122 protein-coding genes, 1 tRNA gene, 1 pseudogene, 1 riboswitch and 1 other annotated feature (2 of these 126 cut by a window edge) are annotated in these 115,343 nt (G+C 31.3%); of the genes and pseudogenes, 19 read left to right on the top strand and 105 right to left on the bottom strand.

Going from position 1 to position 115,343, the window contains the following annotated elements:
• The 12 genes from ACJDUG_RS08320 to pta form a co-directional block, all read right to left on the bottom strand.
• Positions 1–129, bottom strand: the 5' portion of a protein-coding gene (locus ACJDUG_RS08320) for a putative DNA-binding protein (protein ID WP_406769433.1). Its footprint begins 219 nt before the window's first position; only the first 129 of its 348 coding nucleotides appear in the window; its start codon is at positions 127–129; its stop codon lies off the left edge, out of view.
• A 137-nt stretch (positions 130–266) separates the two neighbouring features.
• The gene (ftsY, locus tag ACJDUG_RS08325) at positions 267–1,178 is read right to left on the bottom strand and encodes a signal recognition particle-docking protein FtsY (RefSeq protein ID WP_406769434.1); all 912 of its coding nucleotides are present in this window, start codon (positions 1,176–1,178) and stop codon (positions 267–269) included.
• A 63-nt stretch (positions 1,179–1,241) separates the two neighbouring features.
• Positions 1,242–4,808 carry a chromosome segregation protein SMC gene (smc, locus tag ACJDUG_RS08330; protein ID WP_406769435.1) on the bottom strand — a complete coding sequence of 1,189 codons (3,567 nt, stop codon included), beginning with the start codon at positions 4,806–4,808 and terminating at the stop codon, positions 1,242–1,244.
• Positions 4,809–5,084: 276 nt separating this feature from the next.
• A complete protein-coding gene (locus ACJDUG_RS08335; RefSeq protein WP_406769436.1) occupies positions 5,085–5,345 on the bottom strand; it encodes a stage V sporulation protein S in 261 nt (86 codons plus the stop codon).
• 52 nt (positions 5,346–5,397) lie between these two features.
• Positions 5,398–6,486 (bottom strand): elongator complex protein 3, encoded by a 1,089-nt coding sequence (locus ACJDUG_RS08340; RefSeq protein ID WP_406769437.1) that lies wholly within the window; start codon positions 6,484–6,486, stop codon positions 5,398–5,400.
• A complete protein-coding gene (rnc, locus tag ACJDUG_RS08345) occupies positions 6,479–7,183 on the bottom strand; it encodes a ribonuclease III (protein WP_406769438.1) in 705 nt (234 codons plus the stop codon). The genes ACJDUG_RS08340 and rnc overlap by 8 nt, the downstream gene beginning before the upstream one ends.
• A 114-nt stretch (positions 7,184–7,297) precedes the next feature.
• Complete coding sequence (gene acpP / locus ACJDUG_RS08350; protein WP_406769439.1) at positions 7,298–7,531, bottom strand: acyl carrier protein; 234 nt, start codon at positions 7,529–7,531, stop codon at positions 7,298–7,300.
• Positions 7,532–7,600: 69 nt separating this feature from the next.
• Entirely contained in the window at positions 7,601–8,620 is a 1,020-nt protein-coding gene (gene plsX / locus ACJDUG_RS08355) for a phosphate acyltransferase PlsX (RefSeq protein ID WP_406769440.1), read from the bottom strand.
• Between the two features lie 125 nt (positions 8,621–8,745).
• Entirely contained in the window at positions 8,746–8,928 is a 183-nt protein-coding gene (gene rpmF / locus ACJDUG_RS08360) for a 50S ribosomal protein L32 (protein WP_406764818.1), read from the bottom strand.
• A 12-nt stretch (positions 8,929–8,940) separates the two neighbouring features.
• Positions 8,941–9,441 carry a YceD family protein gene (locus ACJDUG_RS08365; RefSeq protein WP_406769441.1) on the bottom strand — a complete coding sequence of 167 codons (501 nt, stop codon included), beginning with the start codon at positions 9,439–9,441 and terminating at the stop codon, positions 8,941–8,943.
• A 92-nt stretch (positions 9,442–9,533) separates the two neighbouring features.
• Complete coding sequence (locus ACJDUG_RS08370; RefSeq protein ID WP_406769442.1) at positions 9,534–10,736, bottom strand: acetate/propionate family kinase; 1,203 nt, start codon at positions 10,734–10,736, stop codon at positions 9,534–9,536.
• A gap of 41 nt (positions 10,737–10,777) precedes the next feature.
• A complete protein-coding gene (gene pta, locus ACJDUG_RS08375) occupies positions 10,778–11,776 on the bottom strand; it encodes a phosphate acetyltransferase (RefSeq protein ID WP_406769443.1) in 999 nt (332 codons plus the stop codon).
• 191 nt (positions 11,777–11,967) lie between these two features.
• Between pta and ACJDUG_RS08380 the strand changes: the two genes are divergently transcribed.
• A complete protein-coding gene (locus tag ACJDUG_RS08380; RefSeq protein ID WP_406769444.1) occupies positions 11,968–13,185 on the top strand; it encodes a nucleotidyltransferase in 1,218 nt (405 codons plus the stop codon).
• On the opposite strand, the gene ACJDUG_RS08385 is transcribed toward ACJDUG_RS08380, so the two are convergent.
• On the bottom strand, positions 13,169–13,981 hold the full coding sequence (locus ACJDUG_RS08385) for an MBL fold metallo-hydrolase (protein WP_406769607.1): 813 nt from the start codon (positions 13,979–13,981) through the stop codon (positions 13,169–13,171). The two genes, ACJDUG_RS08380 and ACJDUG_RS08385, sit on opposite strands and share 17 nt — an antisense overlap.
• Positions 13,982–14,249: 268 nt before the next feature.
• On the opposite strand from ACJDUG_RS08385, the gene ylbJ reads away from it, so the two are divergent.
• The gene (gene ylbJ / locus ACJDUG_RS08390; protein WP_406769445.1) at positions 14,250–15,419 is read left to right on the top strand and encodes a sporulation integral membrane protein YlbJ; all 1,170 of its coding nucleotides are present in this window, start codon (positions 14,250–14,252) and stop codon (positions 15,417–15,419) included.
• On the opposite strand, the gene ACJDUG_RS08395 is transcribed toward ylbJ, so the two are convergent.
• The 6 genes from ACJDUG_RS08395 to ACJDUG_RS08420 form a co-directional block, all read right to left on the bottom strand.
• Positions 15,402–15,926 carry an ATPase gene (locus ACJDUG_RS08395; RefSeq protein WP_406769446.1) on the bottom strand — a complete coding sequence of 175 codons (525 nt, stop codon included), beginning with the start codon at positions 15,924–15,926 and terminating at the stop codon, positions 15,402–15,404. The two genes, ylbJ and ACJDUG_RS08395, sit on opposite strands and share 18 nt — an antisense overlap.
• Before the next feature lie 11 nt (positions 15,927–15,937).
• Complete coding sequence (coaD, locus tag ACJDUG_RS08400) at positions 15,938–16,417, bottom strand: pantetheine-phosphate adenylyltransferase (RefSeq protein ID WP_406769447.1); 480 nt, start codon at positions 16,415–16,417, stop codon at positions 15,938–15,940.
• A 1-nt stretch (position 16,418) separates the two neighbouring features.
• Positions 16,419–16,976 carry a 16S rRNA (guanine(966)-N(2))-methyltransferase RsmD gene (rsmD, locus tag ACJDUG_RS08405; RefSeq protein ID WP_406769448.1) on the bottom strand — a complete coding sequence of 186 codons (558 nt, stop codon included), beginning with the start codon at positions 16,974–16,976 and terminating at the stop codon, positions 16,419–16,421.
• 139 nt (positions 16,977–17,115) lie between these two features.
• Positions 17,116–19,176, bottom strand: coding sequence for an ATP-dependent DNA helicase RecG (gene recG / locus ACJDUG_RS08410; protein ID WP_406769449.1), 2,061 nt, complete (start codon positions 19,174–19,176; stop codon positions 17,116–17,118).
• A gap of 99 nt (positions 19,177–19,275) precedes the next feature.
• Positions 19,276–20,928 (bottom strand): DAK2 domain-containing protein, encoded by a 1,653-nt coding sequence (locus tag ACJDUG_RS08415; protein ID WP_406769450.1) that lies wholly within the window; start codon positions 20,926–20,928, stop codon positions 19,276–19,278.
• A gap of 13 nt (positions 20,929–20,941) precedes the next feature.
• Positions 20,942–21,292, bottom strand: coding sequence for an Asp23/Gls24 family envelope stress response protein (locus tag ACJDUG_RS08420; protein ID WP_406764806.1), 351 nt, complete (start codon positions 21,290–21,292; stop codon positions 20,942–20,944).
• Positions 21,293–21,492: 200 nt separating this feature from the next.
• On the opposite strand from ACJDUG_RS08420, the gene rpmB reads away from it, so the two are divergent.
• Entirely contained in the window at positions 21,493–21,684 is a 192-nt protein-coding gene (gene rpmB, locus ACJDUG_RS08425) for a 50S ribosomal protein L28 (RefSeq protein WP_406764805.1), read from the top strand.
• A gap of 150 nt (positions 21,685–21,834) precedes the next feature.
• On the opposite strand, the gene ACJDUG_RS08430 is transcribed toward rpmB, so the two are convergent.
• The 17 genes from ACJDUG_RS08430 to ACJDUG_RS08510 all read right to left on the bottom strand — a co-directional run bounded on the left by ACJDUG_RS08430 (position 21,835) and on the right by ACJDUG_RS08510 (position 37,550).
• Positions 21,835–21,996, bottom strand: a complete 162-nt coding sequence (locus tag ACJDUG_RS08430; RefSeq protein ID WP_406769451.1) for a hypothetical protein — start codon at positions 21,994–21,996, stop codon at positions 21,835–21,837.
• Between the two features lie 170 nt (positions 21,997–22,166).
• Positions 22,167–22,802: a thiamine diphosphokinase gene (locus ACJDUG_RS08435; RefSeq protein ID WP_406769452.1), complete on the bottom strand. Its 636-nt coding sequence runs from the start codon at positions 22,800–22,802 to the stop codon at positions 22,167–22,169.
• Between the two features lies 1 nt (position 22,803).
• Entirely contained in the window at positions 22,804–23,454 is a 651-nt protein-coding gene (rpe, locus tag ACJDUG_RS08440; protein WP_406769453.1) for a ribulose-phosphate 3-epimerase, read from the bottom strand.
• Complete coding sequence (gene rsgA / locus ACJDUG_RS08445) at positions 23,451–24,317, bottom strand: ribosome small subunit-dependent GTPase A (RefSeq protein WP_406769454.1); 867 nt, start codon at positions 24,315–24,317, stop codon at positions 23,451–23,453. The genes rpe and rsgA overlap by 4 nt, the downstream gene beginning before the upstream one ends.
• 11 nt (positions 24,318–24,328) lie before the next feature.
• Positions 24,329–26,005: a Stk1 family PASTA domain-containing Ser/Thr kinase gene (pknB, locus tag ACJDUG_RS08450; protein ID WP_406769455.1), complete on the bottom strand. Its 1,677-nt coding sequence runs from the start codon at positions 26,003–26,005 to the stop codon at positions 24,329–24,331.
• Positions 25,980–26,720: a Stp1/IreP family PP2C-type Ser/Thr phosphatase gene (locus ACJDUG_RS08455; protein WP_406769456.1), complete on the bottom strand. Its 741-nt coding sequence runs from the start codon at positions 26,718–26,720 to the stop codon at positions 25,980–25,982. Before ACJDUG_RS08455 ends, pknB begins: the two co-directional genes overlap by 26 nt.
• A 5-nt stretch (positions 26,721–26,725) precedes the next feature.
• Positions 26,726–27,766: a dual-specificity RNA methyltransferase RlmN gene (rlmN, locus tag ACJDUG_RS08460; RefSeq protein WP_406769457.1), complete on the bottom strand. Its 1,041-nt coding sequence runs from the start codon at positions 27,764–27,766 to the stop codon at positions 26,726–26,728.
• A 7-nt stretch (positions 27,767–27,773) separates the two neighbouring features.
• Positions 27,774–29,102 (bottom strand): 16S rRNA (cytosine(967)-C(5))-methyltransferase RsmB, encoded by a 1,329-nt coding sequence (rsmB, locus tag ACJDUG_RS08465; protein ID WP_406769458.1) that lies wholly within the window; start codon positions 29,100–29,102, stop codon positions 27,774–27,776.
• 71 nt (positions 29,103–29,173) lie between these two features.
• Positions 29,174–30,103: a methionyl-tRNA formyltransferase gene (gene fmt, locus ACJDUG_RS08470; protein WP_406769459.1), complete on the bottom strand. Its 930-nt coding sequence runs from the start codon at positions 30,101–30,103 to the stop codon at positions 29,174–29,176.
• Positions 30,104–30,105: 2 nt separating this feature from the next.
• On the bottom strand, positions 30,106–30,558 hold the full coding sequence (gene def, locus ACJDUG_RS08475; protein ID WP_406769460.1) for a peptide deformylase: 453 nt from the start codon (positions 30,556–30,558) through the stop codon (positions 30,106–30,108).
• A gap of 39 nt (positions 30,559–30,597) precedes the next feature.
• Entirely contained in the window at positions 30,598–32,802 is a 2,205-nt protein-coding gene (gene priA / locus ACJDUG_RS08480; protein ID WP_406769461.1) for a primosomal protein N', read from the bottom strand.
• Positions 32,803–32,949: 147 nt separating this feature from the next.
• On the bottom strand, positions 32,950–34,140 hold the full coding sequence (coaBC, locus tag ACJDUG_RS08485) for a bifunctional phosphopantothenoylcysteine decarboxylase/phosphopantothenate--cysteine ligase CoaBC (RefSeq protein ID WP_406769462.1): 1,191 nt from the start codon (positions 34,138–34,140) through the stop codon (positions 32,950–32,952).
• A gap of 1 nt (position 34,141) precedes the next feature.
• Positions 34,142–34,360 carry a DNA-directed RNA polymerase subunit omega gene (gene rpoZ / locus ACJDUG_RS08490; RefSeq protein WP_406769463.1) on the bottom strand — a complete coding sequence of 73 codons (219 nt, stop codon included), beginning with the start codon at positions 34,358–34,360 and terminating at the stop codon, positions 34,142–34,144.
• A complete protein-coding gene (gene gmk, locus ACJDUG_RS08495) occupies positions 34,341–34,967 on the bottom strand; it encodes a guanylate kinase (RefSeq protein WP_406769464.1) in 627 nt (208 codons plus the stop codon). Before gmk ends, rpoZ begins: the two co-directional genes overlap by 20 nt.
• A complete protein-coding gene (gene remA, locus ACJDUG_RS08500; protein ID WP_406769465.1) occupies positions 34,967–35,242 on the bottom strand; it encodes an extracellular matrix/biofilm regulator RemA in 276 nt (91 codons plus the stop codon). Before remA ends, gmk begins: the two co-directional genes overlap by 1 nt.
• 15 nt (positions 35,243–35,257) lie before the next feature.
• Positions 35,258–36,136, bottom strand: coding sequence for a YicC/YloC family endoribonuclease (locus ACJDUG_RS08505; RefSeq protein WP_406769466.1), 879 nt, complete (start codon positions 36,134–36,136; stop codon positions 35,258–35,260).
• 259 nt (positions 36,137–36,395) lie between these two features.
• Positions 36,396–37,550, bottom strand: a complete 1,155-nt coding sequence (locus tag ACJDUG_RS08510; protein WP_406769467.1) for an aminotransferase class I/II-fold pyridoxal phosphate-dependent enzyme — start codon at positions 37,548–37,550, stop codon at positions 36,396–36,398.
• A gap of 201 nt (positions 37,551–37,751) precedes the next feature.
• On the opposite strand from ACJDUG_RS08510, the gene ACJDUG_RS08515 reads away from it, so the two are divergent.
• Positions 37,752–38,747, top strand: a complete 996-nt coding sequence (locus ACJDUG_RS08515; protein WP_406769468.1) for a dipeptidase — start codon at positions 37,752–37,754, stop codon at positions 38,745–38,747.
• A gap of 153 nt (positions 38,748–38,900) precedes the next feature.
• Here ACJDUG_RS08515 and ACJDUG_RS08520 read toward each other — a convergent pair whose 3' ends face one another.
• The 4 genes from ACJDUG_RS08520 to ACJDUG_RS08535 all read right to left on the bottom strand — a co-directional run bounded on the left by ACJDUG_RS08520 (position 38,901) and on the right by ACJDUG_RS08535 (position 42,743).
• On the bottom strand, positions 38,901–39,452 hold the full coding sequence (locus ACJDUG_RS08520; RefSeq protein ID WP_406769608.1) for an NUDIX hydrolase: 552 nt from the start codon (positions 39,450–39,452) through the stop codon (positions 38,901–38,903).
• 55 nt (positions 39,453–39,507) lie between these two features.
• Positions 39,508–40,794 (bottom strand): HD-GYP domain-containing protein, encoded by a 1,287-nt coding sequence (locus tag ACJDUG_RS08525; protein WP_406769469.1) that lies wholly within the window; start codon positions 40,792–40,794, stop codon positions 39,508–39,510.
• A gap of 193 nt (positions 40,795–40,987) precedes the next feature.
• Positions 40,988–41,998, bottom strand: a complete 1,011-nt coding sequence (locus ACJDUG_RS08530) for an asparaginase (RefSeq protein WP_406769470.1) — start codon at positions 41,996–41,998, stop codon at positions 40,988–40,990.
• 184 nt (positions 41,999–42,182) lie between these two features.
• The gene (locus ACJDUG_RS08535) at positions 42,183–42,743 is read right to left on the bottom strand and encodes a cob(I)yrinic acid a,c-diamide adenosyltransferase (RefSeq protein WP_406769471.1); all 561 of its coding nucleotides are present in this window, start codon (positions 42,741–42,743) and stop codon (positions 42,183–42,185) included.
• A 206-nt stretch (positions 42,744–42,949) separates the two neighbouring features.
• On the opposite strand from ACJDUG_RS08535, the gene ACJDUG_RS08540 reads away from it, so the two are divergent.
• The 3 genes from ACJDUG_RS08540 to ACJDUG_RS08550 all read left to right on the top strand — a co-directional run bounded on the left by ACJDUG_RS08540 (position 42,950) and on the right by ACJDUG_RS08550 (position 44,623).
• Positions 42,950–43,114 carry a hypothetical protein gene (locus ACJDUG_RS08540; RefSeq protein ID WP_406769472.1) on the top strand — a complete coding sequence of 55 codons (165 nt, stop codon included), beginning with the start codon at positions 42,950–42,952 and terminating at the stop codon, positions 43,112–43,114.
• Positions 43,115–43,437: 323 nt separating this feature from the next.
• Complete coding sequence (locus ACJDUG_RS08545) at positions 43,438–44,130, top strand: superoxide dismutase (protein WP_406769473.1); 693 nt, start codon at positions 43,438–43,440, stop codon at positions 44,128–44,130.
• Between the two features lie 184 nt (positions 44,131–44,314).
• Complete coding sequence (locus tag ACJDUG_RS08550; protein WP_406764781.1) at positions 44,315–44,623, top strand: winged helix-turn-helix transcriptional regulator; 309 nt, start codon at positions 44,315–44,317, stop codon at positions 44,621–44,623.
• Between the two features lie 134 nt (positions 44,624–44,757).
• Here the strand turns inward: ACJDUG_RS08550 and ACJDUG_RS08555 are convergent, their stop codons facing one another.
• From ACJDUG_RS08555 to ACJDUG_RS08570, 4 genes and pseudogenes are all read right to left on the bottom strand, one after another.
• Positions 44,758–45,357: a nitroreductase family protein gene (locus tag ACJDUG_RS08555; RefSeq protein WP_406769474.1), complete on the bottom strand. Its 600-nt coding sequence runs from the start codon at positions 45,355–45,357 to the stop codon at positions 44,758–44,760.
• Positions 45,358–45,404: 47 nt separating this feature from the next.
• On the bottom strand, positions 45,405–46,172 hold the full coding sequence (locus ACJDUG_RS08560; RefSeq protein ID WP_406769475.1) for a pirin family protein: 768 nt from the start codon (positions 46,170–46,172) through the stop codon (positions 45,405–45,407).
• 361 nt (positions 46,173–46,533) lie between these two features.
• Positions 46,534–47,871, bottom strand: a complete 1,338-nt coding sequence (locus ACJDUG_RS08565; RefSeq protein ID WP_406769476.1) for a metallophosphoesterase — start codon at positions 47,869–47,871, stop codon at positions 46,534–46,536.
• A 191-nt stretch (positions 47,872–48,062) separates the two neighbouring features.
• Positions 48,063–48,353, bottom strand: a pseudogene (locus tag ACJDUG_RS08570) (hypothetical protein).
• Positions 48,354–48,681: 328 nt separating this feature from the next.
• Here ACJDUG_RS08570 and ACJDUG_RS08575 point away from each other — a divergent pair.
• Positions 48,682–49,731: an ROK family protein gene (locus ACJDUG_RS08575; protein ID WP_406769477.1), complete on the top strand. Its 1,050-nt coding sequence runs from the start codon at positions 48,682–48,684 to the stop codon at positions 49,729–49,731.
• An 18-nt stretch (positions 49,732–49,749) separates the two neighbouring features.
• A complete protein-coding gene (locus ACJDUG_RS08580) occupies positions 49,750–50,508 on the top strand; it encodes a histidinol phosphate phosphatase (protein WP_406769478.1) in 759 nt (252 codons plus the stop codon).
• 69 nt (positions 50,509–50,577) lie between these two features.
• Here the strand turns inward: ACJDUG_RS08580 and ACJDUG_RS08585 are convergent, their stop codons facing one another.
• The 4 genes from ACJDUG_RS08585 to ACJDUG_RS08600 all read right to left on the bottom strand — a co-directional run bounded on the left by ACJDUG_RS08585 (position 50,578) and on the right by ACJDUG_RS08600 (position 53,229).
• Positions 50,578–51,150: a xanthine phosphoribosyltransferase gene (locus ACJDUG_RS08585; protein WP_406769479.1), complete on the bottom strand. Its 573-nt coding sequence runs from the start codon at positions 51,148–51,150 to the stop codon at positions 50,578–50,580.
• Positions 51,151–51,389: 239 nt separating this feature from the next.
• Positions 51,390–51,491, bottom strand: a riboswitch (purine riboswitch).
• Positions 51,492–51,597: 106 nt separating this feature from the next.
• Complete coding sequence (locus tag ACJDUG_RS08590; RefSeq protein ID WP_406769480.1) at positions 51,598–52,077, bottom strand: GyrI-like domain-containing protein; 480 nt, start codon at positions 52,075–52,077, stop codon at positions 51,598–51,600.
• 53 nt (positions 52,078–52,130) lie between these two features.
• Positions 52,131–52,364: a DUF2164 domain-containing protein gene (locus ACJDUG_RS08595; RefSeq protein ID WP_406769481.1), complete on the bottom strand. Its 234-nt coding sequence runs from the start codon at positions 52,362–52,364 to the stop codon at positions 52,131–52,133.
• 175 nt (positions 52,365–52,539) lie between these two features.
• A complete protein-coding gene (locus ACJDUG_RS08600) occupies positions 52,540–53,229 on the bottom strand; it encodes a Crp/Fnr family transcriptional regulator (RefSeq protein WP_406769482.1) in 690 nt (229 codons plus the stop codon).
• A 192-nt stretch (positions 53,230–53,421) separates the two neighbouring features.
• Between ACJDUG_RS08600 and ACJDUG_RS08605 the strand changes: the two genes are divergently transcribed.
• Complete coding sequence (locus ACJDUG_RS08605) at positions 53,422–54,111, top strand: YjjG family noncanonical pyrimidine nucleotidase (protein WP_406769483.1); 690 nt, start codon at positions 53,422–53,424, stop codon at positions 54,109–54,111.
• A gap of 52 nt (positions 54,112–54,163) precedes the next feature.
• Here ACJDUG_RS08605 and ACJDUG_RS08610 read toward each other — a convergent pair whose 3' ends face one another.
• The 4 genes from ACJDUG_RS08610 to ACJDUG_RS08625 form a co-directional block, all read right to left on the bottom strand.
• On the bottom strand, positions 54,164–54,907 hold the full coding sequence (locus ACJDUG_RS08610) for a hypothetical protein (RefSeq protein ID WP_406769484.1): 744 nt from the start codon (positions 54,905–54,907) through the stop codon (positions 54,164–54,166).
• Position 54,908: 1 nt separating this feature from the next.
• On the bottom strand, positions 54,909–55,478 hold the full coding sequence (locus tag ACJDUG_RS08615) for an RNA polymerase sigma factor (protein ID WP_406769485.1): 570 nt from the start codon (positions 55,476–55,478) through the stop codon (positions 54,909–54,911).
• Positions 55,479–55,652: 174 nt separating this feature from the next.
• Positions 55,653–55,922, bottom strand: coding sequence for a hypothetical protein (locus ACJDUG_RS08620; RefSeq protein WP_406769486.1), 270 nt, complete (start codon positions 55,920–55,922; stop codon positions 55,653–55,655).
• A gap of 173 nt (positions 55,923–56,095) precedes the next feature.
• Positions 56,096–56,470, bottom strand: coding sequence for a hypothetical protein (locus ACJDUG_RS08625; RefSeq protein WP_406769487.1), 375 nt, complete (start codon positions 56,468–56,470; stop codon positions 56,096–56,098).
• A gap of 408 nt (positions 56,471–56,878) precedes the next feature.
• On the opposite strand from ACJDUG_RS08625, the gene ACJDUG_RS08630 reads away from it, so the two are divergent.
• Entirely contained in the window at positions 56,879–57,049 is a 171-nt protein-coding gene (locus ACJDUG_RS08630) for a YvrJ family protein (RefSeq protein ID WP_406769488.1), read from the top strand.
• Positions 57,050–57,104: 55 nt separating this feature from the next.
• On the opposite strand, the gene ACJDUG_RS08635 is transcribed toward ACJDUG_RS08630, so the two are convergent.
• Entirely contained in the window at positions 57,105–57,284 is a 180-nt protein-coding gene (locus ACJDUG_RS08635; RefSeq protein WP_406764763.1) for a hypothetical protein, read from the bottom strand.
• Between the two features lie 135 nt (positions 57,285–57,419).
• Here ACJDUG_RS08635 and ACJDUG_RS08640 point away from each other — a divergent pair, with 135 nt between their 5' ends.
• Entirely contained in the window at positions 57,420–57,851 is a 432-nt protein-coding gene (locus ACJDUG_RS08640; RefSeq protein ID WP_406764762.1) for a helix-turn-helix domain-containing protein, read from the top strand.
• 86 nt (positions 57,852–57,937) lie between these two features.
• Here the strand turns inward: ACJDUG_RS08640 and ACJDUG_RS08645 are convergent, their stop codons facing one another.
• From ACJDUG_RS08645 to ku, 5 genes are all read right to left on the bottom strand, one after another.
• The gene (locus ACJDUG_RS08645) at positions 57,938–58,201 is read right to left on the bottom strand and encodes a hypothetical protein (protein ID WP_406764761.1); all 264 of its coding nucleotides are present in this window, start codon (positions 58,199–58,201) and stop codon (positions 57,938–57,940) included.
• Between the two features lie 13 nt (positions 58,202–58,214).
• Positions 58,215–59,477: a DNA polymerase Y family protein gene (locus ACJDUG_RS08650; RefSeq protein ID WP_406769489.1), complete on the bottom strand. Its 1,263-nt coding sequence runs from the start codon at positions 59,475–59,477 to the stop codon at positions 58,215–58,217.
• Between the two features lie 249 nt (positions 59,478–59,726).
• Positions 59,727–59,918, bottom strand: a complete 192-nt coding sequence (locus ACJDUG_RS08655) for a small, acid-soluble spore protein, H family (protein ID WP_406764759.1) — start codon at positions 59,916–59,918, stop codon at positions 59,727–59,729.
• A 105-nt stretch (positions 59,919–60,023) separates the two neighbouring features.
• A complete protein-coding gene (locus ACJDUG_RS08660) occupies positions 60,024–60,959 on the bottom strand; it encodes an ATP-dependent DNA ligase (RefSeq protein WP_406769490.1) in 936 nt (311 codons plus the stop codon).
• Positions 60,959–61,765, bottom strand: coding sequence for a non-homologous end joining protein Ku (ku, locus tag ACJDUG_RS08665; protein WP_406769491.1), 807 nt, complete (start codon positions 61,763–61,765; stop codon positions 60,959–60,961). The genes ACJDUG_RS08660 and ku overlap by 1 nt, the downstream gene beginning before the upstream one ends.
• Before the next feature lie 144 nt (positions 61,766–61,909).
• Between ku and gpmA the strand changes: the two genes are divergently transcribed.
• A complete protein-coding gene (gene gpmA, locus ACJDUG_RS08670) occupies positions 61,910–62,641 on the top strand; it encodes a 2,3-diphosphoglycerate-dependent phosphoglycerate mutase (protein WP_406769492.1) in 732 nt (243 codons plus the stop codon).
• 191 nt (positions 62,642–62,832) lie between these two features.
• Here gpmA and ACJDUG_RS08675 read toward each other — a convergent pair whose 3' ends face one another.
• The 9 genes from ACJDUG_RS08675 to ACJDUG_RS08715 all read right to left on the bottom strand — a co-directional run bounded on the left by ACJDUG_RS08675 (position 62,833) and on the right by ACJDUG_RS08715 (position 69,624).
• Positions 62,833–63,051, bottom strand: a complete 219-nt coding sequence (locus tag ACJDUG_RS08675) for a DUF1648 domain-containing protein (protein WP_406769493.1) — start codon at positions 63,049–63,051, stop codon at positions 62,833–62,835.
• Between the two features lie 145 nt (positions 63,052–63,196).
• On the bottom strand, positions 63,197–63,424 hold the full coding sequence (locus ACJDUG_RS08680; protein WP_406769494.1) for a GNAT family N-acetyltransferase: 228 nt from the start codon (positions 63,422–63,424) through the stop codon (positions 63,197–63,199).
• Between the two features lie 18 nt (positions 63,425–63,442).
• The gene (locus tag ACJDUG_RS08685) at positions 63,443–63,766 is read right to left on the bottom strand and encodes a hypothetical protein (RefSeq protein ID WP_406769495.1); all 324 of its coding nucleotides are present in this window, start codon (positions 63,764–63,766) and stop codon (positions 63,443–63,445) included.
• A gap of 140 nt (positions 63,767–63,906) precedes the next feature.
• Positions 63,907–65,376 (bottom strand): MFS transporter, encoded by a 1,470-nt coding sequence (locus ACJDUG_RS08690; RefSeq protein WP_406769496.1) that lies wholly within the window; start codon positions 65,374–65,376, stop codon positions 63,907–63,909.
• A 201-nt stretch (positions 65,377–65,577) separates the two neighbouring features.
• On the bottom strand, positions 65,578–65,733 hold the full coding sequence (locus ACJDUG_RS08695) for a hypothetical protein (protein WP_406769497.1): 156 nt from the start codon (positions 65,731–65,733) through the stop codon (positions 65,578–65,580).
• A 111-nt stretch (positions 65,734–65,844) separates the two neighbouring features.
• Positions 65,845–66,051, bottom strand: coding sequence for a DUF5808 domain-containing protein (locus ACJDUG_RS08700; RefSeq protein ID WP_406769498.1), 207 nt, complete (start codon positions 66,049–66,051; stop codon positions 65,845–65,847).
• Between the two features lie 43 nt (positions 66,052–66,094).
• Entirely contained in the window at positions 66,095–66,739 is a 645-nt protein-coding gene (locus ACJDUG_RS08705; RefSeq protein ID WP_406769499.1) for a class I SAM-dependent methyltransferase, read from the bottom strand.
• A gap of 116 nt (positions 66,740–66,855) precedes the next feature.
• A complete protein-coding gene (gene tyrS, locus ACJDUG_RS08710; protein ID WP_406769500.1) occupies positions 66,856–68,052 on the bottom strand; it encodes a tyrosine--tRNA ligase in 1,197 nt (398 codons plus the stop codon).
• A gap of 181 nt (positions 68,053–68,233) precedes the next feature.
• Positions 68,234–68,508 (bottom strand) — a binding site (T-box leader).
• A gap of 99 nt (positions 68,509–68,607) precedes the next feature.
• Positions 68,608–69,624 (bottom strand): threonine aldolase family protein, encoded by a 1,017-nt coding sequence (locus ACJDUG_RS08715; RefSeq protein WP_406769501.1) that lies wholly within the window; start codon positions 69,622–69,624, stop codon positions 68,608–68,610.
• A 284-nt stretch (positions 69,625–69,908) separates the two neighbouring features.
• Here ACJDUG_RS08715 and ACJDUG_RS08720 point away from each other — a divergent pair, with 284 nt between their 5' ends.
• Positions 69,909–70,976 (top strand): DUF1646 family protein, encoded by a 1,068-nt coding sequence (locus ACJDUG_RS08720; protein ID WP_406769502.1) that lies wholly within the window; start codon positions 69,909–69,911, stop codon positions 70,974–70,976.
• A gap of 135 nt (positions 70,977–71,111) precedes the next feature.
• A complete protein-coding gene (locus ACJDUG_RS08725; RefSeq protein ID WP_406769503.1) occupies positions 71,112–72,500 on the top strand; it encodes an alanine/glycine:cation symporter family protein in 1,389 nt (462 codons plus the stop codon).
• Positions 72,501–72,585: 85 nt separating this feature from the next.
• Here the strand turns inward: ACJDUG_RS08725 and ACJDUG_RS08730 are convergent, their stop codons facing one another.
• The 7 genes from ACJDUG_RS08730 to serS all read right to left on the bottom strand — a co-directional run bounded on the left by ACJDUG_RS08730 (position 72,586) and on the right by serS (position 79,151).
• On the bottom strand, positions 72,586–73,140 hold the full coding sequence (locus tag ACJDUG_RS08730) for a phosphatase PAP2 family protein (RefSeq protein WP_406769504.1): 555 nt from the start codon (positions 73,138–73,140) through the stop codon (positions 72,586–72,588).
• A gap of 321 nt (positions 73,141–73,461) precedes the next feature.
• Positions 73,462–74,142, bottom strand: a complete 681-nt coding sequence (locus ACJDUG_RS08735; RefSeq protein WP_406769505.1) for a hypothetical protein — start codon at positions 74,140–74,142, stop codon at positions 73,462–73,464.
• A 97-nt stretch (positions 74,143–74,239) separates the two neighbouring features.
• Entirely contained in the window at positions 74,240–75,421 is a 1,182-nt protein-coding gene (locus ACJDUG_RS08740; protein WP_406769506.1) for a glycosyltransferase, read from the bottom strand.
• A gap of 189 nt (positions 75,422–75,610) precedes the next feature.
• The gene (locus ACJDUG_RS08745) at positions 75,611–75,787 is read right to left on the bottom strand and encodes a cysteine-rich CWC family protein (protein ID WP_406769507.1); all 177 of its coding nucleotides are present in this window, start codon (positions 75,785–75,787) and stop codon (positions 75,611–75,613) included.
• A gap of 79 nt (positions 75,788–75,866) precedes the next feature.
• Positions 75,867–77,063, bottom strand: a complete 1,197-nt coding sequence (locus tag ACJDUG_RS08750; RefSeq protein ID WP_406769508.1) for an AI-2E family transporter — start codon at positions 77,061–77,063, stop codon at positions 75,867–75,869.
• Positions 77,064–77,288: 225 nt separating this feature from the next.
• A complete protein-coding gene (locus ACJDUG_RS08755; protein WP_406769509.1) occupies positions 77,289–77,852 on the bottom strand; it encodes a DUF4256 domain-containing protein in 564 nt (187 codons plus the stop codon).
• An 18-nt stretch (positions 77,853–77,870) separates the two neighbouring features.
• Positions 77,871–79,151, bottom strand: coding sequence for a serine--tRNA ligase (gene serS, locus ACJDUG_RS08760; RefSeq protein ID WP_406769510.1), 1,281 nt, complete (start codon positions 79,149–79,151; stop codon positions 77,871–77,873).
• 497 nt (positions 79,152–79,648) lie between these two features.
• Between serS and ACJDUG_RS08765 the strand changes: the two genes are divergently transcribed.
• From ACJDUG_RS08765 to ACJDUG_RS08775, 3 genes are read left to right on the top strand one after another with little or no spacing between them, the layout of a single operon-like run.
• Entirely contained in the window at positions 79,649–80,323 is a 675-nt protein-coding gene (locus ACJDUG_RS08765) for a hypothetical protein (protein WP_406769511.1), read from the top strand.
• Between the two features lie 42 nt (positions 80,324–80,365).
• Positions 80,366–81,055: a response regulator transcription factor gene (locus ACJDUG_RS08770; protein ID WP_406769512.1), complete on the top strand. Its 690-nt coding sequence runs from the start codon at positions 80,366–80,368 to the stop codon at positions 81,053–81,055.
• A complete protein-coding gene (locus ACJDUG_RS08775) occupies positions 81,033–83,030 on the top strand; it encodes a sensor histidine kinase (RefSeq protein ID WP_406769513.1) in 1,998 nt (665 codons plus the stop codon). Before ACJDUG_RS08770 ends, ACJDUG_RS08775 begins: the two co-directional genes overlap by 23 nt.
• Positions 83,031–83,129: 99 nt before the next feature.
• On the opposite strand, the gene ACJDUG_RS08780 is transcribed toward ACJDUG_RS08775, so the two are convergent.
• The 16 genes from ACJDUG_RS08780 to ACJDUG_RS08855 all read right to left on the bottom strand — a co-directional run bounded on the left by ACJDUG_RS08780 (position 83,130) and on the right by ACJDUG_RS08855 (position 99,785).
• A tRNA-Pro gene (locus tag ACJDUG_RS08780) sits at positions 83,130–83,205 on the bottom strand.
• Between the two features lie 332 nt (positions 83,206–83,537).
• Positions 83,538–85,016, bottom strand: a complete 1,479-nt coding sequence (spoIVA, locus tag ACJDUG_RS08785; protein WP_406769514.1) for a stage IV sporulation protein A — start codon at positions 85,014–85,016, stop codon at positions 83,538–83,540.
• Between the two features lie 85 nt (positions 85,017–85,101).
• Positions 85,102–86,106 (bottom strand): NAD(P)H-dependent glycerol-3-phosphate dehydrogenase, encoded by a 1,005-nt coding sequence (locus ACJDUG_RS08790; RefSeq protein WP_406769515.1) that lies wholly within the window; start codon positions 86,104–86,106, stop codon positions 85,102–85,104.
• A 1-nt stretch (position 86,107) separates the two neighbouring features.
• Entirely contained in the window at positions 86,108–87,424 is a 1,317-nt protein-coding gene (der, locus tag ACJDUG_RS08795) for a ribosome biogenesis GTPase Der (protein WP_406769516.1), read from the bottom strand.
• Positions 87,425–87,435: 11 nt separating this feature from the next.
• The gene (locus ACJDUG_RS08800) at positions 87,436–88,746 is read right to left on the bottom strand and encodes a DUF512 domain-containing protein (protein ID WP_406769517.1); all 1,311 of its coding nucleotides are present in this window, start codon (positions 88,744–88,746) and stop codon (positions 87,436–87,438) included.
• Positions 88,747–88,858: 112 nt separating this feature from the next.
• Entirely contained in the window at positions 88,859–90,565 is a 1,707-nt protein-coding gene (gene pnpS / locus ACJDUG_RS08805) for a two-component system histidine kinase PnpS (protein WP_406769518.1), read from the bottom strand.
• 1 nt (position 90,566) lies between these two features.
• Positions 90,567–91,262, bottom strand: coding sequence for a response regulator transcription factor (locus ACJDUG_RS08810; RefSeq protein ID WP_406769519.1), 696 nt, complete (start codon positions 91,260–91,262; stop codon positions 90,567–90,569).
• Between the two features lie 172 nt (positions 91,263–91,434).
• Complete coding sequence (pgeF, locus tag ACJDUG_RS08815) at positions 91,435–92,145, bottom strand: peptidoglycan editing factor PgeF (RefSeq protein WP_406769520.1); 711 nt, start codon at positions 92,143–92,145, stop codon at positions 91,435–91,437.
• 134 nt (positions 92,146–92,279) lie between these two features.
• Positions 92,280–92,738, bottom strand: coding sequence for a transcriptional regulator NrdR (nrdR, locus tag ACJDUG_RS08820; RefSeq protein WP_406769609.1), 459 nt, complete (start codon positions 92,736–92,738; stop codon positions 92,280–92,282).
• 62 nt (positions 92,739–92,800) lie between these two features.
• Positions 92,801–93,064: a YlmC/YmxH family sporulation protein gene (locus ACJDUG_RS08825; protein ID WP_406769521.1), complete on the bottom strand. Its 264-nt coding sequence runs from the start codon at positions 93,062–93,064 to the stop codon at positions 92,801–92,803.
• Between the two features lie 188 nt (positions 93,065–93,252).
• Complete coding sequence (gene sigG / locus ACJDUG_RS08830) at positions 93,253–94,026, bottom strand: RNA polymerase sporulation sigma factor SigG (RefSeq protein ID WP_406764718.1); 774 nt, start codon at positions 94,024–94,026, stop codon at positions 93,253–93,255.
• A gap of 74 nt (positions 94,027–94,100) precedes the next feature.
• Positions 94,101–94,808 carry an RNA polymerase sporulation sigma factor SigE gene (gene sigE, locus ACJDUG_RS08835; protein WP_406769522.1) on the bottom strand — a complete coding sequence of 236 codons (708 nt, stop codon included), beginning with the start codon at positions 94,806–94,808 and terminating at the stop codon, positions 94,101–94,103.
• 19 nt (positions 94,809–94,827) lie between these two features.
• Complete coding sequence (spoIIGA, locus tag ACJDUG_RS08840) at positions 94,828–95,625, bottom strand: sigma-E processing peptidase SpoIIGA (RefSeq protein ID WP_406769523.1); 798 nt, start codon at positions 95,623–95,625, stop codon at positions 94,828–94,830.
• Between the two features lie 341 nt (positions 95,626–95,966).
• Positions 95,967–97,055: a cell division protein FtsZ gene (gene ftsZ, locus ACJDUG_RS08845; protein ID WP_406769610.1), complete on the bottom strand. Its 1,089-nt coding sequence runs from the start codon at positions 97,053–97,055 to the stop codon at positions 95,967–95,969.
• A 16-nt stretch (positions 97,056–97,071) separates the two neighbouring features.
• Positions 97,072–98,343 carry a cell division protein FtsA gene (gene ftsA, locus ACJDUG_RS08850; RefSeq protein ID WP_406769524.1) on the bottom strand — a complete coding sequence of 424 codons (1,272 nt, stop codon included), beginning with the start codon at positions 98,341–98,343 and terminating at the stop codon, positions 97,072–97,074.
• Positions 98,344–98,477: 134 nt separating this feature from the next.
• Positions 98,478–99,785: a glycosyltransferase family 2 protein gene (locus tag ACJDUG_RS08855; RefSeq protein ID WP_406769611.1), complete on the bottom strand. Its 1,308-nt coding sequence runs from the start codon at positions 99,783–99,785 to the stop codon at positions 98,478–98,480.
• A 403-nt stretch (positions 99,786–100,188) separates the two neighbouring features.
• Between ACJDUG_RS08855 and ACJDUG_RS08860 the strand changes: the two genes are divergently transcribed.
• Positions 100,189–100,353 (top strand): hypothetical protein, encoded by a 165-nt coding sequence (locus ACJDUG_RS08860; RefSeq protein ID WP_406769525.1) that lies wholly within the window; start codon positions 100,189–100,191, stop codon positions 100,351–100,353.
• A 93-nt stretch (positions 100,354–100,446) separates the two neighbouring features.
• On the opposite strand, the gene ACJDUG_RS08865 is transcribed toward ACJDUG_RS08860, so the two are convergent.
• The 15 genes from ACJDUG_RS08865 to alaS all read right to left on the bottom strand — a co-directional run.
• The gene (locus tag ACJDUG_RS08865) at positions 100,447–101,502 is read right to left on the bottom strand and encodes a type IV pilus twitching motility protein PilT (protein WP_406769526.1); all 1,056 of its coding nucleotides are present in this window, start codon (positions 101,500–101,502) and stop codon (positions 100,447–100,449) included.
• Entirely contained in the window at positions 101,489–102,277 is a 789-nt protein-coding gene (gene aroE / locus ACJDUG_RS08870) for a shikimate dehydrogenase (protein ID WP_406769527.1), read from the bottom strand. Before aroE ends, ACJDUG_RS08865 begins: the two co-directional genes overlap by 14 nt.
• 172 nt (positions 102,278–102,449) lie before the next feature.
• Positions 102,450–103,157: an RNA polymerase sporulation sigma factor SigK gene (gene sigK / locus ACJDUG_RS08875; protein WP_406769528.1), complete on the bottom strand. Its 708-nt coding sequence runs from the start codon at positions 103,155–103,157 to the stop codon at positions 102,450–102,452.
• A gap of 80 nt (positions 103,158–103,237) precedes the next feature.
• Entirely contained in the window at positions 103,238–104,884 is a 1,647-nt protein-coding gene (locus ACJDUG_RS08880) for a penicillin-binding transpeptidase domain-containing protein (RefSeq protein WP_406769529.1), read from the bottom strand.
• A 50-nt stretch (positions 104,885–104,934) separates the two neighbouring features.
• On the bottom strand, positions 104,935–105,567 hold the full coding sequence (gene udk, locus ACJDUG_RS08885) for a uridine kinase (protein WP_406769530.1): 633 nt from the start codon (positions 105,565–105,567) through the stop codon (positions 104,935–104,937).
• Between the two features lie 68 nt (positions 105,568–105,635).
• Complete coding sequence (locus ACJDUG_RS08890) at positions 105,636–106,877, bottom strand: peptidase U32 family protein (RefSeq protein WP_406769531.1); 1,242 nt, start codon at positions 106,875–106,877, stop codon at positions 105,636–105,638.
• 4 nt (positions 106,878–106,881) lie between these two features.
• Entirely contained in the window at positions 106,882–107,526 is a 645-nt protein-coding gene (locus ACJDUG_RS08895) for an O-methyltransferase (protein WP_406769532.1), read from the bottom strand.
• A gap of 27 nt (positions 107,527–107,553) precedes the next feature.
• On the bottom strand, positions 107,554–108,585 hold the full coding sequence (mltG, locus tag ACJDUG_RS08900; protein ID WP_406769533.1) for an endolytic transglycosylase MltG: 1,032 nt from the start codon (positions 108,583–108,585) through the stop codon (positions 107,554–107,556).
• Between the two features lie 16 nt (positions 108,586–108,601).
• Entirely contained in the window at positions 108,602–110,425 is a 1,824-nt protein-coding gene (gene typA / locus ACJDUG_RS08905; protein ID WP_406769534.1) for a translational GTPase TypA, read from the bottom strand.
• Between the two features lie 165 nt (positions 110,426–110,590).
• Positions 110,591–112,249, bottom strand: coding sequence for a ribonuclease J (locus ACJDUG_RS08910; RefSeq protein ID WP_406769535.1), 1,659 nt, complete (start codon positions 112,247–112,249; stop codon positions 110,591–110,593).
• Between the two features lie 67 nt (positions 112,250–112,316).
• Positions 112,317–112,772: a Fur family transcriptional regulator gene (locus tag ACJDUG_RS08915; protein WP_406769536.1), complete on the bottom strand. Its 456-nt coding sequence runs from the start codon at positions 112,770–112,772 to the stop codon at positions 112,317–112,319.
• A gap of 19 nt (positions 112,773–112,791) precedes the next feature.
• A complete protein-coding gene (locus tag ACJDUG_RS08920; RefSeq protein ID WP_406769537.1) occupies positions 112,792–113,055 on the bottom strand; it encodes a DUF1292 domain-containing protein in 264 nt (87 codons plus the stop codon).
• A 59-nt stretch (positions 113,056–113,114) separates the two neighbouring features.
• The gene (gene ruvX, locus ACJDUG_RS08925) at positions 113,115–113,528 is read right to left on the bottom strand and encodes a Holliday junction resolvase RuvX (protein ID WP_406769538.1); all 414 of its coding nucleotides are present in this window, start codon (positions 113,526–113,528) and stop codon (positions 113,115–113,117) included.
• A 130-nt stretch (positions 113,529–113,658) separates the two neighbouring features.
• Complete coding sequence (locus ACJDUG_RS08930; RefSeq protein ID WP_406764700.1) at positions 113,659–113,916, bottom strand: IreB family regulatory phosphoprotein; 258 nt, start codon at positions 113,914–113,916, stop codon at positions 113,659–113,661.
• A gap of 85 nt (positions 113,917–114,001) precedes the next feature.
• A protein-coding gene (alaS, locus tag ACJDUG_RS08935; protein WP_406769539.1) for an alanine--tRNA ligase crosses the window boundary here: on the bottom strand, positions 114,002–115,343 show its 3' portion. Its footprint extends 1,298 nt past the window's final position; the window shows 1,342 of its 2,640 coding nt (coding positions 1,299–2,640); its start codon lies beyond the right edge, outside the window; it ends in the stop codon at positions 114,002–114,004.

Consider the following 115,343-nt stretch of genomic DNA (forward strand, 5'->3'; position numbering starts at 1 on the left):
ACTGAGTTCAGCAATTTCTCCTAGAGAAAAATCCTCATTATAATACATTTTCATTATTTCCTGCTGTTTATCAGTTAGGAGTACTGAATAATAATCCAGCAAAAAGGATATCAAAACTCTTTCTTCCATGCAATCACCTTACTTACAAAGTAGATAATATCAGATTTAAAATAGGCTGTCAAGTATTTTTACTTAACAGCCTGTAATAAGTCTATAATTTTAAATAAATAACTTGTTTTCATAAAAAATTTATGAATATTAACCAATTAAAACAATGCTTCAACAAAATCATTGGCATTAAATTCTTGGAGGTCATCTATTCCTTCACCAACACCTATTAATTTTACAGGAATATTTAATTGGCTTTTTATGGATATAACAATTCCACCTTTTGCAGTTCCATCAAGTTTTGTAAGGATTATGCCATCAAGAGGACAAACTTCAGAAAATTGCTTTGCCTGTATAACAGCATTTTGACCAGTTGTAGCATCCAATACTAGTAAAGTTTGTTTACATGCTTCTGGGTATTCTCTATCTATGACTTTGTTAATTTTAGCCAATTCATCCATTAGATTTTTCTTGTTATGTAATCTGCCTGCAGTATCACATATGAGAACATCAGCTTTTCTTGCTTTAGAAGCCTTAATAGAATCAAAAACTACAGCAGCTGGATCAGATCCCTCTTGGTGCCTGATAAGTTCAACATTAGCCCTCTTACTCCAAACTTCTAATTGATCAATGGCTGCAGCACGGAAGGTATCAGCGGCTGCTAATATTACCTTATGGCCAGAAGCCTTTAATTTAGCTGAAATCTTACCTATGGAAGTAGTTTTCCCCACCCCATTTACACCTACTATTAATAAAATTGCAGGTACCTCTTTAATAAGGCTAGACTCATCGTTAGCGCCAAGGATTTCCGAAAGTACTTGCTTTAAGCAGGGTTTAACTAATTTAGGATCTTTAATTTTGTCATCCTTAACTTTTTTCCTTAACCTATCTATAATATCTAAGGTTGTTTCAACACCAATATCACTTGTTATTAAAATCTCTTCTAACTCTTCATATAATTCTTCATCAATATTAACATATAAATTAAGCATATCGCTTATTCTATCTGTAAATCCATCCTTTGTTTTAGAGAGACCGCTTTTAAGCTTTTCAAAAAATCCACCAAACATATGCTATTCCTCCGGTTAAAATTATATTTCAGTTAGTTAATTATTTTTGTGCCATAATAATTACTAATTAGGATGTTTATTTAAATCAACTGATACAACTTTAGAAACGCCCTTTTCCTCCATAGTAACTCCATAAAGAATATCGCTTACTTCCATAGTTCCTTTTCTGTGGGTAATAACGATAAATTGAATATTATCTGAAAACTTCTTTAAGAATTCAGCATATCTTAATACATTAGCATCATCTAAGGCAGCTTCAATTTCATCTAATATGCAAAACGGGGTAGGTTTCATCTTTAAAATAGCAAATAAAAGAGCTATAGCTGATAGTACCTTCTCTCCTCCGGACATTAAATTAATATTTTGAAGTTTTTTTCCAGGAGGCTCAACATTAATTTCGATATTTGAGGTTAATTCATCCCCGTTTGCTATAATTAAGTCTGCACTGCCACCTTTAAATAATTCCCTAAAGGTTTCATTAAATAAGCCTCTTAAAATGTTTAGGTTCTCACTGAAAACACTTTTCATTTTTTCAGTCATTTCATGAATCATAGAAACAAGCTCAGATTTAGCTTCTATTAAATCTTCCCTTTGAGAAGACATAAATAGGTATTTCTCTTGAACTTCTTTATATTCCTCTATTGCTCCTACATTTACAAGTCCAAGTGATGCTATGTCAGCTTTAGTTTTTAATATAGCTTTTTTATATTCTTCTATATTTTCAATATTAGATCTATATTTAATAGCTTCTGCATAGGTTAATGACATCTCATCATTTAGTTTTCCATAAAGTCCATCTAACTCAGCTTGAAGTTTTGTAATTGATAATTCCTGTTTGTGATACTCATCTTCATTTTTATTTAAGTCCATAACTATATTATCAAGTTCATTTGAGGCGGTGCTTATTTTATCCTTAATGGAAATCTTTGCTGCTTCACTAGCTTTAAAATACTCTTCATAGCTTAAAATATCCTGCTCGATTGATTTTGCTTTGTTAATGTTTTCCTCAATTGAAATCAGGCTAGTATTTAATGAGTTCTGAGAAAGCTCATTTTCTTCTTGTAAATGCTTATTCTTAATTAAGGTCTCATCTGTATCATTTGCAAGTCTAGAAAGCTCTCTGATTTTATTGTTTATAATTTCTTCCTTTTGAGCCTTTTTTATTTTTAAGCTGGTATTCTTTTCTTTAACTTCGATAATCTCAACATTTTTATTTTTTAATAAATCAGTAAGCTCATTTATTTTAATTGACATTAAAGCTTCTTCATCTATTAATTTTTTTAAGGAAGCTTCTTTCTCAGATAAAGTTACATCGAAATTATTAACTTCATTTTCTAAAGCATCAATTTCTTTTTTACACCTTTCCAAGCTTTCATTTAACTTATTATTTTCATTTGTAATTGAAGAAATTTCACCTTGTAATCTTGTAGTTTCAATTTTATCTTTATAAATTTCGTCTCTTAAATTTAAATTTGTCTCATCTAATTTCTTAATGAATGCCCTAAGCTCTTCTACATTTTTAATGGCTTCTTCTAAACTTAAATTAATATTTTTAAGCTTATCTTGAAGTTCCTGTATTTCTCTTTTTCTGCTAATAACGTTTGTAGATTTATGATATGTACTTCCACCAGTTAAGGAACCGCCAGAATTTATAACCTCTCCAGATAGTGTTACGATTTTATAGCTGTAGCCTGTAGCTTTTGCTATTTTTAAGGCATATGTCATATCCTTAGCAATGATGGTTCTTCCTAATATAAACTCAATTGCATTAGTGAATTTGGCATCATATTTAATTAATTCACTGGCAATTCCAAGATAACCTTCAAGCTTGCTGCAGCTTTCAATGTTTTGAATTTTCTTGCCTTTAACAATATTTAAGGGCAAAAATGTAGCCCTGCCAAGATTATTAGTTTTTAAATGATTAATTAGATAAGTAGCTATATTTTCATCCTCGGTTATAATATCCGAAATAGCTCCTCCTAAGGCGATTTCCATAGAAACCTCGTACTGTTTGCCTACTTCGATTATTTCTCCTAAAATAAAGCACCTATTTTCTGCCTTAGATATTTTACCTGCAGTAATTTCCTGCATCAATGATTTTACAGCTTTATTATAACCTTCATATTGCTTCTCTAAACTTGAAAGCATATGATAATTTGCTTCTGTTTTATTTAAATTTACATTTAGCTCCTTTTGAAGTCTCTCATCCTTTGTTAACTGTGTATTCAATTTGGATATTTCAAGTTTATTTTTCTTTATATCATTTTCAGAATTTAAGGATTTAGTTTTAATATTATTTATACTTTCATCAATTATAATAATGGTGCTTGAATTTATTTTAATCGAATTAATGAAATTTTCCGTAGAAACCTTTAAATCCCTAATTTTATTTTCTATCCCTAACCTTTCATTTTCCATTAACAATATAGAATTTTTTGCTGTTGAAATGCTTTTAATGACTTCGGTATCATTATTTTTTAGTTCTGAAACATAAGCTTCATCATTCTTTAGCCCATCATTTAGCTTTAAAATTTCTTCTTCCAAGCTTATTATTGTCTCATCTAATTGTTTCATTTCCTTCTGCATGGAAAGTAGATTATTTTCCTGTTCCTCTTTGACTTTGACTAAACTCTTCAGCTTTTCATCAGTTTTATTTATCTCTAAAATATTTTTATCTATTATTTCTTTAAGATTCTTAACTCTCTCCTCAAGCAGGGTATTCTCAGAGGTAACAGTTTGATAAAGAGATTTAGCTTTATAATACTCCTTTTGATCATCTTGAAGCTTTGCATTATGTTCTTCAAATTCATGATTTAACTCTTCAAGTTTTTTAGAGGAAATTTCCTTGCTAATTAAAATATTAGATATTTGTACTTTTAAATCATTAATTTTTTCTGTTACAGAGTTAATTTTATTCTGGGAAATATCAATAGAATGAATTATTAAATTTGCCTCTTTTTCCGTTAAGTTAGATGAAAGCTTCAAAAACTCCTTTGCTTTTTCTGATTGTATCCTTAAAGGTTCAAGTCTTTCTTCAAAAGTATTAATAATATCAATTATTCTTATCAAATTCTGTTCTGTACTTTGAAGCTTTTTTTCGGCATCGTCTTTACGGCTTTTATATTTTACAATTCCAGCTGCTTCTTCAAGTAAGCTTCTTCTTTCCTCAGGCTTTCCGCTTAATATGGCATCAATTTTACCTTGTCCTATTATTGAGTAACCTTCTTTTCCTATTCCCGTATCCATAAATAATTCTTGAATATCCTTTAATCTACATTGAGTATTATTAATATAATACTCACTTTCACCAGAACGATAAAGTCTTCTTGATATTATCACATCAGAATAATCTATAGGTAATTTCTCATCCGAATTATCTAAGGCAAGTGAAACTTGTGCAAGTCCTACAGGTTTTCTATATTGAGTACCAGCGAAAATAACATCTTCCATTTTGCCGCCGCGAAGACTTTTAACGCTTTGTTCACCTAAAACCCAACGAACTGCATCTGATATATTACTTTTACCACTGCCATTAGGGCCTACAACAGAAGTAACACCTTTTTTAAAGGATAAATTCGTCTTTTCAGCAAAGGATTTAAATCCTCTAATTTCAATAGATTTTAGAAACATATGTGCACCCCTTATTATCTAAACAGTGAAGGAAGTAAAGTTAAAATAAAAATTATAATAATAAAATATGCTAACAGCTTAGTGTATTTTTCCCTTTGTTTCTTATTCATTAATAAACACCTCTTACTTCTATTATAACACTACATAAATTAATATTATACCAAAGTGATATAAAGGTGACAAGTATAAAAGTGCCACCTTAGTAATAAACAGCTTGTGAAAAACACATATCCTTCATTACTAAGGTGGCACTTTAAAACTAAAAGCACAAATAAATTATCTTGGCTCAACAATAAACTTTATTGCAGTCCTTTCTTCACCTTCAATTACAATTTCTGAAAAGGCAGGGACTACCACTAGGTCTATTCCATTTGGTGCAACGAAACCTCTTGTAATAGCTATTGCTTTAACAGCCTGATTAACAGCACCTGCTCCAACGGCTTGAACTTCTGCGCCATGATTTTCTCTTAAAACTGCTGCTAATGCACCTGCAACTGACTTTGGCTGTGATTGAGCTGAGACCTTTAATACTTCCATTATAAATTCCTCCCTACAAAATTCATGTTACAAACTTTACAGAGATAATATTCTATAAAAGGTTTAAATATCCTTCTTTATATTTTTTAGTTAAAAACTCACTAATCGACACTTTGTGACATTGATCAAAGTAAGCAAGTTCTAATTCGCCACGGTTAATATTCTTGCTCTGCGTTAATTTAATATTTAATGTCTTTAATTGTTCTTTAGTGTCATTAAAAAAAGTTTTTTTATTGCAAAATAATTTAGAAATATCCTTGTCGTTAACAGTTATTTCATAGTCACCTGTATAATTTTTCGGGGCAGCTTCCAAAATTAAGTCGTTAAATATGCTTCCTTCAACTAGTTCTCTAAAGGAAGGATGAAAAGGTCCTGCTATAATATCTTTACCTACATTTATTTCTTCTGTAGGCTGTAATCCTATTCTTATTACATTTATATTGTTAGAAAGTAACATTACATATATTACCTTTGATATTTTTATGGCTTCCTCTAATGTATATGGTTTATAAATATTTGAATAATACATCTTCTCCATTGGGGTGTCTTTAATAACAAGAGCTGGGTAAATTCTGCATAAATCAGGTGATAGTTTAATAATTTCGGCTGTCGTATCTATATCCTTTTTAAAGCTATCACCGGGAAGTCCAAGCATTATTTGATGCCCTAAGGTAAAACCATAAGCTTTTATTAAAAGAGAAGCCTTTATTACATCTTCACTACTGTGGCCTCTTGCGGATTTAATAAGAACTTCTTTATCCATTGATTGTACACCAAGCTCTATTATATCAACAGAATAGTCCTTTAAATTAGCAAGAATATGTGAATCTATATAATCTGGCCTTGTTGAGAGGCGAATATAGTCAATAACTCCTCGATCTTTATAAAATTTTGCAACTTCTAAAAGTTCCTTTTGCTTTTCTATATTAATTGCCGTAAAGGTGCCACCAAAAAAAGAAATTTCAAGTATACGGTTTTCCTCTGGAAGAGTTTTTAAATACTCTTCTACTGTAGTCTTAACAAATTTCGCATTTACTTTTGTTGTAGTTCCCGTAATACTGTTCTGATTGCAAAATACACAATCATGGGGGCAGCCTTCATGTGGAACAAATATAGGAATAATATATCTAGCCTTATTCATTTATATCCTCCAGAGTTATAAGCACTTCTTTTGCTGCAGCTTGTTCAGACTCTTTCTTAGAGTATCCTGAGCCGCTTGAAATAGGTTTATTGTTTACAACAACTTGAGTGAAAAATTTTCTGTGATGAGGTGGTCCTTCATATTTTATTAAGTTATAAACAATTGATACTTCACCATCCTTTTGAAGTATTTCTTGCAATCTTGTTTTATAATCTAAGATTATTTCATTAGCTAAAGCCTTTTTGATAATTTCTTCAAATTTATTTAATATAAATTCCTTGGCACTATCAAAGCCCTTATCTAAATATATAGCTGCAATAATTGCTTCAACACAGTCAGCAAGGATAGAAACTCTTTCTCTTCCACCAGTAAGTTCTTCACCCTTACTCATATTAAGATATTTTCCTAAATCTAAAGTTTTTGCTATTTGATGAAGTGAATTTTCACATACAATTAAGGAACGTGTTTTTGTAAGTTCTCCTTCTGACTTTTCATTACAGTTTTTATACAGGTATTCTGATATTGTAAGTTGGAGAACTGAATCACCTAAAAATTCTAATCTTTCATAATGTATTGAATTTTTATCTTCATTAATATAGGAACTGTGTGTCAAAGCTTCATTTAACAAAAGAATATTAGTAAAATTTACATTCAAAAGCTTTTCAAGTTCAACTAAGTTTTTTTTATTCTTTCTCATAAAGGCAATTCTCCTTACAGTAGTTTATTCTTCAACTTGCTGATAATTATACAAGCTCAAGAATAAACTAATTTTTTTAAAATTTTAAGTCCCGCTGTGGGCGGGACTTAAAAATTACTCTTCAGTATGAGCTTTTATGTAGTCTACTACATTTGCAACAGTACTAATTTTTTCAGCGTCTTCATCTGGGATTTCTAAGTCAAAATCGCTCTCTAATGCCATTATTAACTCAACTATATCAAGTGAATCAGCACCTAAGTCATCCATAAATGATGATTCCATAGATATTTCATCAGCATCTATTCCTAATTGATCGGCAATTATATCTCTAACTTTTTCAAATATCATAATTTCACCTCCAACTCTATAGTTATATAAAGATAATATTACATTCCTCTTATGCCGTCAATATTAAATTTAATCTGCAGTATCATTTAAACTGCATGCATCTAGCTTTTCGAGTTCCTCAGTAATTCTTTCAACAATATTCTGATCATATGTAGCTTTTGCCTGCTTTATAGCATTTTTAAAGGCTTTACTATTTGAGCTACCATGTGCTTTAATTACTATTCCCTTTGCTCCTAAGAAAGCTGAGCCACCATATTCAGTATAGTCAAACTTTCTTTTAAAATTATCAAATACTGATTTCAATAACAATCCTCCAAGTTTTGTTTTGAAGGAGGACATTATTTCTGTCTTAAGTAATGAGAATATACTACCTGCAACACCTTCGTAGGTTTTTAAAAATGTATTTCCAACAAAACCATCACAAACTAAAACATTAGTTTCACCAGAAGGCACATCCCTTGGTTCAATATTTCCCACAAAATTTAAATTAGAAGCTTTTAAAAGCTTATGGGTTTCTTTAGTAAGCTCATTACCCTTTTCTTCTTCTGCACCAATATTAATAAGCCCTATGGTTGGATTTTCAACCTTTAGTATATTTTCAAAGTATATCTTTCCCATTAAGGCAAATTGAAGAAGATAAATAGGTTTGCAGTCTACATTTGCACCAGCATCAGTTACCATAAAGGGATTAGTCTTTCCAGGCATTATTGGAGCTAGGGCAACCCTTTTAATTCCTTTTATTCTACCTATAATAAGGGTAGCACCAGCCATTAGAGCCCCTGTGCTTCCGGCAGATAGTACAGCATCTGCTTCTCCATTTTTAACAAAGTTTAACGCCTTCACTAAACTAGAATCTTTTTTCTGTTTTAAAGCCTTAACAGGTTCTTCATTTGGGCTTATAACTTCTGTGGAATCCACTACCACAATACTTTCACTTGGAAAAGTAAATTTTGATAAAGTCTTTTTTATAAGTTCTTCTGGACCAGTAAGTATGATTTTTACCCCTAATTCATTTACAGCTTGAACGCAGCCTTCAATTACTGCTTCAGGGGCATTATCTCCACCCATCCCGTCTACTGCAATTATCATAAGATTACCTGGAATACCAGGAATTCACTTCCTTCCTACTTCATAATAAAAACATTATTCCTAAAAAAAGTATATTATACATAAAATAAAAAAACAAGAGAAAGTCAATTGACTTTCTCTTATAATTATTTTTCAGTAGCTACAACTTCCTTACTCTTATAATATCCACAGTTTTTGCATACTCTATGAGCAAGTTTCATCTCATGGCACTGAGGACATTCAACTATACCTGGTAGGCTTAATTTAAATGTTTGTGCTCTTCTAGAGTCTCTTCTAGCTTTAGAAAATCTTCTCGCAGGATTTCCCATTGTAACACCTCCTTAATTTGCAGAAAACAAATCTTTAAGCTTTGCAAGTCTTGGATCAACTAAATCTCTTGTGCAATTGCAGGATGATACATTTAAGTTTATACCGCAAACTTGACATAAGCCTTTACAGTCATCTTTACACAACTTTTTAATAGGTAAAGATAAAATTATATTGTTTTTGATATTTTCTGTGATATCAATTATATCACTATCAATAAAAATGATTTCATCATCTTTATTATCTGGATTATTGGAAAAGTTTTCGTGAATTTGAATATCTATATTATAATTAAAACTTGTTAAGCATCTAGAACAAGATAAGCCTAACTCAGTTGTAACTTTTCCTTCTAACCTAATAACATTTTCAGAAATTGATACATCTCCATCTAATGTTACAGGCTTAAGAAACTGAATATATTCTCCATCATCATAAAAATTCTCCATACTGGAAACTAAATGCACCTTTTTTTTAGATGCTTTTTTAGCAATTAAATCTATAACATCTATTTTCATAGTGTCACCTCAATGCATTAGCCACAATTTATTATATAAACAACTAAAATAAAAGTCAAGCTGTATTTAGTATTTGCGTTAATTATTGTAAATTATTTATTTTCCACAATTTCCTTAACGTCTCTAGCTATCATGAGCTCCTCATTTGTTGGAATTACAAATACCTTTACTTTGCTGTCTTCTGGACTTAAGTCAACAGCTTTACCCCTAACCTTATTTTTAGAAGGATCAAGCTTAATACCTAGGTAATCTAAGTTAGCACAAACAGCTTCTCTAGTTTCAGGTGAGTTTTCACCAAGGCCAGCAGTAAATACTAGGCAGTCAACACCATTCATTACTGCAGTATAGGAACCAATAAACTTTTTAACTTTATAATAGAATACATCTAAAGCCAATTGCGCTTGCTTATTGTTATTTTTCCAAGCTTCATCTTCAATATCTCTAAAGTCGCTGCTTACACCGGAAATACCTAAAACACCTGACTTTTTATTAATAATATTATTAACTTCATCAATGCTGTAATTTAATTCTGTCATTAAGAAAGTTATTATAGCTGGGTCTATGCTTCCGGATCTGGTACCCATTGCTATTCCTTCAAGAGGAGTAAAGCCCATACTAGTTTCTACAGACTTCCCGCCTTCAATTGCTGCAATACTAGCTCCATTTCCTAAATGGCAAGTTATAATTTTTAAATCCTTAATATCTTTTCCCATCATTTCAGCAGCAACTTGTGAAACGTATCTATGAGATGTTCCATGGAAGCCATATTTTCTTATTCCCTGCTCTTTATAAAGTTCATATGGAAGAGGATAGATATAAGCATATTCAGGTATTGACTGGTGGAAAGCTGTATCGAATACTGCAATCATAGGAGTATTTGGCATAAGCTCTCTGCAGGCATTAATACCTGTAATATTAGGAGGGTTATGTAGTGGTGCAAGCTTTGCACAATCCTCTAATGCTTTCATAACTACTTCATCAATTAATACAGAATTTGAATATTTTTCTCCGCCGTGAACAACTCTATGACCTACGGCTGAAATTTCTGTCATATCAGAAATAACGCCATTATTCTTATCAACAAGTGCGCCTAAAACTAATTTAATAGCATCCTTATGGCTAGGCATTGCCTCTTTTATAATATATTTTTCCTTACCTTCTACCTTTTGAGTTAGTATGGAACCATCCATTCCTATTCTTTCAACAAGACCCTTTGCTAATGCAGTTTCATTAACCATATCAATTAACTGATATTTTAAAGATGAACTACCGCAATTGACAACTAGTATTTTCAATTAAATTTCCTCCTCATTACCTTATTCCTTGGTAAGCATTATTAATTATTTTGAGCCTGAATAGCTGTTACAACAACAACGTTAACTATGTCCTCAGCACTGCAGCCTCTTGATAAATCATTAACTGGTTTTGCAAATCCTTGACAAACTGGTCCTATAGCTTCTGCATTTGCAAATCTTTGAACTAATTTGTAGCCTATATTTCCGGCTTGCAAATCAGGAAAAACTAATACATTAGCTTGACCTGCAACTTTGCTTCCTGGTGCTTTTTGATCAGCAACCTTTTTAACTATAGCAGCATCTAATTGTAATTCACCATCTATTTCAAGATCTGGTCTGAGTTCTTTAGCTATTTTTGTAGCTTCTCTAACTTTATCAACTAATTCACTTTGTGCACTGCCCATAGTTGAGAAAGAAAGCATAGCAACCTTTGGTTCCATATTGCATAATTTTTTAGCAGTTTCAGCAGTTGAAATTGCAATAGCAGCCAGCTGTTCTGCATTAGGATTTGGATTTACTGCGCAATCAGCAAATAAAAGCATTCCATTATCGCCATATGGGCTGTTTGGTACAAGCATTATAAAAAAGCTTGAAACAGTTGAAATTCCAGGAGCAGTTTTTATAACTTGCAGTCCTGGTCTAAGTAAATCTCCAGTAGTATGTATAGCGCCTGATACTAGACCATCAGCATCGCCTAATTTAACCATCATTGTTCCAAAATACATAGGATCTAATACTGTACTTTGAGCCTTTTCCATAGTAACACCTTTTGATTTTCTAAGCTCATAAAAACCTTCAGCGTAAGCAGATGTCTTTGGAGAAATTTTAGGGTCTACTATTTCTATTCCTTCTATATCAGCACCTAAGCTTTTAGCCTTGCTTTTGATTTTTAGAGCATCACCAAGCAAAACCAATTCTGCTAAACCTTCTTTTTTAATCATAGCACTAGCTACTATGTTTCTTTCTTCTTCACCTTCTGGAAGTACTATCCTCTTTACATCAGATTTAGCCTTCTTCCAAAACTCTTTCATTATATCCATAATCTTATCTCCCTTCTGTATTTTTCAATACATATACACCATATATTATAATAACTCATTATTAATATACTTTTCAACAAAAATGTCTAAAATATACCTTAAGATTTTGCTATAATGTACATAATAAGTATAGTTCTAGTATAAATAGTGAATATAATTATTATTTTATTAAGGTAAAAGGTTGTGAAAGAATGAATATAACATCCATAATTTCGGAATATAATCCCTTACATAACGGACATATATATCATATGGAAAAAACAAAGGAGCTAACTGGTGCTGATGCAATTATATGTGTTATGAGCGGCAATTTTGTGCAAAGAGGTCTGCCGGCTATGGTAGATAAGTGGAAAAGAACAAAGACAGCTCTAGAAAGTGGTGCTGACCTTGTTTTAGAACTTCCAGTACTGTATAGCTTATCTTCTGCTGAGTTTTTTGCCTTTGGTGCAGTAAGTCTTTTAAACAGTTTAGGTGCAGTAAATAGTATTTCTTTTGGAAGTGAGGATGGAGACATAGAATTTCTTAAAAGTATATCTAAAATACTTTTAAAGGAACCGCTTGAATTCAAGAAAAACCTAAAACAATATTTAGATTTGGGATATGGTTATGCAAAAGCAAGAAGCTTAGCTTTAAGAGAGTATATTAAAGATAAAAATATTATAGATAAAAATCTTGAACAAAGCTTAAGTACTTCTAATAATATTTTAGGTATTGAATATCTAAAAAGCTTAATAAGGTTAAACAGCAATATTAAGCCATATACAATTAGACGTGAAGGTGCCCCCTATAACAGTGAAGTTATGGATAATATGTTTTCAAGTGCAACTGCAATTAGAAAATATGTTAAAGAAAACGATGATCTATCTGAACTTTATAAGCATTTGCCTAAATCAAGTTATAATTTGCTTTTAGACCTTAAAAATAGCAATTATGATTTTGTGAGTGGAAGTAATATGCTTAAATATATTAAATATAAATATTTTTGTGGTAATCCTAAAATAGAAAAACTACCGGATGTTATTGAAGGCCTTCACAATAAAATATATAAAAGCTTGGATAGGATAAATGATTATGATGACTTAATTCAAAATATAAAAAGTAAAAGATTCACTTACACTAGAATAAGTAGAATACTTTGCCAATATTTCATAGGCTTTGAAAGCTATAATACTGAAATTTTAAGAAAAGAATCTTGCCCTTATGTACGAATATTAGGCTTTAATGAAATAGGAGCTAAAATACTTAAGGACCTTAAGAAAAGCTCAAATATACCAATATATACTAAGCTTCCTAAAGTCCATAATGAAGTCCTTGACTTAGAAATTCAAGCTACAAAGGCATATAGCCTTTTAAATTCCAAAATAGATCCCTTAAGTGACTTTCTAATTAACCCTATAAAGTTATTTTAGAATACTTTAGAAAGCCATCTTCCATTTTTAATTGTATAGCTCCTGTTTCATTTAGATATTCAACGTAGGATCTAAGCATTCTTTCAATCAGGGAATATTTATTTTTACTGTTAACATGAATGTGAAAGCTTTTTATTACAGCTCTTAGAATATCTTCCATGGTCATTGAACCTTCAATTACATCGAAGACCCTTAGTGCTCTATTTTTATAAAAATTAATGTTATCTGTAATAAGTTTAGTAATGTCATCAAATACACCTTTATGAGCTACAACATATTTGCTGCAGCATAAGTTATAAAGCTTATCCTTACTTTTTAAATCCTCTTTAAGTATAAAAGCGTAGGGCATTTTAGCTCCTTCAATTACCTCATAACTAATAAGGGCATCCCCTAAGTACGCCACATTATCAGGTGTAATAATGCAAATGTGTGCTGGACTATGCCCTGGTGTATGAAGAATTTTAAATTTTATTCCGCATACATATATTTTATTTTCCTCATCTAAAATTTTAATATCAGTATCACAAATCATATGGCCATAATGTTCTGTTATTTCTGTTAAAGTTTGATTACTGTAGTAAACCTTCAGATTGACGGCAGAACTGCAAACATGTGCTTCATAAGCTGGCATTGCAATAATAGAATTGTATTTCTTTTTAAAGTATGCATTGTTTCCAATATGATCTATATGAGCATGACTGTTTAAAATGCCAGCTACATTAAAGTTATTTTTATCAAGGAGTTCTTCTATTCCTTCTCTTTCTCCCTTTGCCCAGCCAGTATCAAGTAAAATTATTTCTTAATCGTTTATTTTATAAAAAGGTATAGTTGACATACCTGTATCAATACTAAAGGTACTTCCTTTTATCTGCTTAATTTCCATATAATATTCTTAGTGAAGTATGCTCTTTTAAGGCACAAACACTAAATTTCACTTCCTTTCTTATAATCTTTTTAAAATGATTTAATTTCCTTAAACTATGTAAAACAGTTTAGAATAAATGTAATAAATTTGTACTAGGCTAAAATATAATTATACAAATACTGAAAATGAGGAGATTTTGTTGAATTTATTATTTTTCATAATAGTTCTTTTTATAGCATTATTAATATATTTATTATTTAAGTCCCTTAATAAAAGCTTGTTAGTAACTATAATTTGCTCCCTTCTAATTGTGCAAATCTTGTTAACTCCAAAGCTTTGTATAAACTCTGCACTGCTTGGAGTTAATTTATTTGTAAATAAAGTATTTCCTTCATTATTTCCTTTTTTAGTAATTACAAGTATTATGATGTCCTATGATGGAATAAAAATATATTCAAATATACTAGGTAATATTATTTGTAAGCCATTAAGGCTGCCCCTTCAGTGTACCTTTGCATTAATGGTAAGCTTCTTTTGCGGCTACCCCTTAGGTGCTAAATATGCCTGTGAATTGTATGATAATGGCCACATAGATTTTTTAACCTGTGAAAGGCTTATTAATATTGCGAGTAATGCGAGTCCTTTATTTGTAATTGGAGCAGTAGGTACATCTATGCTTAAAAATAATTATATTGGCTATCTTCTTCTTGTTTCAAATTACATATCTTGTTTTGTTATGGGAATTATACTTCCAGCTAAAGTACCTTATAAAGCCTTTAAAAGAAGTAATGAGATTTTAACACCTAAAATTAACATAGGTATTATTTTAAAGGATAGTATAGAAAATTCTATTAAGACATCTATAAGTATTGGAGGATTTGTTATCTTATTTAGTGTAATAATAGGAATAATAAAAAGCAATATCATCTTTGATATTGCCATAAATGGTATCAGCACACTGCTTAATCTAAATAAAAATATAACACAAGGAATGGCTTTAGGGTTAATTGAAATGACCAATGGAAGCTTTTTAATATCTTCCACTGACATTAGTCTCTATGCTAAAACTATTTTGATAAGCTTCTTCTTAGGTTTTAGTGGCTTTTCAGTAATTTCTCAGGTATTTTCCTTTACCTATAAATATAATTTATCTATGAAAAAATACATGATAAGAAAGGCCCTCCAAGGCCTAATTTGTTCAATTGTATCTGCAATTTTATATAAATTATTATTTATAAGTAAAACTGTAGATGTTTTTGCAGCAAACAGCAAAAATATTAATGATTTACCCATCCTACTAATAATAATGTTGTTATTGATAGTACCCTTTATATTAAATAGAATTATCAGGCTACTTCATTCCTCTTAATTCTTTAATGTTTTCTCGTATAGTAGTTAGATCTGAATTAACTTCTGTACTTAATCCTTCTACAAAGCCTTCAACTTGAATTTTAATGTTTGCAACCATGGAGTTACCTCTATCTGTAATTTGTTTTTCAAGCTGAGTTAGGATTTCATCAGCATAATTTCTAGCTCCAAGTCTCATGGATTTTGCATCCCTTTGGGCTGAAGCAATAATTTCTTCAGCTCTAAGCATTGCCTCCTTAGTGATATCGTGGTTTTCAATCTGTCTTTTAATTAAATCCATGCTTTCTTTTTTCATGGTAGAGGTCTCCTCATGAGCTTCTCCAAGTATTCTTTCCTTTTCTTCCACGATCCACTGAGCTTTTTTAAATTCATCTGGAAGATAATTTATAATTTGATCTACAACATTCATAACTTCTTTCTTATCTACAAGTATTTTTCCTGTAACAGGAACCTTAGAAGCTGTGTCTAGAATTTCTTGAAGGTATTCTAATAGTTTTATTACTTCCATAATATATCCCCCTACTTTTTAAATTTATCCAAAATATCATTAACTATAATTTCTGGAACAAAGTCTGTTATGCTGCCCCCAAACATAGCAATCTGTTTAATAGATGAAGAACTTATATATGAATTCTTTTCACTAGTCATTAAAAATACGGTTTCTATATTGGAATCTAATTTGTTATTTAACATGGCCATTTGAAACTCGTATTCAAAATCAGAAATAGCCCTTAAGCCTTTAACAATTATTTTAGTATCAGTCTTCTTCATAAAATCAATTAAGAGTCCAGTAAAACTTTCTACTCTCACATTTCTGATATTAGAGGTGGATTTTTCTATTAGGTTTACCCGTTCAGTAATATCAAACAATCCCTTCTTATCAGGATTTACCAGAGCGCCCACAATGACCTCATCAAAAATTTCTGAAGCTCTTTTAATAATATCTAGATGACCATTTGTAATTGGGTCAAAGCTTCCAGGATAAACTGCTCTTTTCATATTAATCCTCCAGGTACTTATAGAAACATACAGTTGTGTTTCCATACACTCTATGATCTGTAAGCTTAATTTTTAAGTTTCCTTCATATAAGGTTTCTTTTGTATCAATTTTACATACTATTAGACCGTCTTTTTTAAGTAAGTTTCCTTTTGTTATAATATCAATTGCTGGCGGTATCATATCTTTTAGGTAAGGTGGATCAATAAAAATTAAATCAAAGCTTATATTCTTATTAACTAAATTTTCTAAAGCATCATAGGAATCCATATTTAAACACTTGCATCTCTCAGTGAATTTGAAATTCTCAACATTTTGCTTTAAATACTTAAAGGTAGTTTCTCCTTTATCAATTAAATAACATTCCTTAGCACCGCGGCTAACTGCCTCCAGGCCTAAACTTCCAGTACCTGCAAATACATCTATAACAACAGAACCATAAATTCTATCTTGTATTATATTAAAAATTGATTCCTTTATTCTATCTAATGTTGGCCTAGTACCCATGCCTTCAGGAGATAATAGCTTTCTGCCCTTTGCTTCACCTGAAATAATTCTCATAGCTTTCACTCCTTTTGATAAAAATCATAAAATTACATATATACATAGAATAATACAAATATCTCCATACTTCAAGAAAATAAATAAAAATACCTTATATAATGCAAATTTTAATTACTAAAGATGGAGATTTTTGTTCTTAATTAAAACATATGAACCTTGAAGTATTGTCCATAGCCTTGATTATATCTTCTTTAACCTTAATATCTTTTGCCTCGGGGCTTTTAAGCAGATTTCGTGCCTCACTATTGGCAACTTTAAGCATACTGAAATCATTTATTAAATCAGCTAGAATGAGTCCCGTATCACCATGTTGTTTAAAGCCAAATAATTCACCGCCGCCTCTGATTTTAAGGTCCTCTTCAGCTATTTTAAAACCATCTGTGTTATTTTGAATTATATCTAATCGTTTTTTAATTGTTTCATTTTTAATATTAGCAATTAAAATGCAATAGGATTTAAACTCTCCCCTTCCAACTCTGCCCCTTAATTGATGAAGCTGAGCAAGTCCGAATCGTTCTGCATTTTCAATTATCATAATAGTAGCATTAGGCACATTAATGCCAACTTCTATTACTGTAGTAGAAACTAAAACCTTTGTATCACCTTTTTTAAAACTATCCATAATCTGATTTTTATCTGCTGCAGACATTTTACCATGAAGCATTTTTATTTCTATACCCTTAAAATAATTATTAGTAAGCAGATTATATAGCTTTTCTACAGAACTAAGCTCAGAACTTTCTGTTTCCTCTACCAAGGGACATACAACATAGACTTGCCTGCCCTTTTTTATCTCTTCTAATGCAAAGCGATAAGCTTTGCTTTTTTTATTTTCTGAAAGATATGAGCTTTCTATTTTCTGTCTTCCTGGAGGCAGTTCATCAATTACAGAAATATCTAAATCACCATATAAAAATAATGACATTGTTCTAGGTATTGGAGTAGCAGTCATAACTAATACATCAATAATTTGACCTTTATTAAATAATTTACTCCTCTGCATAACTCCAAAACGATGCTGTTCATCTGTTACTACTAAGCCTAAATTATTAAATTCCACACTTTCCTCAAGAAGAGCGTGGGTACCAACTACAATTTGCACATTCCCGCTTTTTATATCTTCTTTAATTAAATCTTTCTGTTTCTTAGGAACACTTCCATTAAGTAAGGAAATATTAATGTTAAACTTTCCTAGTATTTTATTTAATTCTATATAATGCTGTGCTGCAAGGATTTCGGTAGGAGCCATAAAAGCAGCTTGATAGCCATTTTTAATTGTATTAAAAATGCTTATAATAGCTACAATGGTTTTCCCGCTGCCAACATCGCCTTGTACTAATCTATTCATCTGCTTCATCGACTTTTGATCTAAGAGAATTTCTCTTATAACCCTGTTTTGAGCATTTGTAAGGGCATATGGCAAGGAAGCCTTTAAAACCTTTAAGTCCGGAGACATTTTAAAGGCTATACCCTTTTTTGTATTATTAACATATTCCTTTAGAAGTAAAATTTTTAAAGAATAAGTAAAAAGCTCCTGAAATTTAAGGCGCCTTTGAGCCATAGTTAAAACTTCTAGGCTCTTAGGGTTATGAATATTATTTATTGCAAAATTAAGATTGCAAAGCTTATATTTCTTTAATAAGTCTTCAGGCAAATTTTCTACAATATCCACCTTTGAAAGAATTTGCGAGATTAATTTAATTAAGAAATTATTTGTTACTCCACTTTTTAATGCATATTTAGGAGAAAATCTAGTGTCTTTTTCTGAATTTAAATCGTTAATAGGCTTAAAATCTTTTATTATACTTGGATTTACAATTATTTTTTCTCCATTAAATTCTTGAACTTTACCACTAAGAGTATAAGGAATATCAATTATAAATTTATCCTTCATGTAAGGCTGGTTAAACCATTTACATTTAAAAAATTTGCCCTTCTTGTCCTTTAAGACTACGGTTGAAATTACTTTCCCATTTTTTGTTCTTAAGTCTCTTTCAATTCTAACAACGATACCATTTATAATTATTTTGCTTCCGGATATATTTTTCTCACCGTTACTGTTAATATAATATTTTTCATAATCTCTAGGAAAATATAATATTAAATCTATGATATTTATAATTCCAAGGCTATTTAAGAGCTTTTGCATCTTAGGTCCTACCCCTTTTAAATAAGAGATATCTTCGTAAATATTCATGAGTAACACTCCCATATATAGAATAAGCTATGGCTAAACTTAGGTTAATTGTAACCAAGTTAAGCCATAGCCAAAGAATAAAAAACCCGAAGGTTTTTCTTATTCCACAGAAACTATAAAGTAATACAGAGGCTGCATTCCATTGTAGCTTTGAATATCTTTATCGGGATACTTTTCCTCTAATTTAGATACTAGCTCAGAAACTTTAGCTTCATCTGTTTCCGCGCCATATAATATTGTAATTAGCTCGCTGTTTTCATCACACATGTTAGCTAATACATTTTCGCATACCTCATATATATCATTACCAACTACATTAATCTTACCTTCAAGAAGGCCTAAAATATCACCTTCATTAATGGCCTTGCCATCCATTTCTGTATCTCTGACAGCGTAGGTTACCTGACCTGTAGTTACCTTTTCAATTGCTTCATTCATAGCTGTTACGTTATCTTCTAAAGCCCCTTCTGAATCAAATATGGTAATACAAGCTATACCCTGCGGGATAGTTTTAGTAGGTACTACAACAATATTTTTTTCTGAAAGTTCAGCAGCTTGATTTGCAGCCATAATTATATTTTTATTATTAGGAAGAACAAAAATATTTTCAGCATTTAATTTTTCAATGCAGTTTAAAATATCCTGAGTGCTGGGATTCATTGTCTGACCACCTTCTATAACGTAGTCAACACCAAAGTCTTCAAAAATATTCTTTATTCCTTCTCCCATTGCAACTGATATAAAAGCATATTTTTTAGCCTCTACTGCTGCTTCTTCAATATCACTGCTATTAGAAGTTTCTTTATTAATGGTATTTTCATCATAAAGTACATGCTTATGTTGTTCTCTCATATTATCTATTTTAATTTTAGATAACTCACCAAGCTTTACAGCCTTTGAAAGTACTAAACCAGGGTCATTAGTATGAATATGTACTTTAACGGCATCCTCAGTACCAACAACTATCATAGAATCACCATGTGGATTTAATTCATTTCTGAAGTTATCTACATTAATATCTTTACCTAAAACAAAGAATTCTGTACAGTAGCCAAATTCAATGTTTTGTTCACCTAGTATTTGTGCAGCATTAAAGGTTTCATTATTATTACTGGAGGTATTTGATATTTCAGCCTTTATATTAAATTTTAAAGCTTCAAACATACCTTTAAGTATAATTAAGAGCCCCATACCACCAGCATCAACTACTTTTGCCTTTTTAAGAACAGGAAGCATTTCTGGAGTTTTATTAAGCATTATTTCACTTTGTTCACATACTTCCTCCATTAAAGCTGTTATATTTACTGCAGTACTTCTTACTGCACTTTCACCTGCAGCTCTTATAATGGTTAAAATTGTTCCTTCAGTTGGTCTCATTACAGCCTTATATGCTGATTTAGAGCCTTCCAATAAGGCATTTGCAAATTCTAAAGTATCTACCTCGGTTTTATCTTCCAAACCTTTGGCAATACCTCTAAAAACTTGAGACAAAATTACACCAGAGTTTCCTCTAGCTCCCATTAAGGCTCCTTTAGCTAATCTCTTCGAAACTTCACCAATAGATTTGCTGTCCATATTTTCAATTTCTGAAACTGCAGCTCTAAAGGTCATTGACATATTAGTTCCAGTATCACCATCTGGAACAGGAAATACATTTAAGGAATTTACAAAGGCTTTTTGCTCCTCCAGTTTGTTTGAAGCATTTATAACCATGTTGTGAAAATGTATCCCATCTATCTTTATGAATTCCATTAAAAGTACCCCCTTAGACTCTAACACCTTGTACGTTAACTGTAATACTGGAAACCTTAAGTCCAGTTAAATTTTCAATGTTATATTTTATCTTTTGAATTATATTATTAGCTATAACAGAAATCTTAGTTCCATATTCAACTATTATATATAATTCAATTGATAATTCATTTTCTTTTGAATGAAGTTTTACACCTTTGCTTAAGTTTTCTCCTTTAATAAGTTCCCAAAGGCCATCCTTAGCATTTTTAGATGCCATACCTACAACTCCGTAGCATTCCATGGTTGAAACTCCAACAATATTTGCAACTACTTCTTCGGAATAACTAATAACTCCGTTTTCGTTTTGAATATTGCCTATCATAATATCCCTCCTCAATTAAAAAGATCATATAGACTATTTTATATTAAATATAGAATTTATTCAATAAAATTAATACTTAAGTTTAATTATTTAGCTAATTATTTCATTTTATACTTGCAAAAAAGCCAAAATGTGTGATAAAATAATACATGTTTGGATTGAGAAGATAAATTCTTCACAATTTCTAAGGAGGTGTTTTTGTGTCAAGAAGATGTGAAATATGCAATAAGGGTGTTATATCAGGATTACAGGCAAGTCATTCAAATCGTAAAACGAAGAGAAAATGGGCTCCAAACCTAAGAAGAGTTAAGGCAGTTGTTGAAGGAACCCCAAGAACAATACATGTTTGCACAAGATGTCTACGTTCAGGTAGAGTTCAACGTGCTGTATAAATAATAAAAAATGCAGTTGTAAAACAATTGCATTTTTTATTATTTATGTTCAATTTATTTTTTTTTTCTTATGAAAACTTTTAATATGGAAGCTATACATCTAGGCAGCTTTATAGCTACTATTTTCATTTATATCCCTCCAAACCATTATTAATGTTGGTTATCTATTATTCTCCAGCCGACGTATATAAGTCCACCGCCCACTGTAATCATCCATCCCCAAAAAGGTATAATAAAGGTAATTATAATTCCAATACCTATAGAGGCTACTATCCACCCTATATTTTTCTTAAATCTTCGTTTTATTGACAAAGCGCATACCTCACCCTATTGCTTTGTTACTATTATATGCTTAACTTAATATTTTGTGACAAAAATAAAACCTTTTTATACTAAATTAAAATTGATAAAAATTGAAGAATATTTTGCCTTGCATAGCTTTAAATTAAAAAAATCCCCTAAGGGATTTTTATTAATATTTATTAATCTTTACTTCTAAATAAAAGCAGATAACCACCTGAGAAGGTTATTGTAATTTCAGAATCTTTAAATTCATTAGATACTGTTAAAGAATCCCCTATGGATAATTCGTAGTTATTAAGTGGGTATCCAGCACCGTAAATTGTCAAATTCTTAATAGTAGAATTATAGGCAAGCAGAGAAAATTTTTCTTTAGGCTTACCGGAAATTATAATGGGACTATTTAATAACTCTATATAGTTATTAGCATCTCTTATATAACCTTTTATATTGCTATTTAAGCATTTTAAAAGAAGACCAAAATTACCTAAGGTATGATCAAGTCTAGAGCCGGTACAGCCTAAAAATACAATTTTATCAACACCTAACTCTTTTGCCTTAAGTAATGCCAATTCAGAGTCTGTGCAGTCCTTAGCCACTGGATATCTTTCTATATTACAATTACTGCTTGATAAGTAATTAAAAGCATCTCTATTTATAGAATCAAAATCACCAATTAAATATTGAGGAGTAATATTATATCTTAACAGACAATCTGCACCGCTATCAGCACATATAATAAAGGCTGAACCATCTATTTCCTCTTTTAAAAGTTCTAAACTAGGAGGTGTACCTCCTGCAATTATTATGCATTTCATTTTACAATCCGCTTCTTAAGTCTAAAATATTTTCTTTAATAGTATGATTTTTAAAGACTGCAGAGCCTGCTACTATAACATTTGCACCACTTTGTACTATTTGGCCAATATTATTTTTATCTATTCCACCATCTACTTCTATTAAAAACTCTGAATTATTAGAATTAGCCATTTCTCTTAGTTCCTTTATTTTATCCTTGCTGTAATCTATAAATTTCTGACCGCCAAATCCAGGGTTAACACTCATAATAAGTACCATATCCAATTCTTTTAAAATATCTTTAATATTAGAAACTGGAGTACCTGGATTAAGTGCAACTGCTGCCTTAACATTAAAACTTTTTATATAATTTATTGTTCGATCAATATGTTTATCTGCTTCGTAATGAACAGTAATAATATCTGCTCCAGCCTTTACAAAGTCTTCAATATACCTTGAAGGCTCTTCAATCATAAGGTGGACATCAAAGGGAAGCCTGGAATATTTTTTTATGCTTTTAATTACAGGTGGTCCAAAAGTAATATTGGGTACGAACTTACCATCCATGACATCTATATGTATAAAATCTGCTCCATACTTTTCTAGTTCACTAACTTCGCTGCCCAGTATTGAGAAGTCTGCTGAAAGTATAGAGGGTGCTATTTTAATCATCTTTTTATCCTCCCCTGCATTAATTCTTCAAGTATTTTAATGTAAAAATTGTAACGAATATCATTTATTTTATTCTCTTTTACAGCTTCTTTTACGGAGCAAGAAGGCTCTTTGTAATGAAGACAGCCTGTAAATTTACAGGTATCTTTATAGACTCTAAATTCAGGAAAAAAATTCTGAAGCTTATCTTTTTCAATATCAATAATTTCAAGGGAAGAAAAGCCCGGCGTATCTACTATAAAACCTTGCTTACATTCGATTAATTCGCTATGCCTTGTAGTATGTTTACCCCTGCTAGATTTTTCACTTATGTTTCCTGTTTCCATAAGTTCTCTTCCAATAAGTTTATTACACAAAGTGGATTTGCCTACTCCAGAAGGACCACAAAATACAGTAATGTTATTAGAAAGCTTCTCTTTTAAAAGCTCTATTCCAATGCCATTTTTAGCATTTAAGTAAATACAATCGTAGCCAGCATTAATATACATATGAAAAATATCTTCATATTCCTTTAAATCAACTAAATCAATTTTATTAAAGCAAATAACTACCTCTAAATTGTTTTTTTCACATTGCAATAAAAACTTATTTAAGAGCTCTAAGTTAAGTTCAGGATTCTTAAAGGTAAAAACAACAAAGGCTTGAGAGACATTTGCAACACTTGGTCTTAGAAGTTCACTAGATCTTTCATATATCTTTTCTATAACCCCTTTATTGTTTTTTACGGTTATGTCAACCTTATCTCCAACCATTGGGGTAAGTTCATTAAATCTGAACTTACCCCTTGCCTTACATTCAATAACATCATCTTGAGCTTTAATATAATAAAATCCACCAATTCCTTTTACTATAGTTCCGTCCATAGTATCTCCTTTTATGCTCCAGCTTCTGTAAATACGTAATAACTAACATCTACTACGGTTCCTTGTTTAACTTGGCTCTTAGCTGTAAGTGATTGGGTTGCTACTTTACCATCTAAAGCTTTGTTATCTGTTTGAATTACTATTAGATTTCCAATTTTAAGATTAGAATTTGTTAATAGTGTCTTTGCCTGCTCTAATGTAGCATTAGTTAGGTCTGGAACTATACTATATTTAATTTCTGGTCCGTAACTAACCACTAAATCAATTGTTGTTCCGGCAGTTGCAGGTGTATCTTTAGTTGGGGTCTGGCTTATTACATTATCCTTTGGTACAATATCATCAAATTTATGATCTACCTTACCAAGTTTAAAACCATTATTTGTAATCATAGCTGTAGCAGATGCAATATCAATATTGTAGAGGTCAGGAACAGTATTAGTGGCTGGTCCTGAGCTTATATAAACTCTAACATTTTGATTTGTTTTTATTGTACTACCTTCATCTGGAGAACATGCTATTACTGTACCAGCTGGTTTATCGCTTTGTTGTCTCCCAGCATCTACAAATTTTAAGTTGTTTGCCTTAACAGCATTTTGAGCGTCAGCTTCACTAAGCCCAATAATTTTTGGTACTGTTGTATCACTACTTATTAGTGATGGTTTCTGACTCATATACCATCCAGCAAATACACCAACTGCAATGACTAAAGCCGCTAAGGGTATAAGTATTGCAGCAAGTTTTTTCTTATTTGATTTAGTGCCTATTTCTTCCTCATCTTCATCGTATTCTTCATCTTTATTGTCACTTACTGGTGCCATAACCTTAGTGTATTCATCCTCAGTACTGTTAAACTCCACCTTGTAATGTGTATTATTTTTTATTCTCTGCAAATCTAAAAGCATGTCTTTAATGTTTTGGTATCTGCCAATTGGTTCTTTTTCCATTGCCTTTAATATTAAATTATTTAGTCCATCAGGAATATTACTGTTTAAATAAACTGGAGGTACAACAGGCTCCTGCAGATGTTTCAATGCAACTGATACTGGACTTTCAGCATCATAGGGAACCCTGCCAGTTACCATTTCATACAATACTATTCCAAGCGAATAAATATCAGTTCTTCCATCGACAACAGAACCTTTAGCTTGTTCGGGAGAGAAATAATGGGCAGAGCCTATTACCTTATTTGTATTAGTAATTGTAACAGAATTTGTAGCCTTAGCTATACCAAAGTCAGTAACTTTAACTAAGCCATCATCTGTAACTAAAATATTCTGAGGCTTTATATCTCTATGTATAATGTTATTTTTATGGGCACATTCTAAGGCCTTTGCTATTTGAATGCCGAAATCTAAGGCTCTATTGTAATCTAACTTTCCATTTTGAATAATGAGCTCTTTTAAAGTTCTGCCATTTACATATTCCATAATAATATAATTTACATTTTCCTCAGAGCCTACATCAAATATGTTTACAATATTACTATGAGAAATACTGCCTGCTGCAGCTGCTTCAGCTTTGAATTTTACTACAAATTCTGTATTTTTCGCAAACTCATTTTTTAAAACCTTAACAGCAACAAATCTATTCAGCAAATGATCCTTAGCCTTATATACCTTAGCCATTCCGCCTTCGCCAATTTTTTCTAAAATTTCATATCTATTATTTAGTAAAGTCCCTACCATCATTGCACTCTCCTTCAAATATAATCACACTAATATTGTCTCTTCCACCGCGCTCTTTGCTTAACTCTATTAACTTAAGACAAGAGGTTTCACAGTCATTATCAATTATAATTTGGTAGACTTCCTCTTTTGTTAATGAGTTAGTTAATCCATCAGTACACAGCATAACCTTGGATACACTCCTTAGGTCAGTTGAGAAAATATCAATTTCAACATTCGCAGTTGTTCCCAGAGCTCTGGTTATTACATTTTTGTTGGGATGAATTGCAGCTTCCTCTTCTGTAATAGAACCATTATCTACAAGTTCTTGTACAAGAGAGTGATCATTAGTTATTTGATGAAAATTATCATTTTCTAAAATATAGCACCTGCTGTCTCCTACATTTGCAACAACCATTTTATTACCAGTAATCAAGCAGGCAGTAATTGTAGTACCCATACCTTTAAGTGCAAGATCAGTATTAGAAACCTCATATATTTTATTGTTAGAAGCTTCTATGGCTTGTTTTAGTAAAATATCTATTTGTTCGTTAAGTCTAGCGGAAAATACAAATTCAATAGTATTTTCCACGGCTATTTTACTGGCAATTTCTCCAGCATTATGTCCACCCATACCGTCAGCTACAACATAAAGTTTTTTATTAGAATCTTCATGAAAACCTATATAGTCTTCATTGACTTTTCTAACATTCCCTATGTCTGAAAGCATGCCAATCATTTATTTCACTCCTTTACTGAGCTATTACTTTGTATAAAACTTCTTCTAAGCTGACCACATGCAGCATTGATATCAGAGCCCATTTCCCTTCTAATTGTAGTTTCTATACCATATTCCTCCAAAGTATTTTGAAACTTATAAATCTGCTCATCTGTAGACTTTTTAAAGTTATTTTCAGCTACTTCATTTACAGGGATTAAATTGACATGACATAACATACCCTTTAATAACTTGCCAAGTTCTTCTGCATTTTCTTTTTTATCATTAGTATTAAAAACCAAGGCATATTCAAATGTAATTCTCCTATTGGTTTCTTTAATATATGCCTTGCAAGCTTTAATTAATTCTTCTATAGAATATAGATTTGCAATTGGCATCATAGACCTTCTAAGGTCATCATTTGGTGAGTGTAAAGATATTGCTAGAGTTATTTGCAGCCTGAGTTTTGATAGCTCATAAATTTTAGGAACAATTCCACAGGTGGAAAGTGTAATGTGCCTTTGTCCTATATTAAAACCATAATCTGCATTGGCTAAATTAATAAACTTAACTACATTATTATAATTATCTAAAGGTTCTCCGCTTCCCATAAGAACTATGTTTGAAATTCTTTCATTAATATAGTTTTGTGCAACGAGAATCTCAGCTAAAATCTCACCAGAACTTAGGTTTCTTACAATACCACCAAGGGTTGAGGCACAAAATTTACAGCCCATTTTGCAGCCTATTTGAGTAGATACACAAATGGAATTGCCATAATTATATTTCATTACAACCGTTTCAATTATATTGCCGTCTCTGTAGCTTAAAAGAAACTTGTAAGTTTCATCTTCACTTTTTAATACATGGACAATACTAGGAAGTTCAATATAAAAAGCATTGCTTAGTTTCTCAATTATAGCTTTCGGAAGGTTATTCATTTCACTAAATTCAGATAGACCTTTGTATAACCACTGAAAAACCTGCTTAGCTCTAAATTCACTTTCATTATTTTCTTTCATCCAAAGCTTAAGCTCTGGCAAATCATAATCTAAAATATTTTTCATAAAACACCTACTCTATTTTGTATAATTTAGCAATAAAAAATCCGTCCATGTTCTCATTGGGTAGAATAGTAACCCCAAAATCACTATAACATATATTTACGGCATTTCCAAAGAAAATTCTATCAATAGCAAAATTTTTATTATTAGATAAAAACCATTTAATGTTTTCTTCATTTTCTTTCTTATTTAAGGTACAGGTTGAGTATAAAATATAACCCCCATTTTTTACGTATAAAGCGGCATTTTTCATTATTTTTCTTTGAATAGCTATTAAGCTAGTTAATTCAGCTTCATTCTTAGTCCATTTAATTTCAGGTTTCTTTCTAATAATGCCAAAACCAGAACATGGAACATCAATAAGCACTCTATCACCCAAATCTTTTAAAGCTTCATTATAAACTGCTGCATCTAAAGCTGAACATTCAATATTAGTAATTCCAAGTCTTTTAGCATTCTGCTGTATAAGGGCAAGTTTATCCTTATGAATATCAAAGGCATAAACCCTACCGGTATTATTCATTATCTCAGATATATGTGTAGTTTTACCGCCTGGAGCACTGCATAAATCCAAAACTGTCATATTCTCCCTAAGTGACATTAAAGGTGCAACTAGCATAGCACTTTCATCCTGAACTGTTGCCATGCCGCTTAAAAAAAGAGGATTATTTTCTATGCTTTTGCCTTTAATTATTCTTATTGCTTCCGGGCAAACATTGCCTTCTTCAATTTCATATCCGTAAGAATTAAGATCTTTAATTGCATTTTCATAATTGGTCCTAATATTATTTACCCTAAGTGTAATACTTGGTACCTTATTTAGACCCTTCATTATATTTTCAGCTGTAACCATTCCGTACTGTTTAATTAAAAGCTTTACCATCCAAGGCTCAAAGGAATAATTAAAGCATAATGTCTCTAAATTATTACTTTCATTTATATACGAGCTGTCCTCACTTCTTAAATAATTTCTAAGCACTCCGTTTACAACTTTAGAGGAGCTTAAGGACCTATATTTTTTAGTAAGCTCCACAGCTTCATTAACAGCAGCGAATTGTGGAATCTTCTCCAAGTATTTAATTTGATATATAGTAATTCTTAAAATATTTAAAAGAAAGCTGTCCTGCTTTTTTAAACCATTCTTTAAGAATTTACTTAATATTTTATCTATAGTATATTTATATTTAATGGTTCCATAGACAATTTCAGTTACTAGGCCCTTATCTCTATTTTCTAGATCTGCCTTACTAAGGCTTTTGTTTAAGACAATATTTGAATATCCGCCTTTATCAAATATACTTTGAAGAATATCTACTGCAACTTTTCTAGCGTTTTCCATTATTTTACCTCATTTTATTTTGTTAGTATCATTAAAAACTACTAATACTTCAAAATAAATTAAACTATCCTTTATTTTAAAAATATATTTTCTTCTAGCTTATGACCTCGTATATACTCTTCCACTGATAAGGGCTTTCCGCCAGGAAATTGAATTCGTTTTATGAGTATGCTGCCTACACCAGCGGCTACTTCAATTCCCTCTTTTGTTACGCTTATGATAAAGCCAGGCTTGTAGTTGTTGTTTGAAACTTTAACTTCAGCCTCATAGATTTTCATAGAATTATTTAAATAATCAGTATAAGCAGCAGGCAATGGGTTTAAGCCTCTAATTAAATTGTTAATTTCTATATTTGTCTTATTCCAATTTATTTTAGCTAGCTCCTTTGTAAGCATTGGAGCATAAGTGTTTTTTGAATGATCCTGCTTTTGAGGTATAAGTTTATTTGCTTTTACCTTTTCTATAGTCTCAAGAAGTAAATTAGCTCCATCCTCCATTAAAATATCATGAAGTTCGCCTGCTGTCATATCATTTTTTATAGGACACTCACTTTTAAGAAGCATATCACCTGTATCAAGCCCCACATCCATAAGCATAGTAGTGTTTCCGCTAATATTTTCACCATTTATTACAGCCCAATTTATTGGAGCGGCACCTCTGTATTTAGGAAGCAGCGAAGCATGAAGATTTATGCAGCCATATTTCGGTATATCCAGAATTTTCTTTGGCAAAATTTGACCAAAGGCTACTACAATAATAAAATCTGGTTTTAGTTCTTTAATTGTTTCGATACTGATCCCATCGTTTCTTATTTTTTCGGGCTGATAAACAGGGATATTATATTTTATTGCCGTATCTTTAACAGGGGAAGTCCCAATTTTCTTACCCCTTCCCTTAGGCCTGTCTGGCTGGGTAAACACAGCTGTAACATTATAATTTTCTATAAGTTTTTCTAAGGAAGGTACTGCAAACTCAGGAGTACCCATAAAGACAATGTTCATTTTTATGCCTCGCTTTCTTTAATAACCTTATCTACAAAAAGTACTCCATCTAAATGATCCATTTCATGACATATAGCCCTTGCAAAAAAGTCTGAAGCTTCTATAATAACCTCTTCACCCTTCTCATTTAATGTTTTAACTTTAATTTTCTTTGGTCTTAATACTATTCCTTGTTCACCTGGAATACTTAAGCATCCTTCCTCGTCTATATCTTCTCCGACCGTTTCTAATATTACCGGATTAATTAAATAAACAGGACCTTCTCCAACATCAACAACAGCAAGTCTCTTTAGTATTCCTACTTGCGGTGCTGCAAGGCCAACCCCATCAGCAGCATACATAGTCTCAAGCATGTCACTAAGAAGAATTCGTATTCTATCAGTAACTTCATCTACTGTTCTAGATTTTTTTCTTAAAATCTCATCACCTATTTTTCTTATATTTCTTAAAGCCATTTTATTACCTCCTTGTATTCCTTATTTACTCTACATAAATTACATTAAACTTGTTGGATTTATATCTAGGCTGACTCTTAAATCGGAATATATCTCCTTTGTTAAGTCATATACTATATTCTTAATATTATTTGCAATAGAATAATTAATATTTCCTTTTAAAATTATCTGCCATCGATAAAAATCATTTATCCTAGAAATGGCACAGGGGCATGGCCCTAACATTTCTATTTTATCATTTTCCTTTATATTATTCTTTAAAATTATACCAATATTTTGTATATATTTTATTAATAAACTTTCTTTCTTGCTGCTTAAATTTATTAATAATATTTTGCTATATGGGGGATAGTTCATATCCCTTCTTATTGAAGTCTCTCTATTATAAAAGCCTAGATAATCATTAGTTAAAGAAAATTGTATACTATAATTATCAGGCGTATAGGTTTGAACTATTACTTTTCCTTCCTTTTCTCCTCTGCCAGCTCTGCCTGAAACTTGCGTTATTAACTGAAAGGTTCTTTCACCAGAGCGAAAATCAGGAACATTTAAGGAAAGGTCCGCTGCAAGAACACCAACCAAGGTGACGCCTTTAAAATCTAACCCCTTGGCAATCATTTGTGTTCCTATTAAAATATCGGCCTCGTGGTTTTTAAAAGAATTATAAATTTCTTCATAGGAATTCTTTCTTCTTGTAGTATCAAAGTCCATTCTAAGTGTTTTAGCATTAGGAAAGATTTTTTTTACTTCCTGTTCTATTTTTTCTGTACCAATGCCAAAGTATTTTACATAATTACTTTTACATTTTGGGCATGTACTTGTTATTTTCCTTTTTATACCACAATAATGACAGTTTAGTGTATTATCTTCCTGGTGATAAGTTAAGGCGATATCACATTTGCTGCATTTAAAAACAAAACCACATTTTCTGCAGGAGACAAAGGTAGAAAAACCTCTCCTATTTAAAAAAAGAATTACCTGCTCTTTTTTTGCAAGAGCCTTTTCCATTTCTACATATAATTTTCTGCTAAATATTGATTTGTTTTGCATTAGGAGTTCTTCTCGCATATCTACTGCTTCAATATGCGGTAAAATAGCATTATCAGCCCTGTTTCTAAGTGTTATAAGCTTTATCTTTCCTTCTTCTACTTTATAATAGGTTTCAACAGATGGAGTTGCGGATCCCAGAATGAGTTTAGCATTTTCAAACTCACATCTATATTTAGCTATATCAAAAGCAAGGTATTTAGGATCGCTATCCGATTTATAGCTGTTTTCATGTTCTTCATCAATTATTATATAGGAAAGACTACTAAAGGGCAAAAAGACAGCTGATCTAGCTCCTATAGCTACCTTAACCTGTTTATTTTTTACTCTAAACCATTCATCGAAACGTTCACCTTCAGATAATTTACTATGAAAGACTGCAATATCTTTGCCAAATCTTCCTTTAAACCGTTCAACCATTTGAGGTGTTAAGGATATTTCAGGAACTAGTATTATGGCTTCCTTGTTATTTTTAATTGCTTCACTTACAAGCTTCATATAAATTTCCGTTTTTCCGCTTCCAGTTATTCCATGAATTAAAAAAATATTATTTTCTGATTCATTTATTATTTCAACAGCTTGCTTTTGCTCTCTATTTAGTATTTTTTCTGAGTATACTTCAAAGCTTTTGTTATTGTACCTATTCACAATAACTTTCTCATCTGATAAATATTCCTGTTTCAGCAAGGTGTTTACGGATGATAATGAAAAGTTAAATAATCTGCTCAATTCATTTTTGTTGTATTTTCCACTATTCGCCTTTGCTGCGTTAAAAATACTTATATAGGGTTCTTTATTAAACTTACCCTGAAGCTCTTTTCCAGCATATAAAACTGTATTAACTTTAGTTTTTATACCTTTTAAAATACCAGTTGGAATAATGGCTTTAATTCCTTCTAAATAGGTACATAGATACTTTTCTCTCATGAAGTCAATAAGTTCAATATCTTCTTTTCTTAATAGCGGATAGGAATCACTTAATTCATAGATTTCCTTCAAATTATTATTTTCACTTTTATAATCTTCAAAGAGTTTAATGATAAAGCCATAAACCTTTTTATTACCAATTCCAAAAGGTACTTTAACCCGATAGCCTAATTCTATGGTGTTTCTTAGACCTTCAGGAACGATGTAGGTAAAAATTTTATCAACTTGAATTGAGTTATTATTTACAATAATGCCAGCATATTTAAACACTTAATCACCCTTTATGATAATCACATTTTCTAAAATTAGACAATATGAAATATTCCAAATAGCAGTTTATAGATGCAAAATTTGTTACTAAATATTAAAAGGCCATTTCCTGAATTATTGGTTACCAGGCAGGCCTTAATTAACAATTTATATTTTTTCATTTATCAAATTGAAAAGCTCTCTAGCAACCTCTCTTTTGGGCATTTTATCTAGTGATGTAATTTTGACCTCCTTATCAATGATAAATACCTTATTATCATCGGAGGCAAATCCAGTTTCAGAACTGGTAATATCATTTGCCACAATAAAATCCAGATTCTTTTGCTTTAATTTTAGTGCTGCATAATCCAGCAAATTAGTACTTTCAGCAGCGAAACCAACTAGTATTTGATGTGTTTTTAATTCCCCTAGTTTTTTCAAAATGTCCTTATCTCTAGTAAAAGTTATATTTAAATCATCAGAAGATTTCTTGATTTTAACAGAAGAATATTCTTTTGACTTATAATCAGCAACTGCTGCAGCTTTAATTATAATATCTTGGTTTTCAAAGTTTTTTATAACTTCTTCATACATCTCTTCATTTGTATTAACTTTAATTACATTAATATCATGGGGACATTCTAGGTTTGTGGGTCCTGTTATTAATGTAACTAAAGCTCCCCTATCCCTTGCTTCTTCTGCAATTGCAAAACCCATTTTTCCTGAAGATTTATTGCTTATAAATCTGACTGGATCTATAGGAGAAATAGTAGGACCAGCAGTCACCAAAACTTTTTTATGCTTCATATCCTTTAAATCATATAAAAGACTATATGTAATATTAGAAATAAGTTTTGTATCAGCTAACTTTCCTTCCCCTACATCACCACAGGCCAACCGCCCGCTTTCAGGGGAGATAAAGATATAATTAAGCTTCTTTAATTTATTTATATTTTCCTTTACAATTGGATTATTATACATATTTGTATTCATTGCAGGTGCAAAAACAACTGGTGCAGTAGTTGCCATTATTGTAGTAGTTAGCATATCATCTGCAATGCCGTTTGCAACCTTTCCTATTATGTTTGCAGTAGCTGGCACGATTAGCATTAAATCAGCCTTTTTGGCAAGAGAAATATGCTGAATTTCAAATGCCTTTGGCTCAGCAAACATGTCAGTAGTTACCATGTTTTGACTTAATGACTGAAAACTCAAAGGGGTAACAAACTCAGCGGCACTTTTAGTCATAATAACATGAACATTAAAATTCTTTTTTTTAAGCCTGCTTACAACATCTAGTGCCTTGTATGCAGCAATACCTCCGCATACACCTACAACAACTGTCTTTAAATTAGACATTCTATTTTATTCCCTCTCTCACTGTCTCGTAAGTTATAGCAGCATTATTTAATTCATTGATAGCTACAGTTAAAGGTTTACTATTTTCTGTATCTATAAGAGGTTTACTTCCGTCAATTATTTGTCTTGCTCTTTTGGAAGTAATTATAACTAAAGAATATCTATTATCAACCTTAGTTAATAATTCAACTATTGATGGATTAATCATAGAGTTTACCATGGGTTAACTCCTCCTTATTAATTAATGTATCTTTTAATCTATCTACTCTGCATCTTTCTGCAATTACTATACTTTCTATTTTTTTAGCTGCAGCATCTACAGTATCATTTACCACGGCATAATTGTATTTAGATACAAAATTTATCTCTTTATATGCCGACATAAATCTTGTCATTAAGGACTCGGGAGTTTCTGAGCCCCTATTTATAATTCTTTGCTTAAGTTCTTCCATTGATGGGGGAAGAATAAAAATAAATATACCTTCCGGAAATGCATCCTTAACCTTAAGGGCACCTTGAATATCTATTTCTAATATTACATCTTTCCCAGTTTCGAGCATATCTATAACATTAGATTTTGGAGTTCCATAATAGTTACCATAGACCTCGGCATATTCTAAAAAATCACCTTTTTCTATTCTAGTTTGAAATTCTTCATGTGAAATAAAAAAATAATTCTTACCTGGTAACTCCCCGTTTCTTGGCTGTCTTGTAGTAGCGGAAACAGAAAGCCACATTGAGTTTTTTTCCATTAGAGCCTTACAGATGGTTCCTTTACCAGCACCTGATGGTCCTGAAATAACTAGTAAAAGTCCTCTATCTTTCATTATTCCTCTACCTCGTCAGCTTCGACTTCATCTTTATTAGAAGATAATCTATGTGCTACAGTTTCTGGCTGAACTGCAGACAATATTACATGATCGCTGTCTGTAATTATAACAGCCCTAGTCCTTCTACCATAAGTAGCGTCAATAAGCATACCCCTGTCTCTAGCTTCCTGAATTATTCTTTTTATCGGCGCAGATTCAGGACTCACTATTGCAACTAATCTATTAGCAGACACAATATTACCGAATCCAATATTGATAAGTTTTATACCCATTATAATCCTCCTAAGTTACTCTATATTTTGAACTTGTTCTCTTATTTTTTCTATCTCATTTTTCATATTAAGTACTACATTTACAAGCTCTAAATCATTTGCCTTTGAGCCTATAGTATTTGTTTCCCTATTCATCTCTTGGATAATGAAGTCAAGCTTTCTTCCTATTGGTTCTTTTAAAATCAAGGTATCCATCATCTGATTAAGGTGACTATATAATCTAACAATTTCTTCATCTACATTTGTTTTATCTGAAAAAATTGCAACCTCCATAGCGACCCTAGACTCATCTAATTTAACATCATTTAATAATTCTGCCAATCTTTTTTCTAATTTTTCTTTATAGGAAGTTACAATTAATGGTGCTCTTCTGGAAATATCGTCCACTAATTCCTTCATATACTTACATCTTGCTTCTAAATCACTCCTAAGTTTTTCCCCCTCTTTTTCACGCATTATTAGAAGATTGCTTATAGCGTCATTTAAAGCCGAATTTATAGCATTCCAGGATGCTTCTAAATCATCTTCCTTTTGATTTAAGGTAATAACATCTGGAAATCTTGCCACCAATGAAACAGATATATCATCTCTAACATTGTACCTTTCTTTTATCTCCTGTAAACACTTGACATAGCTGTCTGCTAATGATTGGTTAAAGTTTGCAATAACATCATTTGTTGAATAGGTATTCTGGGTAATAAAAATATCAACCTTACCCCTGTTTAAATTTTGTGAAACTACTTTTCTAATGCGTTCTTCTAATGATATTAAGTTTCTAGGAAGTTTTATGTTTATATCTAAGTATCTATGGTTAACGCTTTTCATCTCAATAGAAAAGCTTTTACCTTCCATATCCTTTGTTCCACGCCCAAAGCCAGTCATACTTCTTGCCATAATATTTCCTTCCTTCTTTGCCATCTAATCAAGATATATTCATTAACTTATTTTTGTTTATAAAAAAACAGGTTTTTAATTTCCTGATTTTTAAAAATAAAATAATTTAATTTTATATCTGCACTCCATACCTAATTATACATAATTCATTATAAAAAATGCAAGATAAATTTGTCATATAAACTTTTTTTGAAGTTTGTCATTCATATGCATAGGATTCAATAAATTAAAACCCATAACTATGAAAAATTAATACCGTTTATTTTTTCTTTAGTTTTACAGCACTTAAAGCAGAAAAAATTTTTTCTTTTTCCTGAGTAAGAGCTATTCTAAAAAACTTATTTCCTTCTTCTCCAAAAACCTTTCCCGGAGTTACAATTATTCCATATTCACTCAATAGTTTTTCACAAAATTGTTCCGCTCCATAACCTTTGGGGGGTTCACACCATATATAAAAGGTTCCTTCAGCAGAGAAGAAATTAATATTAAGCTTATTTAATATTTTTTCAGTTTCAACTCTTCTTTCTATATACACTTTTCTTATAGAATTTATATAGCCTCTGTCAAGTTTTATTGCCTCTAAAGCTGCATATTGAATTGGTTTAAATTGTCCTGAATCAACATTTGTTTTAATTTTAGAAAGAGCTTTAATAATTTTGGCGCTTCCAACAGCATAGCCAATCCTAAAGCCTGTCATATTATAGGATTTAGAAAAGCTGCCAATTTCTATACAGTTATTGTTATTATTATTTTGAAGTAAGCTAATAGGGCTATCGTAGTTACATAATATTTCATTATAGGCAGCATCATTACAAATTACAATGTCATTTTTGTTGCATATATTTTTTATCTCTTTATAAAAGTCACTAGTAGCAGTAGCTCCAGTTGGATTATTAGGGTAGTTTAGTATAAGTAAATTACTATCTTTTAGGATTTTTATTGTTAAGTTGCTTATATTTGGCAAATATGAATTTTCCTTTTTTAGACCTATATTATAAGTATTAACACCCCAAAGCTTGCAGCATATATCGTATACTGGATAGGAAGGTTTCGGTATAATGGCATAGCTTCTAAAATCACATACGGCGGGTATTAAATTATTTATACCCTCTTTTGAACCTATAAGAATAAGCACTTCATCAAGGCTAAGTTTTACTGAATAAACTTCATTATAATATTCAATAATTCCTTTTTTTAATTCATTAATACCTTCATAGGGAGGATATTTATTATACTTATTTAAAGTTAAACCATATAAAAGACCATCAATTATTTTTTTATTAACAGGTAAATCCGGGTCCCCTATGCTTAGATCAGTGACATTTATACCATTTTCAATGCATTGCTTTCTTATTAGATCTAAGTCTTTAAAGTGATATTCTGAAATATTTTGGAGCCGATTATTTAATTTCATAAATGCCCCCATTTTTATAACTTTTTATTATTTTATTCTCTTAAATAATATTTGCTACCTTATTTTATAGATAGTTTAATATAAATTTGTAATTAAAAGCATATATAATTTACATCTTAGTTAAAGTCTATTAATATATAAATAAAATAGTTACAAGAATTTATCCAATTAATTCAAGAATTTAGTAAGGGGGGAACTTAGATGAAAGTTGTGGATATGCATTGTGATACTATTAGTGAAATCTTAAATGAACAAAGAAAAGGAAATAACCTTGAACTAAAATCAAATAATCTTAATGTTGACATTAATAAGCTGAAAACAGGCGGCTACTTGCTGCAGAATTTTGCTATGTTTGTGAACCTTAAAAAAACAAAAGAACCTTTACAAGAAGTCTTAGCCTTAATAGATTGCTTTTATAGTGAACTGGAAAAAAGCAAGGATGAGCTTTCTCTAGCCTTAAATTATAAGGATATAATTAAAAATGAAAATGACGGGAAAATTTCTGCTTTATTAACTATAGAAGAAGGTGGTACAGCTTGCCTATCACTTGAAAATTTGAGGAACTTCTATCATTTAGGCGTTAGAATGGTCACTCTAACCTGGAACTATCCAAACGGCATTAGCTCACCTAATATCAATATGACTGATGGAGAAATGTTAGATTTCCATGTTCCAAATACAAAAGATGGCTTGACACCCTTTGGTTTTGAATTTGTCAAAGAAATGGAAAAGCTAGGTATGATTATAGATGTTTCTCATTTAAGCGATGCGGGCTTTTACGATGTACTAAATTGTACTACAAAACCCTTTGTAGCCAGCCATTCCAACGCAAGAAGCATAACTAATCACGTACGTAATATGACTGATGATATGATTTTAAAGCTAGCTAAGTGCGGAGGAGTTTTAGGGATAAATTTTGCAGGTGACTTTCTTGAAGAGCCAGAGCCAGGAAAAAGAATGCGCTCTAAAATTAGTAATATGGTTAAACATATTAGCTATATTAAAAATTTAGCAGGAATTGACTGCATTGCCCTTGGCAGCGATTTCGATGGTATTTATCAAGATCTGGAATTGTGTGACGCAAGTAAAATGCCTGAACTTGAAAGGGCACTGAAAGAAGCCGGTTTTAGTAATGAGGATATTGAAAAGATTTTTTTTAAGAATGTTCTGCGGGTTTATAAGGAAGTATTAAAGTAAATCTTTTTAAAAATTTTAAGATAATGAAAATTTTGCAGAAATCTATAAAATATGTGGAATGAGCGCATAGTGGTGAAAAGCCTAAATGGCTTTTCACGGCGATCAGCTCATGTAACATATTTTATATATTGCAGCTATTTTTATTGTTTTCTTCTATTTAATTTTTTTAATAATTTTCTCGTATACCTTAACCATATATGGTTCACTAGAATATAAGGCTACTTTCTCTATAGGTATCCATTTTACTCCGCTGTTTTCATCAGGTTTTATCTTAAGACTTTCCTCTTCATCAGCTATAAGCAGGTATGCAATAGATAGATGAAGATGAGGAGCTACATATTTACCTCTCTTAATGTGTCCTACCACAGTTAGAATATCTAAGGATACAATTTCCTTTGTTAATGGTACTACTTTCATAACCCCAGTTTCTTCCTGGGCTTCTCTAATTGCAACTTTTAATAAGTCTTCTTCACCATCAGCGTGTCCACCTGTCCAAGCCCAGGAATTATATATGTTATGATATATCATCAATACCTTATCCTTAGCTTTATTTATTATAAAGCCTGAGCTTGTAATATGTGCAACTTCATTTTCACGAGTTAAGATATTCTTAGAATCCTCAATTAATTTTAATATTATTTCTTTATCTTTATTCTCTTGTTCGTTATAAGGAGTGTAGTTTTTTATAGTACTAATCCAATTCATATATGTTTTCACTTCCGACTTTCAAAATAATTTTATAATTATTAGTGCATTAATATCAACCTAGTCGTAAACTTTTATTTTTTATAAACTCGCTATTAAATTTATCATATTCATAAATGGCATCTTTGTTTGATTTATCTCTAATACTATCGATTTTTTCAAAATTTGCTTTCAATACATTAACAACTCTAGTATCGATTTCAAAGGAGTTAGCCATATTTATAAGAATATTAATAGTTTCAGATTCGCTTATTGGATCACGATATGGCCTTTTTTCTCTTAAAGCAGTAAATATATCTGCAACCGCTATAATTCTAGCGCCTAATGGAATTTCATTATCTTTGAATCCATAAGGATAACCCCTGCCGTTTAACTTTTCGTGGTGCATAGAACCCCATTGCCTAATTGTATCGAAACCTCGTACATTTTCTAAAATACGATTTGTATGATAGGAATGTGTTCTCATTAAAGAAAATTCTTCTTTTGAAAGCTGAGTTGGTTTTTCCAGTATCTCGGTAGGTATGGCTAGTTTACCTAAATCATGAATATATCCTGCATATTTTATCATTTTCATTTCATCTTCATTAAAACCTATTAAACTTGCCAAACTTTCAGCACAAGCTGCTATGGTTAAGGAATGCGCTGCTGTAAAACGACTTTTAAAGTCAACAATGTGGCTTATTACTTTCATGAAATTCTCAAATTCGCTTTCAGTAATGGTTAAAAAATTAAAGTTATAGTTTCTTTTAATATAGTTAGGTCGATCTAGATAATTCATATCCAACCAAAAACTATCTTTACAGGAAAGTTCTAAAAAGGCCTTGACTATTTTCGGATTAAAAACACTATTATCTGATGTTTTTATAATAGATAATATGTTTTCAACCTGATTAAGGATATCCCTATCGCCCAATTTTATCAGTATTGCAATACGGTCCGCCAAATTTAAAATATGGCTTCTAAAGGGTATTTTTTCACCATTAATACCTACGCATTTTCCGTGCTGCAAAGGATGATGATGATACCTGATTATCTTTGCAATATTAGAAAAAGGTGCAAATTTATTTAATAATATATATCCTTTTTCTGAATGTAAATTAACATCTTCGTAATCGAATTCAAGTGGGGCTAGTCTTTCTATATTAGTTAGACCACCAACATCATGAAGTGAACCAGCTATTTCCAGTTCCAGCTGTTCATATACTGTTAAGCCTAACTGATTTCCTAAGGAGTAAGATATATAAGCAACTAATTTATGATGATTTGCAAGAATGGGATTTACTAAATCAATTGACTCAGATATGCTGTATACTAAATCAGTGTATAGAAATTCAGAAAACATCTAGTACCTCACTTTCTTAGACTAAAATTGATTATATATTAATTTTACATAAACTTTAGAAAAGTACAATATAAGTTTCTAAAAATATTCTTCATTAGCATAATTTTCTTATAAATAAAGAATTTTTAAAATTATTAAAACAATAAAAAGGTATACTAACTAGCATACCTTTTTATTGTTTTAATTTAAATTGTTAATTACTATAATGTCCTGATTCAAATATCTTTTTAATTTCATTTAAATCTTCAGTTTTGCTTAAGGCCAGCATTAACTTAATTCTAGCCTTTTGCCCAGGCATGTTATCACCATAAATGACACCTAGTTTTCTTAGTGTCTTGCCTCCGCCAGGATAACCATAAGAATCTAGTACTCTTCCTTGATAACATCTTGTAACTAGTACAACAGGAACACCATTTTCTATTGCCCTCTTTACACCATCCACCATTAACGGTGGAATGTTGCCTCGTCCCATTGCTTCGATTACAAGCCCTTTTACTCCTTTTGAAAGCGCAAATTCTATGTAGCTTGAATCCATGCCTGCTGCGCATTTTATTAAGTCAACCTTACTTTCTATACTATCTGTAATTATATGCTGTTTCATAAGGCTGTCCCTATAAAAAATAACTACATTGCTGTCAACAATTCCAATTGGCCCAAAATTTGGACTTTTAAAGGTATCTAAGCTCATGGAATTGGATTTAGTGACTTCGCTGGCACAATTAAGTTCATCGTTCAAGCAAACTAAAACCCCTCTGTTTTTAGATTTCTCAGATATAACTGTGCAGATGGAAGCAGCTAAGTTAGCAGGACCATCATAGCCTAATTCAGAACCGTTTCTCATAGAACCAGTTACAACTACGGGTTTTGGGCTATTTATAGTTAAATCTAGTAAAAAGGCTGTTTCTTCAAGAGTATCAGTACCATGAGTAACTACAACTCCTGTTATATCCTCTCTATCTAATAAACCTTGTATATACCTTGATAGATCCATCATAATTTCTGGAGACATATGAGGCCCAGGTAAATTTGAAAAAGTAAGAGATTCAATTTCAGCATAATCCTCAATTCCGGTAACCATGGCCATAATTTCTTCACCTGTTAAGGTAGGCACTGCAGCACTTATTCTTGAGTCAACCTTCATGGTAATAGTACCACCATTAAATATAACTGCAACCTTTTTTTTGTTATTTTGAATCGTATTCATGTGAACACCACCTATTTATTGTTAATAAATAATGACAAAAATGAAATATATCTTTCAATACAAATTTATTTTACAATAATAATTTCATAAAGTCACTATATTTAAAATTAAAATTTAAATTAATATTTTAATAAAACCTAAAACAAGTGGTATTTCAAAGTTAATTAACAATATAAGGGTAATTTTACTTTAGAACCATTGGTTCATCCTGTTCACCATCTAAGTAATTTATATACCTGCTGAAAGCATAAAAAAAGTCTGATAGACGATTTACATACCGATAGCCTTTTGGATAGATTTTATTATCTAAGGCTCTTACAAAGATTCTTTCACTTCTTCTAACTATGGTTCTTATAACATGACAGGTAGTAGAATTTTCACTGCCATAATAATATATGAAAGATTTCAGTGGCTCAGTGTTATCAAACATATAATCAATTTCTTTTTCAAGAAAGGATATTTCCTCATCTTTTATATACACTTTAGTATACTCTGTTGAGATTTCTATTCCTATTAAATATAGGTGGTATTGTATTGTTTTTAAGGTATTATCAAGCTTTAAATATGTATTCTGTTCATACTTTGAAGAAGTTAACTTAAGCTTGCTTCTTAATAGGCCAACGTAAGCATTTATCTCGTCTATGCTGCCTTGTACTTCCATTTCAATATCTGCCTTTGAATATTTATTAGAAAGCAGATTAGTTGTATATCCTTGATCTCCTGTTTTTGTATATATCTTTCCCATAATAGTCCTCCCATAATAATTTACTTCTAATTTTATATTAACCCAAGAAATATAATATAACAATAACTCAGGAAAGTATAATTAAGTTCTAGTTATAAAACAGTTTTCTTATCAGCATTAACGTAATATCAGCAGCAATAAATTAATTTCTTTATAATGAATAGATATATAAAAGTTACGCAACCTATGCTTAGGAGGCGATACTTATGACCAATATGCCAATCGAAAATACATCTGATAATAGCTTGCAGGAAGAAACTGAAAGCATTCCAGAAGAAAAAGATAGTGCCTATGGTTATAATGATAATCTTACGGCAAAATTAGGTGGTAACTACTCCAAAGTAATAGAGTATTATGATACTAAATTATAGGCATTACTTGCTAGTATTTTGAATTTTAATAAATAAAGTATAAAAGAGCTTTAATTAGCTCTTTTATACTTTGGGAAGTCCTTTAACAGCTTCTCTAGCATTACTTTTTACTTCCATAGTAATAGGATTTGCCTTCTTTTTATTTGTGGTTTTATTATCATTATTATTATTTTTTGAGCTCATTATATCACCCCTTTAACTATATCCTTCCCTTGGCTTAAGCTTATATTCATTTTATTTTATTTCAATTTAACTTAGTATTGTAAGTTTTATAAATTTTCTCTATTTGGGCACTACTAAAAATGTGAAAGGAAGGTGAAGTAATGAAAAACAAATTAATTTCTTCTATTTGCTTTAGTTTAATTTTCTTGATACTGCCGATTAATATTATTAAGGCAGAACCTCAAAGTGAAGGTCCTTTTAAGCTGCCGCCCTTGCCTTACAGCTATGATGCTCTTGAACCGTATATAGACGCTGAAACTATGAAACTTCACCATGATAAGCATCATGCAGCTTACGTAGCGAAGTTAAATGAAGCTGTAAATAAGTATCCTGAGCTAAAGGATAAATCTCTTGAGTATTTACTTACACATCTAAACAGCTTGCCTTCAGATATAAGAGAAGCTGTTAGAAATAACGGCGGTGGACATTATAATCACAGCATGTTTTGGACAGTAATGGGTAAGAATAAAGGCGGAGAGCCTAAGGGAAAATTAAAGGAAGATATCATTAAAACCTTTGGCAGTCTTGAAAATTTCAAAAAAGAATTTAACAAAGCTGCCTTAGATAGATTTGGAAGCGGCTGGGCATGGCTTATAAAGGATAACAATGGGATTCTTAAAATAGTATCTACTGCAAATCAGGACAGCCCTATTATGGAAGGCATAGCGCCTATTATGGGACTTGACATTTGGGAGCATGCCTATTATTTGAAATATCAAAATAGACGTTCAGACTACATAAATAACTGGTGGAATGTTGTAAATTGGGATGAGATTTGCAAGAGATATAAATAATAATAGCCACTCACCTAGTCAATGTGAGTGGCATTATAATTATTTTAATTAATATTTAGGAAACTGTCTTCTCCTATAAGAATTACTTATATGATAAGTTATTTACTTTTTATAACTTAAGTAAATAAATATACTTACTTTTATATTAGAAATATGGTAATATATTTATAGGAGATGATTAATCATGGAAAAATTTCATATGTGTCCAAGATTTGAAGCTGCATTTACACTTTTAGGCAAGAAATGGACAGGACTAATTATCCGTTCTCTCTTAAATGGACCTAAAAGATTTTCAGATATACAATCAATTATCCCTAGTTTAAGTGCACGTATGCTTACAGAAAGATTTAAGGAGCTCGAAGAACAGGAAATTGTTATTCGCACAGTTTATCCTGAAATGCCTGTACGCATAGAATATGAGCTAACGGATAAAGGCAGGGATTTAGAAAAATCTATGAATGAAATTCAGACCTGGGCTGAAAAATGGACATAAGTAAAAACCTTTTTCTAAATTTCATTTAGAAAAAGGTTTTTATTTATATACTTAGGTGAAATTTGTAATAAGTTCATACATAAATAGAGTCAGTTAAAAGTATTTAACTGACTCTATTAACTTATGAAATTAAATTATTTAACTATTTTAACATGTTCATCTGCATACATAAATTGTTTTTCTCCAGCACCTGCAGTCGGCTTACCAAATGGCATTTGTGCAAGCAGCTTCCAGGATTCAGGAATATTCCAAGTCTTTTTTACCCCATCGTCAATTAATGGATTATAATGCTGCAAGGAAGCTCCAAAACCTTCAGCTTCTAATGCTAACCAAACAACTAACTGAGCCATTCCTGAAGATTCAAGAGACCAAACTGGGAAGTTATCCTTATATAATGCAAAATCACTTTGAAGCTTTTCTATTACTGAATTATCTTCAAAGAAAAGCACTGTACCATAGGCATTTCTAAACGAATCCATTTTTTCTTTTGTAGATGCAAATGCATTCGCTGGAACTATTTTTCTTAAGGTTTCTTCAGTGATTCCCCAAAGTTTATCATGGTTTTTGCCTAGTAAAACTACTGCTCTTGCACTTTGAGAATTAAATGCCGAAGGTACATACTTTACTGCTTCCCTAACTATTTCTTCAATTCTTTCATCACTAACAACTGCTTCCTTACTAAGTCCATAAAATGTACGTCTCTCTTTTAATATTGTGAATAGATCTTTACTCATTTTAATTCCTCCTAAAATTTTATATATTTATTATTTATTATTTTATATTATTTATTAAAATTATCATTATTAAAGTCATCTATGGCTTTTAGAATCTCATCCATTGTATTCATTACAAAAGGTCCATATCTTGCAACTAGTTCATTTATTGGTTCCCCGCTTATATATAAGAAGCCTGAATTGCTGCCTGATACCATAAAATCATTAGTTTCTTCTATTAAGGCCAGATTTCCAGCTTCTACTTCCATTTCTTCACCTTGAGAGGCTACTTTAACTTTACCTGTGTGTACATATATTAAATTTGTACCCTTGCCTTCTTTTTTAAAGTCTCCTTCCTTAATTCTTACATCCATATAATCTATAGGATAATAAGAACTTACAGCGCCGCTGATTCCTTCAAAGGTACCTGAAATAATTTTAACTTCTATACCATCCTTTTTAATAACTGGTATTTCTGTGACTTTAATATGCCTGTATTCTGGAGCTACCATTTTAAGCTTTTTAGGTAAGTTAATCCATAGTTGATATCCCCAAAGCTGACCTTTGTCCATCATAGGCATTTCTTCATGAAGTATGCCCTTACCAGCAGTCATCCATTGTACTTCACCTGCTTTTAAGTTCCCTTCATTGCCATTTGAATCTCTATGAACAAAACTACCTTCAATCATATAAGTTATAGTTTCTATTCCTCTATGTGGATGCATTGGAAAACCTGCTGCATAATCATTTTTGTCGTTACTTCTAAATTCATCTAATAAAAAGAAAGGATCTGCATGGTCTAAAGTTCTAGTAGCTATTGTTCTATTAAGCTTCACTCCTGCCCCATCGCTAACTTTTTCGCCTTTTATTAATTTTATCGTAAAAATCACCTCTTTAATGTTATTAACAATTATAATAAAAAATTAATATTGAGTTTTTTTATAATTAAATGATTGATAATAATTTTTAATTACTTTATGTAAGTATAATACAATAAGTAACGTGGTTATGTCAAGTAAATTTATAAAATTTATAAAATAATTTTTATTGATAAATTTAAAGATACAACATTAAATTATCCTGAATTTAAGTTCTAAATAGTTAAAAAATTGCACTCCAGAAAAAGGAGTGCAATTTTCTAATAATGCTGCATATATTTAGTTTTAAAAATCTTGCAAATACAAGTTTTGTGCTTTACTATTTATCATTTGCTAGACTTGAGGTACTAATATGAAGAATATTATTGACCTCTCCATTTATATTTGCAAGTTTTAACAAGTTTTTATTTGATTTTGAGGCTGTCCATAATTTATACCCCTCAGAATTTTTTATTTCATCAGTGACAATTACCTTATCACCCTCATAATATCTTAGGTAAATATCCTTATAGGTTGCACACATAAGCTGAACCTGCTCAGCAGTATAGTCATCAGAGAGAGATAATCTGGTTGCATTTTTTTCATACAGTGTATTTCCATAGCTCTCTTTTGAGTATTCTTTAAAGTTTAAAAGGTTCTTATCCTTTTGATTCGTTTCCTTTGCCCAGCCTTCCACATCAACACTTGTAGTAGTATAATCAATACCATTTTTAGGTGAATATTTAAGAACACCATATTTTTGTGGATATATATCTATGCAGCTTGATGCTATATCATAAATAGTTTTTCCATTGCTGCTATTTGATTTTATATCTTGAAGATGTAGATGTCCTGATAAAGTTAAATCAATATTTAATTCCTTAAATAATGCTATTGCATCATTGCTGTTATCAATTGTAAAGTCTTTTGATACTATATCACTATGATTTATTAAACTGTGATGCATAACAGCAATTAACTTAGCACCTTTTGATTTAGCTAAAGCACTGCACTGCTTAATCCATTCCATAGTTCCCTTATCTATTCTTCCTCCAGTTTGAGGATATCCTAAAACAAGGTTATTATCATATTGAGCAGTATCTAGCATCAAAAGCCAAACATCATCAGATGGTGCTGCAAGGTAGCTTAAGGTATTCTTATCTCTAGAAATAGCCTCTTTATAGCCAAAGTCACCATAAATTTTGCTAAAATCATCTTTTGTAATAGAAGAAACTACATATTGATCACTGCCTTTAAAACCTCTAGCATAAGGGTTTAATATATCATGGTTTCCTGGTATAACATAAACACGGGTACCAGTCTTCTCTATGACAGAAAGCCTCTTTGCAAGCTCCAAGTGACTATCCTTTTCACCATTACTAGTTAAATCTCCGCTAAGTATTAGTACATCCGGATTTTTATTTTTAATATCTCTAGTGAAAGAATCCATTATTTGCTGCATATAATTTAATTCCTTACCATCACCTGTTTTAATAAACTCTTGAAATGCTTGTCCACCATCAGTTAAGTTCTTAGCAAGATAATGAGTGTCACTTGTTACAAAGAAAGTAATATCCTTGCCAGATTTAATTGTTGAAGCTTTAGTGCTGCTGCAGCCAAATAGCGACGTTGAAATAATTACGAGTATTAGTCCTAAGATTCTCTTTTTATTTTTCATTTTAACTCCATCAATGCTCAATTTGTTTTTTATTAAAAAAGAAAGAATATATCCTCTAGTGTAGAATATATTCTTTCTAGAATCAAGTATTTTGAATGGGGATCTGGAATAAATAAATAATAGCACAGCCCAAATTTAAAAAATGTGATTCTAATCACTTTTAAAAAAACATAACCTTTTATTTTGTTGTATTATTTTTTATCCTTTTTACGAAATATTGATAACCCGCCAAATCCGCTTATTATGGCCATATAAAATCCGAAATCATACCACTAGCCTGTATTTATAGTTTCATATACCCGTATCCCCTTTTTAAATAACCCTAATATAAGAGAAAGTGGAGCGATCCAACCATGCCAAACGCCCCAAAAGAAGCCAGCAGGTTTTGAAGCAGTATAAGTACCGTCTCCTGGAACACAGCCAGTTAGTGTAAGTATAATAATAATGGAAAAAATACTTAAAATAATAATTTTCTTTTTCATATTTACCTCCTATAATCCCTTTCTTAATTAGATAAGAATAATTATTACACTTCAATTAATATTTTAATAATCAATTAAAGTATAAGTTATATCCTATGCTTTTAATAAGTCAATGGGTGGTACTTGATTTATATAACTAATTATATGTTATTTTATGTATAATAAGAAATTGCTTAATGATTTTATTTTTTACATGTTGTACCTTATAACTTTATGAAACAGAATTTAGCATATTCACTATATTGTAAATTTATAAAATGTATGATAAACTTATCACATAAACTTTATAAAGTTTGCGTAATAAGTTTAAATACATAGGAGTGATACCTTGAGTAAGCTTTCAGGAAGACCAAATATTTTAAAAAAAGTAAACAATGATATTATAAAAAACGCCTTAAAAACTATGGGTTCAGCTACAAAAGCAGAACTTGCAAAAGAAACAGGAATCAGCCTTACAACGGTGGGTCTTATACTTTCTGCCTTAATTAGTGAGGATGAGGTTTTAAATCAAGGTTTCGATGAATCCAGCGGCGGAAGAAGAGCCGAGCGATATACCTTAAACTTAAATCACTCCCTAGCAGCTGTCTTATGCGTTGAAGATAAATATATTGATTACGCAATTGGAAATACCGCAGGTGATTTAATTGAAGATGACAGATACCAAATTGTACAAGGCAAACATATGGAAGCTGTTGAAGCCTTAATCAGAATTTTAATAAAAAAATATAATTCCATTAAATATATAGGCCTAGGGGTCCCTTCTGCTGTTGATAACGGCCGCCTTTTTACAGGAAGTAAATTAAAGGAATGGTACAGTTTTAATGTTAAAGAATATCTTGAAACAAAATATAAGTTACCAATTATAATAGAAAATGACCTTAATGCTATAGCAACTGGCTTTGCTTATAATAGATTAAAAGAAGCCGGCCTTTATGATTCTGAGTCTTTAAATATGGTATATATTAATTTTACAGAAGATGGTACAGGTGCAGGCATAATTGCAAATGGAAAACTGGTTAGAGGCTTTTCCCATTATGCTGGTGAGGTTGGATTTCTTAAGCTTAGTAATGGAAGAACCTTGGACAATATTGTAAATGAAAGTAATACAATTGAGGAATATGTTTCAGTAATTGCTGCTACTATATCAGTTATTAACTGTATTATTAATCCAGAATACATTGTTATTGGAGGAGAAAATTTTAAGTTTGAGTATCTCCATATGATAAACGAATATTGCTCAAATTATATTGATGAAAATATAAGACCAGAAATTATACCTGCTGAGGACAGCAGAATGGATTATATTTCTGGAATAATGCATCTGACTATAGAAGATATGACCTCTGGTATTAGATTGATTAAATCAAAAAAATTATAGACAAATAAGGAGGAAGCTATGTTTGATTCTCATGTTCACACTAAATTCTCTACTGATTCTAAAATGGAAATCACAGATGCAATTAATGCTTCTAGCAAACTTAATTTAGGACTAATAATAACTGAGCACATGGATGTGGGCTTTCCATCTATTGATAGCAACACCTTTTGTATAGCTGATTTCTTTAATGAATATTCAAACTACAGAAGTGATAAACTTCTCCTTGGAGTAGAACTTGGAATGCGCCCAGATTTAATAGACCAAGTAAAAAATGTTGCTGTCTCCTACCCTTTTGATCAAATTATAGGTTCTGTTCATGTTGTAGATAAGATGGATGCCTATCCAAAAAGCTTTTATGAAGGCCGCAGCAAAACTGAGGTTTATGGGCAATATTTAAAATATATGATTAGATGTATAAAAACTCATGATTTTATTGACACTCTAGGTCATATTGATTATATAGCAAGATACAATGATTATTTTGATAAAGAGCTCTACTATGATGAATATATAGAATATATTGATGAAATACTGAAGCTTCTAGCTGATAAAGGAAAGGCTATAGAAATAAATGCTAGTAGATTATCTAAACACGATGCAGCTGTAAACCTAACAAAGATTTACAAGCGTTTTAAGGAGCTTGGAGGTAAATATGTAACTATTGGCTCTGATGCTCATTCCCAGGAGAGCATTGGAAGGAACTTTAACATTGCCAAAGAGATTTGTGATGCCTGCAATCTCAGAATAGTGCATTTTAAAGAAAGGAAGATGGTGTAGGTCTTATTTAGCTATACCATCTTCCCTTTTAATATCTAATTTTTATCTTAGTAAAACATGATATTTATTTTATTTAAAGATTACCTTCCCATCATTAAAGCTTTCAATTATCGCTAGTGACTCTACCTCTATTCCTAAATCTTCAAGGTCCCTTCTTCCCTTTTGAAAGCCCTTTTCTATTACAATCCCAACTCCTGCTACTTCAGCCTTTGCTTGTTTTACCAAATCAATAAGTCCTAGAGCTGCTTTTCCATTAGCAAGAAAATCATCGATAATTAATACCTTGTCCTTTTCATCTATAAAATTTTTATTTACTTTAACATTATAGGTTTGTTTCTTTGTATAAGAATATACTTCTGATTCATAAGCATTCTCAACAAAATTAGCACCTGTATGTTTTTTTGCGAAAATTACTGGAACATAATCAAAATATTGAGATGCAATAGCTGCTATGCCTATACCAGACACTTCTAAAGTTAGTATTTTTGTAACTTCTTTATTTTCAAATCTTCTTTTAAATTCCTTTCCCATTTCATTAAATAATTTAATGTCCATTTGGTGATTAATAAATGAATCAACTTTAAGAATATTACCATTAATCACTCTTCCATCCTTAATAATCTTGTCTTTTAAACTCCTCATGAAAAATCCTCCTTTTTTTTAGTAACACTAAGTATTTTAAACAGTTCCCTACCGATAACAACTATTGGTATCTTTGTACAATGACTCCATAGCAATAGATTTCTACATAAAAAAATCCTAGGCACTAGTTATTCTGCCTAGGATCATATAAACGTAATTAGTCTTACATAAGTGTACGCAGCCAAAAAAACTACATTATAAAAAATATAGTTGTTGAAATTACGTATAATGTAAAAAAAAGTATTTGCTTATACAATCGTAGTCAGGTAGTTTACGGCCTCCTGGTAGAAACGTTCAAACCATATCATTGAACATATACGATGCGAATATATATTTTATATAATATAAAATTATTCGTGAAATTATAAGTTTATTATACACATTATTATCATTTATGCAAATACCTATTTTACATCTTCATTACTTAAATTTAAATCTATATCTTTCTTACATTTTAACTATAGGCGTCCATATTTCACATTTATAATCCTTTGCCGATGGATCACCTGGATAATACACTTCTATATCTGGTGCATTTCCATGCTGGAAGCCTGTTTCTGGATACCATTCATTAAAGACCTTTGACCATAAATTTATCAAAGTATCTGGCATAGGCCCTACTGATTCAAGTATAGCCCAATCTGCAGAAGGTATTTCTCTTTTTTCAAATTCAGTATCCTTTACATCATTTATATCTTGTATTGCAATCATATAAGAAAATTCCTGCTTAACTTCTTCAAAATCCATACATATACCTAACAGCTTTTCTGAGCTGTTAAGCTTAATAATTTTGTCTGTTGTTCCATCAAAATTGCATTGTTCCCACAACTTAGCTAGTCTTTGGTTATGCTTCTCATCACCGTAGAATATCCTATAAACCTTACCTATAACCTCAAAAGCCTCTTTCCTTACAATTTTGTAGTCCATATATTCTGCTCCCTTTACATTTGTTTACTTGAATTCAAGAACTGCTCTAAGCTTTATTTTTGTATACCTAATAAATCTTCTGTCCTTTCATTCATGTACTTATAGGAATCAAATACACCCATATTATAGAATTCAGGTGCTAACTTTTCCGTTATAAAATTCAATACAAGATTTGCAGCTAAGTCTCCTAATTCCTCTTCTCTTTCATTCAAAAAATATGTTTTAATTTCTGAAGTCATATACTCCTTTTGGTCCTTAGTTAATTTAAAATTATCTTTAGGCTTCACGTAAATTACTCCTTTTAAATTTAAATATGTTATATAATGTAATTAATGTGATTGGGAGAAGTTGAAATAATGTTTGACCAAATATCTTCAAAATGTTTGGTTAAACATTTTTTTATTTATTTTATTATATATAAAATTAACCTTAGTTACAAATTCTGTGCATATAATATATTTGTTAAAGCGATTTAATATATAAATTTTTTGATAGTTCTCGGAGCTTTTCCACATTTAATATATATATTTTTTTATCTTCACAATTTATTATGGATTTTGCTTCAAGCTCTTTTAAGGTTCTATTTAAGTGCCTGTAGGTTGCCCCTAAAAACTGTGCTATTTCTTCAAAAGTAGAATTCAAAATTATGTAGTTTTTATCTGTAATATGCTCTACCAAATAGCTGGATAACCTATTTATAAGGGGATATACAAAGTTATAAGAGCTATTATTTATGGTTGCAAAAAGCTTATCACTTAAAGAGTCAATTAAATGATGTAGAAACTTCACATTATCAAAATATTTTTTTCTAAGTATTTCAGAAGGTATAGCAATTAAATAACTATCTTCTACTGCTTCCACATTGCAGCGTATAGGAATGTTTTTTAAAAGTTCTAAATCTCCTATAGAATTAAATTCTTTATAAAACTTTAGGAGCATTGATTTGCCGTTTTCAAAAAGGTATGAAATTTTGATTTTCCCCTCTAATAGAAAATAATAATATTCAAGATTTGATTCTGCTTCAAATATATATTCTTCTCTTTCATAAAAATGGAGCTGTGCATAATTTATTATTTCATGATCTAATAAGCCCTCAATATTAAACTTTTCAGTATAATACTTTAAAAGTTTATCATCGGAAATTCTTTTCATATACCCTCCTGTATTCCTTATCCTGCACTGGAAGATTATTAATCTTTCAGCCTCCTTCACATGACATATGTCATATTCAAGTTCCTAGGAATATTGTAATTTATTAATAAGGAATTGTAAATTGTTTGGTGCAGATTAAGGAAGACAGTTTGTATGATATAATTAGAGAAGCAAACTTATTAGGGGGAAAATATGAAATACGAGATTATAATATTTGATGCTGATGAAACACTATTTGATTTTAAAAAATCTGAAAGAGATGCTTTTAAAAATGCAATGCTAGAATTTAATTTTAAATATGATGAAAATTATCACTTGAAAATATACCATGATATTAATACTGCTATATGGAGGGAGTTTGAAGAAGGGCTAATAACACATAAGGTACTAAAGGTAGAGAGGTTTAAAAGATTATCAGATGCTTTAAAAGTTAACTTTGATGAAAGTTCCTTTGCAAAGTCCTATATGAAGCATTTAGCTAATGCCTCTTTTTTATATGAGGACAGCACGGACCTTGTAGAAAGCCTTCATAAAAATTATAAGCTTACTATAGTTACTAACGGTTTAACGGATGTTCAAGACAAAAGAATTAGAAAATCAACTATAGCAAAATACTTTGAAAATATAGTTATTTCTGAGGAGATACTTGTATCTAAGCCAGATCCTAAAATCTTTGAGCACTCTTTAAACAGTATTAAGCATACTGATAAAAGCAAGGTTCTAATGGTGGGTGACAGTTTAACCTCTGATATACAGGGTGGAATAAACTTTGGGATAGATACCTGCTGGTATAATCCTAACAAAGTTCTAAACAGCTCAGAAATTAAGCCTACTTATGAGATTAATAGTTTAATGGAGCTTATAGATATTCTTGAAAAATAATTGAATTTAAAAGGTCAAGATGTCATAAATTGAATCTTGACCCTTTTGTTTTTTAATGTAACTTAACCGTATCGTTTTTAAACCAATCCTTAGGTTCTATACTTTGTACAGAATTCTCATCAATTTTCCAGGTATTCTTTTCATTTATTAATCTTAACCTTCCTTCAAATTTTATTGAAGTTATATCTGTTAAGTTGCCATCTTTAATATAGTTAGCTTTTACAGTATAATAAAAAACTGGCTGATTATCCTTTGAATTTGGTAAGTCGTTGTTAATTATCAAGCTATCTAATTTAACTTCACATTTTAAATTGTAGGCTGACCTTGGAATTACCAGAGCTGCACGTGTTGCTAAGAAATCATTAGAATATCTTTCTGTTAAATATGAAAGAAATTTTTTTGTCCTTTCGTCATTGGGATATAATATGCTAATATTATCAAATGTATGATAATTTGAATAGTTAGTAAATTCAGTTAGAAAGCTAATAGCAACCTTCTTCGCATTTTCTATATCATTATTATTTAAAGTTACTTCCTGTTTGCTGGAAGGGGAGATTTTAGAAGAGAAGCTGCCAATGTGCGTTACTAATATAGGTATTAGTATAATTATGAGCAAAAACATAGCAACTTCTAACCACCCTGAAGTAGAATATAAATTGATCTTAAACCTCTTTTTTGGTGGAATCTTATTTTTAACCTGAGATTTTTCCCATATTTCATCATAGGATGGAATGTCTATTACAATATTCTCTGCATAAGCATCCAGTGAATTTTTAATAAGCTTATCTAAATCCATATTATATCACCTCATTTCCATTTTCATTTATTTTTTCATCAATTAGAATCTTTAACTTTTTCCTTCCTCTTGATAGCCTTGCTTTTACTGTTCCCTCTGAACACTTCATAGCACTTGCTATTTCTTTAATTGTAAGATCATTGTAATAGAAAAGTATTATAGTAATTTTCTGAACCTCGGGTATTTTATTTATATAAGACATTATTTCATCATGAAGTTCATTCTCTAAAAAACTATCCTCAGGAATAAAGTAAGATTTTTCTTCTGAAATTTCAATAAGATCATCTTCCTCATATAATAGCTGCGTCTTGGAGTTAATATTTATATGTTTCATACAGCAGTTAATAGTAATTGTATAAATCCAGGAGCTAAATGCAGAATTATGCAGAAGTGTATTAATATTCATATAAATTTTTATGAATACCTCCTGGACTATATCATGTGCATAAGATTTATCATTAACAATCAGATATGCAGTTTTATAAATTTTTTCACTATAGGTTTCATATAATATTTTAAAAGCAGCTTTATCATTATTTTTTAACCTATCTATTAGCTCCTCGTCAATCATAATAGAATCTCCCCTTTTACCTTTCTATTGTATAAGATTAACAAATAATAAAAAAGGTTGCAATTTTATGGAATTTATTTTAAAAATATTAAAATATCAAGAAATAAGATGAACCCTACACAGCAGATTTTTTTATTATCTATTCTGTAGGGTTCATATTCTTATTATTATTAATCATTGACCATCCCAAGGGATATATTTGTTTACCATGTCCATTGAAAACATATGAAATATATTGCCATAGCATATATTAACCTCTTCGTCACGGTATCCTGTTTTAGGAAGCATAATTATGTTTTGGTTTGTTATTCCACCACCTGTACTTTGAGCTTGAGATTTAGATGAGGTAGGAAGAGTGCCTTTTGTTTTGTTTATAATAGAGCAAGATGTAAGGATTGAGATAGATAAAATGCACGAAATTATCAAATAGATTATTCTTTTCAAGAAATCTCCTCCCACTTAAAAATTTTACTTTCACCCAATATTAAAGTCTTATGCATATGAACTATTCCCACCTAACAAGTTAATTCCTAATATAACTGAATCAAAGTGGGTTTCTTCTCCGTTTTTGAATACCCTGATATATTCATAATTCTTATCTTTTGTGATTTTATATATTAATCTCTGCTTAGGATATTTACCCTTGGGTAAGTTCTAAGCTCTTCGCTAAAGTAAATCATAATTGAATTTTCTTTATTTTCAATTTTTGCATCTGAAAAATAAGGTGCTTCATTCCCTAAATTCATATAACTACCATCTAAAATTAGATAGTTTATTTTATCTCCCTCTGTATTTAATAAGTAAACACCGTTTCCTTTAATAAGTTTACTTACTTTATCATCTATTTTCATATACTCTCTTGATCTTGTATCTAACTGTTTTGCATAAAAAGTGCCAGCTTTTGCATTACTCATTTTTATAAAAATTCCAATGACAATTAAGATTACTAGTACAGCTATTGAAATGATTGAGTATAATAGCTTTTTATTCATTATTTAATAAAACTCCTATTTATCGTATTCTTTATCATTTTTACAAATATTCTTGTGGTTAATATAAGCTGTAATAAAACAGAGAATACATGAAATTCCATCTAAAATTGGCACTAGTACGAATTTATAAGCCTTTAATTGCAAAATAGTAGCTATCAAAAAGCAAAGACCACAAAAAATATAAATATTTCTAATAATTTTATAGTTTCTCATAAAGCCTTACCCATAAAATTCACCTTTTATATCATATTTATAAATAATTATACAGTAAATGCACCTAATATGTAAATATTAGTAAAACTGACATCGTAAATTTAGTAGGCTCCTTCTAAGCTCAAACATATAAAATTTTTAATCTTTCGTGAATCTGCATATTTATGTATATATGAATTGAAAGGAGGTTTACCCATGGAAGATTTTTTAAAGGCTGTAGCTAATATTGGCTTTCCAATAGTTGTTGCGGCTTACTTGCTTATAAGACTTGAAGGCAAAATGGATAATCTGTCTGCTTCTATAAGTCAGTTATCAGCTATTTTGTCAATTAAACTTACCAGCAATGATATTAATAAAACTTCATAAAACATCTATATTTCATTAAATGCTGCTGTACTAAAGCTAAGTAAAAAACGGGCACCTATTGGTACCCGTTTAAAGCTTTTTTATGCTTATATATTTCCTTTTCTTTTCTTAAAATCTCAGAAAAGGATAGTTTCTTATCTTTGATGCTTTCTTTGCTTTTTTTATAATCATATTCTTCTTTTAAACTAGGATAATCATATAGTTTAAGTAAAGCTTCTACTCTATTAACTTTCATCTAAACCACCTCTTCATCTATATTTACGAAGCAGCATGAAAATTTAAAAGGGTATATTTAATAATATACTTTTTGTATACCCATTTATATATGTAAACATTTGGTATATAATTATTATTAAAAGGTGGTGTCTAAATGGATGATCTTAAACATAGGTTAAAAGCCGAAAGAGTTAATCGAAAGTTATTACAAATTGATTTAGCAAACAAATTAAATGTTACTAAGCAGACTGTATCACATTGGGAAACTGGACAAAGGATCCCCGATGCCTTAACTATAAGGATTTTAGCGGACTTTTTTAACGTAAGCGCGGATTACTTGCTTTGTAGGACTGATAAACCTTCAGATGAAGCAGATGAGACTAAACCAGAGATTAAGATGTTATTAGAAAATTTAGAAGGTCTGCCATTAGATTTAATACATAAGATTAATCTATTGGTAGAAAGTATTAATTTATACAAGCCTTCACCTTCAGCAGCTGTAGTGAAGCCTGATTATGAAATTAACTATAATAAAATTCCTGAGCGTTTGACTATTAATAAGGAATTAATTTTATCCTGTAAGTAGATTACATGGGAACCATTAATAAGAATATATAAATAGCTATTTTAGAGATGCCAAAGCATCTCTAAACTTTTATAATAACTCAAGTATTACATTTTGAATAATATCCACTTACAGGTTCTTAATTCATATTTTATTTCAAACACTCTTTGCATATTTTTTATTGTGCTTTGACACCTAAACAAAAGCATTTCATTGCCTGCAATCTTTTCCTTATCAACAGTAACAACTCTGTCTACCTTTATTACTTTTTCACTTTCATCCTCAATTTTTATTCTAAACCTTACAGGATGAGGGAATCCTTTTTCATCAAACCAAGCCACAACACTTATTGGTTTTGCAAGCACTTGCATGACAAATCACTCCTTATAAAATACTAGTCATAATCTGATAATCATCTTCTCCTATTCCACCCATTAAAGGTTTTATCCCTGAATTTAAAAAAGTACCTCTTATTATAGCTTTAGAGCCAAATCTCATTCGTATAGAATCAACTACCTTATCCAGGGCGCTGTTCTTTGCATTATCCTTTTCTTCAAAGAGAGTAACTTGGCAGAAATCATTGGTACATAGTTCGGATACTCTTACGCCAATATGTCTTAAGGGCTCACCATTCCACAGTTCATCAAATAGCTCGTAAGCTGTCTCAGATATTTTTTTCGTACTATCTGTGTAATAATAAATTTTTCTTTGTCTGCCGCAGTTATAAAATTCATTTGTCCTAAAATGCACTGCTATAAGGCTGCAGCAATTTTGAGAATCCCTAAGCCGCATACCTACAGTTTCACATAATGAAAGTATTACCTTATGGGCCTCATCCCTATTATCTACATCAAAAGGTATAGTAGTAGAATTACCCATGCCCTTCATATTAATATGGCTCGATTTTCTAACCTCAGAATTTTCAATACCATTAGCATAATTCCATATCATTACTCCATGGCTTTTAAGTTTTCCCTTTAAGAGCTTTAAATCATAATTTGCTAAATCTCCTATTGTAAATATATTTAGATTATGCAGCTTAGGAAGCGTAGATCTCCCCACCATAAATAAATCTTCTACAGGAAGCGGCCACATCTTGTCTTTCATTTCATGGGGAAATAAGGTTATAACAGCATCTGGCTTCTTAATATCTGAGGCTACCTTTGAGAGGAGCTTATTATTAGATATACCTATGGAAACAGTAAAGCCCAGCTCCTTTTTAATCCTATCTTTAATTTCATTAGCAAGTTTAAAATAATCTGGGTATAAATTCCCCATATCAGTAAAGTCTAAAAAACATTCATCCACAGAAAATCTTTGAATGTCCGGTGTGTACTCTCTAAGCAGTGAAACCATGGCATTGCTGCACCTCATATATAAGTCATATTGAGGTGATACTATAAATAAATCAGGACACTTTTGCAGGGCGGCATGTAAGGTTTCACCTGTTTGTATCTTGAACTTTTTAGCAGGAATGGATTTAGCCAATATAATTCCATGCCTACTTACAGGATCTCCGCCAACAGCTGAGGGAATTTCCCTAATATCAAGAGTTTCTCCATGTTGTAACCTATCTGCTGCAGTCCAAGATAAATAGGCGGAGTTAACATCAATATGAAATATAACCCTATTGGTATTATTTTTCATTATTTTCATCCCTTTATTAAATGTTATATCTAATTATAGTACGAACATATATTCGCAGTCAATAGTATTATATTCCTTTAGCTATAACTTTATGTATACCATTTAATAACAAAAATAAACAAGAAATAAAAAATACAGAGGCTATAAGTTTAAGTATTAAATCATATAAAATTAATATAAAATATTGTTACCACTAGAAAATTAAAGGAGGAGCTAATTTCATTATAGAAATCAACTCCTCCTTTATAATTACTCCATCTTTGAACCTGTATCTGTAAGCTCTGATATAGGAACTTCATCTAAAAAGCCCGTTCCCATTAATTCTATTGTAGCAGTTCTTTTTTCTGTATTAATACCTTGAATCCAAACAGGCTCATTTGAATATAAAACTCTAAATTTTTCAGTTGAATTTAAAATTTCTAAAGCTCTGTCAATTATCATAGTTTCACACTCCTTGCATTCCTATAAACAATTATTAATTAGTTAGATCCTTAATAAGTAGTATTTATTTTGTTCAACAAAATATACATAGCGACATTGTATTGGCTAATTTACAACACACTCCTCTGGCTCTTTATCATTTCTTAAGCCTTTAAATATAGGCTGGCGCAAGCCACCACCTTCAGTTTTCATCATGTATTTAACTGTACACACAAGGCTTAGCTTAATCCATACTGCATCATTATTACCTGAAGGTAATTCATCAAATGGTGATTCACTTATTCTAGGTACTGCTTTTATTAATTTAAAATCTTCTGTAGATACTCCCAAAGTAACATGGCCTTTATATATCAATTCATCTTTTAAGTATTGGCCAAGTACTATACTTATAACGCCCTTATCTTTAAGAATATACCCACAGACTACAAAGTCATCGTCTAGAAGGTTCTTAATTTTAATCCAGTCCTTAGTACGCTTATCTAAGTAATATTTACTGTCCTTTCTCTTAGCAACTATGCCTTCAAGGTCATTTTGCTTTGCAAGGTTATAAAATTCAATTCCACGTTCTTCTATATACCTAGAAACAGCAATGCGTTCATTTTCTTTAACAGCTTTCTCTAATAGCTTTTTACGCTGCATCAAAGGCAAGCTATAAACTTCATGATCTTCATAATAGAGAATGTCAAAAGCAGTAAAGCTTGCTGGATATTTATCTGCTGCCAGTTTAATTTTAAAAGCATTTGTCATAAGAGAACGCCTTCTAATTTCAAAAAAATCAGGCTTTCCATCCCTAGTAACTATTAGTTCCCCATCTAAAATGCAGCGGCATTTTACCTGCTTATGTATGCTGGAAAGTTCCGGAACCTTTGGAAGCATCTTTAAGTTTCGTTTGTTTCTGAGTTCTGTAGAGTCTTTATCTAGATATGCAATACATCGCTCACCATCAAGCTTTAATTCATATATATAATCTGTGCTGTCAAAGGCATCCTGAGTTTCGCCTATAAGCATTGGCTTAATATTTTTACTTTCAAAGATATCCATTATGCACCTTTAGGAGTTCTTTTGCGCTTTGGTTTAACTTTATCTTTACCCTCATTTTGCTCAATGCTTGCTTTTAATGCATCCATAAGATTAATGATATTATTGGGAACTTCATTTTTAGAAGCAATAATTTCCTTACCGGCTATTTTAGTTTCAATAAGCTCACGAAGTCTTATTTGATATTCATCCTTGTATTCAGAAGGATTAAAGGGAGCATCCATAGAACTAATTAATGTTTTTGCCATATTAAGTTCAGCTTCTGATATCTCTGGCTTGCTATAGGATTTTGGAAGATCTTTAATTTCATCTTCATAGAACATAGTTGATATTAAAATTCCATCCTCACGTGGAATTATAGCAACTAGGGCTTCCTTTGTACCCATAACCGTTTTTCCTATTGCTATTTTTTGCTCGGACATTAGGGATAGCCGCAAAAGCTCAAAAGCCTTATCGCCACCGGCTTCTGGAATAGCCTGATAGGTCTTGTCATAAAATATTGGGGATATTTGATTAAGCTGCGCGAAATGAAGTATCTGTATGGATTTGTCTTTTTCAGTTTTAATTTTTTCTAAATCCTCCTCAGTTACAACAACATAATGGTCCTCATCGTATTCATAGCCTTTAATAATATCTTTTGAGGAAAGCTCTTCTCCGCAATGACTGCAGGTTTTCTTATATTTTATCCTTGAGTCATCTTCTTTGTGGAGCTGATTAAAGTGAATATCGTTATCCTGTACAGCAGTGTACATGGATATTGGAATAGCTACAAGACCGAAGGATATAACTGATTTATGAGCAACAGCCATTAATACACACCTCTTTCTAAAGAAATTACATTTATATTATTAGTAATTTAACTAAAAATACTCATAAGTCATAACTCATGTAGGTGTCATTGTATATTAATTTCTAAATTTAATATATAATATATAAAAAGGTGGTGTTTTTATATGATTAAACTAGTTTTAATTAGACATGGTCAGAGCCTATGGAACTTAGAAAATAGGTTTACTGGCTGGACAGATGTAGATTTATCCGTAAATGGACTTGAAGAAGCTAGGCAGGCTGGAAGGATTTTAAGAAAAAATGGATACAGTTTTGATATAGCCTTTACATCTGTTTTAAAAAGGGCCATTAGAACTCTTTGGATTACACTTGATGAAATGGACTTAATGTGGATTCCTATTTTTAAGTCCTGGCACCTTAATGAGAGACACTACGGTGCTCTGCAGGGCTTAAATAAAGCTGAAACTGCTGAAAAATATGGAGAAGATCAGGTTCATATCTGGAGAAGATCTGTTGACGTTAGACCGCCGGCACTTGAAAAGAATGATAAGAGATATGAGGCTTCTGACCCTAAATACGGCGAGCTTATGGAAGGAGAATTTCCTTTAACTGAAAACCTTGAAGACACTGAGAAAAGAGTACTTAAATATTGGTATAAAGCTATTGCGCCTGCAATTAAGTCCAATAAAAAGGTTATTATTTCAGCTCATGGCAACACTATTAGAGCTCTAGTAAAATATTTAGATAATATTCCTGGGGATGGTATTGTAAGCTTAAATATTCCTACTGGAATACCACTGGTTTATGAGCTTGATGATGATTTAAAGCCTATAAGACACTATTATCTTGGGCAAGATGGCGAGCTTCCTTCTGGAACTATACCAGAAAATATATAAAAATACTAACTTTGTTATATTGTCTAAATGTTATTTTTTATGGGAATCCATTATTGGATTCCCTTGGATTTTATAAGGAAATAAATATAAACTATAAATAAAATAATAATTGGTAATGGATGAAAAACCTTCCACCTTCTATATATTTGAGAATATTATTCATTAATTAATCTAGCTGAAACTTCTTTTCACTATTTATTGAAATACTTAGCTTTAATAGACTCATATATAACAAATGGGATCACCCCTAAAACAAAGGAAAACTTTTTATCAATAAACTCGTTTGCAGCTCCATTAATAGTCCAATGTATTGGTACTTTATCTGGCAAAATGGGAGCAATTAAAAACATTATAACTATGGGTATTATTAATAAGGATATATCCACTAATACACCTTTTTTAAATTTCATTTTTGCAGCTTCCTTTCTTCTTTTTTTGTAACCTGTAAGAATTTAAATATTTCTGGAGTTTCCAGCTTCCACTGAGGATCTATATGTAGCTTTTGCTTTTTACATGTATAAAGAAAGCAAAAGAATACTAATCAAAAGAATGTATCTATTTGAATTTATAAGTCATTTCACCATTTATGTCCTGAAATCCATGTTTTACATATAATCTTCTACAAGATTCAGTAGTATTTAAAACAACCTTTTTATAGCCTAAAATTTTGGCATGTCCCATAATACTATTTAAAAGTGACATACCTAAACTTTTATTTCGGTATTTTGGAATTGTGTACATATCTGTTAACATTATATCATTAATTGTTGCCATTCTAATCATATGAATCTCTCCGTTTAACTATTTAACAGGATCCTTCCAACCATCAGGTTCAAAAGCCCATACTTCTTTCCCATCTTTAGTTATTGAAAATTGAAGTTTTTTAGCCTTTTGTTCTCCCTTTTGAAAGTTACCTATTATTGATACTATATACATAGGTTTAAAAGTACTTTCTTTCTTTGTAACCTCAATTAAAGTGATTTCAGGATTTGCTTCTCCATAATTCATAGAAATTTTTTTAATTGTATTTTCAGCCTCTATTGAAATTTTATTTGACTGGACTTTTGCACATCCAGTGAAAATTAATATAACAATAATAATTAAAATACTAATTCTATTAATCATGGATAAATTTACTCCTTTTTAATATATAGGTTTTATTATTATGTTCTGCTATTCTGTATTATACCAATTATAACATATATTGGCCTTTTATAATGCTACAGCAAACTATTATTTAATGAATCGATATATCTAACTCTATATTATAATTTTTCGGTATGTTTTAAGTTATACTCTATAAAGCAATTTGAGGCATTAGCTCTTTTTTTCTTCATCAATCTTATAGCCGTAAGTACAACTCCAATGAGGCAAACAATGGCGGAACCAATATATACATATCTCATTCCAAACATAAAAACATCATTTCTACCTTCTACATAACCAAATACTTTTTTATTCATTTTAATACTCATTAAAGAATACAAAAGTAATGTAGCCATAGAAACACCAGCTGACTGTCCTAAATTTCGTATAAAAGCATTTATACTTCCGGCAATACCTAATTTATCACTTGGAGCTGAGGCCATAACCAAGGAATTATTAGGTGGTAAAAATAACCCATTTCCAATAGCCATAATGGATACATATACACACATTACCTGAATACTCGAGTTTTCATCTAAAGTTGCCATTAAGCTCATTCCTATACTTATAAGTAATAAACCTATGAAGGTTAAAAATTCTGATCCAATCCTATCTGATAAATAGCCGCTAAAAGGTGAAATTAATGTTAGTATTACAGGATAAGTTAACATGATAATACCCGTAAAGCTTGGAGTTATTTTTAAAACATTCTCAAGATAAAAAGGTTGAACAATATTGTTACTATTAATTGACATATATGATATAAAAGTACACAGTATACCTACAGAAAAAAGCGAGTTTTTAAATATTGAAAGATCTAAAAGAGGATACTTTAATTTCTTTTCTATAAATATAAATATTGTAAACAAGAAGATAGCCGTAACAAAGGCAGCTATAATTACATTATTTCCATATCCAATAGTCTCACCGGTCACAAGTGAATAAAATAGTAGGATAATGCTTATTCCGGAAAGTATAGCTCCAACAAGGTCAATATCTTCATTTTTTTCTAACTTTTGAGGTAAAATTCTAAATCCAATTATAGTTGAAATTAGTCCAAGAGGAACATTTATGAAGAATATATAATTCCAACTGAAATAAGAAACTATAAATCCTCCTAAAGGTGGCCCTATCATAGTACCTAGTGCCAAAAAGGTTCCTGATATTCCAAGGGCTCTTCCTCTCTCATTAGCAGGAAATACTTGTGTTATTATTCCTTGGTTGTTTGCCATTGCAGCGGAGGCTCCAATAGCTTGAATGATTCTGGAAATTACAAGGGAGGTAAGATTGCTTGATAATCCACAAAACAAAGAGCCTATAGTAAATATAAGTAACCCAATATTAAATATTATAGATTTTCCTTTTATATCACCTAATCTTCCGAAGAATAAAATTGTACTGACTATTGTAACCAGATAACAAATTACTATTAATTGAATAGAAGACATTGTTACAGAAAAAATATTTACCATTACTGGTAGTGCTACATTGACTATAGTGCTATCCAATGTTGCCATAAACGGAAGCAAAACTACAACACCTAATATTTTCCACCTGTTTTTAAACACATTCTTATTGCTTATTTCCATAGTTCAAAATTATATCCTTTCTTCAATTACAATTAATTTATCTTGTATTATTATATTCAACAGCTTTTTATAATGAAAATACTTAATAATTATATTATTCATAACAAAATATATAAAGAATTAAAAGACTCTAGCAATTAAATCAAAAACGCCGCAAACTTTTACTGCTTGCAGCGTTTATAAAGGAATAATAATAATCTTCTATTTTTTATCAGATATAACAAGACAAAATGTTGCTATAGGACCGAGAAATAAAGATAATAGAAACCAATTAAGGCCAGATCTGTTTTTACCTTGAGCAAGGCCTGCATTAATTAGGGCTAAGGTTCCCCATCCAACATAAAACTCATTATTCATACAAAGCCTCCTATAACAAAAATTTATTACTTGTTAATATCTAGAAAAGAGAATACTAATTAAAATATGCATTATATTATTGTATGTTCATTAAGTATGGTATTAGAATAACTATCTATAAAATTTGCGGAAAATCACAAAACAAATTAAAGCCAAAATAAGAATCCATGAAATTGGGTTTGCCCAGTTAACAGTCTTACCAATTCCATAGACCTTAGGAACTAGAAAATTTGAATCCTCTTTATTAAAGTAGAAAAATTCTCCATGTTTTTTCCTGTATTCTTCTATTTCTTCCTTTGTCCATTTTCTTCTTGCCATAAATTAGACCTCCTTAAAATATCTATTTATATGGAATTTTAGACTATTTCTTTGCTCCATGTACAAAATAATGCCAGCCGCTGGTATCATCATAAATATCCTCTATATGTCTTATTTTAATAATGTTGAAATTACAAAGCAGTCTTTTAACCCCTTTAAGGTCTGAATAAAAATGGGGTATACCTACCTCTGGTTCTTCTGTTTTGATAATTGTATTTTCATCAAGTCTTGGATAATTCTTGCTTATAAAAGATGGACTGTTCTTAGAACAGAGAGTAATAAAAAATTCTCCGCCGCTTTTAAGAACTCTGTTTATCTCCCTTATAATAGTCCCAATTCCGTAAGTATTAGTATGAGATATAACATGATAAGCAAGTAAGCAGTCAAAGGCATTATCCATATAAGGCAGTTTATTTATATCGCCAAGAGCAGTATTAATGCTTAGGCCTAACTCTTCAGCCTTACTATTTAGAGTATCTAATCCAACTTGCGATAAATCCAGGCTGTAAGTATTAAAGCCATTTTCTGCAAATAAAATTGAGTGTCTGCCAAGCCCACAGCCTAGATCTAAAAATTTTGAAAACCCTAGTGCTTTCCATCTATTCACATAGTAATATACATCCTCAGAAGGCTCTGACCATAAGGTATCCTCGACTACTGACCAATTCCACTCTTTTGAATTAACCATCTTATTTTTATCCCCTAAACAAATATACTTTCTTTGTATTAATTATATTCAATTATATGGGTAATTCATAAGAATTACAATTTATTTATAGAATAACTTGTAAATTATTCATTGCTCTATTGCAACAGCTTAATAAAGTTCCTCTTTCCAACTTGAAGAATGTCATTATTGTTAAAATTAAACTTCATGGCATCAAATATTTTTTCTCCGTTAAGCTTAATACCGCCCTGTGCTATAAGTCTTCTAGCCTCACTTTTAGAGCTTATTAAATTTGAATTTATTAATATTTCTATTAAAGTTTCCCCAGGACTAAGCTTAAATTCTGGAATATCAAGAGGAACTTCATTTTTTTGAAAAAGGCTTTTAAAGTATTCTTCTGAGAGTTTAGCTTCAGCTTCCCCATGGTATAAGCTTGTAATTTCCTTAGCTAGTATCATTTTAACATCTCTTGGATTTACTCCTTTTTTAAGCTCCTCCTTAATTTTATCAATTTCATCAGGATGAATATCTGTAGCAAGTTCAAAGTATTTAATTATTAAATCGTCAGGAATTTGCATAGTCTTAACATACATATCTTTAGCAGGCTCATTAATTCCGATATAGTTTCCAAGGCTTTTACTCATCTTATTAACGCCATCAATACCCTCAAGTATAGGCATAAAAAGTGCTACCTGCGGTTCTATTTCATAATCCTTTTGTAAAGTTCTGCCCATAAGAATATTAAATCTTTGATCCGTTCCTCCAAGTTCAATATCTGCATTTATAGCCACAGAATCAAAGCCCTGCATTAGTGGGTAAAAAAACTCATGAATTCCAATACTCTGCTGATTATTAAATCTATTTTTAAAATCTTCTCTTTCAAGCATTCTTGCTACTGTGTATTTCCCTGCAAGCTCAATTACTTCTTTAAAATTTAGCTTAGAAAGCCACCGACTATTAAAGGTCAATTTTGTTTTATCTTTGTCTAATATCTTAAATACCTGCCTTTCATAGGTTTTTGCGTTTTTCAAAACTTCCTCACTTGTAAGTTGTTTTCTAGTTTTTGACTTACCTGTAGGATCACCGATCATGCCTGTAAAATCACCAATAATTATTACAATTTGGTGATCTAAATCCTGTATTTGCTTCATTTTTCTAAGCACAACAGCATGGCCAAGATGAATATCTGGAGCTGAAGGATCAAGTCCAAGCTTAACTATAAGGGGCCTATTTTCCATTTGTGCTTTTGATAATTTTCTTTCTAAATCCTCTAGACTTATTACTTCAGCAGCACCTTTTGTTATTATCTTGATTTGTTCTTTTACACTAATCATTTTTATTCCTCCTATTTAGTCGGAAGCACTGAGTAGTTTAAGACCAGTCACTCCCGTTGGCAACACTGGTTAGTCTAGCTTACCGATTGCTCATGGTTAGGCTACCCGTAGAAGCCCACTTAGGACTTTAACCTCCTCTTTTTTAATTTCAAAAAAACAAAAGCTCTCGTCCTTTATTTCCATAAAGGACGAGAGCATAAACCCCGTGTTACCACCTTAATTCATTAATATGTCACCATATTAACCTCTTCAAGTACAGTTTTACTAAACGATACTCTATCACTATAACGGGTAAAGGGCTCCGTAAACAGCCTATTAAATTAAGGTAATATCCTTAATTACAATTCAGCCTTCTGCTCAGAGACGTATTCAAATATTGTTTCTTGACCCTCTCACCAACCGGGAACTCTCTGTAAAGAAAATTAATATTCTACTCTTTCTCATCAAAGCATTTTATTATTATTTTTATATATTATATAACAGTTTAAGGAATATTACAATAGATAAATCATATTCTCATATGTGTTTATTAAATCTTTAATCTAAAAACCTAATTTAATCCAAAGCTTCGACAAAGTCCAATACATTCTCTTTTTTAGTAGCCCAGGAGGTTACAAGGCGTATTGCAGAATTCTCTTCATCAACCTTCTCCCAAATATAAAAAGAGAAGTTTTTCAAAAGTTTTTCAATTAACTTATTTGGAAGTATGGGGAATATTTGATTTGACGGAGAATCAATTAAAAATCCATAGCCAGCCGCCTTAATTCCGTCCCTTAATATATAAACCATATCATTTGCATGTTTTGCCAAGTCAAAGTATAGGTCATCCTTAAAAAGTTCAAGAAACTGCATTCCAAGAAGTCTTCCTTTAGCAAGCATAGCCCCCTTTTGTTTAATAAAAAATCTAAAATCCTCTTTTAGTGAATCTTTACAAATTACTAAAGCTTCCCCTATTAAGGCACCGTTTTTAGTTCCACCTATGTAGAAGGCATCAACTAGGTTACCTAGGTCAGAGAGTTTTAGATCATTAGCTTCTGAGCAGAGTGCAGATCCCAGTCTAGCCCCGTCAACATATAAATATAGTTTGTTTTCTCTGCAGAATTTGCTTAGCTCTTCTAGTTCCTTTTTGGAATATATAGTTCCAATTTCTGAAGAATTTGATATGTAAACTAATTTTGGCTTTACCATATGTTCATCTATATAGGCCTCTAATGCAGGCATAATAAGCGAAGGAGTAAGTTTTCCATCACTAGATGCTATAGAAATAACCTTATGACCTGTATTTTCAATAGCTCCAGTTTCATGAACCAGTATATGTCCTGTATTTGCCGCAATAGCTGCTTCATGCGGTCTTAAAAAAGAAGAAATAATAGTTAAATTAGTCTGAGTTCCTCCTGGTATAAAATGAATATCTATATCTATGCGCCCAATTTTTTTCTTAATTAATTCAGCTGCCTTTATGCAGTATGGGTCCTCTCCATACCCTTCAACCTGTTCCATGTTCGATTCAAGGAGAGCATTTAGTATTCTAGGATGAGCTCCCTCACTATAATCATTCTTAAAGCTGTACATTTATATAACCTCCTTCTATGGAAATACAAGGTAGTTTAAGTTTTGCTACTTACAAGCTACTCGTTAAAGTCCATTTAGAACTTTATCCTCCATTATGTTACAATAAAATTATAACCTACTCCTCACCTTTTATCAAAATAAAAATAAATTTAGAATTGCATTGTAATTATAATATCATTCTTGCAGTAAATCAGGGTACTATTTAAGAGTTTTCTAAATAAGCTTTATTTTTATCCAAATTATGTTAAAATGATAGTGTAAAATAAAAGAAAGCGGTGATTATTATGTTTTTAGGATTAGTAATTATCCTATTATTGGTGCTTACTTTGCCTTTTAAGATTAAAATCGTAGAACACAACCTGGAGGTCTTTCTTTTCTTAATGGGTATTTCATCAACAATTGTTTCTGGGGTTTTAAACACCCACCTAATACTTGATGTTTTTCAAAATAAACTAATTTATTTTATAGCTTTAGCTGTTTTAATAGCAGGGTTAATTTTTAAAGCTTTAAAGGAGAAGGTTCAAGGGATTATAAACATTATTTTAAAAAAACTTTCCCTCAAAATTTTCATCTTTTTAGTAATTGTAATTTTAGGACTAGCCTCCAGTGTTATAACTGCAATAATTTCTGCATTATTATTGGTGGAAATAGTTAACGCTATGCCGATTAAAAGAAAGGATAAGGTAAATATCGTTATACTTGCCTGCTTTTCAATTGGTCTTGGAGCGGTTTTAACCCCCGTTGGAGAGCCACTTGCAACTATAGTTATCTCAAAGCTTAATGCTAACTTCTGGTATCTTGCAGAGTGTTTAGGTATTTATATTATTTCTGGTGTGTTACTTATGGGACTACTAGGTGCATTTATTATTAAAGCTGATAAGGTCAAGGTACATGACGATTTTAAAGCTGTAAACCATAAACATGATGAGGATTATTATTTTCTTGATCCAGATATTGATAATGAAACTTATAAGGAAGTAATATTTAGAGCTTTAAAAATATTCCTTTTCATATTTGCACTAGAACTATTAGGTGCAGGTTTTAAGCCACTTATTGATACATACATTATAAATTTAGATAGCAAACTGCTTTATTTTATTAATATGATTTCTGCAGTTTTAGATAATGCAACTTTAGCTGCTGCCGAAATTAGTCTAAAAATGACAAAGATACAAATTGAGTCTGTACTTATGGGACTTCTAATCAGTGGAGGTATGCTCATACCAGGAAATATTCCTAATATAATTTCAGCTCATAAACTTAAGATTAATAGCAAAGAATGGGCCAAGCTTGGTGTTCCTGTGGGAGCTGCTCTAATGCTCTTATATTTTGTTATTATCTTTATATTTTAATATAATCGCCATAAGCCAAGCGGGTAACCCTTGGCTTAAAAATTGTGTTAATTTGTCGGAAAATTCAGAATTGATTAATTTGGTAATTAAATGTATAATTTAGTTGTAAATAAATAAAAAAGAGGGGGAATTTTTATGGAATCGTTCGGAAAACTAATAGCCCAAATTGATGGATGGCTTTGGGGCCTGCCGCTTATTATTTTATTGTTCGGCACTCATCTATTCTTAACCTTTAGGCTTAAATTCATTCAACGTTATATAGGCAAGGCTATTAAGCTTTCTGTAACTAAGGACGATTTTGCAGAAGGTGATGTAAGTCAATTTAGTGCATTATGTACGGCTCTAGCAGCTACAATTGGTACTGGCAATATTGTTGGAGTTGCTACAGCAGTGGGACTTGGTGGTCCTGGTGCAGTTCTTTGGTGCTGGCTCACTGGTGTATTTGGAATAGCTACAAAATATTCCGAAGCTCTATTATCAGTAAAATATCGTGTAAAGACTAAGGATGGTACAATGGCAGGCGGACCTATGTATGTTCTTGAACATGGACTTAAGGCTAAGTGGGCCGGGGTTTTGTTTGCAATCTTTACTAGCGTTGCTGCTTTCGGTATAGGTTGTATGGTACAAGCTAACTCAGTTTCAGCAATGACTTATGAGACATTTAAAATTCCTACTTGGGCCACAGGAATAATAATAGCTGCATTGACAGCGGTTGTTATACTTGGCGGAATAAAAAAGATAGCTAAGGTTTGCGATATCCTTGTTCCTTTTATGGCTATTTTTTATGTATTAGGCTGCTTAATACTTTTAGCTTTAGGTTATAAAACTATTGGCAGTACAATTAGCTTAATTATTTCAGATGCTTTCTCACCCCAAGCTGCTGTTGGCGGATTTGCTGGTGCTGGCGTTATGTTGGCTATGAGATATGGTATTGCAAGAGGACTTTTCTCAAATGAATCAGGTCTTGGTAGTGCACCTATAGTAGCAGCTGCTGCTCAGACTAGAAACCCAGTTAAACAAGCCCTTGTTTCCTCAACAGGAACCTTCTGGGATACAGTTGTAGTATGTGCAATGACCGGTTTAGTGCTAGTAAATTCAGGTGCTTGGCAGCAAGGCTTAAAGGGAGCTGCGCTTACTAAAACAGCCTTCGCAGACATACCAGTTGTAGGTCCTATAATTTTAACAATTGGTCTTTTAACCTTCGTATTTTCAACTATACTTGGATGGTCCTACTATGGTGAAAAGGCAATTGAATACTTATTAGGTAAAAAAGCAATTTTGCCATATAGAATACTTTGGGTTATATTTGTTTTTGTAGGCTCAATATTCTCACTAAACTTAGTATGGGATTTAGCTGACTTGTTTAATGGGCTTATGGCAATTCCAAACCTAGTAGCATTATTAGTACTAAGTCCGATAATTGCAAAGGAAACTAAAAAATATCTATGGGATAACAACTTAGAAGAAATTAATAATGAGCCTGCTATTGTAATTAAAGAAAATAACAATAACATTACTATGTAATAAATAAAAACTAGTCATAATTCATAAGGCTGCTATTATAGCAGCCTTAATCTATTAATATAAGTAATAACTAATATAGATGACATTATTTTATTATTTTTTTCTCTACTTTCTCATATAAGTTTTCTACTAAACTTCTTAATTTTTTATTATAAATATACACTGTGATAATAACTAAAGCATATGCCCCAATAACATCTAATGGATAATGATGACCAACGTATACTCTAGAAAAACCTACAACTACTGATAATATGGTAAGTATTACACTAAGTAATTTGTTATACTTTGAAAGCCCTAAGGCTATGCTCATGGTACCAGTAGCATGATCACTTGGAAATGAGGCATCCTCAACATGAGGGAATAATAAATTTACCTTATTATGAACAAATGGCCTGTCAACATAATATATATTCCCAATTATAAAAACTAACATAAGATTAATAACGGTAATTACAAAGGTGCTGAAAGCCGCTTTTCTATAGTCTAAGTTATGGCTTGTAATACCTAGAATAAAAACTATGGCCAAAGCAGCCATAAAACCATAAGGGACATATTTTGAAAAAATTATCATTAATTTATCCAAAGCATTGTCTTTATAAGCTAAATTATTTATAAGTCTAAAAATTTGAAAATTCATTGTTTTACCTTCCTTTCAATAAACATAGCTATCTAAATTTCATCTTCAATTATAAAACTTTAAAGTTTTATAATTATTACTCTAATAGTATGTATTATCTATTAAATTAGTAATCACTAAGCCAACTTCTTTATAATATACAGCAAAAATTAAAAATTTTTAAAGATAATATTAAAATTAGATTAAATTTTTAATTTTAAAAATGATGCTTAAAAAAGGTCAGATAAATTAAAATAAAATTTATCTGACCTTTTATGTAACATATTTTCTGTATTGCAGCGATTTATCATATTTTTCAATTTTGGGTACAGCTCTTCTTTTCTATATAGTTTCTAATCGAGAAAATTCTTTTTTTAATTTAATAAAAGCTTTTTCTTTCTCCCGCTTGTATCCTTCTTCTGTACCAAAGTAAATTGGCTCACCAATAAAAATAGTACGTTTGCAATTACTTATATATAGCGGTATAAAAGGAAGATGTTTGCCTGTCTCCCGGATATAATATCTTTCTAAATCCAAGAATCCCTTATACATTTCTCCCATATTAGAGGTTGAATTTGCATAGTCAACTGTTGGAGAAAGAATAATACTCTGTTCATTTATTAGGGTTTTAATGCTTTCGTTAAAAGTCTTAAAAATTTCTCTTGACCGTCTATAAACTGGTATTGCCTCCATCCCCTGCATAATTGCTGATACAATAAAAGATAAGGGGAAAATAAATATGGCAGCTATAAATTTTGGAATACCAAAGCGCTTTGTAAAGGTATAATCATAATACTGTTTAAAGCAGGTTTTATGATTACAAAATACACTGAGCACCCACATTCGTACTGGTTTATTAAACCATAGTACGCTTAGCAGCGGTCCTCTTGTATTTTGATGATTTATTAGATAAACCGCCGGAGAATCTATATTAGAAGTAGGATATACCTTATATGCTGGTGTAAAAATTCTTAGAATAAAACGTAGAATTTTAAAAAAGCATTTTGTAAAGCGTTTTTTCATTTTTCCTCCTAATGTCGGAACACTGAGTAGTTTAGCATACTCGTTCCCACTCGCAAGCTACTCGTTAAAGTCCATTTAGGACTTTAACCTCCCTTAATTATCTATAATCTTTTGCAACTTCATTATGGATAGACCCTTCCTCGTTATTCTTATTTTGAAATACCCAGCGCAGCTGAACCTCATAGCTTGAAAATCCTAAAATGAAATCAGTTATAAGTTTTATAAAGGATTCATTTACTTTCCAAAATAAACTAATTGTATAAACTAAACCATATGAGGTCATCATTAAACAAATACATAAAATATAATAACGAACTGCAGATCTTGAAACTTTCCCTGTATCTGAAAAGATAAATTTCCTATTCATTGCAAAGTTGCACATGGAGGATATTAAACGAGCAATAACTGTACTTAAGAATATTCTTAAAGCTGCAGGAAAAGTTGAAAGTAAATATGTATTTAATATAAAAAAGGCCGAAACATCTAATATACTTGATACAATTGTTGATCCTGAATATTGAATTAACCCTGATATAAGTTTTAAAAATATAGGTATTGAATCCTTTATTGTACTATAATGAGAGCCAGAGTTGTTTTCAAAATAAAGGGTTTGTATAGGTATAGTTTTAAGATTTATATTATTGCGTCTTGCATTTATTAACATATTTATTTCAAAGTCGTACCTCTCCCCTTTTAATTGGAGAACCCAAGGAAGTTCTTTTTTAGGTATACCTCTAAGTCCTGTCTGAGTGTCATTTAAGCTACTATTATATAAAAATTTAAAAATGCAGCTTGTTACTGTATTGCCTATGTAACTTCTTTTAGGAACATTACTTTCCTTAAAATTTCTTACACCTAAAATAAGTGAACCATGAGTATTGGAAAGTTTTTCGCATATTTTACAAATATCATCAATTGCATGCTGACCATCAGCATCAGCGGTAACAACACCATCTAAAAAAGAGTAGTTTTCTGTAAAATAAGTAAAAGCAGTTTTTAAGGCTCTACCCTTGCCTCGGTTTACCGCGTGCTCTAAAACTGTACATTTACTAATGTTTTTAAGCTCCGTAAAAATACTACTAAAGGCGGCATCGCTGCCATCATTTACTACAATTACACAGGGAACTCCTGTTTTAAGTAGGTCATGAACAAAATCAATTAAATTTGGAGCAGGGTTTAAAGCAGGTATAATAACAGCACTATTTAGTTTACTTTTCATTTTAATATTATTTTTTTCTATGTAATCGGATGTTGTTATTTTTGTATTATTACTTAACAATAACATCACTCCTTTCGATTGAAATTAAATAACCTATAAACTGTAGTCTTCTCCTAATATGATTATTACTAAATACTTATGCTTAGAATATATTATACATACCGTTAAAAATATTATGAATTAAATAATTTTTTAAAATAAAAAACCCTGAATACTCAGGGTAAAACTTGCAACTCAATCTTTGCATTTTTATTTTGTATACTTTTCTAGACACGCCTTGCAAATACAAGCTTTCCCCTTTTTATCTTCAGGTATCATATCTATTATATATTTAGGTATAATAACAGAATTACACCAGCATCCACCTTGACCATGCTGACAATTATTATCTTTACCACAAAGAGGACATATTTTTTCTGCATTCATAAAATCACCCCATATAAATATTATAGAGATGTAATAATAAATAAGTCAAGTGGATGCCATTAGTTTAGAATATATTAAGTTAATTTTGACTTTCAGTTAATTCTTTTTCCTTTATTCGTGCTTCTATAATTCGCTTTAAAAATAACTTTATTAACGCTGCAGCAGGTACAGCCAGCACCATACCTAAAACCCCTGCTATATCAGCTCCGATAATTATGGAAATCAAGATAAATATTGGTTTTAGAGCTAATTTACTACCAAGAAGTTTTGGTTGAATTATATTAGCATCTATTTGAAGAATAATGAATAAAACAATAACGGCTATAAGAACCTGACTGTATTGAGCATTAAGTAATCCAAAAATTATTGTACCTGCAAAGGCAACAATTGGACCAAAATAAGGTATTAAATGACAAAGACTTGCAAGAAAACCTATTAAAACACCAAATTTAATTCCTATAACCCCTAGGGATACACTTAAGGCTACACACATGAAAAGTACATCTAATAGTGTGCCTCTAATAAAGCCTGAAAAAATCTCATCGAAGTCATGTAAGTAGCTCTTAATTATTTTTGAAGTCTTATCTGAAAACATTGCTTTTGAGAACTTGATTGAATAACATATAAAATCGTCCTTGTCCAATAATAAATAAACAGCTATGATAAGTCCAAAAACAAAATTAGAAATATATCCAGATATATTTAAGGTGTTTGAAGCTAAATTATCAGCGAAATTATTTAGCCAGGTAATAAGTGCCGTAGAAAATTGTGCTGCATATTGTTCTAACGCCTTGGACTCTAAATGCATGCTCTGTAACTTTCCTTCAATATTGTTTAAAGAGTCTGAGAATCCATTTATGTAATTGGTAATAATACCAATTACCCTGTCAAAGTTCATATTTGAAATTTGCTTTGTAATGCTAAATATAAAGGTTCCAATTAGAAAAAATACAATTAAAATTATGAGGATCACACAAGCAAAAACTGCAATGGTTCTATACTTCTTCTCATTTTTAAACTTTAAAAATTTAGTTTTTATAAGCAAGTTCTCAATTAATTCAACCAAGGGGTTAATAATATATGCAATAATAATCCCAACAAATACAGGAGTTAGCATTTTGCCTATATACTTCAAAGCCGTAGTTACTGCTTTTAAAATACTTTCAATTTCAAAAGTTGCCCTTGCCAATATAAATATTATTAAGATTGTAATTATTACATAAAGAGAGATGGTTGCATATTTTTTATTTATTTTAAACTTAATTTTATTTATCATTAGTCCCTCCGTAATTTATTAATGTTTTTTATAATAAGTTTATATAAGGCTTATATCTTTTAATTTAACTATCCTTTTTATTATACTAGCACAAATTATACTATCGCAGCAATTACAATTACTCATAATTTATTATACACCCATTTTATATCCCCAAAAGATAAATATTCCTACAAAATAAAAAAGCCTTGTTATTTCAAGGCTTTATTGGCTTCCAACCAAAATTTAGACTCTAAGTGAACCACGGAAGCCCCTGCTACCATAGTAGGAATCTGCTCCATTGTGGTATACGAAGACAGTATCATAACGGCGATCACAAAAGATGGCTCCACCCAGGTTTCTAATATTACTTGGTGTTTTCACCCAGCTAGATGTTTTTAAATCAAATTTCCCAAGTTTCTGAAGTTCACAATATTGTTCCTCAGTTAAAATCTCAATGCCCATGTTAAAAGCCATATTAATAGCACTATTTACTGGTTTATGTTCTTTCCTTGATTCAAGAGCTTCATTGTCATAACAAAAACTTCTGCGGCCTTTAGGACTTTCTGCTGAACAATCAAAAAAAATATATTCGCCAGTATTTTTATCTTCATCAACAATATCCGGCTCGCCACCAGTTCTTTCCATCTCATTGAGTGACCAAAGTTTTTCAGCATTTGCTTCCAGTTTTGTTTGCACTTTAGACCATTCAAGACCTTTATGGTAGTTCATGTCTTTCTCAAAACGAGCTTTCAATATTCTAAGTAGTTCTTCACGTTGTTCTTGGGACAAATCCTTTTTATTTAGCATTTTTATTCTGCCTCCTTATTATTTAATAATTTCTTTCCCACCCATATACATTGCAAGTGGTTTTGGAATTGTGACTGAACCATCAGCATTTAAATTGTTTTCTAAGAATGCTATTAACATGCGTGGTGGTGCAACAACTGTATTGTTTAATGTATGAGGTAAGTAGTTTCCTTTTTCTTTGTTCTTAACTCGAATACCTAATCTGCGAGCCTGTGCATCACCTAAATTGGAGCAGCTTCCAACCTCAAAATATTTTTGCTGTCTAGGAGACCATGCTTCTACATCAATACTCTTTACTTTTAAATCTGCCAGGTCCCCAGAGCAACACTCCAAGGTACGTACAGGAATATTTAAAGAGCGGAAAAAGTCAACAGAATAATGATGTAGTTTATTAAACCACTGAGCACTTTCTTCAGGTTTGCATAAGACGACCATTTCCTGCTTTTCAAATTGATGGATGCGATATACACCACGTTCTTCTATGCCATGTGCCCCTACCTCCTTACGGAAGCATGGAGAATAGCTGGTTAATGTTTGCGGGAGCTGCTCTTCATCCAAGATCGTATCAATAAATTTACCTATCATAGAATGTTCACTTGTTCCAACCAGATATAAATCTTCACCTTCTATTTTATACATCATATTTTCCATTTCGGAAAAACTCATGACCCCATTTACCACATTACTGCGTATCATAAAAGGCGGGATATAGTAAGTGAATCCTCTATCAATCATAAAATCACGCGCATAGCTAAGAATTGCAGAATGTAGTCGTGCAATATCACCACAGAGGTAATAGAAACCATTCCCACTAGTTTTTCTTGCACTGTCAAGGTCAATACCATGGAGTTTTTCCATAATATCTGTATGATATGACACCTCAAATTCAGGTACAACAGGTTCTCCAAAACGATCAATTTCAACATTTTCACTATCATCTTTACCAATTGGTACTGTTGGATCGATGATATTGGGGATAACCAACATTCTCTCATTAATTTCAGCTTCAAGCTTATTTTCCAATATTTCTAATTCCGATAGCTCTTGAGCGATATCTGTAACTTTAACTTTTATTTGTGCAGCCTTTTCCTTAAGGCCTTTGGACATGAAAACACCAACTTCTTTACTAATCATATTCCGTTGATTTCTAAGTGCATCCCCTCTTGACTTTACATCTCGATATTCCTTATCAAGCTTAATTACTTCATCAACCAATATTAATTTTTGCTCTTGAAATTTCTTTTTGATATTGTCTTTTACAACTTCTGGATTTGTTCGTAAGAATTTAATATCTAACATGTTTTCCTCCTTAATTAAATAAGCTTTTATAATTGTTTATTTAGAAAAATAAAAATCCTTCCGTCCCATATAAATAATATGGGACGGAAGGATTCCGCGTTGCCACCCAAATTGTCAGCCTGTTTGCCAACCACTCGAAGGTGCTATAAAGGGCACTACACTATGGCTCATCACCGACAGCTTCAAAAGTGGAAGGCTTAACCTCTCACCAGTTCACACCAACCACCGGCTCTCTGTAGAGATTCATAAACTTTAGCTTCTATCATCACTGTTATACAATATTTTATTATACTTATTATAAACAGTTAATAAGAGTTTTACAAGTTAAAATTTATTTTATTGGTGACATCTGCATTTCTACAGACTGCTCAAGGTAGCTTAGATATCTTAAGAAATTTGTAAGAATTAAAACAATATTTGTAATAATTATAGTACAAAATTTTTTAAAAGTATTTATTATAATTTATTTATAAAGCATTGTAAGGAAGGGATATTAAATGAAAAGATATGCAGTAAGAAGAGTCAATATACTGATAACAACAGTTATAATGTTTTTTCTGGTTTTACTGGTTCTTAATAAGACTCTGCTTAAAGGTTCTTGGATGAATACAAATTTAGACCAAAATATGCTTAATGGTATAGCAGAAAGCGAAAAGCTTACTCATAGCATAATTAAAAACAATGATAAAAACAAAGATACAAATTTTAATGAAAAGGTATATTCCTATTTAAAGTCGTCAAGTCATGAAAAAAGTGTTTTTAACGCTGCTATTATTTTAAACGGTAAAACTTCTTCAAATTCCTGTGTTTACTTTATTTCAGAAGTTTTGAGAAGAAACGGTGTGGAAATTCCAAAGGAAATCGGCAATACTTCTCAAATTGTTCCTCTACTTCAGCAAAAGGGTTTTCAGAAATATACTAATTATAAGGATCTGCAGCCGGGAGATATAGTATTTACAACAGATGAAAGCGGTAATAAAAACGGCGTGCCTTCTCATACATATGTTTTCATGAAATGGGTAGAGAAAGGAAGCTATGACTACGCTTATATATGTGATAATCAGGCAAAGGACTATGAAAATCAAATTTATCATATTAGAAATATAAAAAATAAAGACAGTGTAAATGGAATTCCTAAGGATGCCTTCAGTTTTTTTATGAGACCTGAATAATATATAAAAAAATGCTATAATGGTAGCAATAGGAGTGAGTAAATGATGGATTATAATGTTTTAGTTGTTGACGATGATAATGCAATTAGAGAATCTATAGAGATATATTTAAAGAATGAAGGCATAAGGGTAATAGAGGCCAGTGATGGACTTCAGGCACTAGAGTCACTTGAAAGAGAAGAAATTCATCTTATTCTAATGGATGTTATGATGCCGGTAATGGACGGTATAAAGGCAACTTTTAAAATTAGAGAAAGCAAAAATATACCTATTATAATGCTTTCAGCAAAATCGGAAGATACTGATAAGATATTAGGCCTTAATATAGGAGCAGATGATTATATAACAAAGCCTTTTAATCCCCTGGAGCTAGTTGCTAGGGTAAAGTCTCAGCTTAGAAGGTATACAAATTTTGGATACTTTAAAGATGAAGATGAAATAGTAATAAGAGGGCTTGCGCTAAACAAACATACAAAGACCGTTAGAGTAAACGGAGAAGAGGTAAGCCTTACGCCTACAGAATACCGTATGCTTGAGCTTCTCATGGAGAATAAAGGAAGAGTGTTTTCTATTGCAGAAATATACACAAGAGTTTGGAATGAAGCTTTTTACAATGGTGAGAATACCGTGTCGGTTCATATAAGAAGAATACGAGAAAAGATAGAGATCAATCCAAAGGAACCTGAATATCTTAAGGTGGTGTGGGGAATTGGTTACAAGATCGAGAAATAGGTATCTATTTGCACTTGCGCTTTTAATATCTATGTTTGCATTTGCTGTAGCTCTGCTTTCGGTATTCGATATTGCAAATAATAGGCAGTATCTTACAAAGGATAGTTATTTTAAAAGCTACACCTACAAGGATAATTTGAGAAGCTATTTTCAGAATGTACAAATTTTAATGACAAGTTTAAAAGATTACTCGCAAAAAACAGAGAATGAAAAGCTTAGCGACTTGAAGAAGCAGTATCTTAAACCAGATGATACAAACTTAAAGTCTATCTTGATAGCCAACGATTTAGAGTATAATGCGGTAAAAGTAAAAATAGATGCTGAAAAAGCTTTAAAATATTATATAAAAGATAAAAAAAGTAATAAAGTTTATACAAACATTGAAGAGCCTGGTAATGTGGAGGATTATATAAACAAAAAAGCTGTGTATGTTGATAAATTTCCTAGGAGTATTGGCAGTGACAGCTATTTGCAATCTATAAACAGCTGGTTTCAAAGAAATGGCTTTGAAGGAAGCTTTATATTTATAAAATCTAATGGCGGCTTCAGTCAAATGACCGAAGACTACAACTACTACAGTTCTATAGGAGAAAGAGTAAAAAAAGAAGAGATTATTTTTATAGCATCGCTAGTAGTTGGAATAGGCGTTCTCATTTTATTTAAATTAAGAAACAAGTCAGAAAGCGGAATAAGGAATTTGTATAAGAAAATCCCTTTAGATTTAAGGATGCTTGTATTTTTTGTTTATAATTTTACCAGTCTGGTCTATTTATCCCATATTAATTTTTTTTATTCTCCTATTGGAATTAATCATTTTGCAAAACTATTTATGGTAATGGTATATGTTTATTATCTTATGATAAGTATAGGTACTACACTAGAACTTGTGCGTAGTAAAGATGAGTTTACAGCTCAGCTGAAAAGAAGCATATGCTGTCAATTATACTTTCTTTGGAAAGAAAGCCGCAGAATCAAAGGAACATTGTATAAGGAGCTGTCCTTATTTGTATTTACTACATTGTTTGGAATGTCCATTGCAATAATAGAAGTTTTACTCAGAAGACATGATGCATTGTTTTTTGTAGCATTTCTATATATTATCGTGTACTTGCTGTTTGTCCCAACATATATTCTTAAAAGAGTAGTAGCCTTGAATAGAATAATTGAGGGAACTAATGCCATAGCTTCAGGAAATCTGGAATATGCAATGGAGGAAAATGGAGAAAGCAGTTATATAGCCATTGCAAAGAATATAAACAGCATGAAGGAGAGCTTCAAGAAATCGGTTGAAAGCCAAGTGAGAAGCGAAAGGCTTAAAACTGAGCTTATAACCAATGTATCCCATGACCTTAAAACACCTCTGACTAATATAATAAGTTATGTAAACTTGCTGAAACAAGGTAATCTTTCTGAAGAACAAAGAAAAAAATATATAGAGATTTTGGAGCAAAAGTCTCAAAGGCTTAGAGTACTTATTGAGGACCTTTTTGAGGCTTCCAAGGTTTCAAGCGGCGCAGTTGAACTATATATTGAGAAGGTTGATATTGCGTCCCTCCTAAGGCAGGCTCTAGGTGAGTTCGACGAAAAAATAAATAATTCCTCCCTTACCTTTAGAACAAATATACCTGTAGATGAGGTATACTTAAATTTGGATGGAAAAAGAACTTGGAGGGTATTTGAAAACTTGATAGGCAATGCGTTAAAGTATTCCCAGCCCAGCTCCAGAGTATATATTGATCTTGTAGAAAAAACAAATAAGGTCCAGGTTATAATAAAGAATATGTCTTCCTATGAATTGGATTTTGATGTAGATGAGATTTTTGAAAGATTTAAAAGAGGAGATAAGGCAAGAAGCACAGAAGGTTCAGGCTTAGGTTTGTCAATTGCAAAAAGCATTGTAGAGCTTGAGGGCGGACATATGAAAATAGATATTGATGGTGATCTTTTTAAGGTTACAACAGAGTTTTATAAATAGATTATGGACTTTCATTTCCTCCTTCTTTGAAAAAAAGTAAAGTCGCTAGCACTTTACGGTTTTACCCTAAAATACTAGCGACCTCACAGTTAGGCAATTTGGTCTGGGTAACAAGATTTGAACTTGCGACCTCTAGAACCCCATTCTAGCGCGCTACCATCTGCGCCATACCCAGATATTAAAGTAATATTTTCTTTGTTTAACAAAATATATTATAAACTGCTTACTAAAAAATTTCAATACTTTAGGCATAATTACTCTCATTTAATAGTGTCAGCGCTTAACTGTATCTATATTTATTACTTTATTGGTAATTACATCAGTTACAGATATTTCTTTTATTTAAGCTTTAAAAGATATTAATTTTTAATAATTGCTTTTTATGGATTTCTATCCTAATTTTAAAATAAAATTAAAAAGAAAACTATTGAGAACTTGTTTAAGGCTCAATAGTTTCATAACTTAATATTAAAATTAAAATATTCAAGCATATTTATAGCTGTTTAATTAAAGAATTATGCAGATTAGTCCGCCGGTACCTTCGTTTATGATTTTTTGAAGAGTTCTTTGAAGTTTTACTTGTACATCTTCAGGCATCTTATACAGTTTATTTTGAAGCTCTTCTTTAACGAGGATTTCAAGCGGCTTACCAAACATATTGCTCTGCCATATTTTAGACTTATCATTTTCAAATTGCTCTAACAGTGACTTCATAAGCTCTTCACTTTGCTTTTCTGTTCCCATAATAGGAGATATTTCGGTTTCAATATCAGCCTTTATTAGATGCAGAGATGGAGCACTTGCTTTTAGCTTAACAACACACCTGCTACCTTGTTTAACAAATTCAGGTTCCTCCAGTTTCATCTCAGAAAGCTGTGGAGCAACTAAACCATAACCAGTTTCCCTAACATCCTTTAAGGCAGCTGCAATCTTATCATATTCAACCTTTGCTCTATTTAAATCATACATTATAGCCAACAGTTCATTTTCACCTTTAATGTCACAATTGCAGACTTCGCTTAATACTTCATAAAATAAGGTGTTTTTAGGATTTAGTGCAACTCTAGCTGTACCATTTCCCATGTTTACTTCATTAATACTAGTTAAATCTAAGAATTCAACTTCTCTAAAGGCATCAAGAGAACGTTTTACATCCCTTAGCTTTAAAACCTGTTTACAAAGATCCTTAACTAAATTAATAAAGTTTACCTTAAGCCAATGCTTAGCATCAAGCTTCTCAATCCATTCTGGAAAATCAATATTAATTTCAGTAACAGGGAATTCTCTAAGTATAGTCTGAAAGATCTTACCTATGTCTTCTTCTCTCATATTCAATACATCCAAAGCCTCTACTGGAACATCATATTTTTCTTCTAGTTCAGACCTTAATTCTAAGGTCCTTGCATCATTTACATGAGCTGAATTTAAAAGAATAATAAATGGCTTATTAATTGCTTTTAGTTCATTAATAACTCTCTCTTCTGCCTCAACATAATCGTCTCTGTCAATATCAGTTATAGATCCATCAGTAGTTACAACAAGACCTATTGTAGAATGTTCATTAATAACCTTTTTTGTTCCAATTTCAGCTGCTTCTTCAAAGGGTATTTCATGGTCATACCAAGGTGTACTAACCATCTTTGCCCCATTAGCCTCCATGTAGCCTTGTGCACCTTTAACAATATATCCTACGCAGTCAACCATTCTAATCTTACACTTTGTTCCTTCATTTAAGTGTATTTCTATAGCTTCATTTGGAACAAATTTCGGTTCTGTAGTATGAATTGATTTTCCTGATGAGCTCTGTGGAAGCTCATCCTTTGCTCTTTGTTTCTTATAGGAGTTTTCTATATTTGGAATAACCATCAAATCCATAAACCTTTTAATAAATGAAGATTTACCAGTTCTAACAGGTCCCACAACTCCCACATAAATGTCCCCTTGCGTTCTTTCGGCTATGTCCTTATATATATCGAAATTTTCCAACGCATGCCTCCCAATAATACTTATTAACACTATATATATATTGGACAACATATAAAATTATAACTATAAAAAAAATAAAAAAATCTTATAAATTATAAATTTCGTCTTTTTTATCTCGAGACATAAGTTCATATACGGCTTCTTTTGGATCCTTACCTTCAAATAAAATCTTATAAAGAACATCAGTAATTGGCATAGATACCTTAAGCTTTTCTTTCAGCTGATAAAAAGCCCTGCAGGCCCTAATACCTTCTACTACCATTCCGATTTTATCAATTGCCTCATCTACCTGCATTCCTTGTCCAATCAAAATGCCTGCCCTTCTATTTCTGCTATGCATACTTGTGCAAGTTACAATTAGATCACCAATTCCCGTTAAGCCTGAAAAAGTTTCCTTCTTAGCTCCAAGCTTAGTTCCAATCTTTACTATTTCATGCATACCCCTTGTCATAAGAGCAGCTTTGGCGTTATCTCCATACCCTATACCATCTGAAATACCTGAGGCTAGAGCTATGATGTTTTTAACAGCCCCACCAATTTCAACACCAATTAAATCAGTATTGGTATAAACTCTAAAGGTGTTTGTCATAAAAAGATCTTGAACTTTTACTGCACATTTTTTATGTTTAGATGCAGCAACTACAGCTGTTGGGATGTCTAGTGCCACTTCTTCGGCATGACTTGGACCTGAAAGTATTACCACTGGACTTAGTGGAAGTTCTTCTTCAATTACTTCCGATAGAATTTTTTGAGTATCTTCTTCAATACCCTTAGCTATACAGATTACAATTTGCTCTTTTGAAATAAATTGACTTATTTGTCTGCATAAGCTTCTCACAACATGAGAAGGAACAGATAATACAATAAAATTACTATTATCCACTGCTTCTTTTATGTTTTCATAAGCTTTAACATTACTTGGCAGCTTGACATCAGGCAGATATTTTTTATTTTCCCTGTTTATATTAATGCCCTGAACAATACTTGGGCTTCTATCCCAGAGCTTCACACTAATTCCTTTTTTAGCAAGCAATGTACTTAATGCAGTACCAAAGCTTCCGCCGCCAAGAAATGTAACCTCATTAGTCATATCAGTCCTTCCTTTCACGAAATTGTATTTTTATAGCTGTACCTTCAAAATTAAAACTCTCTCTAATTTGATTTAGCAAATACCTTTCATAGGAAAAATGTACTGAATTATAATCATTAATAAAAAATATAAAGGTTGGCGGTTTTGTATCTACCTGGGTTACATAATAGATTCTCAACCTCTTTAAGCCTACAATTGGAGGTTCCTTCATTAAAACAGCCTTATTTATAACATCATTTAAAAGCCCTGTAGATATTCTTCGGCAGGAATTGTCATAACAGTTCTTAGCCAATTCTAGTACCTTATGTACCCTTTGCCCTGTTTTTGCAGAAATAAATAAATATGGAGCATAATCTATAAAGGATAAATTATATTGTAAGGTCTTTTTAAAATTTTGCATGGTTTTATCATCTTTTTCAATTAAATCCCACTTGTTCACAACTACCATTATAGCTTTTCCCTGCTCATGAGCGTAGCCTATAATCTTTTCATCCTGCTCTGAAACTCCGTCTTCAGCATCAATCATTAGAATACAGACATTTGCTCTTTCTATAGCAGCAAGTGTTCTTACAGCACTATATCTTTCAATTTCCTCTTTTATTTTACTCTTACGTCTAAGACCAGCAGTATCTATTAGAATAAATTTACCTTCATCAGTTTCAAGAACACTATCTATGGCATCCCTTGTTGTTCCAGGAATATCACTGACTATGACCCTGTCTTCGCCTAAAAGTTTATTTATAAGTGATGATTTTCCTACATTAGGCTTGCCTATCATGGCAATTTTAATGTATTCTTCATCCTCTGCATCCTCAGAGTTTTCAGGAAAATAAGAAACTACTTTATCAAGCATATCGCCAAGTCCTAAAGCTTGTGAAGCTGAAATTGTTATTGGATCACCTATACCTAAATTATAAAACTCATATGCATTATCCTCATCAGTAAGGTTGTCAATTTTATTTACTACAAGTACTATAGGCTTTTTGCTCTTTCTTAGCATTTGAGCTACTTCAGCATCAGCACCAGTAAGGCCCTCTTTACCATCTACGATAAATACTATTACATTTGCTGTATCAATTGCTATTTGTGCTTGCCTTCTCATTTGGGAGAGAATGATGTCTTCACTTTCTGGCTCAATTCCGCCTGTATCAATTATAGTAAAATTATATTTAAGCCATTCAGCCTCTGCATATACCCTATCTCTTGTTACCCCTGGCGTATCTTCTACTATAGAAATTCTTTTCCCAGCAATTTTATTAAAAAGTGTAGATTTCCCCACATTTGGTCTTCCTACAAATGCTACTATCGGTTTACCCATTATTTTTCCTCCTATTCAATGCAATGTGTGTTAATTAATTCAATTAAGTCTTCCCCTGTATAGTCACAGATAATTATTTTTCTATTTATAGTTTTTTCTAATTCCTTTACAGTTATATCATCAAGAAAAATTTCTTCACCGCCTCGAAGCATATTTTGAGGTATAAGTACAAATTCTCCTAAGGTAAGGTTCCTAGTTTGCTCTATTATATCCTTACCCGTTAAAAGACCAGCTACTGTTATTGTCTCACCAAATAGCTTATTGGCTATTTTAGCTACTTCTAGTTTAATACTGCTGTTATACTTCATAATTTTATTAGCTGCAGCATTTATTTCATTAAAAGCTAGGGCCCCAGTTATAATAGTAAAACTCCCCTTGCTTACTTTGCCTAAATTAGGTAATGAAGAAGTAATATTGTCCCTAAACATTCTTATCATACCTATACCATCTTCAAGCTGCTCTAAACTTCCATAAAAGTCCTTGTCAGGAATTTCTAAATTTGCAAGCACATAAAATTCATCTGAGAGTCTCACAAAGGGAGAACCTATTTCCTTTATATATTTGTCTTGCAGTTTCTTAATGCTGTATATTTCCTTTAAGCTTCTTTCCTTATCAAACAAGGTAACTTTAAAAAGACCTTCTCTAAATTTTGTGGCACCTATAGGTACTACTGCAACATTTCTAATAGCTGGATATAATTTAAATAAATCTTCTGTAGTTGAAATTAATTCCTCTCCATTATTAATTCCTGGAACTAAAACTATTTGACAATTAATATCTATATGAGCATTAGCAAGCTTTTGAAGCCTTTCATATATATTGCCGGCAAATCTATTATTGAGCATCTTTACTCTTAGCTCAGGATTTGTAGTATGTACAGAAACATTTATTGGACTTATCCTATATCTAATAATTCTATCTATGTCTTCATCCTTCATATTAGTTAAGGTTACGAAATTTCCCTGCAGGAAAGATAGCCTAGAATCATCATCCTTAAAATACAAAGTTTCTCTCATTCCCTTTGGTAGCTGATCTATAAAACAAAATAAGCAATTATTGGAGCAGCTTCTTGCATTATCAAGTATTGAATTTTCGAATTCTACTCCTAAATCCTCATCATATTCCTTTTCAACTTCTATCTCCCATACTTCACCATCTGCTTTTTCAATTTCAAGGACAATATTTTCATCTGCCATTAAAAATTTATAATCAATAATATCTTTAATTTCAGTTCCATTTATACTAATTAATCTATCGCCTATTTCTAAATCTATTTCTTCTGCTAAACTAGTTGGTGAAACTTTAACTATTTTGTTCTTCATATTTTCACTCCCAAAGGTTATATCTATACATTATGATATAATACCCTAACTGAAATTATTAGTCAATGAATTTCAAATAAGAAAAGTGTTTAAAAAAATAGGATAGTTGAACCTATCCTATTTTAATTGGTATTTCGATTATAAATTTTGTACCCTTCGAAGGTTCACTATAAACATTTATATTTCCATTTAAACTTAAAACTATATGCTTGACAATTGCCAGCCCAAGGCCAGTTCCGCCCTCAGCTCTAGATCTAGCCTTATCAACTCTGTAAAATCTCTCAAATATCCTGTCTAAATGCTCCTTAGTCATACCAACTCCAGTATCTTCTACCCAAAGAATACATTTAGTTTGGCTATAATCAGTACCAATGGTTACCTTTGCATTCTTACCAGAATATTTAATTGCATTGTCAACTAAATTTATAAGCATCTGCTTAAACATATCACTATCTCCAATAATATTAGGAACAGTTTTACCAGAAACAGATAGTGTAATATTCTTACTTTCAGCTGTATTTTTCATGAGATTATAGACGTTGTCGACTATAGTATTTACATTAACTACTTCATTTTTCTCTAATTTATGCTGCTCTAAGGAAGATAGGGTTAAAATATCATTTATTAACCTTGTTAATCTTTCTGCCTCATCATTTATTATATCCAGGAATTTAATCTTTTTATCTGGATCCTCAACATATTTTAAAGTTTCAGCGAAGCCTTTAATAGATGTTAAAGGAGTTTTAAGTTCGTGAGAAACATTAGCAACAAATTGAGAACGCATATTTTCAAGTCTTTTAATATCTGTAATATCCTGTAGTACAGCAACCTTACCTATAAGCTCACCTGAGTTAATGATATCAGCAGTTTTTATTCTTAATTCTCTCTCTCTTGGCCATAAAACCTTAATTTCATTATAGTCGTAGCTTGAATGCCTGAATAAGTCCTCTAACTCAAAATCTCTTATGTTATCCATTAAGTTTTGACCGATAATGTTTTTATTTAAGCCAAATATTTCTTCGGCATAGGGATTAATCATAATAACTTTTGAATTTTTATCTATGGCTATTACTCCGCTGTCCATACTTTTTAATATTGCCTCAAGCCTGTTTTGTTTATCTGTTACATCTTTAAGTGAAAATTGAAGCTTATCAGCCATATCATTAAAGGCTCTTCCTAAGTCTCCTATCTCATCCCTTGAATTTATTACAACTCTCTTATGGAGCTCACCCTTTGCTACATTTGAGGTGATGTTTTGAAGCTCCTTAATAGGCTTTAAAATCCCATGAGATAGTTTTGAAGATACTAAAGCAGCAAGAATAAGCACTAACACTATAGTTATAAGATAATATCTAATATATTTATTCTCAAAGCCATAAACTAATGCAACAGGCATAGAGCTTCTAATTATATAACCATCATCGAAGCTAGTTGCCGCATAGATCATTTTCCTATGTACGGAAACACTGTACCTATCACTATAGCCAACCCCATTTGCCCTTGCATCTTTTATTTCCGGCCTATCATTATGATTATTCATAGTTTCTGAATCAGCTTCTGAATCAAATATAACATTGCCTTCTTTATTTATATATGTAACTCTAATATCAAAATCATGTAAATTGTTTTTAAAGAAATCCTCTCTATTTTTAAGGTTATCTGTTTTTATTAAATTAATTACTAGATTATTATTTTGTGCTAGATTTTCTTTAATAGTTTCTATATATTGGTGATTAATAATTAATATAAATAGTGTTGTCAAAATGACAACACTTAGAAAAAGCACCCCTAAGGTTGAACTCAAAAGTTTTTTCTTCATGCTAGTCACCAAAATTAAATCTATATCCTACTCCACGAATGGTTTCAATATATCTCGGGCTCTTATCGTCTTCTTCAATTTTTTGCCTTAGATGCCTGATATGAACATCAACTGTTCTTGTTTCACCAATATATTCATAGCCCCAAACCTTATCTAAGAGAAAGTCTCTAGTAATTACACGTCCCTTATTCTTAATTAAAATTTCCAAAACTTCGAATTCTTTAAGTGTTAAATCCACCCTGTTTTCATCCTTTATAACCTCATGTTTTTCAAAGTCTACTATTATATTGTCAAATCTAAAGGACTTATCAAGCGGCATTATAGTTGTTCTTCTAAGCACTGCCTTTACCCTGGCAAGAAGCTCCCTAATTGAAAAGGGCTTTGTTAAATAATCGTCTGCACCAAGCTCAAGACCCAGTATTTTGTCAAGTTCCTCACTTTTAGCTGTAATCATAATAATAGGTAAATTTGAGATACTGTTGTCTTTACGCACCTCCTTGCAGACATCGTAGCCATCAATTCCAGGAAGCATTACGTCTAGTAGAATTAAATCTAGGTTTTCCTTTCTTGCTATTTTTAATGCTTCTGTCCCATTGCCGCAGCAGTATACCTTATAGCCGCTGCTTTCTAAGTTGAACTTAAGAAGCTCTTGAATATGTTCTTCATCATCAACCACTAAAATTTTGTATTCAGACATAACTTTTCCTCCTTTTAGTCGGAACACTGAGCAATTAAGCTCACTTGCTCCCGCTCGATACACTGGCTAGTCTAGCTTGCCGATTATTCATGGTTAGACTACCCGTAGAAGCACATTTAGGGCTTCTACCTCGTAAATGTCCATTTAGGACATTTACCTCCATATAATTTACTTAAGTTAGATAAATAAATGAAAACATTCTTCCACAATCATCCTTTTGCTTTCTATATGAGTACATATTATAATCACCTGTACAATAGGTACAAACATTTGTAGTAATAATATTCTCACTTTGCATTCCATTAGCCTCTAGCTGCCTAATAATACATTTTTCAAGATTAAGCTTATTGTCTTTTATTATTTCTAAATCCTTATATAATTCTTTTTCGGAAAATAGTGACTTTAAATCTTCGCCGATTTCATAGCAGCAGCCTCTATTATGAGGACCAATAACAGCTGTAAGGTTTTCCATTTTAGAGCCATATTCTGACTTTAGCTTAGATAATGCATTAGAACAAATTTCATTTAAGGTTCCCTTCCACCCGCTGTGAACTGCAGCTATCACTTCATTAACATTATCGTAAATTAATACTGGTACGCAATCTGCTGTAAATACTCCAATACCAATATTTCTTCTATTTGTTATAATCCCATCGCCTTGATGAATTTCTCCGTCATAATTGTAAACAAGGTTACTGTGAATTTGTTTTAAATAACTAATTTCATTTAAGTTAAATAAAGGCTTTAGCATCATCAAATTAGACTTGCCTTCCTCTAAATTAACATTAAAATTCAAATTATTCTTAGAGGTCGAGAAAATAAAATTTGCATTACCATAGGTATATTTAATAAATTCATAATTATTTAGTTCATATTTCTCCAAAATTATTCACCTCAACTTAATTGTAACATTTAATTATATTAAATAAATATAAAATTAAAAATATTAACCATGAATTAACATAAAAGGCCAAGTTCCTTCTACAATTATATGTATAAGGAAACTTGGTCTCAAATTTATTCTTTACTTGTCATCAAGTTTTTGATTTCCTGCATAAAGGTATTTATATCTTTAAATTGTCTATAAACCGAGGCAAATCTAACATAGGCTACTTCATCAACTGCCTTAAGCCTTTCCATAATCATTTCACCTATAAATGAGGACTTTACCTCTGTAAGCATTTGGTTGCTTAGCTGTTTTTCAATATCATCTGCAATAGCTTCAATTTGACTCCTGGATATAGGCCTTTTTTGGCAAGCCTTTAATATACCATTAACGATTTTGGATTTATCAAAATAATCTCTGCTTAAGTCTTTCTTAATGACAAGGATAGGAATATCCTCTATTTTCTCATAAGTAGTGTATCTTTTATTACATTTCAAACATTCTCTTCTTCTTCTTATAGCTGATTCATCTTCAGTGGACCTGGAATCCACTACTTTACTTTCTTCAAATCCACAATAAGGACACTTCAACTTTTTCACACCCTTTATTTATCGCCAGTTAAGTCAATTATACAATGTTTAAAGAAAAATTTCTACTCTTTGTTATTTATTACTATATCTGAAGCTTCCACTAATATAACATCAACTCCAACCTTTAAAACCTTTTCCCAAGGTATTTCTATTAGATCATTTTTACTAAACCACGATATCTTTTGATTAGGCAGAAGCAGTGATAAAATTTTAAACTCACTGCAATCAACTTTAAGATCCTTTATGAATCCTAGTTTTGCCCCTGAGGTTATTTCTATAACTTCCATATTCCTTAAATTTACTATAGAGTACATCGAAACTTCCATACGCATCCTCCTATTTTATATTAAAGGTTGTCCTAGATTAAATTTTTACTTTGTCTAAACTAAATCTATAAATTATATGAAGTATTACTAAATTATATGTTTAATAAATAAAGATCTTTATACTAAAATTCTTTTTCCTTTAATTATGCCTTGCCTAAAATACATATAAAAAAAGAGCCCTAAGGCTCTTAAACATACTTTCTCATATGTCTTAATGCAGTTTTTTCTAACCTGGATACTTGTGCTTGAGAAATACCTATTTCATCTGCTACTTCCATTTGGGTACGGCCGTCAAAGAATCTTAAATTAAGAATAAGTTTTTCTCTATCGTTTAATTTTTTCATAGCTTCCTTTATAGATATATTTTCAAGCCAACTGTCATCTAAGTTTTTATTATCACTTATTTGATCCATAACATAAATCGCATCTCCGCCATCGTGGTAAATTGGTTCAAATAGTGAAACTGGATCTTGTATTGCATCTAATGCAAAAACAACTTCTTCTCTAGGAACCTGTAGTTCTTTTGCTATTTGAGAAATAGTAGGTTCTTTATTATTTTCAGTAATAAGCTTATCTCTAACCTGTAGAGCCCTATATGCTATGTCTCTTAATGATCTGCTTACCCTTATAGAGTTATTATCTCTTAAATAACGTCTGATCTCTCCTATTATCATCGGAACTGCATATGTAGAAAATTTTACATTTTGAGAAAGGTCAAAATTATCAATAGCTTTTATTAATCCAATACATCCTACTTGAAATAAATCATCTACATTTTCACCGCGATTATTAAATCTTTGTATGACACTTAGGACTAATCTTAAGTTACCTTTTATAAATTTTTCTCTAGAAGGCTCATCTCCATCTTTCATTTTGTGTAGTAACTGTCGCATTTCAGGTTCCTTTAAAATTGGAAGTTTGGCAGTATTAACACCGCAAATTTCTACTTTGTTAATCATCATCCTGTCATCAGCCCCTTTAGAATTCTAACATTTTAATTATTTCCCTTAGAGGCAATTTTTATACTTGGATAAGCTTATACCATTTTACTAATTTCTTTTTTTAATCTTTTTATAATTCTCTTTTCAAGTCTAGATATATAAGATTGTGAAATACCAAGCAAATCAGCTACTTCCTTTTGAGTTTTCTCAGTTTCTCCGTTTAAGCCAAATCTTAATTCTACTATTTCTTTTTCTCTTATATTTAACTTTTTCATTGCTACAAATAATAGCTGCTTATCAACTTCATCTTCTATTAAATTATATACTGAATCGTTATCTGTGCCTAATATATCTGAAAGTAATAATTCATTTCCATCCCAATCAATATTTAATGGTTCATAAAAAGAAATTTCAGCCTTAACCTTGCTATTTCTTCTTAAATACATAAGTATCTCATTCTCTATACATCGTGAACCATAGGTGGCTAATTTAATTTTCTTAGTTGGATCGAAGGTATTTACAGCTTTAATAAGCCCAATAGTTCCAACAGAAATTAAGTCTTCAACATTAACCCCAGTATTTTCAAATTTGCGTGCTATATAAACAACTAACCTTAGGTTCCTTTCTATAAGAATTGATCTTATAGTTTCGTCTCCTGCTACAAGTCTTTGGACTAAGTTATCTTCTTCTTCCTTACTAAGCGGCGGAGGTAATGCATCATTTCCACCAATATAATATAAATTCCTTGCTAGAAATTTTAATCTTGATAATAGCCTATTTAATATCACTCTTATGCTGAACATTTTTTACCCCCTATTAATTTTAAATTATTCCCCTTGATAAAAGTGCATTATATTCGCCCATACTGCTTAGTTTATTTTCACATAAGGCAATGATGACTTGCCTTACTTCTACATTATCTCCCTTATGTATCCTTATAAATTCAGGCTTGAAACCCTTTAATTTGTTTGCCTCCCCATTTATCACTCTATAGGGTATATAAAAGGTTTCTTTATCTTCTATTGTTCTATCCATAAGCTCACTCTCAAGTATCATAACTGGGAGGTTTGTGGCAGGTTCTGTAAGCTCGTTACCAGTATCTAAAAAAGCTTTAACAGTTTTTTCTCCATTTTTAAAAACTATATCTATTGAAAAAATTAGAGAACTGAGTTCAATTTTGTTTCTTATGAATAAAACCAATCTATTAAGAGTTAAGTATAAAAGTATAACTGCTAACATAAGTTTTTTATAGGAGAAATTATAGAATAATGAATTAACCTGGAATCCACCGTTATAATTCAATTCTATGAAAAAGCATAGGCCTGCTAAAACCATGGAATATAGCAGATAAACAAATAGTGCTTTTGAATAAAATAATATTGAACTTTTATAAAATAAAATAAATATCATAAATAATGCTATAAGGAGTTTGAAAGGTAATTCAGTTAGAATATAAAGCCTAGGAAATATTAAGGTAATAACGTAAATTCCTCCTAAAAAAGCAGGTAAAGCAATATTTTTAAAGCTTTTTCTTATTCTTAAGGTTTGAGAAGTTATGTATAACAGAAAATAATTTACAATACTGTTTTCTAGAACAAGTATATCTATATTAACTACCATTATCCTTCCCCCTAGTATTCCTTATTCTGCACTGAATGATTATCAATCCTTCAGCTCCTTACATTCCTTAACCTGCACCCAGCAATAATTAATTGTTGAGCCCTTATATACCTTATTCTGCACTAAATGATTATTAATCCTTTAGCTCCTTAAGTTTTATTATATATCTATTAATTACAAAAATTTGTCAATTCATAATGGTCATTATTATTTTTTATATATAAAATAGTGCATAAATCCTCAAAAAAAGCCAAGAGCCACCCAGAAAAAAAAGCAGCATTCCTAAAATTAAGAATGCTTACATTTTTAGTGGATGGCACTTAAAATATCAATTAACTAAATTATCTCTTTGATGACCTTCTTAAGAAAGCAGGTATTTCCAAATCATTTTCGTCATATTTTTCTTTTTCTAATGTAAAAGCTGCTTCACTATTAACAGCAGGAGTTGCTGGTTTTGTTATTTTAATCTCATTATTACTTGCTTCAAAACCTGTAGCTATTACTGTAATTCTAATTTCGTCCTTTAAGTTTTCATCAATTACTGCACCTACAATAATATTTGCATCTGGATCTGCTGCCTGCTGAACTATTTCAGCTGCTTCGTTCATCTCAATAAGTGAGAAATCAGATCCACCAGTAATATTTAAAAGAACACCTGTAGCTCCAATTATTGAAGTTTCTAATAAAGGACTAGAAATAGCTTGTTTTGCAGCTTCTGCAGCTCTATTGTCTCCACGGCCTTCACCAGTACCCATATGAGCTAAGCCTCTATCTATCATTATTGTCTTAACATCTGCAAAGTCAAGATTAACAAGCCCTGGGATTGTAATTAAATCTGAAATACCTTGTACACCTTGTCTTAAAACGTCATCAGCAAATTTGAAGGATTCAATTAAAGGTGTTTTCTTATCTACTATGCTTAATAATCTTTCATTAGGTATAGTAACTAAAGTATCTACTCTATCTTTTAAATTTTTAATTCCCATTTCAGCATGAATCATTCTCTTTCTGCCTTCAAATGGAAAAGGTTTTGTTACAACTCCAACTGTAAGTATTCCCATGGATTTTGCTATTTCAGCAATCACCGGAGCAGCACCAGTTCCAGTACCTCCGCCCATTCCTGCAGTAATAAATACCATATCTGAACCTTTAATAGCTTGAGCTATTTCTTCCTTGCTTTCTTCAGCAGCCTTTTGTCCAATTTCAGGGTTAGCACCAGCCCCAAGACCTTTAGTAAGCTTGTCTCCTATTTGAATCTTTTGTGTTGCTTGTGAAAGCATCAAAGCCTGCTTATCTGTATTTACAGCTATAAATTCTACATTTTTCAAACCACCTAGAATCATTCTATTAACGGCATTATTACCACCACCGCCGCACCCAATAACTTTAATTTGGGCAAATTGTTGAACATCAATATCAAAATCTAGCATCATTACTACCTCCTCATTAGAAAAAATCTGCTAAAAAGACTTTTATTTTTGTAATTACACTTTCATTCTTTTTTATCTCATTACTACTATCAGAATTATAATTTCTATTTACTTTAGTGGGCTTTTCAGAATCAAATTCCTTACTTTCCGTAAAGCTCTTAAAATTTGATGTACTATAGACATCTTTTATAATTCCTATTGCTGTGTTAAAAATTGGATTTGAGGCACCTACAAAATCTGGCGCTCCGATTCTAACAGGTTTATTTATCTTTATACGGCAAGCTTCAGAAATATTATTAAACTCAGAAATTCCTCCACCAGCTAAAATAATAACATCAATTTCATCCATAAATCCATTATTAATTAATTTATTATTTATTAGCGAAAAAATTTCTTCTATTCTTGCTTCCATAATTGCCATTAAAGTATTTCTATCTACGATAATAGATTCATTATCTGATATATTTACTTTAATATTTTCATTAGAATCAAAATTAGTGTTAAACATTGTCCCATATTTTATTTTTAACTTTTCAGCTTCTGAATAAGGTACTTTTAGGCAAAATGCAATATCATTAGTTATTGCATTACCTCCTAAAGGGATACCTTCAGTATGTTTTAAATTTCCATTCTTATATATAGCTATATCAGTTTTTTCAAATCCAACGTCAATAATAGCTATATTAATTAGATTTTCGTCCTTTTTTGTTACAGCTTTAGCAATAGCTAAAGATTCTAAGACAATTCCTTCAACTTGAAGTCCAGCTTTATGTACACTTTTCAATAAATTGTTGACAATTGTTGTCTGCGATACTATTACTTCAGATTCTACTTCAAGCTTCATTCCTGACATTCCAACGGGATCTTTTATGTTGTCATAACCATCAATTATAAATTGCTTAGGAATAACTCCAATAATTTCTTTATTGTTTTGGATAGGAACAATTCTTGAAGCATTTAAAACCCTTTTAACATCACTTTTAGTTATTTCTCTATCTTCTGAAGAAACCGCAACAACACCCCTACTCGGAATAAGTTCACACATACTTCCTGAAAGAGAGATAAATACCTTAGTAATTTCTCTGTCAATCATTCTTTTTAATTGCTCTATGCAATTATTTATAGAGGATGCCGTGCTATCTATATCAACTACAATACCTTTTTTTAATCCAATACAAGGTACAGTTGTAACACCTACAATTTGAATCCTACCAGTTTTTTCAAGTTTGCCGGCAGCACCACAAATTTTAGAAGATCCAATATCCAATGCATAAATATATTCATCCATTCAGTCCTATCCCCCTTTACAAAAGAACCCTAAATATTATATTCAACATGAATTTAATTTTTCCTCTAAAATTTGAAATTTTTTATAGATATATTATCGAAGAAAAAAGAGAATAGCTTAAGCTATTCTCTTAATTAATTAACTTTTTCTAAGTCTGTTATATTCACACTTCTTGTATGAGCTGTATGGCTCCATTCTTTCTTATTTCTATCTATTATTCCAAGGACAGAAATAGGAACCCAAGTAATAGTGTATATTGGGAAAATGATGTAATATAAAAAGATCTTAAAGTTAAGTTTTTTCTCTAATATTAATACTATTGGAGTGTAAATAAATTGTAATATGGAAACTACAAACAACACTATAGTAGCTGTTTGAATTTGCCCCAGATTTAATGAATTAACTATACTATGAGAATCTGCAAGACTAGAGAAGAAACTCATAATTGATGACAAATTAAATGCAGTAATTCTACTGATATAATCAAATATCATTGCAACTCCAAGTATTAGAATTACCATAGGCTGAATGCTGTACAATGCACAGTCAATTGCTGTAATATTAAATTCTACAATACCTTTTTTCATAAGCTTAAAGAAATACCTACTAGCTACATCAGTAAAGCCCTGCATCCATCTTTTTCTCTGCCACCAAGATTGGGAAAGAGTTAATGGCTTCTCGTCATAAATAACGGCTTCGTGAGCCCAGCCTACCTTACATCCGTTTAAAACAAGTTTACAAGTAAACTCTAAATCCTCTGTTAGGCAGGTAGCCCCCCATCCTAACTCCTTAAGGGTTTCTGTGTCTATACAAAAGCCGGTTCCTCCCAATTGATTGGAAAGACCAAGATTTCTTCTAGATAGTTGGAACATTCTGTTTGAAGTCCAAAAGGCTATTGAATAACTTCCGGTTATCCAAGTGTCTGTAGGATTCTTACTATCTAAGTATCCTTGAACTACCTTAAAGCCATTACAAAGCTTATTATTCATCTCTCTTAAAAAGTTTCTAGAAGCAAGGTTATCAGCATCAAAAATTGCAACTGCATCATACTTTTTATCCAGCTTGAAGATTTTATCAAACATCCATTCTAGAGCATAACCTTTTCCTTTTTTAGTTTTACTAAATCGCTCATAAACAAGAGCACCTGCATTTCTGCCAATTGCCGCTGTTTTATCCGTACAATTATCAGCTATAACAAATATATCATATAATTCCTTGGGGTAATCTAATCTTTTCAAGCTATATATAATATCTTGAATTACCTTTTCTTCATTATGAGCTGCTACCAATAAAGCGAAGCTTTTTTTAGGCTCTACATTATTAACTTCCTTTTTTTTGTATAACCCGAAAAAAGATATACATAAATAATACATAGATACAATGAATACAAAAGCACTCAAAATTTGAGAACTGATTTTCATTAGTGTTCTAATTATTTCCAACATCAATCCCCCCTAGTTCACAGATATTTTAGCACAATTTATACTTAAATACTATAGAAAAATTATTATTTATCTATAATAATTTATATTTGTAAGCATAATTGTAGATATTAAAGAAATTTGGAGGTAAAGAAGAATAAATTTTCTAATCACTATATTATAATGAAATATTGCAATTGCCTAAGCTTCTTTGTAGTTTGCTAATTTGTATATATTTCCACCTTGTGTTATAATATAAACATAAAATATTATATGTTATATAATAGCAAGATAAGGGAGGTAGCCCTCATGGGTCCCTACAAATTAATTTATTATTTAGATTTAAAGCTGCTGCACAAAAAGGACGAATCCTTTTGGTAAAGCCTCAATTTTTATATTACTGTAAAAATTGAGGAGGGTTAATATGATAGAAAATAGTAGTGTTGTAGTAAATGAAAATTTAATTATTAAATTTTGTAATGAAATAATCAAGGAAAACACCAAAATTGAAAAAGAAGCTTTTAAGGTACAAATGGATAAAAGTAATAATGATAAATGTTTGAAAATGATAGATTATTTAATGTTTTAAAAAAGGACCATAGGTCCTTTTTTATTCCAAGTAACAGTTAAACATAAGTTAAAATCAATTTAAAAAATATAAAATGAATTACTCAAATAGCTTCTATAAAATTAGTAACTTTTCTAAAATATCTCTATCCACTGCATAAGTTAATGAAACCTCATCAGTTATCATATCTTTTTTCACTAGACTTGCTAATGCCATATCCATGGTTTTCATTCCAAATTTTCCTCCTGTTTGAACTGAGGATTCTATTTGATGAGTTTTACCTTCGCGAATTAAATTTTGAATTGCCGGGGTAGCTATCATTATTTCTAAAGCTGCAACTCTTCCTTTACCATATGCTTTAGGTAATAACTGCTGTGATATTATACCCTGCAGTAAGGCTGCAAGCTGTACTTTTATTTGCTGTTGAGCATGAGGAGGAAATACATCAATAATTCTATCTATAGTTTTAGCTGCGCCAATTGTATGTAATGTTGAGAAAACAAGATGGCCAGTTTCTGCAGCAGTTATAGCTATGGATATGGTCTCTATATCCCTCATTTCTCCTACTAATATGACATCAGGATCTTCCCTTAAAACTGATTTTAATGCATTTTGATAATTAAGACTATCTTTCCCAATTTCCCTTTGATTTATTATACTTTTATTATGCTTATGTAAATATTCTACTGGATCTTCAAGGGTAATAATATTAGCTGCACGTGTATTATTAATTTCATTAATCATTGCTGCCAAAGTTGTGCTTTTTCCGCTTCCTGTAGGACCTGTTACAAGTACCAATCCCCTTTGCTTGTCAGTTAATTCTTTAATCACAGGTGGAAATCCTAAGTCAACTAAAGTAGGTATGTTAAGAGCCACAGACCTAATTGCTAGTGCATCACTACCTCTTTGTTTAAATATGTTCACCCTAAACCTTCCAAGCCCGGAAATAGAGTAGGATTTATCAATTTCTCCCTTTTTCGTGTAATTCTCATAGTCAATACTGCTTAATATTTCTTTAGTATACACCTCTGTATCCTGCATCGTAAGATTATTAGTAGCTATTTTTATAAGTTCTCCATTTAGTCGGATTATTGGTGGAATTCCTACAGTTAAATGTAAGTCAGAAGCACCTTCTGTTGTAGTAATTTCTAATAGCTCAATAAGTTTCATGTTTATACCCTCCATATAAATAATCAGCCCAAATATCTGCAGCCTCATAGGCCTGAAATTTAAGCATAGCTTTACCATTCAAAACTATGGCTCCGCGTTTTTTTGCCTCATACATAAATCTTGTTTGAGTTGGATTATAAACTAAATCATAGGCAATGCAATTAGCCTTAATTGTGTCTACTTCAATAGGGAGTATGTTAATGTGATTTTTGCTTCCCAAAGGAGTGCAGTTTATAATAATATTATATTTACTTAAATCTTTTATAGAATCATAAGAAAATATTTTACAATGATCTTCAAAATACACTGCAGCTTTATTAACACTTCTAGTTAGAATTTCAACGTCTTTACAATTTAAATCTATAAGCCCATGATAAACTGCTTTTGCAGCGCCTCCAGCTCCTATTATTAAAGCCTTTCCATTTCCAATATTAAGGCTATTTACTTTAAGGCTCTTCATAAAGCCTGAGTAATCTGTATTGTAACCAACAAGTTTATCTTCAGTTACAAGAACAGTATTAACTGCATTAATTTTATTAGCAGGGTAAGTAACTGTATCCAAGTATTTAATTATTTCTTCCTTATAGGGTATTGTCACATTAAATCCTATAATATTACTATTCCTTAAATTATTAATAAACTCCCCAATTTCTTTTTCATCTAAATCAAATATTTTATACCTAAGGCCATAACCTTTATGCTTATAATATTCACTATGTATTTCAGGTGATTTAGAGTAACTAATATTTTGTCCAAGTAATCCGCAAATTTTCAAGCTAACACCTCTAATTTTATTCTTAAAATAAATTTCCATTATCCATTTAATCTATTCAATAAAAATTATAAAAATCCTTTAATAAAAATATAAATTTCTATTTTTTAACAATATTAAGGATTTGAAATTAAGGAAACTACCTTCCAATTTCAAATCCCCATTTAACTTTATTTCAGCCATTACTTTTAAGTGAATTTAATTCTTTGTATAACTTCTTTAATGCTCTTTTTTCGATTCTAGAAACATAAGATCTTGAAATTCCTAGAAGTTTTGCAATTTCCCTTTGTGTCTTTGGCTTTCCGTCAGTAAGGCCATATCTCATTTCAATTACAAGCTGTTCCCTTTTAGCTAATGCACTTTCAATTTTGCTGTATAACTTCTTAACTTGGATTTTCGTCTCCACTACCTCGATTATAGAATCATCATCACTGCTTAAAACATCCATTAAGGAAATTTCATTGCCTTCCTTATCCACTCCAATGGGTTCTTGAAGATAAACCTCTCCCTTTGTCTTCTTATTGTTTCTTATTAACATTAATATTTCATTTTCTATACACCTAGCCGCATAAGTCGCCAATCTGGTACCTTTAGAGGTATCAAAGGAATCAATAGCTTTAATAAGTCCTACTGTGCCTATTGAGATAAGGTCATCAACTTCTTTACCTGGATAGGAATATTTCTTCACTATATGTGCCACTAATCTTAAATTTCTTTCTACTAATATGCTCTTTGCATGTAAATCACCGTTTTTAAATTTTTCAAGATATATTTCTTCTTCTTTTTCATCAAGAGGCTGGGGAAAGGAATTCCCATTGGTAACATAGCCAACAAGAAAGGCCATACTTGAAGCCATATCTAATAAACAATTAACGAAGAACAAAGCTGATCCTCCTTATAGTGCTTATTAATATAGTATGAAAAATTTTTCAAAAATGTTCCTATTTAATATGTTTTATAAAATTATTTTTGGAGGTAATTATTTAAAGATAAAACAATGTCTTTAAATATTGGAACTGCAGTATTAGCAGCCTCCTCGTTATTAACATTAATATCTTTTACAAACACAACCATAGAATAATACTTATCTTTAATTTTGAAAAAACCAGCAAACCATCCGTCTGAAGCCTTAGTCTTGTTATCATATCTAGTAGTAGTACCAGTTTTTCCACCAACTTCTATATTATCTATATAAGCTGCAGTTCCTGTTCCATATCTTACTACCTTAAGCATTTCGTTTTTCATAATATTTGCCGTTGATTTTTCAAAGATTTTACTACTTTGAGTTTGTTCCTGTTCCTTTACATTATTATTGTTATCAACGTAGGCATCTATAATATAAGGTTTAACATAAATTCCCCCATTAATAATGGTATTTGGGATTGCTAAAGCCTGAACAGGAGTTATTCTCATGCTTTGACCAATTGCCAGCTGACCTGAAAGTTCATAATCTTTTAGCTGAGCATAGTCTCCTGTAACCTCACTATCAAAGCCTAAAACCCTACTAAATAAGCCTTCCTTACTGGCAGTATCTAGAAAGTTCTTTCTTCCTACTTTATCTCCTATTTGAGCGTAAATATTATTACAGGAAGCTACAAATGCATCCTCAGCATTTAAGATTCCATGATTCTTGTCACCACATTTATCATAAAGCCCACTGTAAGTTTTTTGCTTGCAGGAGAATTCCTCAGCCAAGGACAGGGATTTTTGCATAAATCCTGTTTCTTCCACAACAGCTTTAAATATTGAGCCAGGTTCAAAGCCATTTTCAGTCTTAGATCCTAAATTAAGATTGGCTTGAGTATCGTCCTTTTGATTCATAGACAGTATTTTACCAGTATTGCTTTCCATTAAAACAGCGCTTATTTGATTAAATTTAGAGTATTTACTTGAATTTAAAGCTTCGTTAATTTTATCTTCAATATTTTTGTCTATTGTAAGCCTTACATTATTATTATTCTCAGAATTTAAGCTGGTTTCAGAAGTAATATTGCCATCGATGTCCTTAGTAAATTTAGTATATGACGGCTGATTACTCTTAGTTTTATTGTAAACCTGCATTTCTAAGGAAGCCTCACTTTTTTTGTGATCTCCAGATGGGTCCATAATATTTGTAAGTAAATTTTCTATTTTCCAAGCTTTTGATCTATCTACCTCAGAATAAGAATATATATAAAAGCCTTTAACATCTTTTATACTTTTTAGCTTATTATATGTATTTTCATCAACTTCAAAAGTTAGTTTTTGATCTTTGTTACTTAAACCTATTGTAGACAAATCATAACTAGGATTGTAGCTCTGCAATATATAAATTAAGGCATATAAGTTGTCAGACTTTGCATCTAAGTTATTTTTTTTAAAGGCTCCTTCGTCTATGACGGCATAATATTTATTTTTGTAGTTTAAAAGAGATTTACCATTTGTATCAAGCAATGAATAATTCAATTCTGAGAGATTGACTTTTTCACTATACTGCATATCTGCCCATACCCCTAGTTTTCCTGCATCATCGACGGTATCTATCTTTAGCCTCCACCATAATAAACCAAATAATAGAATATATAGTGCAAATAAATATGTGGTTCTTTTTAAAAGTTTTCTACTACGCATAAAAACACCTCACCCTAGCTAAATTCTAGCCTAAAGTTTGGTGTTTTATTCTATAAATCCTCTTCTTTTTGTAAAAATTGTTTTATATTTGCAACAATAATATCTATAGCAACCTTGTTGTGTCCACCTTCAGGGATAATTATATCTGCATATCTTTTAGTAGGCTCTGTAAACTGCAGGTGCATAGGTCTTACGACATTTAGATATTGATTTATAACTGAATCAACAGTTCTTCCTCTTTCGTTTATATCTCTAATTAATCTTCTAATAATTCTTACATCAGCATCAGTATCAACATAAATTTTTATGTCCAATAGATTCCTTATTTCAGGTTCTTGCAGGATTAATATACCCTCAAGAATAATAATGTCCCTTGGTTCAACTCTAAATGAAGTCTTTTGTCTATTATGAATTTCAAAGTCGTAAATTGGTTTTTCAATGGCTTGTCCTTGTAGTAAACTATCTAAGTGTTTAACTAAAAGAGGGGTATCAAATGCATCTGGGTGATCATAATTTGTCTTAACCCTTTCTTCAAAGGATAACTCGCTTTGATCCTTGTAGTAAGAGTCTTGTTCAATCATGGCTATACATTGTTCACCAAATTTCTTGTATATCTCCCTAGCAATGGTACTTTTCCCAGAACCAGTACCTCCTGCAATTCCTATTAGAATTGGACGTTCCATTACTTCTCCTCCTTTTACTCGGAGCACTGAGCAATTAAACTTACTCGCTCCCGCTCGCTAATTGCTCGTTAAAGCCCATTTAGGGCTTTAACCTCCTTAGCTTTAATTAGCATATCATCTTCCTTAAGTACTTCCTTAGTCATAATGGTAAATAACATCTGTGCTCTAGGAGCAGATTCTATTTTGCTGCCATCTACGTCTTTCATATCATCTAGCGTAATTTCTATATTATCACCTTTTGGCCTCATAATTTCGACTTTGTCTCCATCAAAAACCTTATTTCTCTGTTCTATCACTGCAATATTGGTATCTTTATTATATTCTTTAACAATACCAACTATATCATGAGTTCTAATATAGGATGAGGAACCATAAACCTGTTTGTTTTTTTCACCAAAGTAAAATCCAGTATGGTACTCTCTATGACTTGCCATCTTTAGGTTTGTCATCCATTTATCCTGAAATACATATTCCTTAGAATTTTCTAAATAAGAGTCAATAGCTTCTCTGTAGGCTTTCACTACTGATGCCACATAAAAGGAGCTTTTCATTCTGCCCTCAATTTTAAATGAGGTTATGCCTGATTTCATTAGTTCTGGAATATGTTCAATCATACATAAATCTTTGGAGTTCATAATATAGGTTCCCTTATCATCTTCAAAAACCTCATAATACTCTCCAGGTCTCTTTTCTTCCATTAGATAGTACTTGTATCTGCAGGGTTGTGCACATTCTCCTCTATTTGCATCCCTTCCCGTCATATAATTAGATAACAGGCAGCGGCCTGAATAGGACATGCACATGGAACCATGAACAAAGGCTTCTAATTCGCAGGTATCTGGTAATTTACTTCGAATTTCTTTTATTTGCTCTAGAGATAATTCTCTAGCTAGTACTATCCTTTTAATACCCTGCTTATGCCAAAAAGAAGCAGCTTTCCAATTCACATTATTAGCTTGAGTACTTAAATGCAGTTCTAAATCTGGGACAACTTCCTTTGCTGTCATAATAATACCTGGGTCAGAGACTATAACTGCATCAACATTTAACTTATATAGCTCTTCTAAATATTCATCAAGGCCTTCTAAGTCTTCGTTGTGAGGGAATACATTTAAGGTTACGTATACCTTTTTACTTCTCTCGTGGGCATATTCTATTCCCTTTTTTAACTCATCATTATTAAAATTATCAGCAAAGGCCCTTAAGTTTAGCTTGCTGCCTCCCATATATACTGCATCTGCTCCAAAATTTATAGCAGTCTTCAATTTTTCTAAATTACCAGCTGGTGCTAAAAGTTCTGGTTTATTCATTTGTTTACCTCCTTGTTGTTACTGCGATACCGTCTCCCATTGGTATAACTGAAGTTACAAGTTCAGGATTGCTTGATATAAGTTCTAAATAAGTCTTCATCCTCTTAACAATTGTTATCTTTCTTCTTATTAAAAGCTCTTTTGAGGCTACCATGCCTTTAAAAAGGACGTTATCTGCAATAATCATCCCTTTATTATCTAAAAGCCTTAGACAATGAGGTAAGAAATGATTGTAGTGGCCTTTTCCTGCATCCATAAATATTAAATCATACTTGTCATCTAAACCTTCGAGAACCTTAAGGCAGTCACCTTCAATAACTTCAATTTGATCTTGAAACCCATGATTATTAATATTTTCCTTTGCAATTGCTACCATATTAGGATCCCTTTCAATAGTTGTAACCTTAGCAGCATTTTTCGAGCTAAGCTCCATTAAAATAGCTGAATATCCAATGGCTGTACCTAGCTCTAAAATTTTAATAGGATTCTTTAGAGTAATCATAAGTTCTAGGAACTTACCAACTTCCTTTTGAATTATAGGAACAGAATTTTTTGCTGCATAAAGCTCCAACTCCTTAAGAATACCAGTATTATCTGGTATTAAGCCCTTAATATAATGCTCCATATAATCATAAGTTATTCCACTCATAGCATCCTCCAATTGCAAAAATTAAATTTACTTTTTTATCTTTGAATCTATATATTGTTTCTTTATTTTCAAAAATTCATTGTAACTATCACTGAAAAAATGAGGTCCATCTTTAATAATTATAAAATAAATATTATTTGATTTCTCAGGCTTTAAAGCAGCTTCAATGGAAGACTTTCCTGGAGAACATATTGGACCTATTGGTAACCCTTGAACAAGGTAAGTGTTATAGGGTGAATTTACCTTTAAATCATTTGTATAAACTACCTCTTTATGAACATTTAATGCATAAATTACTGTAGCGTCAGATTGTAGCTTCATATTTTTATTAATTCTGTTGTAAAATACAGAGGCAACCTTTGGCCTGTCACTTTCTGTAACTGCTTCTTTTTCAATAACAGAAGCCATTGTAATAATATTTTCTATATTTTCGTTCTTAATAGCTCCATTATTACTTTTATTTACTTCAGAAACTACCTCCTCAAATCTTGAGAGCATTGTTTTTATAACTTCGCTGCAGTCTGAATTTTTACTGAAAAGGTAAGTGTCCGGGAAAAGGTAGCCTTCTAATGCATATCTTTTTTTATCATCCGGCGTTATATAAGAAGGCAATTTATAACTCTTAACTGCATTTATAAAATCTTCTTTTTTAAATAGGCCATTTTTTTCTAGAAGTTGGGCAATTTGATCAATATCATAGCCTTCAGGTATAGTAATTTTAATGGTATTTAAATTATCTCGGCCTTCTTCTAGGCCCTTCACAAAATCTTCTATAGAAGTATCAGCAGAAAAACTGTAAGAACCAGGCTTAATATTTGAACTTAACTTTTGATTTTTAATATACCATTTTATTAAGAAGGAATTACCTATCTTTTTTTCTGAAGTTAAGCCTTCGATAACACTATTTAAGCTGTCCCCGCTATTAACCTTTACTTCTACATTACTAGCAGCATTTATAAAAGGATGCTTTATAGTTTTTAGTGCATCTTTATAAATTATAAAACCTAAAATTCCTAGTACCACTAAAATGACAATAATAACTGAAAATACCTTTTTCATTGCCCCACCCCATATATTACTTTCTATTCATAGTTTTCTTTCTAAGGTCATTGCTTAATATTTTCTTTCTTAATCTTATTGATTTTGGTGTTATCTCAACTAATTCGTCAGAAGCAACAAATTCAAGACACTGTTCTAAGGACATTTGTCTTACAGGAGTTAATTTAAGTGCGTCATCTGCTCCAGAAGATCTAGTATTTGAAAGATGCTTTTTCTTACAAATATTTACTTCAATATCTCCAGATCTAGAGTTCTCACCTGCTATCATTCCTTCATATACTGGTGTACCTGCATCTATAAATAAGGTTCCTCTCTCTTGAGCATTATATAAACCGTAAGTAATAGCTTCGCCAGTTTCAAATACTACAATGGAGCCTCTGCTTCTTTCAGGTATTTCTCCCTTATATTTGTCATAACCTTCTAATACGTGATTCATTATTCCATTGCCTCTTGTATCAGTAATGAATTCACTTCTAAAGCCTATTAGGCCCCTTGATGGAACTAAGAATTCTAAACGTGTATAACCATTTATAGCAGAAGTCATATTAACCATTTCAGCTTTACGAGGTCCTAGCTTTTCCATAGCAACTCCCATAAATTCCTCAGGTACATCAATAGTAAGCCTTTCTATTGGTTCAAGTAATTTTCCAGCTTCTTCTTTAAATATAACTGATGGTTTAGAAACCTGGAATTCATAACCTTCTCTTCTCATGGTTTCAATTAATATAGATAGATGTAGTTCTCCTCTACCGCTTACATTAAAGCAATCTGCAGAATCAGTTTCTTCTACTCTAAGACTTACATTAGTTTCTATTTCTTTTAAAAGTCTATCTCTAAGGTGACGTGAGGTAACATAATCCCCCTCCATACCTGCAAAAGGTGAATCATTAACCATAAAGTTCATACTTAAGGTTGGCTCATCTATATCTACAAAAGGAAGAGCCTCTGGTCTACTTGCATCTGCAATAGTTTCACCTATATTGATATCAGGAATTCCTGCAACAGCAACTATATCACCAAGCTTAGCCTCTTCTACTTCTTCTTTCTTTAATCCACTAAAGACATATAGACTAGAAATTTTAACGTTACTTATGCTGTTGTCACGTCTAATTAGTGCAACCTGCTGATTTCTTTTTAGAGTTCCTCTTTCTATTTTTCCAATTGCTATTTTCCCAACATACTCATTAGAATCCAAGGTAGTTACTAGTAATTGAACTGGCTCATCAATATATCCTTCTGGAGCCTTAACATTTTTAATGATTGCATCAAATAATGGATCCATATTTGTGCTTTCATCTTCAACTTCTTTTTTAGCTATTCCATCCTTAGCTGAGCAATAGATTATAGGGAAGTCTAATTGACTGTCATCTGCTCCAAGCTCAACAAAAAGGTCAAATACTTCATCAATAACTTCTATAGGCCTTGAATCAGGTCTATCAATTTTATTGATTACAACCATTGGTCTCAGCTTTAGTTCAAGCGCTTTTTTAAGAACAAATTTAGTCTGAGGCATAGCCCCTTCAAAAGCATCTACAACAAGTATAACGCTGTCCACCATTTTTAGTACTCTTTCAACTTCTCCGCCGAAATCAGCATGTCCAGGAGTATCTACTATATTTATTTTAATACCGTTATGCATAACAGCAGTATTCTTAGATAGAATAGTGATTCCTCTTTCTCTTTCAAGGTCATTTGAATCCATAACTCTTTCTTGAATCTTTTCATTTTCTCTAAATATATGACTTTGTCTTAAAAGTGCATCCACTAGAGTAGTCTTACCATGGTCAACGTGTGCTATAATTGCAACATTTCTAATATCATTTCTTGTAAATAAGTTCATATTTATCCTCCAATATAGTGCAAATTTTATTGATTATATTAAAACATTAACAAATAATGCTAAAACACAACAAAAATTGGACACTTAGGCAGCATCCAATTTATTTTTATCATACTTATTCTAATATTATGGACATAAAAAGTCAACTTAGCATTAATGGAAGTTTTATATTTCCATTATTATAGGCAGTATCATTGGTTTTCTTTTTGTCTTTTCATATAAAAATAATCGTAATACTTCTTTGATGTTAGATTTTATAGATGCCCATTCGGTTATATGTTTTTCCTCACATTCTCTTAGAGCATCCTTAACTATAAGTCTAGCCTGTTCCATAAGATTTTCTGATTCCCTGACATATACAAAACCGCGGGAAATTATATCTGGACCTGCTATTACGCTTCCAGATTCCTTTTCTATTGTAACAACAACAGTTAATATTCCATCTTGTGATAAATGTTTTCTGTCCCTAAGTACAATATTACCAACATCGCCAACTCCAAGTCCGTCGACGAACACTTGCCCTGAAGTAACAGTTCCATTTTTCTTAATAGAATCTCTCGTTAACTCAATGACTTCACCATTGTCTGCAAGTAAGGTATTTGCTTCAGGCAGTCCCAGCCTAATTGCAAGTTCAGCATGCTGTTTCAAATGTCTATACTCACCGTGTACAGGTAAAAAGTACTTAGGTCTAACTAATGTATGCATTAATTTAAGCTCTTCCTGGCAGGCATGGCCTGATACATGTACATTTTCGTATATTACTTCAGCACCTTTTTTAAATAATTGGTCAATAACCCTAGAAACTAATTTTTCATTTCCTGGTATTGGGTTAGCTGAAATAATTACCAAATCTCCTGGAACAATAGTCACTTTTTTATGTTCAGAAGCAGCCATTCTTGAAAGTGCAGACATGGGCTCTCCTTGACTTCCTGTAGTAATAATAACTATCTGGTTATCATTATATTTATTGATGTTATCAATACTTATTAGATTACTAGTGTCAGCAGTAATATATCCAAGCTCTACTGCCACAGTAACAATATTCTCCATACTTCTGCCGGATATTGCTACCTTTCTTCCGTATCTATCTGCTATATTCATAATTTGCTGTAACCTATGAATATTTGAAGCAAAGGTTGCAACAAGAATTCTACCTTTTGCTTTTGAGAAAATATTCTCAAAGGTTTCACCAACGGTGCTTTCAGAATCCGTATAGCCTGGTCTTTCAACATTTGTACTATCAGCCATCATTGCAATAACACCTTTTCTTCCAAGTTCAGCAAATCTAGGCAGATCTGCTACCACTCCATCTATAGGCGTATAGTCTATTTTAAAATCACCTGTATGCAGTACAATGCCTAAAGGTGTGTGTATTGCAATTGCAACGGAATCTGCAATACTATGATTAGTTTTAATAAATTCTACTGAAACATTTTCTAGCTTAATAACATCTCTAGGATTTACTCTTATAAGTTCTACCGTGCTAAGAAGCCCATGTTCCTTTAATTTGGTCTCTACAATACCTAGAGTTAGTTTTGTTCCATAAACGGGCACGTTAATTTGTTTTAACACATAGGGAAGGGCCCCTATATGATCCTCATGCCCATGAGTAAGAAATATCCCTCGTACCCTTTCAATGTTTTTTGCTAGATAACTTACATCGGGAATTACAATATCTATTCCAAACATTTCTTCGTCTGGAAACTTTAAACCACAATCAATAACAACGATATCATTCTTGTATTCTATTGCAGTTAAGTTTTTCCCGATTTCGTTTAAGCCGCCTAGAGGAATAATTCGTATCTTATCTTTTTCCTTCTTCATGTTTTCCTCCTTTTAAAAATTTTGCCTTTGTAAATTTATTTATTATAGCTTAATTAGCTATTTTTAGCTAAATTTTATCTTTACATTCATTACAAATTCCATAAAATTTAACGCTGTGATTCTTAATTTTGAAATTATATTTGCTTTCTATTTCATGTTCAAGCACCTCTAATAAATCCCCTTGAACCTCAATTACTTTTCCGCAATTGCTGCATATTAAATGATGATGGTGATGATTCTCATCCTCATGAACTAATTCATATCTATAGCAGCCATCATTTAAGTCTAATTTACTTACAACATTAAGTTCCTCTAAAAGCTGCACAGTTCTATAAACAGTTGCAAGACCAATTTCCGGACACTCCTGTTTTACTAAATCATATAACTCTTCTGTTGTAAGATGGCTTCCCTCATTTTTAATAATATTGTCAACTATAGCTCTTCTTTGAGGTGTAAGCTTATAACCTTTTTCCTTAAGATTATTTTTTAATTTCTCGATTTCATTAGATGACAACTTAGGCATAATAACCCTTCCCCTTTTATTAATTTAAATCTTCATCTGAAAAAACTAATTCATAGGCTTCTTGTACCATAGCGAACTCTTCTTCATCATCAATTGTAACTAGTACATCATCACCTTTTTCGTCTTTGTCTATTCTAAGAGCTATTGCATCTTCCTCTTCTTCATCAGATGGAATTACAATAACATATTCCTTATCTTCAATGTCTAGCTTAGTTACAACATCAAATTCTTTTTCTTCACCATTTTCATCTGTAAGAACGATTGAACTTATATCATTTTCCATAGTTATTTATCTCCTTCATAATAGAGTTATTTTACATTATGTGGTATATTATGTCAATATTATTTACTTAAACTATCTAAATAGCCTTGGAGTATATAGGTTGAAGCTATTTTATCTACTATCTTTTTTCGTTTAGCTCTAGACAAATCAGCCTCCAGCATTGCCCTAGTAGCAGCGACAGTTGTAAGTCTCTCATCCCACATAACTACGGGTACCCCTGAAGCTTCTTCTATAAGCTTGCCAAAATTTGTAGCCTTTTCTCCCTGTGGCCCAATAGTGCCATTCATGTTTTTAGGAAGACCCACTACAATAGTATCTACGCTGTATTCTTTGCATATACTATTGATTTCTTCCAAATCTACATTTTTATTTTTTCTTAAGATTGTTTTAACACCTTGAGCTGTGAAACCTAAAGGATCGCTTATTGCTACTCCAATAGTCTTCTCACCTAGATCTAAACCAAGAATTCTCATTTTTACTCCTTTTTCTGCCTGTGACTAATAAAAATTTATTAAGATAAAAAATATTTGCATCAATAAATAAAGTTAATAAATTATGTCCCTTCAAAGTCATATTAAAATAAAAATGCCCCTACGGGCATTTTTACTTTATACCAAGATAAGCCTTTAATACTTCTTCAAGAATGTCGTCTCTCTCTAATTTCCTAACTAATGCTCTCGCACCATTATAGTTAGTAATATAAGTTGGATCGCCAGAAATGAGATATCCTACTAACTGATTAACTGGATTATACCCTTTTTTAATTAATGCATTATAAACTTCATTTAGGATTTCTTTTGTCAAATCCTTTTTATCTTTTGAAAAATCGAACTGAATAGTATTTTCATTATTATATCCCATTACGTTTCACCTCTCATTTTATCATTTAATAATGATAATAGGTATCTTTTAAGAACATTATATACTATTTCTTTTTAAAAGTACACTATTTTACTAAGGTATCCAATATTTCTTGTACTTTATTAATAGAAGCTTCAAGTTTTTCAGGAAGTTTACCACCAGCCTGAGCCATATCCGGTCTTCCACCACCGCCGCCTCCTGCAATAGCAGAAATTTCTTTTACTATCTTTCCTGAGTGTACTCCCTTGCTTACAGCTTGCTTAGTTGCCATAGCAACAAATTGAACCTTGCCCTGTACAGCGCTTCCTAAAACAACGACTCCTTCACCTATTTTACACTTAAGTTTATCCCCTAGATTTCTTAAGGAATCAGCATCTATATCCTGCAGAGAAGCAGCTATATATTTTATTCCCTTTACTTCTTTAATCTTACTTAAGAGTTCTTCTTCTACATTACTAGTTAGTTTATGCTTTAATTCTATTATTTCCTTTTCTTTGTCTTTTAATTCTGCAGCTTGTAGATGAATTTTGTTTAATACATCTTTCTCAGAGCACTTTAAGCTAAGAGCAGCATCTTTAATTACATTTTCTTTTTCTTCCATGAAGTTTATTGCATTGAAACCTGTTACGGCTTCTATTCTTCTTATACCTGCAGCTATCCCTGCTTCTGAAACTATTTTAATGACACCTATTTCACCAGAATTTTTAACATGGGTGCCTCCGCAAAGCTCCTTGCTAAAATCTCCAACAGAAACCACCCTAACTTCATCTTTGTATTTTTCATCAAATAGTGCCATTGCTCCGCTTTCTTTGGCTTCCTCTAGATTCATAACATTAGTATCTACATTATAGACCTTCATAATATTTTCATTTACTATTGCTTCTATTTTCTTTAATTCCTCTAGGGTTACTGAAGTAAAGTGAGTAAAGTCAAATCTTAATTTATGCTCATCTACTAAGGAACCTGCTTGATTTACATGATTTCCAAGTACCATTTTTAGTGCGCTGTGAAGCATATGAGTAGCTGTATGATTTCTTCTAATACTATTTCTTCTTTTTTCATCAACTTCAAGAATTACATTGTTACCTTCCTCAATGTATCCTTCTGTAACTTCAACAAAATGAAGGATTTTTCCTGAAATATTTTTCTTGCAGTCATAAACAACTGCACTAAAATTATCATTATAAATGGTTCCCTTATCACCTATCTGACCTCCCATTTCTGCATAAAAAGGTGTTTCAGAAGTTAAAATTATACCCTTGTCACCCTTTTGAAGAATGGACACAAACTCCTCATCTTTAATAATTAATACAGCCTTTGAATTTGAAATTAAAGATTCATAGCCTGTAAAATTAGAATTTATATCTGTTGGAATCTTGTTTAATATATTATCATCGTTTCCTAAATAATTAGATTCCCCTCTAGCA

This window comes from Candidatus Clostridium stratigraminis, assembly GCF_045310675.1.
In the GTDB taxonomy this organism is placed as follows: Bacteria; Bacillota; Clostridia; order Clostridiales; family Clostridiaceae; genus Clostridium_AT; species Clostridium_AT stratigraminis.

What these genes read in the sequence shown, in the direction of transcription:
- ftsY (WP_406769434.1), bottom strand. Translation starts at nt 1,178, where the DNA reads ATGTTTGGTGGATTTTTTGAAAAGCTTAAAAGCGGTCTCTCTAAAACA.
- smc (WP_406769435.1), bottom strand. Translation starts at nt 4,808, where the DNA reads ATGTTTCTAAAATCTATTGAAATTAGAGGATTTAAATCCTTTGCTGAA.
- ACJDUG_RS08335 (WP_406769436.1), bottom strand. Translation starts at nt 5,345, where the DNA reads ATGGAAGTATTAAAGGTCTCAGCTCAATCACAGCCAAAGTCAGTTGCA.
- ACJDUG_RS08340 (WP_406769437.1), bottom strand. Translation starts at nt 6,486, where the DNA reads ATGAATAAGGCTAGATATATTATTCCTATATTTGTTCCACATGAAGGC.
- rnc (WP_406769438.1), bottom strand. Translation starts at nt 7,183, where the DNA reads ATGAGAAAGAATAAAAAAAACTTAGTTGAACTTGAAAAGCTTTTGAAT.
- acpP (WP_406769439.1), bottom strand. Translation starts at nt 7,531, where the DNA reads ATGATATTTGAAAAAGTTAGAGATATAATTGCCGATCAATTAGGAATA.
- plsX (WP_406769440.1), bottom strand. Translation starts at nt 8,620, where the DNA reads ATGATAATTGCAGTAGACGGGATGGGTGGAGATAATGCCCCTGAAGCA.
- rpmF (WP_406764818.1), bottom strand. Translation starts at nt 8,928, where the DNA reads ATGGGAAATCCTGCGAGAAGATTTTCTAAAGCTAGAAGAGACTCTAGA.
- ACJDUG_RS08365 (WP_406769441.1), bottom strand. Translation starts at nt 9,441, where the DNA reads ATGAAAATAGATGTTATAGATTTAATTGCTAAAAAAGCATCTAAAAAA.
- pta (WP_406769443.1), bottom strand. Translation starts at nt 11,776, where the DNA reads ATGGATATAATGAAAGAGTTTTGGAAGAAGGCTAAATCTGATGTAAAG.
- ACJDUG_RS08380 (WP_406769444.1), top strand. Translation starts at nt 11,968, where the DNA reads ATGAATATAACATCCATAATTTCGGAATATAATCCCTTACATAACGGA.
- ACJDUG_RS08395 (WP_406769446.1), bottom strand. Translation starts at nt 15,926, where the DNA reads ATGGAAGTAATAAAACTATTAGAATACCTTCAAGAAATTCTAGACACA.
- coaD (WP_406769447.1), bottom strand. Translation starts at nt 16,417, where the DNA reads ATGAAAAGAGCAGTTTATCCTGGAAGCTTTGACCCAATTACAAATGGT.
- rsmD (WP_406769448.1), bottom strand. Translation starts at nt 16,976, where the DNA reads ATGAGAATTATTTCAGGTGAAGCAAAGGGCAGAAAGCTATTATCTCCT.
- recG (WP_406769449.1), bottom strand. Translation starts at nt 19,176, where the DNA reads ATGAATATTTACGAAGATATCTCTTATTTAAAAGGGGTAGGACCTAAG.
- ACJDUG_RS08415 (WP_406769450.1), bottom strand. Translation starts at nt 20,928, where the DNA reads ATGGAATTCATAAAGATAGATGGGATACATTTTCACAACATGGTTATA.
- ACJDUG_RS08420 (WP_406764806.1), bottom strand. Translation starts at nt 21,292, where the DNA reads ATGATAGGCAATATTCAAAACGAAAACGGAGTTATTAGTTATTCCGAA.
- ACJDUG_RS08435 (WP_406769452.1), bottom strand. Translation starts at nt 22,802, where the DNA reads ATGAAATGCATAATAATTGCAGGAGGTACACCTCCTAGTTTAGAACTT.
- rpe (WP_406769453.1), bottom strand. Translation starts at nt 23,454, where the DNA reads ATGATTAAAATAGCACCCTCTATACTTTCAGCAGACTTCTCAATACTG.
- rsgA (WP_406769454.1), bottom strand. Translation starts at nt 24,317, where the DNA reads ATGGACGGAACTATAGTAAAAGGAATTGGTGGATTTTATTATATTAAA.
- pknB (WP_406769455.1), bottom strand. Translation starts at nt 26,005, where the DNA reads ATGATGGTAGGGACTTTACTAAATAATAGATATGAAATTTTAGAAAAA.
- ACJDUG_RS08455 (WP_406769456.1), bottom strand. Translation starts at nt 26,720, where the DNA reads ATGATTGGCATGCTTTCAGACATAGGGAATGTTAGAAAAGTCAATGAA.
- rlmN (WP_406769457.1), bottom strand. Translation starts at nt 27,766, where the DNA reads ATGAAAAATATTTTAGATTATGATTTGCCAGAGCTTAAGCTTTGGATG.
- rsmB (WP_406769458.1), bottom strand. Translation starts at nt 29,102, where the DNA reads ATGGAAAACGCTAGAAAAGTTGCAGTAGATATTCTTCAAAGTATATTT.
- fmt (WP_406769459.1), bottom strand. Translation starts at nt 30,103, where the DNA reads ATGAACATTGTCTTTATGGGTACTCCTGAGTTTGCAGTACCTTCCTTA.
- def (WP_406769460.1), bottom strand. Translation starts at nt 30,558, where the DNA reads ATGGCTTTAAGAAATATAAGAAAAATAGGTGATGAGATTTTAAGAAAA.
- coaBC (WP_406769462.1), bottom strand. Translation starts at nt 34,140, where the DNA reads ATGTCTAATTTAAAGACAGTTGTTGTAGGTGTATGCGGAGGTATTGCT.
- rpoZ (WP_406769463.1), bottom strand. Translation starts at nt 34,360, where the DNA reads ATGGTAAACTCTATGATTAATCCATCAATAGTTGAATTATTAACTAAG.
- gmk (WP_406769464.1), bottom strand. Translation starts at nt 34,967, where the DNA reads ATGAAAGATAGAGGACTTTTACTAGTTATTTCAGGACCATCAGGTGCT.
- remA (WP_406769465.1), bottom strand. Translation starts at nt 35,242, where the DNA reads ATGGGTATAAAACTTATCAATATTGGATTCGGTAATATTGTGTCTGCT.
- ACJDUG_RS08505 (WP_406769466.1), bottom strand. Translation starts at nt 36,136, where the DNA reads ATGGCAAGAAGTATGACTGGCTTTGGGCGTGGAACAAAGGATATGGAA.
- ACJDUG_RS08510 (WP_406769467.1), bottom strand. Translation starts at nt 37,550, where the DNA reads ATGAAATTAAATAATCGGCTCCAAAATATTTCAGAATATCACTTTAAA.
- ACJDUG_RS08515 (WP_406769468.1), top strand. Translation starts at nt 37,752, where the DNA reads ATGAAAGTTGTGGATATGCATTGTGATACTATTAGTGAAATCTTAAAT.
- ACJDUG_RS08520 (WP_406769608.1), bottom strand. Translation starts at nt 39,452, where the DNA reads ATGAATTGGATTAGTACTATAAAAAACTACACTCCTTATAACGAACAA.
- ACJDUG_RS08525 (WP_406769469.1), bottom strand. Translation starts at nt 40,794, where the DNA reads ATGTTTTCTGAATTTCTATACACTGATTTAGTATACAGCATATCTGAG.
- ACJDUG_RS08530 (WP_406769470.1), bottom strand. Translation starts at nt 41,998, where the DNA reads ATGAATACGATTCAAAATAACAAAAAAAAGGTTGCAGTTATATTTAAT.
- ACJDUG_RS08535 (WP_406769471.1), bottom strand. Translation starts at nt 42,743, where the DNA reads ATGGGAAAGATATATACAAAAACAGGAGATCAAGGATATACAACTAAT.
- ACJDUG_RS08540 (WP_406769472.1), top strand. Translation starts at nt 42,950, where the DNA reads ATGACCAATATGCCAATCGAAAATACATCTGATAATAGCTTGCAGGAA.
- ACJDUG_RS08545 (WP_406769473.1), top strand. Translation starts at nt 43,438, where the DNA reads ATGAAAAACAAATTAATTTCTTCTATTTGCTTTAGTTTAATTTTCTTG.
- ACJDUG_RS08550 (WP_406764781.1), top strand. Translation starts at nt 44,315, where the DNA reads ATGGAAAAATTTCATATGTGTCCAAGATTTGAAGCTGCATTTACACTT.
- ACJDUG_RS08555 (WP_406769474.1), bottom strand. Translation starts at nt 45,357, where the DNA reads ATGAGTAAAGATCTATTCACAATATTAAAAGAGAGACGTACATTTTAT.
- ACJDUG_RS08565 (WP_406769476.1), bottom strand. Translation starts at nt 47,871, where the DNA reads ATGAAAAATAAAAAGAGAATCTTAGGACTAATACTCGTAATTATTTCA.
- ACJDUG_RS08580 (WP_406769478.1), top strand. Translation starts at nt 49,750, where the DNA reads ATGTTTGATTCTCATGTTCACACTAAATTCTCTACTGATTCTAAAATG.
- ACJDUG_RS08585 (WP_406769479.1), bottom strand. Translation starts at nt 51,150, where the DNA reads ATGAGGAGTTTAAAAGACAAGATTATTAAGGATGGAAGAGTGATTAAT.
- ACJDUG_RS08590 (WP_406769480.1), bottom strand. Translation starts at nt 52,077, where the DNA reads ATGGACTACAAAATTGTAAGGAAAGAGGCTTTTGAGGTTATAGGTAAG.
- ACJDUG_RS08600 (WP_406769482.1), bottom strand. Translation starts at nt 53,229, where the DNA reads ATGAAAAGAATTTCCGATGATAAACTTTTAAAGTATTATACTGAAAAG.
- ACJDUG_RS08605 (WP_406769483.1), top strand. Translation starts at nt 53,422, where the DNA reads ATGAAATACGAGATTATAATATTTGATGCTGATGAAACACTATTTGAT.
- ACJDUG_RS08610 (WP_406769484.1), bottom strand. Translation starts at nt 54,907, where the DNA reads ATGGATTTAGATAAGCTTATTAAAAATTCACTGGATGCTTATGCAGAG.
- ACJDUG_RS08615 (WP_406769485.1), bottom strand. Translation starts at nt 55,478, where the DNA reads ATGATTGACGAGGAGCTAATAGATAGGTTAAAAAATAATGATAAAGCT.
- ACJDUG_RS08625 (WP_406769487.1), bottom strand. Translation starts at nt 56,470, where the DNA reads ATGAATAAAAAGCTATTATACTCAATCATTTCAATAGCTGTACTAGTA.
- ACJDUG_RS08630 (WP_406769488.1), top strand. Translation starts at nt 56,879, where the DNA reads ATGGAAGATTTTTTAAAGGCTGTAGCTAATATTGGCTTTCCAATAGTT.
- ACJDUG_RS08635 (WP_406764763.1), bottom strand. Translation starts at nt 57,284, where the DNA reads ATGAAAGTTAATAGAGTAGAAGCTTTACTTAAACTATATGATTATCCT.
- ACJDUG_RS08640 (WP_406764762.1), top strand. Translation starts at nt 57,420, where the DNA reads ATGGATGATCTTAAACATAGGTTAAAAGCCGAAAGAGTTAATCGAAAG.
- ACJDUG_RS08645 (WP_406764761.1), bottom strand. Translation starts at nt 58,201, where the DNA reads ATGCAAGTGCTTGCAAAACCAATAAGTGTTGTGGCTTGGTTTGATGAA.
- ACJDUG_RS08650 (WP_406769489.1), bottom strand. Translation starts at nt 59,477, where the DNA reads ATGAAAAATAATACCAATAGGGTTATATTTCATATTGATGTTAACTCC.
- ACJDUG_RS08655 (WP_406764759.1), bottom strand. Translation starts at nt 59,918, where the DNA reads ATGATAATTGACAGAGCTTTAGAAATTTTAAATTCAACTGAAAAATTT.
- ACJDUG_RS08660 (WP_406769490.1), bottom strand. Translation starts at nt 60,959, where the DNA reads ATGGATATCTTTGAAAGTAAAAATATTAAGCCAATGCTTATAGGCGAA.
- ku (WP_406769491.1), bottom strand. Translation starts at nt 61,765, where the DNA reads ATGGCTGTTGCTCATAAATCAGTTATATCCTTCGGTCTTGTAGCTATT.
- gpmA (WP_406769492.1), top strand. Translation starts at nt 61,910, where the DNA reads ATGATTAAACTAGTTTTAATTAGACATGGTCAGAGCCTATGGAACTTA.
- ACJDUG_RS08675 (WP_406769493.1), bottom strand. Translation starts at nt 63,051, where the DNA reads ATGAAATTTAAAAAAGGTGTATTAGTGGATATATCCTTATTAATAATA.
- ACJDUG_RS08680 (WP_406769494.1), bottom strand. Translation starts at nt 63,424, where the DNA reads ATGATTAGAATGGCAACAATTAATGATATAATGTTAACAGATATGTAC.
- ACJDUG_RS08685 (WP_406769495.1), bottom strand. Translation starts at nt 63,766, where the DNA reads ATGATTAATAGAATTAGTATTTTAATTATTATTGTTATATTAATTTTC.
- ACJDUG_RS08690 (WP_406769496.1), bottom strand. Translation starts at nt 65,376, where the DNA reads ATGGAAATAAGCAATAAGAATGTGTTTAAAAACAGGTGGAAAATATTA.
- ACJDUG_RS08695 (WP_406769497.1), bottom strand. Translation starts at nt 65,733, where the DNA reads ATGAATAATGAGTTTTATGTTGGATGGGGAACCTTAGCCCTAATTAAT.
- ACJDUG_RS08700 (WP_406769498.1), bottom strand. Translation starts at nt 66,051, where the DNA reads ATGGCAAGAAGAAAATGGACAAAGGAAGAAATAGAAGAATACAGGAAA.
- ACJDUG_RS08705 (WP_406769499.1), bottom strand. Translation starts at nt 66,739, where the DNA reads ATGGTTAATTCAAAAGAGTGGAATTGGTCAGTAGTCGAGGATACCTTA.
- tyrS (WP_406769500.1), bottom strand. Translation starts at nt 68,052, where the DNA reads ATGATTAGTGTAAAAGAACAAATCAAGATAATAACAAAAGGTGCTGCT.
- ACJDUG_RS08715 (WP_406769501.1), bottom strand. Translation starts at nt 69,624, where the DNA reads ATGTACAGCTTTAAGAATGATTATAGTGAGGGAGCTCATCCTAGAATA.
- ACJDUG_RS08720 (WP_406769502.1), top strand. Translation starts at nt 69,909, where the DNA reads ATGTTTTTAGGATTAGTAATTATCCTATTATTGGTGCTTACTTTGCCT.
- ACJDUG_RS08725 (WP_406769503.1), top strand. Translation starts at nt 71,112, where the DNA reads ATGGAATCGTTCGGAAAACTAATAGCCCAAATTGATGGATGGCTTTGG.
- ACJDUG_RS08730 (WP_406769504.1), bottom strand. Translation starts at nt 73,140, where the DNA reads ATGAATTTTCAAATTTTTAGACTTATAAATAATTTAGCTTATAAAGAC.
- ACJDUG_RS08735 (WP_406769505.1), bottom strand. Translation starts at nt 74,142, where the DNA reads ATGAAAAAACGCTTTACAAAATGCTTTTTTAAAATTCTACGTTTTATT.
- ACJDUG_RS08745 (WP_406769507.1), bottom strand. Translation starts at nt 75,787, where the DNA reads ATGAATGCAGAAAAAATATGTCCTCTTTGTGGTAAAGATAATAATTGT.
- ACJDUG_RS08750 (WP_406769508.1), bottom strand. Translation starts at nt 77,063, where the DNA reads ATGATAAATAAAATTAAGTTTAAAATAAATAAAAAATATGCAACCATC.
- ACJDUG_RS08755 (WP_406769509.1), bottom strand. Translation starts at nt 77,852, where the DNA reads ATGCTAAATAAAAAGGATTTGTCCCAAGAACAACGTGAAGAACTACTT.
- serS (WP_406769510.1), bottom strand. Translation starts at nt 79,151, where the DNA reads ATGTTAGATATTAAATTCTTACGAACAAATCCAGAAGTTGTAAAAGAC.
- ACJDUG_RS08765 (WP_406769511.1), top strand. Translation starts at nt 79,649, where the DNA reads ATGAAAAGATATGCAGTAAGAAGAGTCAATATACTGATAACAACAGTT.
- ACJDUG_RS08770 (WP_406769512.1), top strand. Translation starts at nt 80,366, where the DNA reads ATGATGGATTATAATGTTTTAGTTGTTGACGATGATAATGCAATTAGA.
- ACJDUG_RS08790 (WP_406769515.1), bottom strand. Translation starts at nt 86,106, where the DNA reads ATGACTAATGAGGTTACATTTCTTGGCGGCGGAAGCTTTGGTACTGCA.
- der (WP_406769516.1), bottom strand. Translation starts at nt 87,424, where the DNA reads ATGGGTAAACCGATAGTAGCATTTGTAGGAAGACCAAATGTGGGGAAA.
- ACJDUG_RS08800 (WP_406769517.1), bottom strand. Translation starts at nt 88,746, where the DNA reads ATGAAGAACAAAATAGTTAAAGTTTCACCAACTAGTTTAGCAGAAGAA.
- pnpS (WP_406769518.1), bottom strand. Translation starts at nt 90,565, where the DNA reads ATGAAGAAAAAACTTTTGAGTTCAACCTTAGGGGTGCTTTTTCTAAGT.
- ACJDUG_RS08810 (WP_406769519.1), bottom strand. Translation starts at nt 91,262, where the DNA reads ATGTCTGAATACAAAATTTTAGTGGTTGATGATGAAGAACATATTCAA.
- ACJDUG_RS08825 (WP_406769521.1), bottom strand. Translation starts at nt 93,064, where the DNA reads ATGGAAGTTTCGATGTACTCTATAGTAAATTTAAGGAATATGGAAGTT.
- sigG (WP_406764718.1), bottom strand. Translation starts at nt 94,026, where the DNA reads ATGATGATTAACAAAGTAGAAATTTGCGGTGTTAATACTGCCAAACTT.
- sigE (WP_406769522.1), bottom strand. Translation starts at nt 94,808, where the DNA reads ATGTTCAGCATAAGAGTGATATTAAATAGGCTATTATCAAGATTAAAA.
- spoIIGA (WP_406769523.1), bottom strand. Translation starts at nt 95,625, where the DNA reads ATGGTAGTTAATATAGATATACTTGTTCTAGAAAACAGTATTGTAAAT.
- ftsZ (WP_406769610.1), bottom strand. Translation starts at nt 97,055, where the DNA reads ATGCTAGATTTTGATATTGATGTTCAACAATTTGCCCAAATTAAAGTT.
- ftsA (WP_406769524.1), bottom strand. Translation starts at nt 98,343, where the DNA reads ATGGATGAATATATTTATGCATTGGATATTGGATCTTCTAAAATTTGT.
- ACJDUG_RS08860 (WP_406769525.1), top strand. Translation starts at nt 100,189, where the DNA reads ATGATAGAAAATAGTAGTGTTGTAGTAAATGAAAATTTAATTATTAAA.
- ACJDUG_RS08865 (WP_406769526.1), bottom strand. Translation starts at nt 101,502, where the DNA reads ATGAAACTTATTGAGCTATTAGAAATTACTACAACAGAAGGTGCTTCT.
- ACJDUG_RS08880 (WP_406769529.1), bottom strand. Translation starts at nt 104,884, where the DNA reads ATGCGTAGTAGAAAACTTTTAAAAAGAACCACATATTTATTTGCACTA.
- udk (WP_406769530.1), bottom strand. Translation starts at nt 105,567, where the DNA reads ATGGAACGTCCAATTCTAATAGGAATTGCAGGAGGTACTGGTTCTGGG.
- ACJDUG_RS08890 (WP_406769531.1), bottom strand. Translation starts at nt 106,877, where the DNA reads ATGAATAAACCAGAACTTTTAGCACCAGCTGGTAATTTAGAAAAATTG.
- ACJDUG_RS08895 (WP_406769532.1), bottom strand. Translation starts at nt 107,526, where the DNA reads ATGAGTGGAATAACTTATGATTATATGGAGCATTATATTAAGGGCTTA.
- mltG (WP_406769533.1), bottom strand. Translation starts at nt 108,585, where the DNA reads ATGAAAAAGGTATTTTCAGTTATTATTGTCATTTTAGTGGTACTAGGA.
- typA (WP_406769534.1), bottom strand. Translation starts at nt 110,425, where the DNA reads ATGAACTTATTTACAAGAAATGATATTAGAAATGTTGCAATTATAGCA.
- ACJDUG_RS08910 (WP_406769535.1), bottom strand. Translation starts at nt 112,249, where the DNA reads ATGAAGAAGGAAAAAGATAAGATACGAATTATTCCTCTAGGCGGCTTA.
- ACJDUG_RS08915 (WP_406769536.1), bottom strand. Translation starts at nt 112,772, where the DNA reads ATGCCTAAGTTGTCATCTAATGAAATCGAGAAATTAAAAAATAATCTT.
- ACJDUG_RS08920 (WP_406769537.1), bottom strand. Translation starts at nt 113,055, where the DNA reads ATGGAAAATGATATAAGTTCAATCGTTCTTACAGATGAAAATGGTGAA.
- ruvX (WP_406769538.1), bottom strand. Translation starts at nt 113,528, where the DNA reads ATGAGAATTCTTGGTTTAGATCTAGGTGAGAAGACTATTGGAGTAGCA.
- ACJDUG_RS08930 (WP_406764700.1), bottom strand. Translation starts at nt 113,916, where the DNA reads ATGGGATATAATAATGAAAATACTATTCAGTTCGATTTTTCAAAAGAT.